We start from the raw sequence: 113651 nt of genomic DNA, 5'->3' as shown, positions 1-113651 counted from the left end.
CACGAACGTCGCCGGCCAAGCGCTCGTCCCGGTGATCGTCGCCGCCCGCGAGAAGATCCTCGACCACACCGCGTACGCGAACGCCTCCTCGTCCCCGCTCGACGAGCTCGTCTCGGTCGGCGAGACCGACCAGAAGGTCGCGGTCACCGCCGCCGCCTGACGCACTCGCCCTGCCTGAACGCCTTCGTGCCCCCTGCCCCCGTCCGGGCAGGGGGCACGTAGGCTTCTGCGGGGCAGCCGATCGATCTGGGAAACAGGGGTGGGCGCCATGGCCGACGGCGCGAAGGCGCGGCGGTTGCCGCGGGCCGTTCGGGAGCGGCAGATGATGGACGCGGCCGTGTGCTGCTTCGCCCGGCACGGGTACCAGACGGCGTCCATGGACGAGATCGCCGAGCTCGCGGGGGTCTCCAAGCCGCTGGTCTATCTGTATCTGGGCTCCAAGGAGGAGCTGTTCACGGCCTGCATCCGGCGGGAGGCGGGCGCGCTGCTGGCCGCCGTGGCCGCCGGTGTCGAGGACCGGAGCCGGCCCGCCGACGAGCAGCTCTGGGCGGGGCTGCTCGCCTTCTTCACGTACGTCGCGGACCACCCGGACGCCTGGGTGATGCTGAGCCGGCGGTCGTGGACGCAGGGGGAGCCGTTCGCGAGCGAGGCGGCGCGGATGCGCGAGGGGATCGCCGTCTTCGTGGCGGGGTTGCTCGGGGAGGCCCACGGGGGTGGTGCCGGGCGGGACGTGGAGGCCCTCGCGCAGGCGCTCGTCGGGGCCGCCGAGTCGCTGGCCGACTGGGCCGCCGAGACGCCCGGGACCACGGCCAGGGAAGCCGCCGCGACGCTGATGAACTTCGCGTGGGCGGGGCTCGGAAACCTCATGAAAAGCGAACGCTGGTCTCCCCCCTGAGGCTTACCCCGCAGTAAGGTTACCGGCTAGTCATCACCTGGCACGGCCACCGCCACCGGTCCCCAGGAGCGCAACGTACCGACGCACGACCTCAGTTCATCGCGAAGACCGAGGAGTCGCACGTGTCCGTCGTCACCGCCGCATCCGGGACCGAGCCGGTCGAGCCGCAGAAGACCCTGGTGGACGGGCGGGTACGGGAGGTCTCCGTCCCCGCGCTCGTTCCCCGCGTGGCCCGCGGCTCCCTCGCCGACCTGCCGTACGACAACGCCCGCCAGGACCCCGAAGCCCCGCTCTTCTCCCGCAAGAGCCCGCAGGGCGAGTGGCACGACGTCACCGCCGCCCGCTTCGCCGCCGACGTCCACGCCGTCGCCAAAGGGTTCATCGCCCACGGACTGCGCCCCGGCGACCGGCTCGCCCTCATGGCCCGCACCACCTACGAGTGGACCCTGATCGACTTCGCCGCCTGGGCCGCCGGACTCGTCACCGTCCCCGTCTACCCCACCTCGTCCGCCTTCCAGACCCGCTGGATCCTCCAGGACTCCGGCGCCGCCGCCTGCGTCGTCGAGGACCCCGAACAGGCCCGGCTCGTCTCCGCCGAACGGCGGCAGCTCCCCGGCCTCGCCCACCTCTGGGCCCTCGACACCGGCGCCGTCGACCTGCTCCGCAGGGCCGGCGACCGGGTCGCCGACGAGGCCGTCACCGCCCGGCGGGGACTCCTCACCCCCGAGACCCTCGCCACCCTCGTCTACACCTCCGGCACCACAGGCCGCCCCAAGGGCTGCGCCCTCACCCACGCCAACTTCTTCGCCGAGGTCGACAACGCCGTCCGGCTCCTGCACCCCGTCTTCCTCGCGGAGAGCAAGGAGCCCGCCGCCACCCTCCTCTTCCTGCCGCTCTCGCACGTCTTCGGGCGGATGGTCTCCGTCGGCTGCGTACGGGCCCGGGTCCGCGTCGGCCACGCCCCCTCCGTCGAGGGCGAGGAACTCCTCACCGACCTCGCCGCCTTCCGGCCCACCTTCCTCCTCGCCATCCCGTACGTCCTGGAGAAGGTCTTCAACACCGCCCGCGCCACCGCCGAACGCGGAGGCAAGGCCGCCGCCTTCGACCGGGCCGCGAAGATCGCCCGCCGGTACGGGGGGACTTCATCCCCCTCTCTGCCGCTGCGGGCCGCCCGGGCGCTGTACGACCCGCTCGTCTACCGCCGGATCCGGGCCGCGCTCGGCGGCCGGGTGAAGTACGTGATCTGCGGCGGCTCCCCGCTCGGCGCCCGGCTCGCCGAGTTCTTCAACGGCGCGGGCGTCGAGGTCTTCGAGGGGTACGGCCTGACGGAGACCACGGCCGCCTCGACGGTCACCCCGCCGCAGCGGCCGCGCACCGGCACCGTCGGCTGGCCCCTGCCGGGCACGGCCGTCCGGATCGCCGACGACGGGGAGGTCTGGCTCAAGGGCGCCCACGTCTTCGCCGGGTACTGGGACGCCCAGCGCGGGGCGGCCGTGCCGTACACCGACGACGGCTGGTTCCCCACCGGCGACCTGGGCTCGCTCGACGAGGACGGCTACCTGCGGATCACCGGCCGCAAGAAGGACATCCTCATCACCTCGGCCGGCAAGAACGTGGCTCCGGCCCCGCTGGAGGACTGGCTGCGCGCCCACCCGCTGGTCGCCCAGTGCATGGTCGTGGGCGACGACCGCCCGTACGTCACGGCCCTGATCACCCTCGATCACGAGGGCCTCACGCACTGGCGGCGGATGCGGCACAAGGACCATCTGGCGCTCTTCGAGCTGACCCGGGACGAGGAGCTGCTCGCGGCGGTCCAGCGGGCCGTCGACGACGCCAACCGGCTGGTGTCGCGGGCCGAGTCGATCCGCGCCTTCCGGCTCCTGACGACCGAGTTCTCCGAGCGGTCGGGCCACATGACCCCGTCACTGAAGCTCAAACGGCGGGCCGTGCTGCGGGACTTCGCGCGCGAGATCGACGAGATGTACGAGGCGGGGGGCACCCCGTGAGGGGTGCCCGTCGGGGATTGCTCACACCGTGAGCGGTACCTCGTGGATCTCGTCGGCCGGGTGGCCCGTGCGGGCGTGGACCCGTTGGACGGATTCCATCGAGGGGCCGTGCGACAGGCAGTAGACCGTCCCGGACTCCGGGTCGGCCCACGCCCTCTCGAAGTGGACGCCCTCGTCCTTCTCGACGGCGAGGTCGGCCTCGTGGGCTTCCTTGAGCTGCTCGGCCGTGATGCCCACCATGTCACGGTGCACGTCCATGTACGTCGCCATGGTCTTCACACCTCCACTTCCATGGTGCGCCGCTTTCAGGGCCAGAGCAGCTCGCGGACCCAGCGCTCGTCTGTGCGGCGGTAGCGGAGGCGGAGGTGGCGGCGCTGTGCGTCCCCCTGGAAGAACTCGACCTCGGCCGGTTCGACCACGTACAGGGTCCAGGTGGGGGCGTGGGCCTCCGGCTCGGCCTCGGCCCGGCGCCAGGCCGCCGCGCTCGCCTCGGCGAGGGCCTCGGGGGAGTCCAGGACCTCGCTCTGCCGGCCGACGAGCGCCGAGGCGAGGGCGCCGGTGGTGCGGGCGTGGAGGTCCTCGTACGCCTCCTCGGGGGTGCCGGTGGTGACGGTGCCCCGGATCCGGACCTGGCGGCCCTGGACCGGCCAGTAGAAGCCGAGGGCGGCCTCGGGGCGGGCGGCGAGCTGGCGGCCCTTGGCGCTGCCGGCGTGCGAGGCGAAGTGCCAGCCGCGCTCGTCGGCGTCGTGCAGCATCACCGTACGGACGTCGGGCCTGCCGTCCTCGTCCACGGTGGCCAGGGAGAGGGTGTGCGGCTCGGTCTGGCCGGCCGCGACCGCCTCCGTGAACCAGTCGTGGAAGAGGGCGAGGGGCTCGGGCGGGGCGCCCGCCGGGTCGAACGAGGGGAGCTCGGTGTCCCAGACCCGCAGGGAGCGGAGGGCGTGGTGGAAGTCGGTCATGCGGTCACGGTAGGGCGCAGGGTGCCGTCGCCCGTCGCCGGCGTCGCGGTCGGCGTGGCGGTCGGCGCGGCGTAGTCCTCGATCGGGACCGCGTTGGCCGCCGCCTGGATCCCGTCGCGGATCTTCTTCGCGATGAGGTTCTTCCAGGGCGTCCTCGGCAGGGTCCGCACCATGAGCATGCGCAGGGCGATCTTCCACTTCGAGCCGACGGTCATCTCCTTGACGAAGCCCTCGGCCATCTTCTGGTTCTGCTCCACGCCCGGCCGCATCCGCTCCTCGTAGCGGGCGAAGGCCACGGTGTGGTCGCCGCCCGCCCGGGCCAGCTCGCCCGCCAGGACGTACGCGCCCGTGAGGGCGAGGCCGGTGCCCTGGCCGGAGGCGGGGGAGGAGCAGTGGGCGGCGTCGCCGAGGAGGACGACGCGCCCCCGCGACCAGCGGTCCATCTCGACGAGAGCCATGGAGTCCAGGTAGAAGTCGTCGGCGCCGGCCGCGTGCTCCAGGAGCCGGGGGACCTCCCAGCCGTCTCCCGCGAACGTGTCGGCGAGCAGCCGCTTCTGGTCGGCGACGTCCCGGAGGTCGTAGGGGACGTCCTCGGGCGCGGAGAAGACGAAGAGGTTCTTCGCGTCCGTCTCGCCGGAGGAGCTGTAGACGCAGAGCAGCTTCTCCGGGATGGCGTGGTACGTCTCCCAGCGGTCCAGGCCCAGGTGGTTGGGGGCGGTGAAGATGGAGATGTACGCGCCGAGGTGGCGCGTGAACCGCTCTTCCGGGCCGAAGACGAGCTTCCGGGTGTTCGAGTGCAGCCCGTCGGCGCCGACGACGAGGTCGAAGCGGCGGACGGTGCCGCTCTCGAAGGTCACGGTGACCCCGTCCGTGTCTTCGGGGCCGTCTTCGAGTTCGGCGATCGAGTCGTCGAAGAGGTACTCGACGTCGTCGCGGGTCCGGTCGTAGAGGATGCGGGCGAGGTCGCCGCGCATGATCTCGTCGTCCTCCTCGACGCGTCCGCCGAAGATGTCGGCGGGCAGCTCGCCGATGGTGCGGCCGGTGTCGTCGACGTACGAACCGCCGCGCATGTCCGTGGACTTGGCGCGGATCTCGTCGAGGACGCCCATCCGCCGGCAGACCTCGATCGCGGTGCCGCGGATGTCGACCTTGTAGCCGCCGGTGCGGAGCTCGGGGGCGCGCTCGACGACGGTGGGGGCGAAGCCGTAGCGGTGCAGCCAGAGGGCGAGGGCGGGGCCGCCGATGGAGGCGCCGGAGATGAGGACGGTCTTGGCGGCGGTGTTCGTGGCCTGGTGCGTCATCGCAGGACTCCTTGTCGGGTGGTGCGGGCCTTCCCCTGCCCGCACCGATGACTATACGGATGTCCTACACGACTGTCTATGACGCTTGTATAGATTCTTGCCGGCCTGGATCGCCGGGTCAGTCGCGGCCGAGCACCACCGTCCCCGAGGAGCAGAACCAGCCCCCCGTGCCCGAGGCCACCGCCAGCCGCGGGAGCGAGCCGTCCGCCCGCCGCACCTGGAGTCCGGGCGCCTCGCCGCGCAGCTGCCGCACCGCCTCCACCAGCAGGAACAGCCCCCGCATCCCGGGGTGGCAGGCCGAGAGCCCGCCGCCGTCCGTGTTCACCGGCAGCCGGCCCTTCTCCCCGAAGAACGCGCCGCCCTCGCCCTTCGCGCAGAAGCCCAGGTCCTCCAGGGTCACCAGGGTCATGTAGGTGAAGGCGTCGTAGATCTCGGCGAGGTCGACGTCGGCCGGGGTCACCCCCGCCTGCTCGAAGGCGAGCCGGCCGCTGACCGCCGCCGGGGAGACCGTGAAGTCCTCCCACTCCGACATCGTGGTGTGCGAGACGTGCTCGCCCGTGCCGAGGATCCAGACGGGGGACGTCCGGCAGTCCTTGACGTACTCCTCGGCGACGAGCAGCACCGCGCAGCCGCCGTCGCTGCGCAGGCAGCAGTGCAGCTTGGTGAACGGGTCCGCGATCATCGGCCCGTCCAGGACCTCGTCGACGGTGATCGGGTCGCGGAACATCGCCTCGGGGTTGAGCGCCGCGTTCGCCCGCGCCTCCACGGCGACCTCGGCGAGCTGCTCCAGGGTCGTCCCGTACTCGTGCATGTGGCGGCGGGCGGCCATCGCGTACTTGGCGATCAGGGTGTGCCCGTACGGGACCTCGAACTGGAGCGGGCCGCGCGAGCCGAAGGAGAGGTTCGCGGTGCGGCGCCGGGCCTTGATGTCGGCGCGGGCGGTGGAGCCGTACACGAGCAGCACCGCGTTCGCGTGGCCGGCGGCTATCGCGTCGGCGGCGTGCGCGGCCATGACCTCCCAGGTGGCGCCGCCGACGGCGGTCGAGTCCACCCAGCGGGGACGCAGGCCCAGGTATTCGGCGACCTCGACCGGGGCGAGCGTGCCGAGCCCGGTCGAGGCGATGCCGTCGATCAGCGAACGGTCGAGGCCGCTGTCCGCGAGGGCGCGCCGGGCGGCCTGGGCGTGGAGTGCGTACGGGGTGGCCTCGTCGACGCGGCCGCTGTCGGAGAGGGAGACGCCGACGACGGCGACGCGGCGGGGGCTGCGTGGAGTGGCGGGCATGAATCTGACGGTACATCAGATTTGTCGAATCGGGACCGGCGTCTCTCTGGGCAACCGGCACCGTACCGCCCTAGCATGACGCACCGTCAGATACGGAGGGAGCTCCATGGACGCCGCCGACACAGCAGCGGACTCAGCCGCCCGCGCCACCGCGCCCGAGGTCGCGCTCGCAGTCGCGCTCACCGGGGAGCAGCAGAAGTTCCGCCACACCCTGCGCGACCTGCTCGCCGAACGGGCCGGACCAGGGGAGAACCGCGCCGCCACCCCCGAGGGATACGACACCGGGCTCTGGGCCCGACTGTCCGACACCCTCGGCCTTGCCGGGCTCGCTCTCCCCGCGGAGTACGGAGGCGCCGGCCGCGGGCCCGTCGAACTCGCCCTCGCCTGCGAGGAGACCGGCCGCGCCCTCGCGCCCTCCCCGCTCCTCGCCACCGCCGTGCTCGCCGCCCCGCTGATCGCCGCCCTCGGCACCCCCGACCAGCGCGCCGAACTCCTCCCGCGCATCGCCGCCGGGAGCCTGACCTGCGCACTCGCCGTGCCGGGCGGCTCCCTCGCGCTCGCCCTCGGTCTGACCGGCGACAACGCGGCGGAGCACTGGTCGGGCGGCGGCCGGGCCGGCGGGATCCAGGCGCGCGCCGTGGAGGGGGCCGGGGCCGGGCCAGGGGCCGGAGACGGAGACGGAGACGGGGGCGGGGCCGGCGAGGGGAGCGGGGCCGGGGCCGCGGGCTGGCGGCTGTACGGAGAGGCCGCCCAGGTCCTCGACGGACACAGCGCGGACCTGCTGCTCGTCGCCGCCCACACCGGCGGCTTCGCCCGGAGCCGCACGCTCCTCTTCCTGGTGAGGGAGCGGGAGGGCGGGAGCCCCGGGGTCGTACGGACCCGGCGGCCCGACCTCGACCTCACCCGCCCCCTGGCCACCGTCGAACTCCGGGACGCCGAGGCCGAACTCCTCGGCGAGGAACCGGCCGACGTCCTCGGCGCCCTCGCCGCCACCGGCCGCACCGCAGCCGTGATGCTGGCCGCCGAGGCGGTCGGCGCGGCCGGCGCCGCACTCGACCGGGCGATCGCCCACCTCGGCTCGCGCGCACGCTCCGGCCGGCCGACCGGCCCCTTCGACGCGCAGGCACACACGCAAGCACACACGCAGGCGCAGGCGGCCAAGGGCACCCTCGCCGACCTCTACGTCCGGGTCGAGGCCGCCCGCTCCCTGACGTACTGCGCGGCCCGGGAGCCCGGGCCCGGACCCGAGGGCGGGCCGCTCGCGCTCGCCCAGGCCCTGGAGGCGCTGCGCGCCACGGCGGGCGAGAGCGGCCGGCTCCACGGCGGCGACCCCGCCGGGGACGAGGAGGCACGGCTCTTCTTCCGGCGGGCCGCCTCCGACGAGCTGCTCTTCGGGCCCGCCCGGCGCCTCCGCGCCCGGGCGGCGGAACGGACCGGACTCTTCGGAGAGGTGGCGGCGTAGATGCCCGTCGGCGTGAGACTGATGCAGAAGGTGTCCTCGACGAGGACGTTCGCCCGGATCGCCCCGCACGTCATCCCCGCGATGGACAAGGCGGTGCACCGGCTGACCAGGGGAAAGGTGCTGCTCAGCGCCCGGATGCTGCCCGGGGTGATCCTCACCGCCCGGGGCGCGAAGAGCGGGCGGCCCCGGGTGACGCCGCTCGCCTGCATGCCGGAGCCGGACGGCGGCTGGCTGCTCATCGGCTCCAACTTCGGCCGCCCGGGCCATCCCGCGTGGACGGCGAACCTCCTCGCCCACCCGGATGCCGAGGTCAACTGGCGGGGCGAGGACATCGCCGTACGGGCGGAGCTCCTCGCGGGCGAGGCACGGGCCGCGGCCTGGACGTCGGCCCTCGCGTTCTGGCCGCCGTACGCCACGTACCAGCAGCGGGTGGAGCGGGAGATCCGGCTCTTCCGGCTGACCCGGCGCTGAGGTCCGTGCTGCCGTCCCGGAAACGGCGACGCCGACGGCGGTTCCGCTCCGTGGGGGCGGAGCGGTACCGCCGTCGGCGTCGACGACAGGACGGGTGAAGGAGGGAGGGGAGGGAGGTAGGGGCTATCTGGTCGGCTTCTTGCCGGTGATGCCCAGGTGGACCAAGAGGGCGAGGTTCGGCTTGAGTTCGGCCTGCTTGACGCCCCAGGTCTGGAAGCCCTTCTGGTGGCCGGCGACCGAGGCCAGCATCGCCACCAGGGAGCCCGCCATGGCGGCCGGGTTGACGTCCTTGTCGACCTTGCCCTTGGCCTGGAGCTCCTTCACCGCGTCCGTGAGGGAGTTGGTGACCGAGTTCAGGATCTTCATGCGGATCTTGTAGAACCGCTTGTCGCCCTCGGCGGCCCCGAGGTCGACGACCCGGAGGATCGCGTCGTGTTTGCGCCAGAAGTCCAGGAAGCCTTCGACGAGTTCCTCGGAGGTCTGCCAGCCGGCCTTGCCGACCCAGGAGCGGCCGGAGACCAGCTCGGTCAACCCGGCGCCCTCCTTGGCCATTTCCTCCGCGATCTCGAGAACCGCACCCTCGACGTCCGGGAAGTACTGATAGAACGTCGCGGGTGAAGTACCCGCCTTCCGGGCCACGTCGATGACCTTGACGTCCCGGTACGGCGAGGAGCTGAGCATCTCACCGAGGCAGTCGAGCAGCTTCTGCCGCGTCGCCTGGCCGCGTCGTCCGGCCACGCGGCCGTCGACGGTGCGTACTTGTCCTGTCATGCCGTCAGCTTACCGAGGGGGGATCGGCGCGCGATTCGGCCGACTGCAAATGGGGTGCGGCCCGGTTCCGGGAGCGTTCCGGGAGGTCGGGGACGGTCTGGGGCTCGGGGCGCGGGGGCGGGTTCAAGCCAAGGTCGTGGAGGCAGCGGTGGAGTCGCGGTGGAGTCGTCGGATCGGCCGGGGGAGCCCCGTACCCGAATAGGCTTATGAACAGCCTGTGGACAACTTCGGTGGACAACTCAAGCGCCCCAAGGGTTCCGACCCCATAAATCGCCTTTATGTTCGCATGTCGGGGCGTGCGGGAGACCCCCCGCGGTCCTAGCGTGGAATCATGGCCGTACGCACTGAGGGCACCCCCTGCTGGGTGGACGCGCAGCTCCCCGATCTCGAAGCGGGCAAGCGCTTCTATCGCGAGCTCTTCGGCTGGACCTTCGACCCCGACCGCGACGAAGCCCTCCTCGACGGACGCAGGGTCGCCGGGCTCCTCCCCAAGCGGGACGGCCGCATGCCCACCACCTGGACCGTCTACCTCGCCACCCAGAACGCCGGCACCCTCGCCGAGCGGATCAAGGCGGCCGGCGGGCAGATGGTCATGGAGCCGTACCCTGTCGGCCCGTTCGGCGTCCTCGCGCTCGCCGCCGACCCCGGCGGCGCCGTCTTCGGACTCCGCCAGGCGGGCGACGACGACGGCTTCGAGAAGACGAACGAACCGGGCGCCTTCTGCTGGATGGAGGTGTACACCCGCCGGCCGGACGCCGTCGACACCTTCTACGCCACCGTGTTCGGCTACCTCGGCCGCCAGGCCGACGCCGACGAGGAGGGCAGGGCGGCCGGCTTCGACTACCGCGTCTGGTCGCCTCCCGGCTCCCGGCCCGGCGACGACAGCGCCTTCGGCGGGCGGGCCGTCATCACCGACGACTTCCCCGCCGAGATGCCCGGCCACGTCCTCGTCTACTTCGTCGTCGAGGACTGCGACGAGGCCTGCGCGACCACCGTCCGGCTCGGCGGCCGGGTCGCCACCCCGCCCTTCGACACCCCGCACGGCCGCATCGCCGTCCTCCACGACAACCAGGGCGCCCGCTTCGCGGTCCTCGAGGAACCCGCCACTACGCCCTGATCCGCCCCGGTCCGGTGCCTCGACGCGAGCGAGCCCAGATGCGCGCCCACGAGCTCAAGCACCCGTTCGTCCCCGGGCGGGAGGCCTTCGAGTCGAGTGCGGATCGTCACACCTGACGACCCCGGGGCCACGTCAGACGGCTCGATCGCCCGTAGAGCGGAGTCGGACATGCGGCCCCGCCCCGACTGTCCAGTGGTCGGAGACCCCAACCGTCACCGTCCGTAGACGTGACGGCCACTGTTGCATCCGCACCGTGAGCTTCGCACCGCCCGCCGTGCCACCAAAACCCGTACAAAAGCGCCGCTACCGCACATGTACGCCACAACAAGCGACATCTCGAACACTCACTCGCGTTCATGGAAACCGAACAGGCGACACCCCGATCCGCCCCCGGGTTCGCAACCAGGCCCTCGGACAGGAAGAATCAGGGCCACGGGGCCGTACTTTCATGGCCCGTACGGGGAGGTGGCAGGCAAGTGGAACAGCTGACGCAGCACGACCCGAGACGTATCGGGCCCTTCGAGGTGCTGGGCCGGCTCGGCGCGGGCGGAATGGGCCTGGTCTATCTCGCGCGCTCGGCCTCGGGCCGGCGCGTGGCGATCAAGACCGTGCGCACGGAGCTCGCCGAGGACCAGCTGTTCCGGGTCCGCTTCACCCGGGAGGTGGAGGCCGCCCGGGCGGTCTCGGGCTTCTACACGGCCGCCGTGGTGGACGCCGACCCGCGGGCCGCCGTGCCGTGGCTGGCCACCGCCTACGTCCCCGCGCCCTCCCTCGAAGAGATAGTGAACGAGTGCGGGCCGCTCCCGGCCCAGGCCGTGCGCTGGCTCGCGGCCGGTGTCGCCGAGGCCCTCCAGTCCATCCACGGCGCGGGCCTGGTCCACCGCGACCTCAAGCCCTCCAATGTCCTCGTCGTCGAGGACGGCCCCCGGGTGATCGACTTCGGCATCGCGTCGGGCGTCTCCAACACGCGCCTGACCATGACCAATGTCGCCGTCGGCACCCCCGCCTACATGTCGCCCGAGCAGGCCCGCGACTCGCGCAGCGTCACCGGCGCGAGCGACGTCTTCTCGCTGGGCTCCATGCTGGTCTTCGCCGCCACCGGCCACGCGCCCTTCCACGGCGCCAACCCGGTCGAGACCGTCTTCATGCTGCTCCGCGAGGGCCCGGACCTGGAGGGCCTGCCCGACGAGCTGCGGCCCCTCATCGACTCCTGCATGCAGATGGACGTCACCCGGCGGCCCAGCCCGGCCGACCTCCAGGCCCAGCTCGCCCCGCACCTCTTCGGTCCCGGCAGCGACGACAGCGGCACGGCCTCGGCCTGGCTGCCGCACCGCGCCACCGCCATGATCGAGGAGCGGCGCAACGGCGGCCGTTCCGTCCCCGGGCCGACCGCCCCGCCGATGCCGCCGCGCCCGCCCCGGGAACCCGCCGACTGGTCCGGCGACCCGCGCTCCCCGGAGCCCGGCCCGGGGCCCTCCGGCGGTCGGCGGCCTTCGCACGTCGATGGCGGCCGGCAGCCCTCACACGCCGATGGCGGCCGGCAGCCCGAGCCCGCGCACCTCGGCGGCCGGCACGCGGGTCCCGCCGAGAGCGCCGGCGGCCCCGTCCGCCTGGGCGGCGCCACCGTCCCGATCGGACCGGGCCCCCGGGTCTCGGACACCCGGGCCGCGCTCGCCGTCGGCCGGAGCGCCGACGCGGGCCCGGCCACCGGCTGGATCAGGCCGCCCGCCGGCGGCCCGCACGGCGCCGAGCCCGGCCCGCTGCCCGGCTCCCGCCCCGTCTCCGTACCCCCGCAAGGGGAGGCCGCCGCACCGGCGCAGCCGCCGGAGCCCGGCCCCTGGCGGCCCTGGCGCTTCCGGATGTCGAACGACGTCTGGGGCACCCCGGTCGTCGACGGCGACCTGCTCTACGTGACCTCCTTCGAGGTGCACGCCCTGGACACCGGGAGCGGCCGGCGCCAGTTCAAGACCCGGGACGTGGCCTGGTCGATGGCCGTCGCCTCGGGCCGTATCCACGCCTCCGACGGCCCCACCCTGTACGCCCTCGACGCGACGGACGGCAGCGAGCGCTGGCGGCTGCACACGGACGCCTGGGTGTACTCCCTCCAGGTCGACCGGGGCACGGTCGTCACCGGGACGCGCGGCGGCGGGGTCCAGGGCTGGGAGGCCTCCAACGGCGCCAAGCTGTGGGAGGTCACCGGCGCCCAGACCGACTTCGAGACCCCGGAGGCGGGGCCCGCCGTGCACGGCGACACCGTGTACGTGTGGCGGGAGGCCCGGCTCCAGGCCCTCGACGCCCGGACGGGTGTGGAGCGCTGGTCGTACCCGATCGGCGACGCCGCCTCCTGCGCCGGCGTGCCCATCCGGGTCGCCCCGGCCGAGGACGGCTGCGTGTACGTCTCCGCCGGCACCCGGGTCCTCTCGATCGACATCGCCGCCGGGCACGTCCGCTGGCACTTCGAGGCGCCCGCCGTCTTCCTCTCCCCGCCCGCGTTCGCGCCGGGACCGGCCGTCACGGGCGGCGGCGTGTACCTCTCCGACCACCTCGGCACGGTGTACGCGCTCGACGCCACGACCGGCCAGGACCGGTGGCGGATCGCGACCGAGCCGCGCCAGTCGGCGGAGCCGGTGCTCGTCGCCGACGGCAATGTCCACGTCGGCAGCGGCAGCGCGCTCTACACGCTCGACGCGGTCACCGGCACCCCGAGGTGGCGGTTCGCGGCGGGCGGCGAGCTCGTCGGCTCCCCGGTCGTCGCCGACGGACGGGTGCACTTCGGCTCCGCCGACCACGTCCTCTACACCCTGGACGCGACCGGCGGCCAGCTGCGCTGGAAGCTCGCGACCGGCGGCGAGATCACCGGCTCGCCGGTGGCGAAGGGCGGGGTCGTGTACGCGTGCAGCAAGGACCGCTGCGTGTACGCGCTCGACGCGGTCAAGGGCACGGCCACGGGCAGGGGGTCCGCTCCGCGCTGACGTCTGCTTCCCGCTAGCGCTGCTGCGGGGGCGGTGACTGCGGGGGCGGGCCGTCCCGGTCCGGGTCCCGGACCGGGACGTCGAACGGCTGGGTCGGCGCGGCGTACGGGGTCGAGGCCTGCGGATGGTGGTCAGGTCCATCGCCGGGACCGTCCGGCGGCGGGCCGTCCAGTGTGGGGTGGGTGGGCCGCGGCTCGTGGTCCACCGGCTTCACCCGGTGCGCGTGGGTCCGGCCGGACATCACGAGCGCGCCGAGCAGCAGCAGGGCCCCGCCGCCGAAGGCGTTCGCGACACCGTCACCCAGGCCCCTGCCGTCGCCGGAGATCACGAGGCTGCCCTCGGCCTGGCCGACCCGCACCATCCAGAAGACGGTGAAGCCGAGGACGACGAGGCCGGCGAGGGCGACGAGCAGCCGGGAGCGGAGGGCGACCCCAACGACCGTGACGAGGGCGGCGAAGGCGAAGGGCAGCAGGATCGAGCCGATCACCTCGGCCTTTGCGTCCGTGATGCCCGTGAACAGCTCGTCGATCGCGTAATCGCGTCCGTGACGGCCGTCGTACCAGGCACGGAAGGGGCTCCAGACGGCGGCCGTCGCTCCGGCGAGGGCCAGGACCGAGCCGATGACGTTACGGAGCATCGATCGGCCTCCTTGAGGGATCCGGCTCTCGCTCCCGACGCTACGCCGGGTCCGGGGGCCCCGCCATGCGGCACAAGCCATCCCCTAGGGTGGCGCGGACACGACATGGAGACACGGGGAGGGCCGATGGTGCGCACGCGCCTGAAGATGGCGGCGACGCTCACGGTGGTGGTGCTCGCGCTGACCGGATTCCAGACAGGTCACGGCAGCAGCAGCAGCAGTGGCAGCGGCGGCGGCAGCGGGAAGAGCAAGAGCGGCAAGAGCCGCGGTCACTCGGACGACGACGACTCGGGCGGCGGTTGCTCCAGCGACGAGAAGAGCAACGACGACTACAGCGGCTCGGGCGGCTCCGGGTCCCAGACGACGGCGCCCACCCCCACCGCCTCCCGCGCGGTGGCCGAGGTCGTGGTCGTCGACTGCGTGAAGCCCGCGCAGCGGAAGCGGAAGGGCAAGCCCGCCCGCAAGGCGGACACCACGGCGACCCTGCGGATCACCTCGAAGAGCGCGTACACGGAGACGTTCGCGGTGACCCTGGAGTTCAAGGGCTCCTCGGGGGCCGCGGTGGACTCGGCCGAGGCCCTCGTCACCGTCGAGGGCGGTGCGACGAAGACCTTCGAGGTCGCGATGAAGACCCCGAAGGCCGTCGACCAGGTGAGGAACTGCTGGGTGTACGACGTGCGCGAGGAGCCCGGCGCGACCGCGACCCCCTCGGCCACCGACGCTGCCACCGCCTCCGTCACTTCCTCCGCTACCTCGTCCTGAACCCCGCCCCTACCTCGTCCTGAACCCCGCCCCCCGCCGGGTGAACAGCTCCGCCTGACGTTCCGGCGTCAGGTTCCCCAGGGCGACCAGGTGCGGCGCGTGGGCGAGGGCCGGGGTGCGGGACGGCTCCGTGACCGACCAGAGCGCCCGGACCGTGCCCTGGACGGCCTCGGTCGGATGCGCGGCGATGACGGCGGCGGCCCGCACGGCGGCCTCCAGGGCCCCGCCGGCCGGGGTCAGCTCGGAGACGAGCCCCGTCTCGTACGCGCGCCGGGCCGAGACCCGTTCCGCGCTGCCCATCAGGGCCATCCGGGCGATCTCCCCGTAGGGCATCCGCTGCGCCATGTGGATGGTCTCGAAGGCGCTGACCATCCCGTAGGTGGTGTGCGGGTCGAAGAAGGTGGCGTCCTCGCCCGCGACCAGGAACTCGGCCTCGCCGAGCAGGTAGAACGCCCCGCCGCAGGCCATGCCCTCGACGGCGGCGATCACCGGTTTCCACAGGTCGTTCGCCTTGGGGCCGATCGTGAGGAGGGGGTCGTCGATCGTGTACGGGGACGAGGGCTGCGGGATGTCCCCGACGGCGTCCCGGTCGATGCCGGTGCAGAAGGCCCGCCCCCCGGCCCCGGTGACGACGATCGCGCGGACCTCGTCCTCGTACCGGAACCCCCGCCAGACGGCGGCGAGCTCACGGGCCATGCCCAGGGTGATCGCGTTGTGCTTCTCCGCCCGGTCGAGGGTGACGACGGCGACCCCGGTCTCCTTGTCCCGCCCGACGCGGATGCCGGCGGTGCCCGGGGTGCTCACCCGCGCTCCAGGAGCCAGCGCGGGACGGTGACGCCGTCGACCTCCGTGAAGGCGACCTTCACCGGGGCGCCGATGCGCAGCCGACCCGGGTCGACCGAGTTCAGGGGTGCGTCGGGGGTGGTGACGACGTTGCCGACGAGGCGGATGCGGGGGGCCTCGGCCAGTTCGACGAGGACCGCGTTGTACCCGGGCTGGGCGGCGTAGTCGGGCAGGAGCGGCGGGTGGGGCAGGACGTACGACCAGATGCGGCCGCGTCCGGACATGAGCCGCCACTCGCTGTCGAAGGAGCGGCAGTGCGGGCAGCAGGGGCGGGGCGGGAAGCGCAGCTCGCCGCAGTCGGGGGCCGCGCAGGCCTGGACGCGGAGCTCGCCCCGGGCGGCGTACTCCCAGAAGGGAGCGCCGTCCTCGTCGGCGACGGGTGTCAGCATCGGCATCGGTGTCTCGGCTCCTCAGGCTCGAAGGAGGATCGCGGAGGTGGGGACGCCCTCACCGGCGGTGACCAGGCACGTGGCGGCGTCGGGTACTTGGGCGGTGGAGCTGCCGCGGAGCTGCTTCACGCCTTCGTTGATGAGGTTGAAGCCGTGGACGTACGCCTCGGAGAGGCCGCCGCCGCCGGTGTTGAGGGGCAGCCGGCCGCCGATCTCCAGGGCGCCGCCCTCGGTGAACGCGGCGCCCTCGCCGCGCCCGCAGAAGCCGTAGCCCTCCAGGGAGAGCGGGACGAGCGGGGTGAAGGCGTCGTAGATCTGGGCGACGTCGACGTCCTCGGGGCCGAAGTCGGCCTGTTTCCAGAGGTGCCGGGCGGCGGTCCAGGCGGGTCCGGAGAGCGGGTCGTCGTTCCAGTAGTTGACCATGCCGTGGTGCTGGGCGGGCAGGCCCTGGGCGGCGGAGTGCACGTACACCGGCTTCTGGCGGCAGTCGCGGGCCCGCTCGGCGGAGACGATGACGCAAGCCAGCGCCCCGTCGGTCTCCAGGCAGTTGTCGAAGAGGCAGAGGGGTTCGCTGATCCAGCGGGAGGTCATGTACATCTCGCGGGTCATCGGGCGCTCGTACATGATCGCGGCGGGGTTCTGGTTGGCGCGGTTGCGGCAGGCGAGCGCGACGTTGAAGAGGTGGTCGCGGGTGGCGCCGTACTCGTGCATGTAGCGGCGGGCGAGCATGCCGATCTCGTCGGCGGGGCGGAGCAGCCCGAAGGGGCGGGTCCACTGGCCGGGGGTGGCGAGCTGGGCGGCGGTGTTGGTCCATGGCCGGGGTCCGGAGCCGCGTTTGCGGGAGCGCCAGGCGACGCCGACGCTCGCCTGCCCGGCGGCAATGGCGGCGGCGAGGTGGCCGACGGTGGCGCAGGAGCCGCCGCCGCCGTAGCCGACCTTGGAGAAGAAGGTGACGTCGCCGGCGCCGATGGCCTTGGCGACCTCGACCTCGTCGGTCTCCTCCATCGTGTACGAGGCGAAGCCGTCGACCTCCGAGGGGTCGATCCCGGCGTCGTCGAGGGCGGCGAGGATCGCCCGGCAGGCGAGGGCCTTCTCGGACTCGGGGAGCTGTTTCGCGAAGGCGGTCTGTCCGATTCCGACGATGGCCGTGGCGTCCTTGAGCACCGAACCTCCTCCTGGGGCATGACTACTGACAGCGCGTCAGGTTACAACTAATCTGACGGATAGTCAGCTACAGGGAGGGTGGGTATGCGCGGCGACCTGGAGTGGGGCACGATCCCCGGGCTCGTACGGGCGGCGGCCGAGCGGTACGGGGAGCGGGAGGCGGTCGTCGACGGACGCGCCCGCGTCACGTACGCCGAGCTCGGCGAGCGCGTCGAACGGGCGGCCGCCGCCTGTCTGGCCACCGGGATACGGGCGGGGGACCGGGTGGCGGTCTGGGCCCCCAACACCCTCGACTGGATCGTCTCGGCGCTCGGCGCCGTCACCGCGGGCGCCGTCCTCGTCCCCCTGAACACCCGCTTCAAGGGCACCGAGGCGGCCTACGTCCTCCAGAGCTCCCGGGCCCGCCTGCTCTTCGTCACCGGCACCTTCCTCGGCACCTCGTACGTGGCCTCCCTGCGCCGCTCGGGCGTCGCCCTCCCGGACCTGGAGAAGGTCGTCGTCCTCGGCGACACCGCGCCCGACGAGGCGGGCTGGACGACCTGGAAGGCCTTCCTCGCGGAGGGCGACCGGATCCCGGCCGCGCGGGTCCGCGCCAGGGCCGACGCGATCGACCCCTCCAACCCCTCCGACATCATCTACACCTCGGGCACCACGGGCCGCCCCAAGGGAGCCGTCATCGGCCACGCCCAGACGCTGCGCTGCTACGAGGTCTGGTCCGGACTGGCCGGCCTCCGCGAAGGCGACCGCTACCTCGTGGTCAACCCCTTCTTCCACACCTTCGGCTACAAGGCCGGGATCCTCGCCTGCCTCATGCGCGGCGCGGTGATCGTCCCGCAGCCCGTCTTCACCGTGGACACGGTCCTCGCCAACGTCGCCGCCGAGCGCATCACGGTCCTCCCCGGCCCGCCCACCCTCCACCAGTCCCTCCTGGACCACCCCGCCCGCGCCGCGCACGACCTCTCCTCGCTCCGCCTCGTCGTCACGGGCGCGGCCGTGGTCCCGCTCCGGCTCGTCGAGCGGCTCCGCACGGAGCTGGGCGTCGGCACGGTCCTCACGGCGTACGGACTCTCCGAGGCGAGCGGCATCGTCACGATGTGCCGCCGCGACGACCCGGACGAGACCGTCGCCACCACCTCGGGCCGTCCGATCCCGGACACGGAGGTCCGCCTCTCGCCCACCGGCGAGGTGCTCGTCCGGGGCCACCACGTCATGCGCGGCTACTTCGAGGACGAGGCGGCGACGGCGGCGGCGATCGACGGGGACGGCTGGCTGCACACCGGGGACGTCGGCGTCCTGGACGAGGCGGGGAACCTGCGGATCACGGACCGGCTGAAGGACATGTTCATCGTGGGCGGCTTCAACGCCTATCCGGCCGAGATCGAGCAACTCCTCGGCCTCCACCCCGACATCGCGGACGTCGCGGTCGTCGGCGTCCCCGACCCGAGGCTCGGCGAGGTGGGCAAGGCCTTCGCGGTGCGCAGGGCGGGGGCGCGGGTGACGGCGGACGACCTGATCGCCTGGTCCCGGCGGGAGATGGCGAACTACAAGGTGCCGCGGCAGGTCGAGTTCGTGACGGAGCTGCCGAGGAACGCGAGCGGGAAGGTGGTGAAGGGGGAGCTGAGGGCGAGGGGCTGACGGCGCGGGCTGATGGCGCGGGCTGACGGCGCGGGCTCACGGCCCGGGCTCACGGCCCGGGGGAGTGCAACCAACTCCCCACGTGTACACGTCATACGAGCAGTCCTACGCTCCCCTTACCTCGCCCCCTCCTCCAGGAGCAGCCGGTGTCGACGCAAGAGATCCGCCTCACCCTCACGCCACAGCAGGCCGCCACCGGCGTCGTCATACCGGTCAACCTGCCGACGGGCCCCGTGCAACTCGCCGTCCCGCCCTGCCGCAACGGCGACCTGGTCCCCGCCCGGCTCGGCGACGGCGTGGTGTACGTGCGCATCACGGTCTCGGGCGGCAAGAAGTCCGGCGTCCTGGGCTGCCTGGTCCCGCTCGTCGTGATCGGCGCGCTCGTAGGCGGCGCGTTCCTCCTCAACGACGACGACAAGGACTCGGCCGGCTCCATGGGTCCGGGCCCGATCCCCACGTTCTCGGTCTCGCCCTTCCCGAGCCTCGACCTCGACCCCACCGCGACAGCCACTCCCACCGAGGAGGAGCCCGAACCGTTCGACAAGGGCACCTGCCTCAACGGCCGGCTGCCCGACTCGGAGACCGCGCAGAGCGTCGACGACGTCGAGGAGGTCTCCTGCTCGGCGTCGGACGCCCACTACAAGGTGATCCAGACGTTCCCGTTCACCTCCGACATGAACAAGTGCAACGCCAATCCCAAGACGGAGTACGCCTTCTCCCACCGGTACACGATGAACGGCACGGTCATCAGCCAGTACGTGTACTGCCTGATCGGCCTGGGCTCCTACGCCCGCTGACTGAACGCGAAACGGAGAGGGGCCTCGGATTCCATCCGAGGCCCCTCTCATCTGCCGCCGACTTGTGTGGGGAGGCTTACCCGACAGCAGAAGAACTTGCTAAACCGGGTTTCGTTCCAGCCCGTTGGCCGCTGATACCGCCCGCTTCTTGTAGCGAAAGACGAGCCAGCTGATTACGGCGACCTGAAGGGCGAGCCAGAGCACCATCTCCAGGGGGCCGAAGCCACTGCCTATGACTGCAAAGCTCACCGTGAACGCAACAAGCGTCAGGACGATTTGCAGGATGAGCGCCCTCATGGAATCTCCCAGTGCCTACGAGCCGGTGGTGAAGGTCACGCTGCCGTTACCGTAGACCTTGGTCTTCACCCAGGGGTACGTGTAGGAGCAGGCGATGTTGGTGATGACGCAGTGAGCCATCTTGCGCTTCATGTACGAGGTGGCGGAAAGTGTCTGGTTCGCCGATGTCACCTGGTTGATCTGGCGTTCCCTCGGCTCGACCCAGTCCACGGCGTTGGTGGTGTCGTCGGCACGGTATCGCCAGGCGCGGACCTTGCCGCCGCCGTAGTTGAATTCGGCCCAGTGGTGGTACTTGTAGATAACATCGCCGAGGTAGCTGTAGTGGGTACGGATGACGTGGGTCTTGCGCCACGTGCCGCCGGTGATACGCGGTGCGATGCCGGTGGGCTGGGCGCTGTCGGTTTCGGCCGGCAGGACTTCCCGGTCCAGCAGGGTGGAGTCGGCGGTGGACGACGGCTCGAAGTCGGCGGCTTCCGCCGGTGACAGCGGCTGCCCGTTGGCGGCGTCGACCGGCTGGCCGTCCTCGTTGAGGTCGGCCTGCTTGATCACGGTGGTCGGTGCCCGACGCGGATCCGGGAGCTTGGCGGCGAGCTCCGGATTCGACTGGATGAGGTCGATGTCAGCCTGGGACCAGGTGCCGTCGAATGTCCGCTGGATCGCCGCCTGAACGGCAGGGTCCGAGGGGTCGGCAATCGTCGCGGCCATTGAAGTGGCCGACATCAGACCGGTCAACAGCGACGCAGAGAGGGCGACCGTTCCGACAGTGAGCCGCCACTTCTTGTGGGTCTCGGTGGCGCCTGCATGGCGAAGATTCACTATAGTTGCCTTTTGGGTAAGAAGTTGCGGGCGCTGCAACTGACGCACTCATGGCCTAGGAACCGCGTGCGCAGAGGTAGTGCCCGCAGCCCCGATGTGTTCCCGGGGCGTCACGGACCGTAAGGCTTCGTTGATCAAGTTGTCTAGCCCATTAGTGTGCGCTGAGTAATTGCCCCAGCAGGGAAAAACCGGACCTCGGGTCTGATTCCGTCACGCCTTTTCTGGCGTATGCCCGAAACGTATGCAATGCCAGTGGCAGGAATCTCCACAATCGGAGAGTCTCATTCCGAAGGTCCGCGTCCCGTAAGCGCCGCCGGGCCTGGCGTCGGCGGCCCTGCGATGGCCCCGGTCGCCACCCGCGCCGCACCCTTCTCACCTGGCGACTCTTGGTGTGCTCGCAGCGACCGGTCTGGCCTGGCGGCTCGATTCACCGACGGCCAGGCCTCGATCTCCTGTGTGGCCGTCACGAGTCGGCGTGACAACGGCGGCCCGAGAGGGCACACCTGTTCATCACAGGCGAGGGCCGGAAACAGCGGACCCGGTCGCTTATCGCCACCGTGAATGTTACTCCTTGTGATCACTGGCGCGAGTGGCCGGAGGGCGCCCACATGACTCAGGAGCCGCATCTCGACCGATCGATCCGTCAGGTCACTCCGACGCCGTCCGCGCACGCAGGAGGGGCCGGGCAGTTGCCCGGCCCCTCCTCGCGGTGGTCCGATCGCGTTGCGCACGGGCCCTGCCCGGACGGATCCCCCCTGGGTCCGTCGGGTGTCCCCCGAGTCCGTGTGCTCCCCCGTCGACCGGACCTCCCTGATCGGCCTCGGCAGCTCCCCCGAAGTCGCCGCCGCGGCCTTTCCCCGTCGGGAATGGTCTACTTGGCCGGCTCCGACGTCGCGTGCAGGTCGTCGGTCGTGGCGACGGGCGGCTGCTTCGGGGTCAGGATCTTGTCCGCGATCGCGTTCGCGGGCTCGGACGTGGCGTGCAGGTCCTTCGTGACGATCTGCTCGCCCCCCGTGCCGGTGGCGTGCAGGTCCTGCGGCTTGACGATCGGGTCCGTGGCGTCGATGTCGCCCATGGTGGTCCCTTCCTGATGGATGGCTTCGCGTGCTGGTGTGTGGAGCCCGCCCGGCTGTTCCCCCGTGGACGGTCGGACGGGCCCCTAGGGGCCGTTCACCCTAGTGCTTCGGAGATACGGCTTCACCGGCGACCCGTGTGCCCCCCGACGCGACGGATCGTTGAGGACAACTCTGCCGGGGGGCGATAAACGAATGATGAACGTTCGTTGGAACGGCCTGGGATCAGGCGGCCATGCGCGCTGCCAGAAGCGCCCTGACCTCGGACGCTTCCGGGACCGACAACTCCTCGTAGATGTCGAGGGCTTCCTGCCAGCAGACCTGGGCACGCCCCGACTGCCCGATTCCGTGGAGCGCCCGGCCCAGGACCGTGAGGACGTTGCCGCGCCGCCATTCGCCGCCGATGCCGCGGAGTACGGTCAGTGCCTTCTCCGCGCTCGCGGCGGCCGCCCCGTACCTGCGCGCGGCGATGTCGACCTCGGCGATACGGAAGAGGGCCATGCCCTCCCACAGCCTCTGCCGGCTGTCCACGAAGACGTCGAGTGCCTCGCGGAGCCGCCGCCCGGCGGCGGGGAGTTGTCCGCTCTCGGTGAGCGCGAGGCCGAGGGCGTAGCGCCCGTTCGCGCCTCTGAGGGCATGGCCCATGTCGTCGTACATGTCCACCCCTTGCTGGGCCATCCGGACGGCGTCCTCCCGCCGGCCCGTCGCGAGGTGGATGCGGGAGAGGTTGCACAGTGCCGCGGCCTCGCCGGCGCGGTCCCCGGCGGCACGGAACTCGGCGATGGCCAGCGTGAGGTGCCTGTCCCCGTCCTCGTAGCGCGTCTGGTAGAGCGCGATGGCGCCCCTGGCGTTCGAGGCCCAGCACGTGGGGAGCGGATCCTCGACGGACCGGGCCATGCGGACGACCTCCTCCGCCTCCTGCTCGGCGCGGTCGAAGCGTCCCTGGTGGTGGTGCACGTACGCCAGGGTCAGGGCCGCCCGGCCCTCGGTCCGTACGTCGCCGGTACGCCGCGCCGCCTCCCGCAGCACCGTCGCCACCGCCTCGTACTCGCGGGAGTTCGCGCCCGACTCCGCCAGGTCCAGTGACGCCCACAGCAGGTCCACCGCTCGGCGGAGGGTCGTCGGGGACGGGGCCGACTGGCGGACCGTGGCCAGGAGGCAGTTGGCCTCCGCGTAGAGCCAGTCCTGGGCCGTGTGGCGGTCGGTGAAGGTGAGGCCCTCATGGGTCGTGGGTTCCAGGTGGTCGACCAGGCGGTCGCCCGGGCGCTCGATCGCGTACACCCTCGCCGCCGTCGAGAGGTAGAAGTCAAGGAGGCGGGAGAGCGCCGACTCCTTCTCCGACGGGGGCTGCTCGTCGCGGTCCGCGCAGGCACGCGCGTAGAGCCGGACCAGGTCGTGGTAGCGGTAGCGGCCCGGTGCCGCCGATTCCAGGAGGGACGTGTCGACCAGGGCCTCCAGGAGGTCCTCGGTGTCCCGGAGGGGGAGGTCCAGGACGGCCGCCGCGGCCGCGAGCGAGATGTCCGGGCCGTCGGCGAGGCCGAGGAGGCGGAAGGCGCGGGCCTGGGCCGGTTCGAGCTGGCCGTAGCCGAGTTCGAAGGTGGCCTTGACCGCGAGGTCGCCCGCCTGGAGTTCGTCGAGGCGGCGGCGCTCGTCGGCGAGCTTCGCGGCCAGGACCGAGACCGTCCACGTGCGGCGGGCCGCCAGGCGGGACGCCGCGATGCGGATCGCGAGGGGGAGGAAGCCGCAGGCGGCGACCACGTCGAGGGCCGATTCCCGTTCCGCCTGGACGCGTTCCTCGCCGACGATCCTCGTGAAGAGCTGGAGCGCCTCCTCCGGGGACATCACGTCCAGGTCCACCAGGTGCGCGCCCGCCAGGTCGACCATGCGGATCCGGCTGGTCACCAGGGCCGCGCAGCCGGCCGTTCCCGGGAGCAGCGGGCGGATCTGGGCCGCGTCCCGGGCATTGTCCAGGAGGACGAGGACCCGGCGGCCGTCGAGCGTCGAGCGGTAGAGCGCGGCCCGGTCGTCGAGGGAGTCCGGGATGGCCGAGTCGGGGGTGCCGAGGGCGCGGAGGAAGGAGCCGAGGACGGTTTCCGGGGCGGCGGCGCGGTTGCCCGCGCCCTGGAGGTCCACGTACAGCTGGCCGTCCGGGAAGTGCGGTCGGGCCTCGTGGGCGACGTGGACCGCGAGGGTTGTTTTCCCGACGCCGCCGATTCCCGCGAGCGCCGAGACGGCCATGACGTGTCCCTCGGCCGTCGCGAGGCGGCCGCCGAGTTCCCGTACGAAGGAGGCGCGGCCCGTGAAGTCCGGGACCGTGGCGGGGAGTTGGGCCGGGCGCGCCACGGGTGCGGCCGCCGGGGCCGCTTCCTCGACCGGGCGGGCCAGCTCCGCGTCGCCCTGGAGGATGCGCTGCTGGAGCCGGGAGAGTTCGGGTGTCGGGTCGACGCCGAGCTCGTCGGCGAGGAGCCGGCGCGTGTCCGCGTACACGGCGAGCGCCTCCGCCTGCCGTCCGCCCCGGTAGAGGGCGAGCATGAGCAGCTCGCGGAGCCGCTCGCGCAGCGGGTGCGCGGCGGTGAGGGCGGTCAGCTCGGAGACGGCCTCGGCGTGCGCGCCGACCTCCAGATCGATGTCGAGCCGGGTCTCCAGGAGCGTCAGCCGCCACTCCTCCAGTCGGGTCCGCTGCGTCTCGGCGTACGGGCCGGGTACGGAGGCGAGCACCTCGCCGTCCCACAGGGCGAGGGCCTCGGCGAGCCGGGCCCGGGCGCCCGCCCGGTCTCCGGAGGCCCGCAGCTTCTCGGCCGCGGTGGCCAGTTCCTGCGCGGTGAGGAGGTCCAGGGCCTTGGTGTGCAGGGCGTAGCCGCCGGATTCGCTGACCAGGACCTTGGGGTCCAGGGCCTTGCGGAGGCGGGAGGCGTACGTCCGTACCGCGGCGAGGGCCTGCGAGGGCGGTTCCTCGCCCCAGAGCGCGTCGATCAGCTCGGATGCGGTGGCGGTGCGCCCGCCGCGCAGGAGCAGGGCGGCGAGCAGGGCGCGTTGCTGCGGCGAGCCGGTGGGCAGGGCTTCGCCGTCCCGCCAGGCGCGTACGGGACCGAGCACGCCGAAGCGCAGCTCACCGCCGGTCGCGCTCGTGATACCCGTGCGCGCGCTCACCTCGGAATCCGTGCGCGCGCTCACCTCGGAATCCGTGCTCGCGCCCGCGTCGGCACCCGCGCCCGCCTTCCGAGCCCGCTGCACCGGAACTCGCGGCCCGTCTTCACGGCCCATAGCTCCCCCTGCCCGTACCGCTGGTTTCGCCCAGGACAGTCTGCCTTGTCCGGAGGGAGTCCGTCAGCATCGGGTCGGCCGAGAACGGGGCCGGGGGCGGGACTGGAGCGGGGCTGGAACCGGGCCGTTGCACGACCGTTGTGCGCCACGATAGCTGACGGGGCGTCAGATCAGCGCTACGGTGAAGGCCATGGAGAGCATGGAGAGTACGGAGAGCGGCAGGGAGAGTGGCATGAAGAGCGGCATGGAGAGCGGTACGGAGACCATCCCCGGGGACTTCCCGAGGATCATCTCGGTGGACGACCACACCGTGGAGCCCCCGCACGTGTGGCGGGACCGGCTCCCGTCCCGCTTCCACGACAGCGGCCCCCGGATCGTCCGCGCCCCCCTCAAGGAAATGACCTTCCTCGGCGGCAAGTTCGCGCCGGTCATGGGTGCCAAGGGCGACGACGGCCCCATCGGCGACTGGTGGGTCTACGAGGACCTGCACCGGCCCCTCACCCGGCTCGACACCGCCGTCGGCTACGACCGGGACGAGATACGGCTCGAAGTCATCACGTTCGAGCAGATGCGCCCCGGCTCCCACTCCGTCCCCGACCGCCTCGCCGACATGGACGTCAACCACGTCCAGTCCGCCCTCTGCTTCCCCACCTTCCCGCGTTTCTGCGGGCAGACCTTCACCGAGGCGAGCGACCGCGAGCTCGGCCTGCTCTGCGTCCGCGCCTACAACGACTGGATGGTCGAGGAGTGGTGCGGCCCCGAGGCGAACGGCCGGCTCATCCCGCTCACCCTCATCCCGCTCTGGGACCCCGAGCTCGCCGCCGCCGAGGTCCGCCGCAACGCGGCACGCGGGGTGCGGGCCGTCGCCTTCTCGGAGATCCCGCCCCACCTCGGGCTCCCCTCGGTCCACACGGACCACTGGGACCCCTTCTTCCGCGCCTGTGACGAGACCGGCACGGTCATCGCCATGCACATCGGCTCGTCCAGCCGGATGCCGTCCACCTCCGCCGACGCCCCGCCGGCGGTCGGCTCCACCATCACCTTCGCGAACTGCTGCTTCTCGATGGTCGACTGGCTGATGAGCGGCAAGTTCGAGCGCTTCCCGAACCTGAAGATCATGTACGCGGAGGGCCAGATCGGCTGGATCCCGTACATCCTGGAGCGCGCCGACGTCGTCTGGGAGGAGAACCGCGGCTGGGGCGGGGTCGCGGACAAGGTCCTGCGCCCGCCGTCCGAGCTCTTCGCCGGGCACGTCTTCGGCTGCTTCTTCGACGACGCCTTCGGCCTGAAGAACCTCGACTCGATCGGCGTGGGGAACGTCCTGTACGAGACGGACTACCCGCACTCCGACTCCACCTGGCCCAAGTCGCGCGAGGTCGGCGAGGCCCAGATGGGCCACCTGTCACCGGACGTCGTCGACCGCATCGTCCGCGGCAACGCGATCGACCTGCTGGGGCTGACGGCGGACGGCCTCTGGCGGCCGTAGAGGCCCCGCAGGAGGCGCAGGAGCCGTAAGGGTGCCGCAACCCCTTGTCTGATGGACCGTCAGGTACGAGCATGGGCTCGCTCGCATACATGACGGTTCGTCAGATCGAGGGGGTTTCCCATGGTGGTCTACGGGATGCAGCTGCCCGTCCAGTCGCAGTCCACCCTCTACGCCGAGGCCTGGGAGGCGGCCGCCGGCCCCGGTGACCTGCTCGCCGTCGCCCGCGCCGCCGAGGAGCACGGCTTCGACTACCTCGCGAGCTGCGACCACGTCGCCATCCCGCGCCGCCTCGCCGGGGCGATGAGCACCGTCTGGTACGACCCGGTCGCCACGCTCTCCTTCCTCGCCGCCGCCACCGAGCGCGTCCGGCTCCTCTCGCACGTCGCCGTCGTCGGGCTGCGTCATCCGCTCGTCACGGCCAAGGCGTACGCGACCCTCGACCACCTCTCCGGCGGCCGCCTGGTCCTCGGGGTCGGGGCCGGGCACGTCCAGGAGGAGTTCGAGGTGCTCGGGGTGGACTTCGCGCGCCGGGGCGCCGTGCTCGACGAGACCGTCGACGCGCTCCGGGCGGCCCTAGGCCCCGAGGAGTACCCCGAGCACCTGGGGGAGCGGTTCGCCTTCAAGGACCTCGGGCAGCTGCCCCGGCCCGCCCAGGAGCGGGTCCCCGTCTGGGTCGGCGGCTCCTCGCCTGCCGCCGTGCGCCGGGCCGCGCTCAAGGGCGACGGCTGGCTGCCGCAGGGCGACCCGCGCGACAGGCTCGCCGAGCAGATCCAGCGGCTCCTGCGGCTCCGCGCCGAGGCGGGGATCGCCGAGCCGATCACCGTCGGCGCGATCACCGAGGCGCTGTACGTCGGCGCCCCCGGCTGGGAGGTCGGCCGCCGCACCCTGAGCGGCTCCCCGGAGGAGCTCGCCGCCTCCCTGCGCGCGTACGGGGAGATGGGCGTGCACCAGATCCAGGTCCGGTTCCGCTCCCGGAGCCGTACCGAACTCATCGACCAGATGGCGGCCTTCGGCGCGGAGGTCGCCCCGCATCTGAACTGAGGAGCGTGGCAGGCATGGGCAAGCTCGACGGGCGGGTCGTCCTCGTCACCGGGGCGGCGCGCGGGCAGGGCGAGCAGGAGGCGCGGCTCTTCGCCGCCGAGGGTGCGCGGGTCGTCCTCGCGGACGTCCTCGACGACGCCGGCGAGGCGCTGGCCAAGGAGCTGGTGGAGTCGCCGGGGGAGGAGTCCGGGCAGGCGTCGGGGGAGGAACCCGGGCAGGCGTCGGGGGAGGCGCGGGCCGTCTACGTCCACCTCGACGTGACCAGCGAGGAGGACTGGGCGGCGGCCGTGGCCGTCGCCAAGGAGCGGTTCGGGAAGATCGACGGGCTCGTCAACAACGCCGGGATCCTCCGCTTCAACGAGCTGCTCTCCACTCCCCTGGAGGAGTTCCAGGCGATCGTCTCGGTCAACCAGACGGGCTGCTTCCTGGGCATCAGGACGGTCGCGCCCGAGATCGCGGCGGCCGGCGGCGGCACGATCGTCAACACCGCCTCGTACACGGGGCTCACCGGCATGGCCGGGGTCGGCGCCTACGCGGCGAGCAAGCACGCCGTCCTCGGGCTCACCAAGGTCGCGGCGCTCGAACTGGCCGCGCGGAACATCCGGGTGAACGCGGTCTGCCCCGGGGCGATCGACACCCCCATGAGCAACCCGGAGGGCGTGGACCCGGCGGCCACGGCCGAGCTGTACCGGAAGCTCGTGCCGCTCGGGCGGATCGGGCAGGCCGCGGAGGTGGCGGCCCTCGCGCTCTTCCTGACGGGGGAGGACTCGGCGTACATCACGGGTCAGCCGTTCGTGATCGACGGCGGCTGGCTGGCCGGCGTCAGCCTGTTCTGACGGGTCATCAGGTATTGACCGCGGTCGCTCCACGGTGCCACAGTCGGGCACATCAGAGATCTGACGGTTCGTCAGAAATAATGAGGACGGTGAACCCCTTGGAATTCGGGATCTTCGTACAGGGATACGTCGGCAAGCGGGCCGAGACCGATCCCGAAGCCGAGCACAAGGCCCTCATGGAGGAGACCGAGTACGTCATCCAGGCGGACAAGTCCGGGTTCAAGTACGCCTGGGCTTCCGAGCACCACTTCCTGGACGAGTACTCGCACATCTCGGCCAACGACGTCTACCTGGGCTACCTCGCCCACGCCACCGACCGGATCCATCTCGGCTCCGGCATCTTCAACCCCCTCGCCCCCGTCAACCACCCGGTGAAGGTGGCCGAGAAGGTCGCCATGCTCGACCACCTCTCCGGCGGGCGCTTCGAGTTCGGCTCCGGACGCGGCGCGGGCTCCCACGAGATCCTCGGGTTCATGCCGGGCATCACCGACATGAACCACACGAAGGAGATCTGGGAGGAGACGATCGCCGAGTTCCCCAAGATGTGGCTCCAGGACGAGTACGTCGGCTTCCAGGGCAAGCACTGGTCGCTGCCGCCCCGCAAGATCCTGCCCAAGCCGTACGGGAAGTCCCACCCCGCCATGTGGTACGCGGCCGGGTCCCCCTCCTCGTACGCCATGGCCGCCAAGAAGGGCCTCGGCGTCCTCGGCTTCAGCGTGCAGAAGGTCTCCGACATGGAGTGGGTCGTCGAGTCGTACAAGACGGCGATCAAGGAGGCCAGGGCGGTCGGCGACTTCGTCAACGACAACGTCATGGTCACCTCCACCGCGATCTGCGCGGAGACCCACGACAAGGCCGTCGAGATCGCCGTCTCCGGCGGCCTCAACTACCTCCAGTCGCTGCTCTTCCGCTACCACGACACCTTCCCCCGGCCCGAGGGCATCCCCGAGTGGCCCGAGCTGCTCCCCGAGTACTCGGCCGAGATCATCGAACTCCTCATCCAGGAGGAGCTGATGATCTGCGGAGACCCCTCCGAGGTCCTCGCCCAGTGCAAGCGCTGGGAGCAGGCCGGGGCCGACCAGCTCTCCTTCGGCATCCCGATCGGGATCCCGTACGAGGACACGATGAACTCGATCAAGCTCATCGGCGAGCACGTGATCCCCAAGATCGACACGGACCCGGTCCACCGCACCACCCGCTTCCGTCAGGCCGCGGGTTCCTGACGGGGGGCCCGCCCCCCGGCGCAGGCACCTGGGCCCGCCCCCCGGCGCAGGCGCCTGGGCCCGGCGAGGGCGGAGCCAGTCGTACGAACGCGGGGCGGCGTCTTCCCGGATCGCCGCCCCGTACAAGCCCCGGCCGGAGGCCGTTCCGCGGCGGCCCCGGTCCGGGGCGCACCCGCGTCCACGGACAGAAAGGGACCGTCATGCTCGACCACCTGATCACCGGCGCCACCGTCGTGGACGGCACCGGCGCCCCCGCCTTCACCGCCGACGTCGGGATACGCGCCGGACGCATCGCCGTCGTCGCCGAACCCGGGACCGTCCGCGAGGAGGCCCGGACCACCGAGGACGCCACCGGCCTCGTCCTCACCCCCGGCTTCGTCGACCCGCACACCCACTACGACGCCCAGCTCTTCTGGGACCCTTACGCCACCCCCTCCATGAACCACGGCGTCACCACCGTCGCCGGCGGCAACTGCGGCTTCACCCTCGCCCCGCTCCACCCGGACCGGCCCGAGGACGCCGACTACACGCGCCGCATGATGTCCAAGGTCGAGGGCATGGCCCTGGCGGCCCTCGAGGAGGGCGTCGACTGGAGCTGGTCGTCCTTCGCCGAGTACCTCGACGCCCTCGAAGGGCGGATCGCCGTCAACGCCGGCTTCATGGTCGGCCACTGCGCGCTGCGCCGGTACGTGATGGGCGCCGACGCCGTCGGCGGACAGCCCACCCCCGAGCAGCTGGAGCAGATGGTCTCCCTCCTCAAGGGGGCCATGGAGGCCGGGGCCTGGGGGCTCTCCACCACCCAGTCCTCCACCCACTCCGACGGCGACGGCGCCCCCGTCGCCTCCCGGCACGCCACGCCCGCCGAGCTGATCGCCCTCTCCCGGGCCGTCGGCGAGCACGAGGGCACCCAGCTGGAAGCGATCCTCGCGGGCTGCCTCGACCAGTTCTCCGACGCCGAGATCGACCTCTTCGTCGAGATGACGGCCGCGGCCGGACGCCCGCTCAACTGGAACGTCCTCACCATCGACGCCGCCGTCCCCGAGCGCGTCCCGCGCCAGCTCACCGCCTCCGAGCGGGCCCGCAAGTCCGGCGGCCGGATCGTCGCCCTCACCATGCCGATCCTCACCCCCATGAACATGTCGCTCGGCACGTTCTGCGCCCTCAACCTCATCCCGGGCTGGGGCGAGATCCTCGCCCTCCCCGTCCCCGAGCGGATCGCGAAGCTCCGCGACCCCGACGTGCGGGCGGAGATGCTGCGGCGCGCCGACTCCAAGGAGGCCGGGGTCTTCCGGCGGCTCGCCCACTTCGGCCGGTACGTCATCGGCGACACGTACAGCGCGGAGAACGAGGGCCTGAGCGGCCGGGTCGTGCAGGACATCGCCGCCGAGCGCGGCCAGGACGCCTTCCAGTGCCTCGTCGAGATCTGCGCCAACGACGACCTGAGGACCGTCCTGTGGCCGATGCCCAGCGACAACGACCCGGCGTCCTGGGCGCTGCGCCGCGAGACCTGGGACCACGAGGACGTGCTGCTCGGCGGCTCGGACGCCGGCGCGCACCTGGACCGGATGTGCGGGGCGCCGTACACGACCCGCTTCCTCGGCGACTGTCTGCGCGGCCGGAAGCTGGTGCCGCTGGAGCGGGCGGTGCGGATGCTCACCGACGAGCCGGCCCGGCTCTTCGGGCTGCGGGAGCGGGGCCGTATAGAGGAGGGCTTCCACGCCGACCTGGTCCTCTTCGACCCGGAGCGGATCGAGGCGGGCCCGGCGACGCTCGTGCACGACCTGCCGGGGGACAGCCCGCGGCTCGACTCGCGCGCGATCGGGATCGTCTCGGTCCGGGTCAACGGCGTGGAGACCGTACGGGACGACGAGGTGACCGGCGCGATTCCCGGCAAGGTGCTGCGCTCCGGCCGTGACACGAGGACGGTGGCGACGCGATGAGGACCGAGAGGCTGTTCATCGGCGGCGAGTGGGTCGAGCCCGACGGCGGCCACTACGAGGTGATCGACCCGGCCACGGAGGAGGTCGTCGGCCTGGCGCCGGAGGCGTCGCGCGCCCAGGTGTACGAGGCGGCCGCCGCCGCCCGCGAGGCCTTCGACTCCTGGTCCCGGACGAAGCCGGAGGAGCGGGCGGCGATCCTCGACCGGGCCGCGGACCTCATGGCCCGGGACGCCGAGGAGAACGTCCTGCTCGCGCGGGCCGAGACCGGCGCCACCACCGGCACCGCCCGCGGCATGCAGGTCGCGATCGGCTCCTCCCGCTTCCGGCGGTACGCCCGGGGCGCGATGGAGCCGGTCGAGCAGGCGCTGCCGCCGCAGATCAACGAGGCCGGGCCGATGGGCAAGGCCGGGGTGTTCGGCGCGGTGGCGGTGCGGCGCCCGGTCGGCGTGGTCACCTGCATCACCTCGTACAACAACCCCTGGGCCAACCCGGCGGGGAAGATCGCGCCGGCGCTCGCGATGGGCAACACGGTGCTCGTGAAGCCCGCCCCGCAGGACCCGCTCTCGGTGTACGCGATGACCCGGGCCCTGGCGGAGGCCGGTGTCCCGGCGGGGGTCGTGAACGTGGTCACCGGCTCCTCCGTGGAGTCCGGGCAGGCGGCCGTGGACTCCCCGGACGTCGACATGGTCTCCTTCACCGGCTCCACGGCCGTCGGGCAGGCGATCGGCGAGGTCTGCGGGCGCGCGCTGAAGCGGCAGCTGATGGAGCTGGGCGGGAAGGGGGCCGCGGTCGTCTTCGACGACGCGGACCTGGACTCCGCCGTCATGGGCATCGGGACGACCTTCGCCTTCTACAGCGGGCAGATCTGCACGGCCCCGACCCGGGTGCTCGCGCAGCGCGGGATCTACGAGCGGCTGATCGAGAAGCTGACCGGCTTCCTGACCTTCATGAAGGTGGGGGACCCGGCGGAGCGGGGCACGGTGGTCGGCCCGGTGATCTCGGCGGCCCACCGCGACCGGGTGGAGTCGTACGTCGAGCTGGGGCGGAAGGAGGGGGCGCGGGTCGTCGCGGGCGGCGAGCGTCCGGACTTCGCCAAGGGCTTCTACGTGGCCCCGACCCTGCTCGCCGACTGCACGAACGAGATGCGGGTGGTCCGCGAGGAGATCTTCGGCCCGGTCGTCGTGGTCGTCCCCTTCGACGAGGAGGAGGAAGGCATCGCGCTCGCCAACGACAGCGACTACGGGCTGATCGACTACGTGTGGTCGGGCGACGTGGCCCGTGCCTTCCGGGTCGCGGCCCGGCTGCGGGCCGGCGGGGTGGGCGTGAACACGATCGGGCGGAACATGGAGGCACCGTTCGGCGGATTCAAGAAGAGCGGGGTCGGACGGGACGTCGGCTCGTACGCGCTGCACGCGTACAGCGAGCTCCAGGCCGTCGTCTGGCCGGGCTGAGGAAGGGTGCGAAAATTCCTCGGGAAAATTTAGAAACGGACATTTAGGGCACTGCTGCGGTTCCCGCATATCGGACGCGGATCGACGGACCTGCCAGTTGGTCGGTCCGTTCCAGTCGTCGATCTTTCAATCATTGGCAGGTGCTCGCTTGCACCCGCTCAATGCAAGGCGATGAACGATCAAGTGAGCGGAGTTCGCTCTTCCGGATATGGAAACCGCAGCATTTAACGTCCTGTTCATGACTCAGGTGGAAGCGCGGCCCCAGGCCGGAGACACGGTAAGGCCAGTCGACGCCCCCGTCGGCGCCCAGGCCGTACGCACCAAGGGCCTCGGAGGCAACTCCGTCGGTCTGCTCGGCAGTGCCGTCATCGGCATCTCGACCGTCGCTCCCGTCTACTGTCTGACCTCGACGCTCGGCTCCACGGCCGGCGAGGTCGGCCTGCAGATGCCCGCGATCTTCCTCGCCGGCTTCCTCCCGATGCTCCTCGTCGCCTTCGCGTACCGGGAGCTCAACCGGGTCATGCCCGACTGCGGCACCTCCTTCACCTGGACCGTGAAGGCCTTCGGTCCCAAGATCGGCTGGATGTGCGGCTGGGGCCTCGTCATCGCGACGATCATCGTGCTCTCCAACCTCGCCGGCGTCGCGACCTCCTACTTCTGGCTCCTCGCGGGTGAGATCAGCGGCAGCGAATCCATCGCCGCCCTGGACGACAACAAAGCCGTCCACATCATCACCTGCCTCGCGCTCATCGCCGTCGCCACCGCCATCAGCTACCGCGGCATGACCGCCACCAAGGGCATCCAGTACGCCCTCGTCGGCCTCCAGCTCGTCGTCCTCGTCGTCTTCGTGGCGATGGCGCTGTCGAAGGCCGGCGACTTCGAGACCTCGGTCTCCTTCTCCTGGTCCTGGATGAACCCCTTCGCGGTCCAGTCCTTCGCCGCCTTCACCGCCGGCCTCTCGCTCTCGATCTTCATGTACTGGGGCTGGGACGCCTGCATGGCGACCAACGAGGAGACCACCGGCAGCGCGAAGACCCCCGGCCGCGCCGCGCTCATCGCGATGGTCGTGCTCGTCGCCTCGTACCTCGCCACCGGCATCGCCGCGCAGATGGTCGTCGGCTCCGGCGAGGAGGGCCTCGGCCTCGCCAACCCGGAGACCTCCGACAACGTCTTCGCCGCCCTCGCGGGCCCCGTCATGGGCCCGGCGCTCGGCATCCTGCTCTTCGTCGCGGTCCTCGCCTCGGCCGCCGCGAGCCTCCAGACCACCTTCATCCCGGTCGCCCGCACGGTGCTCGCCATGTCCACGTACGAGGCGCTGCCGAAGTCCTTCACCAAGGTCCACCCGGTGTTCAAGACCCCCGGCAAGGCCACGATCGTGGCCGGTGTCGCCACCGGCGTCTTCTACACCGTGATGACCCTCGTCAGCGAGAACGTCCTGGTCGACACGATCTACGCGCTCGGCCTGATGATCTGCTTCTACTACGCCCTGACGGCCTTCGCCTGCGTCTGGTACTTCCGCGGCGAGCTCTTCCGCTCCGGCCGGGACTTCGCCTACAAGGGCCTCATGCCGCTGCTCGGCGGGCTGATCCTCACGTCCGTCTTCGGCAAGACCCTCTACGACATGTGGGACCCGGCCTACGGCTCCGGCTCCGCCGTCCTCGGCGTCGGCTCGGTCTTCGTCATCGCGGTCGGGCTGCTGCTCCTCGGTGTCGTGATCATGCTGGTCATGCAGCGGAAGAGCCCGGCGTTCTTCCGGGGCGAGATCCTCACGAAGGAGACCCCGTCGCTGGTGGTCGCCGACTGACGGCAGCCGTACGTTCCTGAGTCGTACGTTCCTGAGTCATCCGAAACGCGAAGGTGGCGGCCCGTGGGGGGTCCGCCACCTTCGTCGTTCCGCTGGACGGGGTCAGTGCCCGGGGAGCAGGCGCTCCACCGCCGCGTTGGCCGGGGGCAGATCGGGCGTGCCGGCCGGCTTCGCCTTGGGGGCCAGAACGCCGCTGAGCGGGACGACGGAGGGCAGGTTCATGCCGCCGGTGTCGGCGGCGGCGGTCCCGGCGGTGGCGCCCGCGAGACCCGCGGCGGCGAAGGCGGTCAGGGCGGCTGCGGTGAGGATCCTCTTCATGCCCGCTCCAACGCGGACGGCCCGGATCCGGTTACGACCGGCGGCCGGGACGTCCTGATGGTCCGGTCGCCGTCGCCTACAGGCCGACCCCGGCCGGCTGCCGGACGGTGACGTTGAGCCGGTTGAAGAGGTTGGTGATCGCGACCGTCATGACGATCGAGGCGAGCTGCTTCTCGTCGAAGTGATCGGCGGCGGCGTCCCAGATCGCGTCCGGCACGGCGTCCGAGGCGTCGGCGAGCCGGGTCGCCGCCTCGGTGAGCGCGAGGGCCGCACGCTCCTCGTCGGAGAAGTACGGCGTCTCGCGCCAGGCGGCGACGGCGAACAGCTTCTCGTCGCTCACCCCGGCCTTCCTGGCGTTCTTCGAGCCGATGTCGACGCAGAAGCCACAGCTGTTGATCTGGCTGGCCCGCAGGTGCACGAGCTCCAGGGTGGACTCGGGGACACCGCCCTGGCGGGAGGCCTTCACCAGGTCCATGATCGCCGCTCCGGTGCCGGGCAGGACGTAGGCGGGGTTGGTCATGCGGGCCGTGGGCTGGTGCGTCGCCATGGTGATCGCTCCTCAGCGTCTCTCGTCGGTGGTTCGTTCGCTGCTTTCACCGCACTGACGAATCGCGCGCCGAGGATGTGACACGACGGGAGAAGTTTTCTTCCGGGAGCCCCCGGGAGCCCCCGGGAGCCCCCGGGAGCCCCCGGGAGCCCCCCGGGAGCCCCCCGGGAGTCCCTCGGGAGTCCGTCGGGCCCTACGCCTCCGCGATGAGGGCGGTCGCGACCGTGCGGAAGCCGAGCCGCCCGTAGAGCCTGGCCACGTCCGCGTCCGACGCCGTCAGGAACACGAGCTCCGCGCCCCGGGCGCGGGCGTCCTCGACGAGCGCGGCCGTCACCGCGAGCCCGAGGCCGCGGCGGCGGGCCGCCGGGACGGTGCCGACGCCGACGACCTCGGAGACCGGCCCGACGGGCTGGTGCTGCCCGGCCGCGAGGGCGTCGCCGGCGCTGTCGAGGGCCGCCGCGAGCCGGGTCAGCCCGGCCGTGATCCGCTCGCCGATCCGCTCGGCGGTGCCGGGCTTCGGCGCCATGCCGAAGGCCGCGTACGGGGCGGCGACGGCGGTCTCCAGGGCGGTGTCGTCGGCGTCGACCATCCGGACCGTGATCCCCTCGGGGCCCGGTACGGCGAGGCCGTCGCCCTCCAGGACCATCAGCGGGTGCTCGTGCACGGTGAGCCCGCTCGCCTCCACGGCCGCCCGCAGCCCCGGCGTCGTCTCGGCGACCCACTCGAAGGCCTCGGGCACCCCGAGCTCCCGCTGCCGGGCGCGCACCGCCTCCACGGCGTCGAGCGCCACCTCGCCGGAGTGCCCGAGCATGGGGCGGGCGTAGAAGGGCCAGCCCTCCCCCTCCCGTACGAACAGGGTCAGGGGCCCGTGCGCCTCGGCGCGGGCGGAGGAACGGGGGACGGCGTCGTAGTACGACTCGATTCGGTTCAGCACCCGGCCACGCTAGGGGGCGGGGCGGTCGGCCGCCTTCGAATATCGGACGGTACGAGGAACCGGTCGTGGCATGAGCCCGTCACCAAGGGCAGGAGTGGCAAGGGGACAGCCGAGGGGGAGCCATGAGCCGCACGCACGCCTGCCCGGGATGCGGGCAGGACGACCGGGTGCAGGCCGTGCCCGCCGTGTACCTCGCGGGCCGGGACGCCGTCACCAGCCGCGAGCGGAACCGGGACGGCGACCTGCGGACCGTGACACGGACGGTGACCACCGGGCTCTCCGACGCGCTCGCGCCGGTGCCTCAGGAATCCGCCCACGCCATCAGTCGGCTCGGCTTCCTCGCCGGGTTCGTGTGCGTCGCCTCGTTCATGGGCTGGGTCTTCGTCGGGGGCGGTCTGGACTCCGGGCCGGAGCTCGGGCCGGAGTCCGGGGCGGTGTCCGGGCCGGACTTCTCGATGTTCGGGACTCCGGAGGATCTCGGCCCGGACCTGGGCTACCTGGGCGGGGTCTCGGCCGGCGCCCTTGCCGTCACCGTCCTGGTCCTCTTCGAGCTCTGGCGGCGCCGGACGGCCTTCGCCCACTTGACGCGCGGACGCGGCCGCGCCGAGGAACTCTGGTCGAAGGGCTGGTACTGCCACCGCTGCGGCACGGTCCACTTCGCGGACGTCCCCGGCGAGGACCGCGCCCCGCTCACCCTCCAGCGCTTCCGCGAGAAGGTCTGGGAGCAGGGAGGGTACGGCGAGCTGGCGGCGGAGCGGCGGGCGGTGGACCCGGCCCGTTCCTGACGACCCGCCCGTGTCGTACCCCTCGGAAAACCGCGCCCCACCCCCTACCGTGCCGCTATGCGGATCTCGACCACGATCTTCCTGACCGACGAGACCATCACCCCCGTGCGGCTCGCGCGCGAGCTGGAGGAGCGCGGCTTCGCCGGGCTGTACCTCCCGGAGCACACCCACATCCCCGTCGACCGGACCACGCCCTACCCGCAGGGCGGCGAGCTGCCCCGGGAGTACGGCCGCATCCTCGACCCCTTCGTGGCGCTCGGCCAGGCCGCCGCCGTCACCGAACGGCTCGGACTCGGCACCGGCGTCACGCTGATCGCCGAACACGACGCGATCGCCCTCGCCAAGCAGATCGCGACCCTCGACCACCTCTCCGGGGGCCGCTTCACCCTCGGCGTCGGCTACGGCTGGAACCGGGAGGAGGCCGCCGACCACGGCGTCGACTGGTCGACCCGCCGGAAGCTCACCCACGACCGGCTGGCCCTGATGCGGGCCCTGTGGGCGCCGGAACCCACGGCGTACGAGGGAGAGTTCGGCCGCTCCGTCCGCGCGTCGCAGGCCTGGCCCAAGCCGGCCCGCGGCGACGCGCCCCGCATCCTGCTGGGCGGCGCGGCCGGCCCGAAGCTCTTCGCGCGGATCGCCGCGGACGCGGACGGCTGGATGCCGATCGGCGGCCGGGGCCTGACGGAGTCGCTCCCGGTCCTGCGCGAGGCCTGGGAGGCCGCGGGCCGCGACCCGAAGACCCTCCAGCTCGTCCCGTACGCCGTCCTCCCGAACCCCGGAAAGCTCGCCCACTACGCGGAACTGGGCTGCGACGAGGTCGTGCTCCAGCTGCCACCGGGGGACGAGGGGGAGGTCCTGGGCGTCCTGGACGCGTACGCCGCGTACCTCTGAGCGATCGACTTCGGAATACGTTCCGAAGTGCGACGTCGCCCCGCCACCGGTCGGCCAGGAGTGGCGTCTTCGCTTCGCGACGAACGAGGCTGGTGACGGCCGGAGGCCGGGTCGGGTACCTCGTCGACGAGCCGCGCAGGACGGTGCACCTGGTGTACGCCGCCCCCCGGCACCCCAAGGACACCGACTGACCCTCCTTCCTACGGGGACCCGAACCCGGCCCGGCGTGCCCGCTCGTATGCTCGGTTCATGACGGATCACCAGGCAGCACGTCCCACCGAGAACGCCATGCGTCGCGCGCTCAAGCGGGCCAGGGACGGGGTAGCGCTCGATGTCACCGAGGCCGCCGTGCTGTTGCGGGCACGTGGGGAGGACCTGGCGGACCTCGTCGCGTCCGCCGGGCGGGTGCGGGACGCCGGTCTCGAGGCCGCCGGACGGCCCGGGGTCATCACGTACTCGAAGAGCGTGTTCATACCCCTCACCCGGCTCTGCCGGGACAAGTGCCACTACTGCACCTTCGTCACCGTGCCCGGCAAACTGCGCCGGGACGGCCACGGGATGTTCATGTCGCCGGACGAGGTCCTCGACGTCGCCCGTCGCGGGGCCGAGATGGGCTGCAAGGAGGCCCTGATCACCCTCGGCGACAAGCCCGAGGACCGGTGGCCCGAGGCGCGCGAGTGGCTCGACGCGCACGGCTACGACGACACCCTCGCGTACGTACGCGCCATGGCGATCCGGATCCTGGAGGAGACGGGACTCCTCCCGCACCTCAACCCCGGCGTGCTCTCCTGGACCGACTTCCAGCGCCTCAAGCCCGTCGCACCGTCCATGGGCATGATGCTGGAGACGACCGCGACCCGGCTGTGGTCCGAGCCCGGCGGCCCCCACTACGGCTCCCCCGACAAGGACCCCGCCGTGCGGCTGCGCGTCCTGGAGGACGCGGGCCGGTCCTCCGTGCCGTTCACGAGCGGGCTGCTCCTCGGCATCGGCGAGACCGTCGAGGAGCGCGCCGAATCGCTGTTCGCGCTGCGGCGCGTGGCGCGCGCGTACCACTCGATCCAGGAACTGATCATCCAGAACTTCCGCGCCAAGCCGGACACGGCCATGCGCGGAATGCCCGACGCCGAGCTGGACGACCTGGTCGCCACCGTCGCCGTCGCCCGGCTCATCATGGGCCCCGCCGCCTGCCTCCAGGCCCCGCCCAACCTGGTCGACTCCGAGTACGAGCGGCTCATCGCCGCCGGCATCGACGACTGGGGCGGCGTCTCCCCGCTCACCATCGACCACGTCAACCCCGAGCGCCCCTGGCCGAGGATCGAGGAGCTGGCCGAGCGGTCCGCCGCCGCCGGCTTCGAGCTGCGCGAACGCCTCTGCGTCTACCCGGAGTTCATTCAGCGCGGCGAACCCTGGCTCGACCCCCGCCTCCTCCCGCACGTCCGCGCCCTCGCCGACCCCGAGACGGGTCTCGCCGACCCCGACGCGCCCGTCCGCGGCCTGCCCTGGCAGGAGCCCGACGAGGCCTTCACCGCCGCCGGCCGCACCGATCTGCACCGCACCATCGACACCACGGGCCGCACGCACGACCGGCGCGACGACTTCGACGAGGTCTACGGCGACTGGGACGCGCTCCGCGAGGCCGCCGCCCCCGGGATGGTCCCCGAGCGCATCGACACCGACGTCCGCGAGGCCCTCGCCGTCGCCGCCGACGACCCGACGAAGCTCACCGACGCCCAGGCGCTCGCCCTGCTGCACGCCGACGGGTCCGCGCTCGACGCCCTCACCCGGATCGCCGACGACGTCCGCCGCGCGGCCGTCGGCGACGACGTGACGTACATCGTCACGCGGAACATCAACTTCACCAACGTCTGCTACACCGGCTGCCGTTTCTGCGCCTTCGCCCAGCGGCGCACCGACGCCGACGCGTACACCCTCTCCCTCGACCAGGTCGCGGACCGCGCCCAGCAGGCCTGGGAGGTCGGCGCCGTCGAGGTCTGCATGCAGGGCGGCATCCACCCCGACCTGCCCGGCACCGCCTACTTCGACATCGCGCGCGCGGTGAAGGAGCGCGTCCCCGGCATGCACGTGCACGCCTTCTCGCCGATGGAGGTCGTCAACGGCGCGACTCGGACCGGCCTGTCGATCCGGGAGTGGCTGACGGCGGCGAAGGAGGCCGGGCTCGACTCGATCCCCGGCACCGCCGCCGAGATCCTCGACGACGAGGTCCGCTGGGTCCTCACCAAGGGCAAGCTGCCCACCGCCACCTGGATCGAGGTCGTCACCACCGCCCACGAGCTGGGCATCCGGTCGAGCTCCACGATGATGTACGGGCACGTGGACCAGCCCCGGCACTGGCTCGGCCACTTCCGGACGCTCTCCCGCATCCAGCAGGAGACGGGTGGCTTCACCGAGTTCGTGACGCTCCCCTTCATCCACACCAACGCGCCCGTCTACCTCGCGGGCATCGCCCGCCCCGGCCCGACCGCCCGCGACAACCGCGCGGTCATCGCCATGGCCCGGCTCCTCCTCCACCCGCACATCCCCAACATCCAGACCAGCTGGGTGAAGCTGGGCACCGAGGGCGCCGCCGAGATGCTCCGCTCGGGCGCGAACGACCTGGGCGGCACCCTGATGGAGGAGACCATCTCCCGTATGGCCGGGTCGAGTTACGGCTCGTACCGCTCGATCCGCGACCTGGAGGCCATCGCGGAGGCGGCCGGCCGCCCGGCGAAGCCCCGGACGACGATGTACGGGGAGGTGCCGGAGGAGCGGCAGCGCACGGCGCGCGCCTCGGACGGGCACCTGCCTGAGCTGCTGCCGGTCCTGCCGGCCGAGTGAGGCTCAGCCGACCAGCAGGTCCTGCCTCAGCTCCTTGAGCTCCCGCTGGTCGAGGCCGAGGCCCTTCCGCAGGTACGCGCGGAAGGAGCCGTACTCCTCCTCGACCTCCGCGAAGCTCGCGTTGAGGTACGCGGGGCGGACGTCGAGGAGCGGCTTGTACACGGCGGCCTGCTGGGCCGGGAGGTGGGAGAGGATCGCCTCGTTGGCGGCGGCCCGGTAGGTGTTGCTGGCCAGGTAGTCCGCCATGACCGTCTCCTCGGGGACGCCGAGGGCGGTGAGCAGGGCCGCGTTCGACCAGCCGGTGCGGTCCTTGCCCGCGGTGCAGTGGAAGAGGACGCCGCCCTCCGCGCCCCGGCGGTCGTCGTCGGCGATGCCGTCGTAGACGGCGGTGTAGGCGGTACGGGCGGTGTCGCCGCTCACCATGAACCGGTTGCCCTCGACCATCATCGCCTCCGCCTCTGCGGGGCTCTTCGGCATCGAGGTGAAGGTGCCGCTGCCCGCGAGGACGTCGGCGACGACGTGCGTCGCGCCGGCCGGGACGCGGTCCGGGGCGGCGGTCCGCTCGGACTCCATGCGCAGGTCGAAGACGGCCCGGACGCCGAGGCGCGTCAGCTTGGCGAGGTCGGCGTCGGTGAGCTTCTCCAGGGAGTCGGAGCGGTAGACCTCGCCCATCTTCACCCACTGGCCGTCGCGGGTCCGGTAGCCGCCCGCGTCACGGAAGTTGACGGTGCCCTGGAGGCGTATCAGCCGGTCGGCGAGGCGCAGCGACGTGCCCCGGTCGGGGACGAGGTCGAACCAGCGGCGGTCGGCGGCCGCCAGACCGGAGAGGGTGACCGAGCCGGTGGCGCCGCCGCGGGCGACGGTACGGCCGCCGGTGCGGATCGTGACGCCGTGGGTGCCGGGGGCGGACCACGTGACGGTGTAGGTGCCGCCGGCGTTCTCGGTGACGGTCGCGGCGGTGAAGGGGATCCGCTGCCGGGTGTGCGCCTGTCCGTGGTGGTGCGCGGAGGCGGCGGGCGCGGTGATGCCGACGAGCAGCGCGGCGGCGAGGGCCGCGGTCGAGAGGGCCTTGACTCGTGTCACGGGGTTCATGCCGTGGATCGTTCAAGTCGCGGCCGAACCTCGGGTGAACTGCGGTCAAAAGTGGACTGACGGACGTCCGATCACATAACGTTCCGCGCCCCGAACGCTCGTACCCGGTCGATTACAGTGCGGCGAGGAACCGTCAGCGAACCGCCGACCGGGGGAGGGCACGTCGTGGCCACGACAGCCGCAGCCGTGTGGGGCCGCGCCGAACAGCAGGACTTCCGGGCCCGCGTACGGGGCTGTCTCCTCGGCGGAGCCGTCGGCGACGCGCTGGGCGCCGGGGCCGACGGCCGCACCCTCGCGGAGACGCGGGAGGCCCACGGACCTGACGGACTGACCGAGCCCGTGCCCGCGTACGGCCGGCGGGGGGCCGTCACCGCCGCCACCCAGATGAGCCTGTTCACCGTCGACGGCCTCATCCGCGCACAGGTCCGCCGCGACACCGGCGCCTGGCACCCGCCCACCGACGTCCACCGGGCGCACCTGCGCTGGGCCGCCACACAGCGCGACTGGGGCCCCGACGAGCGCCGCAAGGACAACGGCTGGCTCGCCGGCGAGGAGTGGCTCTACGCCCGCCGCAACCCGCCCCGCGCCTGCCTCACCGGCCTCGGCGACGAGCTCCTCGGCACCCTCGACAAGCCCAAGAACCCGGAGGCCGCCGACTCCGGCGCGCTCGTCCGCTCGGCGCCCTTCGGGCTCCTCGTCGGCTGGGAGCCGCAGCTCGTCTGCCAGCTCGCGGTGGAGTGCGCGGCGCAGACGCACGGCGCTCCGGCGGCCACGCTCGCGGCGGGCGCCCTCGCGGTCACGGTGCACGGTCTCGCGCGCGGAGCCTCCGTCGAGGCGGCGGTGGCCTCGGCCGTGGAGCAGGTCGCGGAGCGCCCCGGCCACGAGTCGGTGACCGAGGCCCTCACGGAGGCCCTCGGAGCCGTACGGGAAGGGGCGCCGGACGCGGAGCGGGTGGCCGGTCTCGGGGCGGACGAGGACCGGGCCGAGGGGCAGCTGGCGGCGGCCGTCTACTGCGCTCTGGTCGGCGAGGACGTCCGGCACGGGCTGCGGCTGGCCGTGAACCACGACGGGCCCTCGTCGGTCACGGGGGCGCTCACCGGCGCGCTGCTCGGCGCCCTGCACGGCGAGACGGCCCTCCCGCCGGCCTGGCTGGCCGAACTGGAGGGCCGTGCGACGCTCCTTGAGCTGGCGGACGACTTCTCGATGGAGATGACCCAGGGCGCCGCCCTGCACTCCGCCACCGAGGCCTCGCCGGGCTGGCTGGCGCGCTACCCGAGGGGCTGACGGGCGGTGGGGCCCGCTGGCCGAGGGTGCTGACGGGCGGCGCGCCCGCTACCCGAGGGGCTGACGGGCGGCGGGGCCCGCTAGCCGAGGGGCTGATCGGCGGCCCGCCCGGGCCCGCCCTGCGCGGGTACGGGCGCCGCATGGTCCCCGTCCCCGTCCCCGTCCTCGTCCCCGTCCGGGTCCGTGCCGATCCGGTGCAGGAGCGCGTCCCGCTCCGGGGTGTCCTCCGGCCGGACGAAGCCGATGAGGACGTACAGGACGAGGGAGGTGGCGAGCGGCGAGACGATCTGGATCTGGAGCTCGATGCCGTCGAGGCCGTAGTTGGTGAGCCAGAAGACGAAGAGCCCGGCCGCCCAGGAGACGAGGGCTGCGGTCGGCCCGGACTTCCGGAAGGTCTTCAGCAGGCCCAGCATGAACGGGATGGCGATCGGGCCCATCAGACCGGCCACCCACTTGATGACGACGGTGATGATGTCCTTGAAGGTGGGGGAGTTGACCTGGGTGGCGACCGCCATCGACAGGGCGAGGAACGCGATCGTCGACCAGCGCGCGGCGAGCAGCCCGGCCTGCTGCGTCCAGCTCCGCGCGGCCTTGCTGAGGACGGGGGCGATGTCCCGGGTGAACACGGCCGCGATGGCGTTGGCGTCGGAGGAGCACATGGCCATCGTGTGCGAGAAGAAGCCGACGATGACCAGGCCGAGCAGTCCGTGCGGGAGCAGCTGCTCGGTCATCAGGGCGTAGCTGTCGGAGGCGTCGGGCTTCTTCGGGTCGACGAGCAGCGGCGCGACCCACATGGGGAAGAAGAGGACGAGCGGCCAGACGAACCACAGGACGGCGGAGAGCCGGCCGGAGCGGGTGGCCTCGCGGGCGTTGGGGGTCGCCATGTAGCGCTGGGCCTGGTTCCACATGCCGCCGCTGTACTCGAAGGTCTTGATGAAGAGGTACGCGAGGAGGAAGGTCAGCGTGTACGGGCCGGCGGTGGGCGCCGTGTGTCCCTGGAGCTCGGGCCGGTCCCAGACGTCCCACAGCGCGCTGATCCCGCCGAGCTTGGCGAGGACGGCGACGAGCATGGCGATGCCGGCGAAGAACTGGATGACGAACTGGCCGAGTTCGGTGAGCGCGTCGGCCCACAGGCCGCCGACCGTGCAGTAGATGCCGGTGATGACACCGGTGATGAGGATGCCCTCGTTGAGGGAGATCCCGGTGAAGACGGAGAGCAGGGTGGCGATGGCGGCCCACTTGGCGCCGACGTCGACGATCTTCAGGAGCACGCCGGACCAGGCGAGCGCCTGCTGGGTGGGGAGGTTGTACCGGTTCTTCAGGTACTCCAGCGGGGAGGCCACGTGGAGCCGGGAGCGGAGCCGGTTGAGGCGGGGCGCGAAGAGGTGGGCGCCGATGGCTATGCCGATGGCGATGGGGAAGGACCAGGTGACGTACGAGGTGACGCCGTAGGTGTACGCGATGCCCGCGTACCCGGTGAACATCACGGCGCTGTAGCCGGACATGTGGTGCGAGATGCCGGAGAGCCACCAGGGCATCTTCCCGCCGGCGGTGAAGTAGTCGGAGACGTTGTCCACGCGCTTGTGGGACCAGACGCCGATCGCGACCATCACGCCGAAGTAGCCGATGAGCACGGTCCAGTCGAGACTGTTCATTGAGCCCCCTCCAAGGGGTCCGGTCCGCCTTGTGAACGCCGTTCATCGTGTGGGGAGTCACGCGGCGGGGACAATGCAATGGAGGGTCAAGGGACAGTAAAATCGTTCTGTTTACTGACCCCTGTTCACATCTATGAATTTATGGCGGAGGTGCCGGAGAGGGCTCCGGCCGGTGTCAGCGCATCAACTCCCCGGCGTTGACCAGCAGTGACTGGCCGGTGATGGCCCGCGCCCGGTCCGAGGCGAGGAAGGTCGCGGCCTCCGCCACGTCCCCGTCCGTCGCCAGCTCCGGCAGCGCCATCCGCTCGGTGAGCCGGGCCAGGACCTCCGCCTCCGGCACCCCCTCGGAGTCCGCGGCGAACCGCACGTACGCCTGGACCGGGGGCCCCCACATCCAGCCCGGCAGCACGGTGTTGACCCGGATCCGGTGCGGCCCCAGCTCGTGCGCGAGGGAGTACATCGCCGAGGTCAGCGCCCCCTTCGAGGCCGCGTACGCCGCCTGCCGCACCTGTGTGGGGGCGGCGATCGCCGACTGCGTACCGATCAGCACCACCGAGCCCCCGCGCTCCTTGAGGGCCGGCAGGCAGGCCCGGGTCATCCGCAGCGTGCCCAGCAGGTTGACGTCCAGGACGGCCTGCCACGTCGCGAAGTCGGCGTCCTCCAGGCCCCCGAAGCAGGAGTCCCAGGCGGCGACGTGGACGACCGCGTCGACCCCGCCGAAGCGCTCGACGGCGAGGCCGACGAGGGCCGCGCACTGTTCCTCGTCGGTGATGTCCGTGACCCGGTACGCGGTACGGCGCCCCTCCGGGTCGATCTCGGCGGCGGACTTGGCGAGGTTCGCCGCGGTACGGGCACCGAGCACAGCGTTGCCACCGTCCCGCACCACCGTCTCGGCGACCCGATGGCCGAGCCCGGCCCCGACCCCCGACACGACGACCGTCTTCCCCTGAAGCAGCATCCGGCCCCTCCTCGACCCTGGCCAAGTATCTGACGGTCCGTCAGAGTAGGTCTCCGTCGCCGACTTGGGAAGGGATACGCGAGTGAGCGAGACGAGCGAGACGAGCGATTCGAGCGAGACGTATGCGGAGCTGGCCGCCGTCGGCCCGTACGGCGTGCGCCCGGGCCACGCCCTGATCACCATGGTCGAACCGCACCCGGGCCACGAGTACGCGTACAACCGCTGGTACGAGGACGATCACTACTACGCAGGCGCCATGGCGATGCCCTGGATGTACGCGGGCCGCCGCTGGGTCGCCACGCGGGAGCTCCAGGAGCTGCGCCGGCCGGAGAAGTCCGCCGTCGCGCAGCCCGTCACCGCGGGCTGCTACCTCTCCACGTACTGGATCACCGACGGCCGCTACGACGAGCACATGAAGTGGACCGTCGCCATCAACAAGCGGCTCAACCGCGACGCCCGCGTCCACCAGGACCGCACGCACGTCTTCACGGCCTTCCAGGACCACGAGGCGACCGTGTACCGCGACGGGGCCGGCGGTCCGCGCGACTTCCACGCCCTCGACCACCCCTACGCGGGCCTGATACTCCAGGTCGTCGACACCGAGGGCCCCGAGGCGCGGGCGGCACTCCTCGAACGGCTGCGCTCGCGGGAGCTGCCCCGGCGGCTGGCCGGCTCGCCGGCGGCGATGGTCACGGTCTTCCGTCCGACCCCGCTGCCCGGCGACCGGATGACGTACGTGAAGCAGGTGGAGGGTGTCGACACCCGGCTGACCCTGCTCTGGTTCCTGGAGCGGGACCCGCGCTCATGCTGGACGGAACACTTCGCGGACCTGGAGACCCTCGGGGGCGCCGGGGGAGACGGGTGTCGGGTGGAGCTCGTGGCGCCGTTCATCCCGACGGTGCCGGGGACCGACCGGTACGTGGACGAACTGCGCTGACGGAGCCGTCCCGTACCCCCGCCAAGGGAAAGGCTTTCCCTGACAGCCTCGAGAGCCGACCTCATGGTGGGCTGCTCTGGCCCGGCGGAACCTGCCGTTGTGCGAGCGGGTGCTGGGTCCGGCGGCCGGCGGCCGGCCGGCCGGGGGTCCGGGACCCCGGACAGCAACCAGCCCCCTCGGCCGGGACGGCGATCCAGTCGAGAGGGCATTCCGGGGGGTGTGGTGTGACGCGGGCGTCAGACGCCGGGGCGGTCGCGCTCGCTGACGTCGAGGACGAACTCCGACCAGGTCTCGGCGGAGAAGCCGAGGCTTGAGCGGGCGATGTCCTTCGAGTCCCGAACGCGGACCAGGAGGTGCCCGTGCGACGCCTTGACCTCTACGCAGTCGCCATTGACGGCCGAGTACGAGGACTTGGTCCATTCCGTCAGCGCGTCGTGCCGAAACAGCATCGTGACTCCGATGGTTGTGCCAGTGGGGTGGGTGATGTGCGATAGAGCCGCTGCGGCAGCGGCTCTGCCTTCGACGCTACGCTGCAACATCACCGGCGGTGAGACGCGTTCACCCATCCGGATGGCATATTCCATTGAAATCTTTCCGCCGGGGCGCCGGCGGTGTATCGTGCCCGGCTCCGCGGATCCCGCCGGACAGGCCCTAGTCCGACTCCAGCTCCTTGGCCACGCCGAGGATGAACTCCCGGGACTGCTCGGCGCTCAGCGCCTTCGCCCTGAGGTGCTCGTACATCACCGCGTAGCTCTGGACGTCGTTGGCCTTCTCCAGATAGAGGTCGCTGGTGACGCCCTCCAGGTAGACGACGCTGGCGTCCGTCGCCTCCTGGAACTCCAGGATGGCGAACTTCCCGTACATCCCGGGGTGGGCGCCGACGCCGTACGGCAGCACCTGGAGCGTGACATGCGGCTTCTCGCTCAACTGGGCGAGATGCCGCAGCTGATCCGCCATGGTCTGGGGGTTGCCGACGACACGGCGCAGCAGGGCCTCGTCGATGACGGCCCAGAACCGCAGCGGGCTGACCGGATCGGACAGGCGGTCCTGGCGCTTCAACCGGATCTGGATGCGCCTGTCGATCTCGCTGGGGGTGGCCTCCGGCCACATCCCCTCGATCACCGCCTGCGCGTACTCACGGGTCTGCAGGAGACCGGGAACGATGAGCGACTCGTACACGCGCAGCGACGCCGCGTCCGTCTCCAGGCCGATGTAGACGCTGTACGGGATGTCGCCGAAGGCGTGCCACCAGCCCTGCTGGCGCGAGTCCTTCGCCATTTGCATGAGCGAGTCGACCATGCGCTCGTCCTCGACCTCGTACACCCCACAGAGGTCGCGCACATCGCGCTGGCTGATGGAGCGACGGCCGTTCTCGAGGCGGCTGATCTTGGACTGGGAGACGAGGAGGCGCTCGGCGACCTGCTCGGCCGTCATGTTCTTCGCTTCCCGGAGCTTGCGCAGCTCCTGGCCCAATCGGCGCCGCCTGACAGTGGGGTTGACGTTGGACGCCACGGAAACTGCACCTCCGGCTGCTGCTTGCCTGCGTAGCTGTGAGTATCTACTGCTTGGCAGACTGCCACCAATGGCCGGGTACGCGCTGGGAAACCGGCACAACGTACGTGTGCGGGGCGGTCGTCACGACCGCCCCGCACACCTGTGCGGCTCCCGGATTGGTTCCTTCTCGGTTCCTCGCGCGTCGGCTCAGTGAGCCGCCGCGCGGGCCATGCTGCCGCGTGGCTGCGCCGGTACGCCCGCGGCGGGCGCACGGCGCGGCTGTGCCGCCGCACCGTTCTGGACGTCCATCACGGCGTGTGCCACGAGACCGCCCATCGGGTCGTGCCGGATCAGATCGCGCAGTCGGGACCGCGACGACCGTCCTTCGTTGCCGGGGTACAGGTGCTTCCCGAGACCGACCGCGTGGGCCAGTGCGGCAAGCGCCGCGGTCCGCGGGTCCGGCGGTACGCCGGTGCGGATCGCATTGTCCAGCCGGGAGCGGATCTCCCTGCTGATCGCCGTCTCCGTCGCCTGGTAGCGAGTCGTCGGCAACACCCCGCACATCTGGCCCTCCACGGCATGCACCATGCCGCATCGCTCCAGATGCGAGAGATACGTCTGACGGAGCCCCAGTCGGGGTCCGCCGATCCAATGGACGGCCCGAACCGGACTGCCACGCCTGCGCAGCAGTTCCAGTGCGGAGTCCAAGGTCGGATCTCCGGTCGGCCGTGGCATCACCACGGCGATACGATCCCCGTCTGGGGCTATCCGTCCTGCCAGAGCCAGCTCCACTAGCTGTGCTCCGGCCAGGCCGAGGTCGAGCGACTGCGGCTGCGCTGTGGTACCCGTGGTCGGGTCCAGAGCGAGCAGCAAAAGCTCCTCCGGAATACTTCTGCGGCTCCTGCCCATCCATGCCTCCCCGCGTGGATGAATGACAGGGTGACCCCTCTCACATTCATCTGTCGAGAGTGCCTGGGTGGTTCATCCGGGAACCAGTAGGTATGTCGTTCTCGTCTAGCACGGGAGCCAAGGGGTCCACACGGGACACTGGTAGACGGTTCGGACGTTTGCATGACGCATGGAGGAGGCACGGTGGCGGGCGAGTCCCCCGACAAGGCGGAGCAGCAGGGGTCGTCGGAACAGACGGCGGCCTCGGGCGGCGGCGGCCGGGATCCTCGGCTTTCCGCACTCCGTGAGTCAGAGTCGTCCGCGGCCTCGCCGTCGCAGTCGCCGTCGCAGTCGGCGGTTCAGGTGGATCAGCCGACGGCCGTGTTCAAGACGCTGGCTCCCCGGACGTCGGAGGACGACGCGCCGAAGCCGGCCGCGTCCCCGGGTGAGCCCGAGAGCGAGCGCCTGAAGGCGGCTGTGGCGGCGTGGGTCGCCTCGGCGGACGACGACGACTCCGAGCGCGAGTCCGAGCCCGAGAGCGCCGCTGAGCCCGAGGACGCCGTCGAGGCCGAGCCGGAGTCGGAGTTGGAGCGCGAGCCGGAGTCGGAGGGCGTCGAGTCCGACGCGCCGGCCGGCGAGGAGTCCACCGGCGAGGAGTCCACCGGCGAGGCGGACGAGGAGCCTGCGGACGTGTCCGCCGACGCGTCCGCCGAGGCAGCCGCCGACGCGTCCGTCGAGGACGGGACGCCCGACGAGTCCTGGTTCGCGGCGCGGAAGCCCAGCGAGGGCGAGAAGCCCGCGGCCGACGACGAGCCCGCCGATGTCGAGGCGACCTCCGGCGAGGCGATCTCCGTCGAGGCGATCTCCGTCGAGGCGACCTCCGGCGAGGCGACTTCCGGCGAGCCGTCGGTCGACGACGAGCCGGTCGATCAGCCGACCGCCATGTTCAAGATCGTCCGCCCGCCCGTGGCGCCCGCCGTGGACCAGCCGACGACCGCGCTGAAGCTCCCGCCCGGCCTGCGCGAGGACTTCGACAGCGAGCGCACGAGCACCTTCGTGCCGCTGCGCGCGGACATCCCCGCCGAGCGGAAGGCCGAGGCGGCCCAGGCGGCCCCGAACGCCCCCCAGGCGCAGGAGGCCCCCAAGGCGCCCGCGCCCGCCCCCAGGGCGGCGACCGGGGCTCCCAAGGCCCCCGTGGCCGCGGAGGCCGCCCCCGTACCGCCGGCGTCTCTCGTCGAGGCGGAGCGGACCCGGCAGCAGCCGCTTCCGCCGCTGCCTCCGCTGGACCTGCTCGCGGAGCTGACGAACACCCCGCCGCCGAAGCCGAACGCCCTGCGGACGACCGTGCGCCGGGTGCGGATCTGGACGCCGCTGGTCGTGCTCCTGCTGATCGTCTTTGCGATCGTGCAGATGGTCCGGCCGCTGCCCGCGCCCGCCCTGACGCTCTCCGCCTCGCCGACCTTCACCTTCGAGGGCGGCGCGCTGAAGATGCCGTGGCCGACCGAGGGCCAGGGCGCCGTCGAGGTCGAGGGTGTCGGCTCCATGGGCCTGTACGGCCCGCAGAAGCCGGCCCCGATCGCGAGCGTCACGAAGACGATGACGGCGTACGTGATCCTCCGCGACCACCCGCTCAAGGGGAGCCAGAAGGGCCCCGAGATCGAGATCGACAAGAAGGCCGCCGAGCAGGGCAAGGCCGAGCACGAGTCGACGGCGGCGGTCCAGGAGGGCCAGACCTACACGCAGAAGGAGCTCCTGGAGCTCCTCATGATCCCGTCCGCGAACAACGTGGCCCGGCTGCTCGCCCGCTGGGACGCCGGTTCGGAGGCCGCGTTCGTCGAGAAGATGAACGCCGCCGCGAAGGAGCTGGGCATGACCCAGTCCACGTACACCGACCCGTCCGGTCTGCTCGACAGCACCGTGTCGACCCCGCGGGACCAGCTGAAGCTGGCGAAGGCGGTCATGCAGTACGACGTGTTCCGCGAGATCGTGAACATGCCGAACGTGACGGTCGACGGCATCCCCGGCCGGATCGAGAACAACAACAACATCCTGCTCGAGCCGGGTGTGAGCGGCATCAAGACCGGCTCCTCCACCCCGGCCGGCGGCAATCTGCTCTGGTCGGCGAACACCGTCGTGGACGGCGAGACCCGTCGCATCCTGGGCATCGTGATGGGGGCGAAGGACGCGGACCAGCTCGGAGAGAAGCTCCAGCTCGCCATCGACAACAGCCTCAAGCTGATCCAGCAGGCCCAGAAGGACGTCACCTCCGCCGCCGTCGTCCGCAAGGGCCAGGTGCTCGGATACATCGACGACGGCCTCGGCGGCCGGACGCCGGTCGTGGCGACCAAGGAGCTCAAGGCGATCGGCTGGCCGGGCCTCCAGGTGAAGCTGGAGCTCACGAACGGCGGCAAGGCCGTGCCGCACGCCGGCAAGGCGGGCGACATCGTCGGCCAGGTGTCCATCGGTACGGGCGTGGGCAAGGTCAGCGCGCCGGTCGCCCTCCGGTCGGACCTGGTGGAGCCGGGCTTCGACAAGAAGCTCACGCGCCTGGGCTGAGCCGCCACCCGCTCGGCCGGGCGCCCCGGACCTCCGGGGCGCCCGGCTGTTAGCGTTTCCGGGGGACGAGAAGCGAGACGGTACGGGCAGCACGGGAAAGGGCGGCAGTGACCACCGCTGAGCCGACACGCGCGGACCGCGCCGACCACGCCGACGGCGAGGATCACACGGATGAAGCCGACCGAGGATCGACCCGAGAAGCCGACCGCACCGATTCCGCCCGCGAATCGCCGTCGTCTTCTCTTTCGCGAATAGTGCTCCCGTCCCAGCGGCCCGCCCCGGGTTCCCCGGCGGCACCCGCGCCCGCACCCCCGCCCGCGCCGCCCCGCCGGCGGAAGCGCCGCTACACGGTCATGGCGGCCACCGGGGTCGCTGCCGTCACCCACATCCTGTGGTTCTTCTTCTTCGCGAACAGCGGCGGGGACCTGGCCGCGCAGGACGCGTGGGCCGAGTTCGTCGGACGGCACCCGGACTCCGCGTACAACCTCGCCTGGTACGGCGGGATGCACCCGGTCTCGTACAGCGTCGTCTCGCCGTACCTGATGTCGCTGCTCGGCGTCCGCAGCACGATGATGGTCGCCGGGACGCTGTCGGCCGCGCTGACCGCGCTGATCCTGGTGCGGGTGCCCGCGGTCCGCAATCCGATGGCCTGCGCGCTCGCGGGCGTCTTCGCCTTCCTCTGCAACGCGATGTCGGGGCGGGTCACCTTCGGCCTCGGCATGATGTTCGCGCTCGGCGCGGTCGCCGCCGTGTTCTGCTGGCCGCACCGCTGGCGCCGCAAGCGCTGGGCCAAGGCCGTGGTCGCCGCCCCGCTCGCCGGTCTCGCGACCGCGTGCAGCCCGGTCGCCGGGCTGTTCCTCGGGGTCGCGGCGGCGGCGCGCTTCCTCAACAAGCGGCGCCCGGGCGCGTACGCCCTCGGTCTCGCCCCGGTCGTGGTGGTCGCGCTCTCCTCCTGGCTCTTCCCCTTCTCCGGTACGCAGCCGATGGCGTTCGGCTCGGCGGCACTCCCCCTCCTCTTCGGCGTCCTGGTCTTCGCCCTGGTCCCGGCGGACTGGCGCACGGTCCGCACGGCCGCGGCCGTCTACACGGTCGGCACGCTCCTGACCTGGCTGATCGACTCGCAGATCGGCTCGAACATCTCGCGGCTGCCGATGCTCTTCGCGGGCGTCGCGCTGCTCGCGGCCCTGCCGTACACGGCGCCGCGCTCGCGCCGCTGGTACGCGCTCGTGCTCGCCTTCGTCGGGCTGAACTTCTGGATCGGTTTCAAGGGCGTCGACGACGTCATCCGCACCGCCCCGGACGCCTCCTGGGCGCGTGAGCTCGCCCCGCTGGTCAACCAGCTCCAGGTACGGGACGCGGGCAAGGCGCGGGTCGAGGTCGTGCCGGCCTCCAGCCACCGCGAGTCCTCCGCGCTCAGCCCGTACATCAACCTGGCGAGGGGCTGGAACCGGCAGGCAGACATGGAGCGCAACCCGCTCTTCTACGACGACACCCTGAACGCCGTGAACTACGAGGACTGGCTGCACCGCTGGGCCGTCCACTACGTGGTCCTGCCCACCGGCGCCCCCGACTCGGGCGCGGAGCAGGAGGCGGAACTGGTCGGCGAGGGCCTGCCGTACCTGAAGCAGGTCTGGGCGGACGAGAACTGGCGGCTGTACGCGGTCGAGAACCCGACGCCGCTCGCGTCCCCGCCCGCGCACGTGCTGAGCGCGGAGGAGAACGAGGTCGTGATCCGGGTGGGCAGCCCGGGCCGGGTCCAGATCCGCGTCCCGTACTCGCCGTGGCTCGCGCTCATCGACGAGAACGGCGGCAAGATCGAGGCGCCGCAGGAGACCGAGGCCTCGCAGCTGGCCCGCGAGGAGTCGGAGACGGAGATCCCGAAGGTCTTCGCCAACGAGGAGGGCTGTCTGTTCAGGGCGGAGGCGGACGCGGAGGGCGACGAGTGGACCGAACTGGTCGCCCCGAAGGCGGGCGTCTACCGCCTGGGTGCCCCGTACGAACTGTCCCGTGGCACGCCCTGCCCGGAGGAACTCCGCTAGGGACCACTGAGCGAGGCGAGCATCCGACGCATCCCGAAGGCGTGCGCGCCGCTGCCGATGACGAGGAGCCGGTAGAGCCGCCCGGTCACCCCGGGAAAGGCGGCCCGGCTCTCGGCCCGCAGCCGCGACCGGCCGTCCGTGAGCTCCTCGATCCGGAAGACCAGCGAGTACGTGGAGAACCGGTGCCGCCCCTCAAGGGCCAGCTCCCGCCCCGGCACGACCCGCACGACCCGGAACCCGGGAAACGCGGCCCCCTCGACCACCGGCCGAGGCCCACCCGCCACCCGCGGCTCGGCCCGCACGATCCGCGCGTACGAGGCGAGGCCCCGCTGTGACAGGGACCGCTCCACCCCGCCCCGCACCCGCCGCCACGCCTCCGCGGCCCCGGCCTCGACGATGACGGCGTGCTCGTCGACGTACGGCAGCGTGCTCATGAGCTCTCGTCCCCCCGAGGCGCGAACAAAGCGACGAAGCAACGACCGGAGGCCCCGCCGTCCACCAGGACGACAGGGCCTCCAGCCTGCTACTTCACTGTGCCCCCGGCAGGATTCGAACCTGCGACACCCGCTTTAGGAGAGCGGTGCTCTATCCCCTGAGCTACGAAGGCGCACTGACCGCTGACAGCCTAGCGGATAGGGGTCACGGAGGTCGCCCCTGTTGTCGCTGGGCGCCGGGGTGAGCGGGAAGCGCGGGTCGGCGGGCGGGCAGCCTCCGGTGTTCGGGGTGGGGGCCTCTTCGGTCGTCAGCTTGCTGCAAGGGCTTCTGCAACAAGCTGACACCGGATCCCGTGGAGTGGCCCCTGCCCCGCTGGCATTGTCTTTCTCAGCGGAAACGCAGAGGGAACACGGAAACGGAACCCAGGGGGAAACAGTGCGGATTCGAATCACTTCAGCGGCTGCGTGTCTGGCGCTGACGATCGCCGGATTCACTGTGGCGGCGGGCAGCGCGGCTGCCGCCGAGCAGGGTGAGGGGCAGAGCGTCGGCCAGGGGGCCGGCCTGCACGGCGGGCCGCAGTGGCCCGGGTCGGTGCCGCCGGAGGTCAGCGACCTGATCTGCGAGATCCAGGCCAACCTGCCGCACCCGGTTCCGATCCCGCACTGCAAGCCGGTCAACGGCTGGCAGTAGTTCCCGCCCCTTTCCACGACTGCTGATCCAGAGGGCGAGAGCAGAGATGGTCATGACAAGTCAGCTCCCGAGTGTCACGGAATTCCAGGGAAGTTCGGAAAGCGTTCTCGAAGTCGTCGACCTACGGGTGAGATACGCCGACATCGAGGCGGTGGCGGGGATTTCCTTCTCCGTCGCTCCGGGTGAGATCTTCGGTCTCCTCGGCCGTAACGGAGCCGGCAAGACCAGCACCATCTCGGCCATCGCGGGCCTGCGCAGGCCCGATGCGGGCCAGGTCCGCATCCTCGGTGAGGACGCGCTCGCACGGACCGACCTCCTGCGCGCCTCCCTCGCCCTCCAGCCCCAGCAGGCCAGCCTCTTCCCGAGGCTGAAGGTGCGGGAGACCCTGGAGACCTGGGCGGCGCTGTACCCGGCGCCCCGGGACGTGGACGCCCTGCTCGACGAGATCGGCCTGGCCGAGAAGGCCGGGGCACGCTCCGCCCGGCTCTCCGGCGGTCAGCAGCAGAGGCTGCTGCTCGCCACGGCGCTGGTCGGCGACACCCCCGTCGTCGTCCTCGACGAACCCACCACCGGCCTCGACCCGCACGCCCGGCACGCCGTCTGGGACCTGATCCGCAGGGCCCAGGCCGGCGGCACCACCTTCCTGCTCACGACCCACGCCATGGCCGAGGCCGAGGAGATGTGCGACCGGCTCGCCGTCATGCACGAAGGACGGATGGTCGCGGCCGGCTCCCCGGCGGAGCTGATCGCCCGGCACGCGCCGGGCGGCGTCGTCTCCGTACGGACCGGACACGCCGATCTCGCCGACCGGGTGCGCGCACGTCACGGAGACGCCGTGACGGCCGTCGAGTCGGCCGGCCGCTCGGGCCGTACGCGGTTCGAGGTGACGGCGGACGATCCGCACGCCACCGCCGCGTGGATCACCGGGCTCGACCCCGCGGCCGACGTCCGGCCGCGCCCCGCGACCTTGGAGGACGTGTTCCTCCGCCTCACCGGAACCTCGCTGGAACCGGCATCGGAACCGGCATCGGAACAGGAGGAGAAGCGATGACCCACATCGGTCTCGGCGCACCACCCGTGTCGACGACGCGCCAGTGGAAGGCGCTCTCCCGGGCCATGACCCGACAGCTCCTGCGCGATCCCGCGGCGCTCTTCTTCACCGTGGTCTTCCCGCTGCTGATGGCGGTGTTCTTCGTCGTCCTCATGCAACTCACCTGGGTACGGGGCCCCTTCGACCTCGCCGTCGTCGGCCCCGCCACTCAGGCGACCGCCCTCCAGGAGGCGCTCGGCGGCGGCAGCACCGCCGTCGCCGTCGCCGAAGCCGGCCCACAGCCGGGCAAGGCGGCGGTGATCGTCCCCGACGCGGCCTCCCGCACCCTGCGGATGGCCGTCGACCCGGACCAGCCCTCGGTGGTCGCCGCCGTGCGCGCCGTGCTGGACGGCACCGGCTGGGAGGGATGGGAGGTCGCGGCCGTCGGCAGCGACGGATCCGCGCTCTTCGACCCCATGGCCTTCGTGATCCCCGGCGTACTCGCCTTCGCGCTGCTCTCGCTCGCCCTGACCGGTACCGCCTCCGCCCTCGTCTCGATGCGGGCCAGCGGCACCCTGCGGCTGCTGTCGACGACACCGGCCCGGCGGTCCGCCGTCCTGCTCTCGCTCCTCCCGGGCCGAGCCCTGCTGGCACTTGCCGTGCTGGCCCTGATGGGAACGGGCGCCGTCGTCGGCGGACTCCTGGAGCCGGCCTCGATGCTGCGGCTGCTGCTGACCACGGCCATCGGCCTGGTCATGCTGCTCGCCCTGGGCTACCTGCTCGGCGGACTGCTCTCCTCACCCGAGGTGACCAACGCGATCTCCGGGCTGCTCACCCCGGTGCTGCTGATGAGCACCGGACTGCTGTTCCCCCTCGAACTCCTCCCCGACTCGGTGGCCGGGCCGCTCTCCTGGACCCCGCTGGCGATGTTCGGAGACGCCCTGCGCCACGACGTGGTCGGCGGGATCACCCGCCACGCCCTGTGGCTCGACTGGACAGTGATGGCGGCGACGGCCGCGGGGCTCACGGCCCTCGCGGCACGGACGTTCCGCTGGGACACGGAGCGTGGATGATGACGCCTTACACGATGACCGAGACCAAGGCCGGGGCCGCGGCCGCCGCGAGCGGTGACAGCGCCGGGCCGGAGCACCCCGCCCTACCCGACTCGCTCCTCCGCATCGGTCAACTGGCCTCCTCCTACGGCCTGGTGAACCGGGTGACCCGGCTCCCCGTCGCCGAGGGCGAACCCGACTTCCCGATCTTCACGGCCTCGCTCGGCAACCCCGGCGAAGTGCTCAGCGAGCAGACCGGCTGGGAGCACAACCCCAGCTCCGGGAACTTCGACGGAGCAGGCGGTGACCTCGACCCGGAGCGTGCCGCGCACCTCGCGGTCGCCGAATCGCTGGAACGGTACTCCTCCTGCGCCCGGGACCCCGATCAGATCGTCTGGGCGACCGCCGCCGAACTCGGCGAGGACGCCATCCCCAGCGACCGCTGGCCCCGGTGCTCGCCGGCCGAACTGGCCGACCCCCGGAGCGGTCTCGTCCCCACCGACCCCGACGGTCCGATGCGCTGGGTCCGCGGCTGGTCCTTCACCCGCAACCGCCCGGTGTACGTGCCGGCCATGCAGGTCTGGCTGAAGAACCCGGTGGAGTCCCACGCGGAGCGCTACGTCCACCCGGTCTCGACCGGCTGCGCCGCGCACTCCGATCCGGCCGCCGCCGTCGTCAACGGCATCCTGGAGATCGTCGAACGCGACGCCATCGCCCTGACCTGGCTCCAGCGGCTGCGGCTTCCCCGGCTGGAGTTCGACCCGGCCGAACTGGCCCCGGAGTTCCGGGCCTTCGTGGAGCGGGGCAGCAGCGAACGGCTGCGGACCCAGCTCTACGACGCGACCACCGACCTCGGCATCCCGGTGATCTACGGGGTGCAGCTCGCCGACGACGACCGGGTCATCGCCCAGCTCGTCGCGGCGACCGCGGAACTGGACCCCGGCAAGGGGATCGCCAAGCTCTACCGCGAGGCGTCCTCCCTCCGGATCGCGCTCCGCCACATGGCGCGGGCCGCCGAGAAGGACGCCGCGACGCCCACGGCGGAGGAGGACATCGTCAGCGTCGTCGACGGCGCCCTGCTGTCCGGCCCGCTGTCCCAGCGGCACCGCTTCGACTTCCTGCTGGAAGGCGAACGCCCGGTGCACGGGCTGCGCGACCTTCCCCGGGCCCCGTCCGAGGAGCCGCTGCCGGCCCTGGCCTGGCTGCTGGACCGCCTGCACACCGCGGGCTGTGAGGTCGTCGCCGTCGACCTCACCACCGACGAGGCCGAGCAGGTCGGAGCCACCGTCGTACGGATGCTCGTTCCCCAGCTCATGCCGCTGTCCTTCGTGCACCGGGCCCGGTACCTGGCGCACCCCCGGCTCTACGCGGCACCCGCCGCCATGGGCCACCCGGTACGGGGCGAGACCGACATCAATCCGCACCCCCAGCCCTTCGCCTGATACCCGACCGTTCCACCCGCCGTGAACGTCCGACGAGGAGTCCGAAGATGACCGATCCGCGCCTGCTGATCCTCGCCGCGGGAGCGTTCGGCGCGGCCGTCGCCGAAGGGCTGGCCGCACGCCACGCCGGGTCGACCGTGCTCGACGTGAACCAGGGCACCCACCCCAGCCTGTGGCCCGACAGCGATCTGATCGTGCTGGCCACGGGACAGGGCCGGGAGGTGCTGGCCGACATGGTGGACGCCAGCGCCCACGCCTGGAACCGGCCCTGGTTCCCCGTCCAGGCGGGCCCCCTCGACCTGCGGTGCGGACCGGTGGTCGTACCCGGCCGCACCGCATGCCACCGCTGCTACACCCGCCGCCGCGCACAGCACACCGCCCCGACGGCGGACCAGAGCCGGGGCGACGGGACCACCGCGCCCCCGGTCTCCGGACACGCCCCGCACCACGTCGCCATCGCCGTGGGCCTCGCGGACCAGGCGGTGCACGAGGCCCTGGCCGAACCCGGTGAGCCGGGCGCGGCGGAGGGCATCGGCGCCACCGTACGGATCTTCGGGGTCGTGGAGGGCGCCACGTCCAGCTCGGCGGTCGTGGCAGTCGACCGGTGCACCCGCTGCCGGCCGGCCCGCACGCCCGAGAGCCGCCTGGAGCGGTTCGAGGCGATCGCGGCGGAGCTCGCGGCCCTCCCGGGCCGGTGACCCCGGCCCCGCGCACGAACCCGTACCGCACCCCGTACGGCCGACGCGTCCCGCTTGTCCTGCTCGTACGTCCCGAACCGGAAAGGAGGCCTCGATGCCGGACCACTCTGTGATCACCGCCGAAGCCATGGCCTCGGCCGCCCTGAACGACCCGCAGTTCCACGTCCCGGCGCGGCCCAGGCTCCGGCGCGGGCTCTCCCTGCACCACACGTCCGAGGCCCTCGTCGTCGAAGGCACCCCCAAGAAGCAGCTGCTGCGCGGCGCCGCCGCCCGGGAACTGCTGCCCCGGCTGCTCCCGCTGCTCGACGGCAGCCGCGGCCACGAAGACGTGGCAGAGGCCCTGGGAATCCCGGCGGGCACCGTCTTCAAGGCCCTCTCCCTGCTCTGGACCTGCGGCCTGATCGAGGAGGCCGCGTCCCCGGCGTCGGCCTCCCGGGCGGAGGCGGTGCCCGAGGCCCTCGCCGACTTCCTCTCCCGTATCGGCGACTCCACCGGGGCCAACCACGCCTGGGAGGAGGCCCTGGACCGGCTGGCCCGGGCCCGCGTCGAGGTCTTCGGCACCGGCCCCCTGGCCGTCGCCACCCGGCGCCACCTCGCCGACTCCCTCGTCGACACGGGTACCGACGCTGGTACCGGCATCGACGCCAGTACCGGCATCGACGCCAGTACCGGCATCGACGCCGGTACCGGTACGGACGCCAGTACCGGTCCGGCACCCGGTACCACCCTCGCGGTCGCCGCCGGACTGGACCCGGCCGCCTCCGCGGCCCTCGCCGCCTCCTGCGCCCAGGCCGGCGTACCGCTGATCCGTCTCGCGCTCACCGGTCGCACCGCCCACCTCGGCCCGTACGTCGACCTCGCCTTCACCCCCTGTCTGGCCTGCCGCACCGCGGAGGACCCGGCGGACGACCGGCCCCCGCTGCCCGGTGACGCCGAACTGGCCGCCGCGCTCTTCGTCCGGGACCTGTTCGCGCTGCTCTCGCGGAGCACGCCCAGCCCGCTGCCGTCCCAGTGGCGCACCGTCGACCTGGCGGACCTCTCCCAGCAGCGCCGCTCGGCCGCCACCCGGCCCGGCTGCCCCCACTGCTCGGCGGCGCCGGGCGACCCGGTCGCCCCGCCGCTCGCCGCGCGCTACGAGGCGGCGATCGCCTTCCCGCCCCGGGAGTACGCCGACGGCAAGGCTCACCAGGCCCACTACAAGCCCTCGAACATCGCCCTGCAGAACGACGAGAAGACCTGGCCCGTCGCGGCGGCCGTGCCCCTCCCGGCACCCCCGCTGGAGTCGCTGCGCTCCCCGTCGCCCGCCGTCCTCGACGACCGGACCGCCGCACTGCTCCTCGCCGTCACCGCGGGCCGCAGGGCTCTGCTGCCCGGCCGCGTGCAGCGGTGGACGGCGAGCGGCGGCAACATCGGCTCCGTCGTCGCCCACCTCGTCGTCCGCGACGTCCCCGGCCTTGAGCCCGGCGTCTACGGCTACGTGGCGTCCGAGCACCGGCTGGCCAGACTCGCGGCCGACCCCCGCGCCGTCCCCGGCGAGGCGCCGCTGACGGTCGTCCTCACCGGCGACTTCACCAAGGTCGCCAAGAAGTACGCGGCGTTCGCCCTGCGGATCGTCCTGCTCGACGCCGGCTGCGCCACCGCCACGCTCCGTGCCGCGGCGACCGCGCTGGACCTGCCGTTCGCGGTCCGCACCCGCTGGGACGACCTCGCGGTCGCCGCGGCCCTGGGGATCGACCCCGACCTGGAACCGATCACCACCCTCGTCGACCTGGGAGGAGCCCCGTGAGCGCCCCGCACGAACTGGCCATGGACATGCTGGCGTCCTTCCGCGAGCAGCGCGGCGCCTCCGGGGCCACGGCGCTCGCCGAACGCCGGCCGCACGCACCGGACCCCGCCGCGCTCGGACCGGCCGTCACGGTCGCCCCGTACACGCACCGGACCGTGCCCCACGACCTCCTGACCACCCTGGAGAACCGGCGCTCCCTGCGCGGCTTCTCCCCGGAGCCCCTGCCCGCCGGGCTGCTGGCCGGCATCATGACCCGGGCCCTGGAGACGGATGAGGCCGATGCGGACTGCCCGCTCGAACTCACCGTCGTCGCCAACCGGTTGGCCGGGGTCACCCCCGCCGTCCACCGCTTCGACGCCGCGGCGTCCACCTTCACCCCGGTGATGGAACTGCCCACCGGAGCGGCCCGCTACGGACTGACGCTGCAGCCGGAGTTCTCCGACGCCGCCGCGATCGTCTCGATCGGAGTGCCGCTGGACGCCGCGGTCCACCGCCACGGCGGGCACGGCTACCGGCTGCTGCTCACCCGTGCCGGCTCCGCCGCGTACGCGATGTGGCTGGACGGCGTCGCCCACGGACTGGTCGGCAGTGTCTTCGCCGGCTTCATCCCGGCGGCCGTCCGCGGCCCGCTGCTCAGCGACGGAACGAGCCGCCAGCAGATCTTCGCGCTGGCCCTGGGCCTGCCGCCGGCCCCCTGAGACTTCCCGCCCCGACCGGGTGCGGGATCCGTCACCCACCGCACGACACCTGAGGAGGTGCCTCGCATGGAGGACATCGAGCTGTACGCCGTCGACGCCGAGGAACTGGCGATCGAGGAGCTGCCCGAGGGCAACGCCCTCGCGAGCTGGGCGTCCGCCGGATCCGCTTCGACCGCGTCCTGCCCGGCGACGTCCGCGTCGTCCGTCAGCAGCGCGTCCACCTACGGGTGATCCGCAGCCCCCGGCCGGCCCGCCCGGCCTCCGCACCGCACACCGGAAGGAGGTGAACACCATGGAGAACAACCTCGAGCTCTACGTCATCGACGGTGACGAGCTGGCGATCGAGGAGCTTCCGGAGGGCAACGCCCTCGGCTGCTTCTTCTGCGCCGGATCCGCTTCGACCGCGTCCTGCCCCGGCACGTCCGCGGCCACCGCGTCGTCCGCCTCGACCATCGGCTGACCCCGGTCGCCTCCGGTCCCCGTCGGTCCCCTCCGACCGGCACACAGACGGCGTCACGCAAGAGCACTCGCACAGTAGCCCTCGCACAGTCGCCCTCACAGAGTCGCCATCACGCAGAAAGGATTCCTCGAATGCAGGACTTCGACGACCTCGAACTGGACCTGTCCGCCGACGAGCTGGCCTCGGACGCGCTCGGTCTCGAGCCCCTGAAGGAGGGCGTCGCCCTCGGTACCTGGGCGACCGCCGGCACCGCCTCGACGGCCTCGTGCCCGACGAGCACCGCCTCCTCCTCCGCGAGCGCCTCCAGCTTCGGCTGAGTCCGCCCGCGGCGCCACCAGCACCAACACACCCACCCGAAAGGAAGTGAACGCCATGAACGAGAACCTCGACAACGAGCTCGAGCTGTGGTCCGAGTCCCTTGACCTGGAGGTCCTCCAGGACGCCGTCAGCCCCGGTTTCACCACCGCGTTCTGCGGCGCCTGCGCCGGCTCGGCCAGCTGCCCCGTCGGCTGTGTCGGCTCGATGAGCAGCGTCTCCAGCCAGGGCGGCTGATCAGCCGCTCGGATCCCTGGGCTCCGGGGTGGTCCTAGTACCCCGGGGCCCAGGGCCCCCAGCCCGGTCCGCTTTTCCCGGACCGGACTGAACCACCAGATTAGAGCCAGGCGGCCCGGCACGGTAGCGGACCGGCCGCCGCTGCGGAGGGAGGAACCGCGCCGTGGACACGTGCACCGCACCCAAGCTCCGGGAGGATCTGGAGATCATCCGGGGGATGGACGACCACCCGCTGATGTTCGATCCGAAGGGCGGGACCTACCACCGGCTGACCAAGTCGGCCGCTGTGCTGCTCCGCCAGTTCGACGGAGCTCACTCGCTGGACGAGCTCTCGGCCCTCATGGCCGAGCGCCGGGGCGTACCCGCCGAAGGCGTGCGCGGAGAGCTCGCCGCCTTCGTCGACGAGCTGAGCCGCAGCGGCCTCCTCGTCGGAACCGAAGCCGAGCGGGCGCCCAAGAAGCGCGCCGGCGGCCGCTTCGGCACCACCATGCTCATGCCCCGCTTCGTCATCACCCGCTCGCTCCCGACGGTCCTGGAGCCGGTGGCCCGGCTGTTGCGCCCCGTCCCGGCCTGGCTGTCGGTCGGCGTCTTCGCCGGCGGTGGCATCCTCGGCATCCTGCTCGGCCTCTACGCGGTCCTGACCTCGGCCCCGCCGGCCAAGGACCTGCTGGGCACCGGAACCCTCGTCGCCATCGCGCTGATGTTCCTCCAGATCCTGGTGCACGAGAGCGCTCACGCCATGGTCTGCCAGGTACTCAAGGTGCCCGTGCGGGGCCTGGGAGTGGCGCTGCTCTTCTACTTCCTGCCGCTCGCCTACGTCGACCGCACCGACGCCTACCGCGTCCGCTCCCGAGGCGGCCGGGTCCTGCTCGCCCTCGCGGGACCGCTCAGCGACGGCTGGTTCACCGGCGCCGCCGCCCTGCTCGTGCTCACCACGGACGGACCGGTCGCGCAGGTGGCCGGGGCGCTGCTGATCTTCCAGATGCTCAACCTGGTCACCAACATCAACCCGATGCTCCCGAGCGACGGTTACGCGGCGCTGGAAGCCGGCTTCGGCCTCGTCGACGCGCGGGGCCGCGCCTTCACCCTGCTGAAGCACCGCCTGCTGGGCCGCCCGCTGCCGGGCTTCCTGGAGCGGATGCCGACCCGCAGCCGCCGGCTGCACGTCACGTACGGCATCGTGTGCTGCGTCTACACCGTGGCGCTCGGCTACTTCGTCGTCCAGTCGCTGATCTGGTCGTTCGAGCTGGTCGGACGGTCGATGCCGTGACCGACCCCGAGATCTCCGGACCGCTGCTGACCCGGGTGGGCGGTCTGCCCACCGAGGCCCTGGACCTCATCGGGTCCGCCACGCGACGGGCGATCGCAGAGGCCGCCGACGCCCACGCGGAACTGGAGCGAAGGCGGCCCGCCGTGGAGGACGCCTGCTTCCCGCTGGTGCCCCTCCTGGACGACGAAGTGCCGCTGCGCCGCCAGGTGCTGGCCGCCAAGCGGGCCGCGCACCGGCTGCGGGCCCTGCCGTGGGGCGACGAACTGCCGCCTCGTATCGCCGAGTTGGCAGGGCCCGAGGCGGCCGCCGGCTTCCGCGGCTGGCAGGCGGCCGTACGGCTGCGTGACGAGGCCGCCCGGCGGCTCGACGTCCTGCTGGCCGAGGACCGTGCGGCGGCCCCGGCCGCGCTCGCCGGCCACCTCGCCGATCCGGGTTTCGCCCGGGCCGCGGCGCTGGCCGCCCCTGACTGGCTGCGGCACGGCCGCCCGCGCCGCCGCCCCGCCGAGACCCGCAACCTGCGCACGCTCTACTCCTATGTGTCCCGGGCCGCGGTGAAGACCAGCCCGTTCTCCACGCTGACCACCGTCGGAGAGGGCGGCTCGACCGGCGCCGCCGAGGCCGCGGCCCCCGCCCCTCACGCCGACGCGTCCGCGGTCCACACCTCCGCCCCCCACGCCGACGCGTCCGCGGTCCGTACCGCCCACGCCGACACGCCCGCCGTCCACACCTCCGCCCCCGCCGCCCACAGCTACGCCGCCACCGCCCTCGCCCAGCTGGCCCTGCGCTGCCTGGCGCGCGAGGCCGGTACCGCCGGTCTGCTGCGCTACCGGCTCGCGCCGCTCCGGCCCGGTGGTCCCGACGCCCCGGGCGGTCTCGTCCTGCTGCCCGAACCCGTCGCCGACGGCGGTCTGGCCTGGCGGCTCGACCGGGTGGTGGAGGCCGACCACGCGGCGCCCTGGCTGTCCGGCTTCGCGCCCGACGCCGAACACTCCCTGGACGGGCTGCTGTCCGGGCTCGGCGGCCCCGACCCCTTCCGCCGCTTCCGGCGCCTGCTCGACACCGGGCTGATCGCACCCGTACCGCCCTGGCGGCGCGGCGGCGACCCGATGGGCGCCGTGGCGGAGCTGCTCGCGGGACACCCCGAGGACGGGATCGCGGGCGAGGTGCGGGAGTTGAGGGACTCGGCCGCCGCCCTCTGCGCCGCCGGCGAGGACGAACGGACCGAGACGCTCACCCGGGCCCGCCGCACCGCCGGTCGCTGGGCCCGACGGGCCGGTCTCGACCGGTTCGCGTCCGGGGAGGTGCTGTACGAGGACGTCGCGAGCGACCTCGCCCTGCCCCGGATCCTCGACGTGCCGGAGGTCCGCGCCGACCTGACCGAACTAGGCCGCCGCATGCGCCCGTTCGTCTTCCGCTCACACCTCTACGACGTGCTCGTGGACCGCTTCACGGCCGAGTACGGGCCGGGCGGGACCTGCACCGACGTGCTCGGGTTCCTCATGCGCGTCGCCGTCGACGGTGACGCGCAGCCCGACCTCGACCAGGCCTCCGTCGCCGACCGTGCCGAGCGGGAGACCGCGGGGGAGCGGGCATGGCTGCCGGTCGGGCCGAGCAGCGCGCCGCCCGCCGCGGCGGTGCTGTTCCAGCTCGCCGCGACCGGCCCGCAGGCCGTGCGCGGCGGCGACTACCAGCTGGTGGTCAACCAGTTCAATCCCGGTACGGGCGGGCTCGTGACCCGCTTCGGGCCGCTTCTCGGCGAAGGCTTCCGCGACCGGCTGCGCGAGCACGTCCGTGCCTGCTGGCCCGGCCGGACCTGCCGGGAACTCGTCCTGTGGACGGAGATCAACACGGCCCAGTCGCGGTCGGCCGGCCTGCTGCCGCCCCTGCTGCTGCCCGGCGAGATCCCGGCAGCCGACGGCCTCGACCTGGCCGACACCGTCCTCACGCACGACCCCGGCGACGGCACCCTCGCGCTGCGCGACCGCGCGGGCGACCCGGTAGGCCTCGCCTACCTCGGTCTCGTCCCGCCGCACCTCTTCCCGCCGTTCGCCCGGCTGCTCGCCGTGCTCGCCGACCCGTGGGTCAACGGCTCGCCGCACTCGGACTACGTCCTGCCGTTCGGACTCCAGGAGCAGCGCACCGACGAGATCGTGCCGATGCCGCGGACCGGCTTCGGCCGCGTCACCGTCTCCCGCGCCTCGTGGGTCGTCCCGGCGGCCGAACTGCCCGTGCCGAGGCCGGGCGAGAGCGACGCCGAGACCGCGCTGCGCGCCGAGGCGTTCCGGCGCGCGCACGGCTTGCCGGAGGAGGTCTTCTGTCACCGGCTGACCGGCTTCGGGCCGGGCGAGCAGGGCACGGACCGCAAGCCCCTGTGGGTCTCGCTGACCTCGCCGCTCTCGCTGTCCGTGCTCGCCCAGTGGGCCGGCCCGGCCACGGGCCACCTGCGCCTGGTCGAGGCGCTGCCGGCCAGGTCCGCGCATCCGCTGCGGGACGCGGCGGGCGGCACGCGGGCCGCCGAGCACATCGCGCTGCTGCGTTGGCGGCGACCGGAGGAGGAAGCATGAGCATGGCGGTTCCCCAGCGGGACTGGTGGTACGTACGGGTCTACCCCGGTGGTCCCCGGCTGATGGACGCCGCGGTGCGGACCCTCGTGCCGTGGCTGGCCGCGCAGGCCGGGAGGCTGGGCAGCGAGGACTGGTTCTTCATCCGGTACTGGGACGCCACCGGCCACCACCTGCGGCTGCGGCTGCGCGCCGGGGCCGACGCGGTGGACGCGCTGGACGCCACCGCCCGCGAGGAGCTCACCGGTCTGCTGAGCACGCTGGAGGAGCGGCCCGAGGACTCCGTCGGCCTGCTGCCCGGCGCGCTGCCGCCCGGCTCGCCGGCCCGCGGCGTCACCCCCGCGCTGTACGCACCGGAGTCGGCCAAGTACGGCGGCCCGGCGGGTGTCGCCGTCGCCGAGCGCATCTTCCACCTGGACAGCGCGTTCTGCGCCGGGCTCGACCTCGCCGCCCTGCCCCGGCGCTACGAACGGGCCGCGCACGCCGTCTACTTCGCCCGGGCGCTCACCGCGAGGGTGCTGACCGAGGAGGAGCGGGACGTCTTCTGGGTCCGCCATCGCACCCGGTGGGGCTGGCAACTGCGCCTGGCCGCCGGCGGGGAGCAGCTCAGGCCCCTGCTCGGTGCTGTCTCGGCCGGGGTCCGGGAGCAGGGCGTGCCCGCACCCGGTGCGCGCGAGCGCATCGACGCGCACGCCGACGCGCTGGCCGAACTCCTCCTGCGGGCCCCCGGTTCCCGGGACCATCAGGTGCTCCACCACCTGCACATGGTGATGAACCGGCTGGGCTTCCCGCCCGGCGAGGAAGCGGCGCTCGGCATGCTGGCAGGGCAGACTGCCAGGAAACCGGCGGTTGTTGCCGGTGCGGTGCCCGGATGAGAGGAACACCTGTGACACCTGTGACGACCCTGGCAGGCGACATGATCCTGCTCGCCTTCGACGCGGAGGGCGGCAGGCTTCCCGTCCGGCAGTCCTTGGCCCCGGCGGTGCGCGGTGCGCTGCTCGCCGAACTGCTCGACGGCGGCGCCCTGACGGACGAGGCGGGCACCGCCGGGGCCGTGGGCGAGGCTCCGCAGGACGCCGCGCTCAAGGAGGTGTGGCGGCGGATCGCGGCGGAGCCCGGCAGGAAGTGGCTGCACTGGGTCCGCAAGGACGGTCGTGCGTCGATCCACGAGGTGCTGCGGGGCCTGGAGAAGGACGGACTCCTGGAGAGGAGCACCGACCGGGTCTTCGGGGTCTTCCCGTTGAACCGGGCCGGCCTCACTCCGTCCGGTCTCACCGCCGCCGGAGAGGTGCGCGCCGCGGTGGCCGCCGCGGTCGAGGACCCGGCAGCCCCCGCCCCCGGTGGCCGGGCCGCGCTGCTTGCCGGGCTCGCCCACGCGGGCGGCCAGTTGGGCACGGTGCTGGCCGCCGATCGGCGCCGGGTGCTCAAGGACCGGCTTGCGGCCCTGTCCGAGGGCGCCGCCCCGGTGTCGGCCGCGGTACGCCGGGCCGTCCAGGACCTCCAGGGCGCGGCCGTCTCGTAGGCGCCGCGAACGACCGTCAGATCCAGCCGCGTTCGCGCGCCAGCAGGGCGGCGTGCGGGCGGCTGGACGCGCCCAGGACGCGCAGGAGGTCGGCCACGTGCCGCCGGTAGGTCCGTACCGACATGCCCAGGTCCCGGGCGCCGATCTCGTCCTTGCCGACGTGGCACATGGACTTCAGGACGTCCCGCTCGGTCTCGGCCAGACCGCCCTGGCACTTCTCGTCGTCCGCGGTGATCGTCGACAGGTCCGTGGCCTGACACCAGATCTTCTCGAAGAGGGCGATGATGCCGGCGACGAGGCCGGTCTCCTGGGCCACCAGGGCGCCCCGGGAGGTGTCCTCGGGATCGATCGGGACCAGGGCGGTGCGCCGGTCGTAGACGAGGACGCGCTCCGAGAGGTCTTCCGACACCCGGATCTCCGCTCCCTTGGCGGTGAGTTCCCGCAGGTAGCCGACGGTCAGCGGGTCGTCGAGGGCCTCCTGGAGGACGACGCTGCGGATCCGGACGCCCCGGCTCAGGCAGCGCAGGTCCAGCGGGCGCGAGTGCGCGATGTTCTCGGGCGTCAGCACCGTGTACGGCTCGACGGACAGGATCTCCTCGCGGGCGAAGAAGGCGAGGTCGTCGATCCGGCTGCGGATCTGCGCCACGTTCTCCATGCGCTCGACGGACTGCGGCGAGGCCAGCGCCGGACTCTGTTCGTCCCGCAGGTCGGCGACCAGGTGCCGGGATCGGGTGACCTCCTGGAGCTCCTGGTGCAGTTCGCGCAGCCGTAGCTCGGTGAGCCGGTCCACGACGATCGCCGGATCGGTCGGGCACACGGTCTGCCGGTCGGTCCCGTACAGCAGGCCGAGCTCGCGCAGCCGGTCCTGGGCGGTGGCCACGGCCTCGCGGTCGGCCCGTAGCAGGAGGTGGATGTCTCCGTCAGTGGTGTCGGGATTCCGCAGGAAGTGCCGGTAGATGGACTCCTCCAGTTCGGAGAGTCCCAATACGCGCATGCCTGTTACTGCCATGTTCGAGCCCCCCGAGCTCTGCTTGCACTCCGGCGTGGCGCTCCGCTGGTCAGGCGGGTGACCGCGCGTCCGGATGGTGGATGGGAGAGTAATGCCCGAGTAAAACGGACGCCTACCGCAGAGGTCGCGATGTGACGGGTGTCACGTTGCGCGGAGTGTCCCTGGAGTGGCCACCACGTGACCGTCGCACCCTTCCGGACCGCGGGTTGACCCCCGAACCGGAGGCGCATAGCGTCGCCGCGCTGGGGTGAGCGAGCGCTCAGGAGGTCTCGTGGTGGTGTCGGGTGGGGTGGAGCGGCTGACCGTCGACGGGGCGCCCTTCGCCGTTCAGGACGGTGTGTACGTCTCGGGGCCGCGGACTCTGCGGGAGTTCGTGGAGGTCGTCTGGGCCTATGGGGACCGGGTGTTCCTGGTGTCCGAGGCCGGGCGGACGACCTATCGGGAGTTCTTCGACGCCGCCTGCGGGCTCGCCCGGCGGTTCGTCGGGGAGTACGGGCTGCGGCCCGGGGACCGGGCCGTCGTCGCCATGCGGAACCTTCCCGAGTGGCAGGTCGCCTTCTGGGCCGCCCAGCTCGCCGGGCTCGTCGCCGTACCGCTCAACGCCTGGTGGACCGAGGACGAGTTCACGTACGCGCTTGATGACTGCGCGCCTGCGGTGTTGCTCGTCGACGGGGAGCGGGTCGAGCGTGTGCGGGGCTGGGCACGGGAGAACGGCGTACCCGGGATCGTCTTCCAGGGGGAGGCGGAGGAGGGGTTCGTCGCGTACGTCGCCGACCTCGACCCCTCCCTCGGGCCGCCGGCCGTCGACGTCCTGCCCGAGCACGACGCCACCGTCATCTACACCTCCGGCACCACCGGCCGGCCCAAGGGCGCCGTCGCCACGCACCTCGCGCAGGCCGGGGCCGCCATGAACCCCCGGTACTTCGCCGCGGCTGCCGCCCTCGCCCGGGGCGAGGTGCCCGGCACCGGGCCCGCGCCCGTCTCGCTGACGACCTTTCCCTTCTTCCACGTCGCCGCGTTCACCTCGTTCTATGCCGTCATGGCGGCCGGGGGGACGCTGGTGATGATGCGGAAGTGGGATGCCGGGCTTGCTCTCGCGCTGATCCGGGAGCACGGCGTCACTCACTACGCCGGGGTGCCCACCACCGCGCTCCAGCTCCTTGAGGCCGCCCGTGCCGAGAAGGACGGGCTGGAGAGTCTCGTGCTGCTGAGTACCGGCGGCGCCGCCGCCCCGCCCGGGATCGTCGCCGGGATCACCGCCGCGTACGGCGAGCGCGTCGAGCCCCGCAACGGCTACGGGCTGACCGAGACCTGCGGCGGCGTCCTGTCCAACGTCGGCGCCGAGTACCGCGCCCATCCCGGGAGCGTCGGGCGTCCCTCGCCCGCCACCGAGGTGCGGATCGACCGGCCCGACGGGGACGGCGTGGGGGAGCTGTGGCTGCGGGGGCAGTCGCTTGTTCGCGGGTACTGGGGGAACGAGGCCGCGACCCGGGCCGCGTTCACCGGGGACGGGTGGTTCAGGACCGGTGACCTGGCGCGCGTCGACGACGACGGGCGCGTCAGCGTCGTCGACCGGCTCACGGACATGGTGATCCGCGGCGGCGAGAACGTGTACTGCGTCGAGGTGGAGGGTGTGCTGCACGAGCATCCGGACGTCCTCGACGCCGCCGTTCTCGGCGTCCCGCATCCGCTGCTCGGCGAGGAGGTCGTGGCCGTCGTGCGGCTGCGGGACGGGGCGGCCGCCGACACCGCCGCCGAGCGGCTGCGGGCGCACGTCGGCGCGCGCCTCGCCGCCTTCAAGGTGCCCGCCAGGGTCCTCGTACGGGAGGAGGAGCTGCCGCGGAATCCGACCGGGAAGCTTCTCAAGCGGGAGCTGAAGGACGCTTTCGCCGGCGGGTGACGCGGACGCGGTTCGGCGGCGGTGGCGCGGGCGCGGTTCGGCGGCGGTGGCGCGGGCGCGGTTCGGCGGCGGTGGCGCGGACGCGGTTCGGCGGCGGTGGCGCGGACGCGGGTCAGCGGCGGGTGGCGCGGACGCGGCTCGTCGGCGGGTGACGCGGGCGCGGTTCAGTGGCGGGTGATGCGGATGCGGTACGCGCCGCCCGGGTCCTCGCCGAGGACGCTGATCCGGATGCCGCCGGCCCGGTCCGTGAAGGTCTCGCCCGGGCGGTACGGGGCGTCCGACAGCTCCGCGTGGACGTTCGGGCGCCGCGTGCAGCCGCCGCTGGAGCGGTCGCTGTCGGAGACGGTCACCGGGCCGTGGCCGGTGTCCACGTCGGACTCGACCCGGTAGACGAGGACGCCCTGCTCGCAGACCGCCTCGTCGTTGCCCCCCTTGCTGCGCACCTCGACCGCGTACCCCGAGGTGCCGGAGAGCGGGACGAACGCGAGTTTGGGGCCGCCGGGGACGGCCAGCGGGGTGAGCGTGTAGTCGGTGGAGCCGGGGCCGGACGCGCAGCTGACCTGGTCGTTGTCGAGCCAGCCCAGCTTCCACTTGTGCCAGCCGAGCAGGTCGTTGTTGGCCCCCCAGTCCTCCGACATGATGTCCCAGTGTCCGACGGTGCCGCCGCCGTCCGCGGTGTAGAGGTCGGGCAGGCCGAAGACGTGGCCGTTCTCGTGGGGGAGCACCCGGTAGCCGGTCTCCGCGAAGCTGCCGGAGCCGTCGTCCTGACGGCTGTAGACGAAGGACGTGTTGGCGAGCGGCACGCCGTCGGCGTACGGGGCGTCGTCGTTGCCGGAGAAGGTCACGGACAGGACGGTGTCGAGGGCGGAGGGCCCGGCGTTCGGCGTGACGAGGACGTTGACCAGGTCGTACGCGCTGAAGTCCACCTTCGCGTCGGCGGCCTTCACGATGTCCTCGACGAGGGAGCGGTAGCCCGGCTCGTAGGGTGAGCCGCGCTCGATCCCGTACGCGGAGAACGGCCGGGGCATCCGCAGCCAGTCGGCCATCGGGACCTCGGCCTGGTACTTCAGGCGCCCGTACGAGCTGGTGTGGAACCAGTCGGAGGTCTGCGGGAAGAACTCGCGGAAACGGCTCATCGCGGTGCCCTCCCCGACGGCGTCCGTGAAGTCGACCATCAGCGTGAGGGCCCTGACGCGGCCCGTGGAACGCACGTAACCGGGGGCGGTGGGCAGCCCCTCCGACATCTGCACGCCCATCGTGGTGGCGATCCGGCACGGCCCGAGCTGCGCGCCGCTCGGCGCGGCGGCCACGGGGCCGGCCGAGGCCGGGGCGGGGTCGGGGAGCGTCGTGCTCGCGGAGGCGAGCAGCGCGAGGGAGAGGGCCGTGGTCGCTGCCAGGGCGACGGGCCTGCGTATCCGTCGGCGGGGGTGCTGCATACGGGCGCCTCTCCGGTGGGGGCAGGTCTGCGGCACGGACCTCCCGCGCGGGGGGACGGAGATCCGTGTCGTGCGATCAGCCTGTGGTGAGCGGCTCGGAGGCGCGCGCCGGGTGGACCGATCGTGTGGGGATTCCGCGCGGCGTGTCGGCCGTGACCCACGTCACATGAGGGAGGGAAATAAGCGGGGACCGTGTCCCCGTTTAACCCTGTGTTCCGCGAAGTGGGGAGTCCGTCCCCGGATGGCGGCGAATCGACGATGACCGAGGAGGTCGTGGCGTGACCAGTACTCCCGTGGCCGGTACCCCCGTGGCGGGCGTCCCCCTGGCCGGCGCCCCCGTGGCCGGCGCCCCGGACTCCGCGCCCGTCCGCCGCGTGCCCCGCCCGCGCGCGGACGCCCTGCGCAACCGCGAGCGGATCGTGACGGCGGCCCGCGAGATGTTCGTCGAGTTCGGCCCCCAGGTGCCGTACGACGAGGTGGCGCGCCGCGCCGGCGTCGGGAACGCCACGCTCTACCGCAACTTCCCCGAGCGCGCCGACCTCGTCCGCGAGGTCGTGCTCTCCCTCATGGCCCGCGTCACCGAACTCGCCGAGCGTGCCGTCGAGGAGGAGGCCGACACCTTCGCCGCCCTCCGCCGCTTCACCCACGCCGCCGCCGACGAACGCATCGGCGCCCTGTGCCCGATGCTCGACGGGGCCTTCGACCAGGACCACCCCGATCTGACCGTCGAGCGCGACCGCCTGGAGGAGGCCGTCCAGGGCCTCGTCGAGCGGGCGCAGCGCGCCGGCCGGCTCCGCTCCGACGTCGGTGTCGGGGACCTGATGGTGGCGGTCTCGCAGCTGACCCGTCCGCTGCCGGGCACGGCCTGCGTGAACTTCGACCAGTTCGTCCACCGTCACCTGCAGTTGTTCCTCGACGGCCTGGAGGCGCCCGCGCGCTCCGAGCTGCCGGGGACGGCCGCGACCCTGGAGGACCTGAGGCGCGACTCCTGCCGGCGGTCGTGACGACTCCCTAGCGCCCCGGAAGCACCCCACCCGCACTTCCCGTACGTACGTCCCTTCGTACTCCCTTACGTCCTTTTTTCACCTGTACGCGCCAAGAGGTGGCTACCCCATGTCCAAAATCCCCGAGAGCCCCGCGAGCCAGGCCGAGGCCGACCCCGGCCGCTGGAAAGCGCTCGTCTTCATCGCCCTCGCCCAGCTGATGGTCGTGCTCGACGCGACGATCGTGAACATCGCGCTTCCCTCCGCCCAGCAGGACCTCGGGATCTCGGACGGTAACCGGCAGTGGGTCATCACGGCCTACGCCCTCGCCTTCGGCGGTCTGCTCCTCTTCGGCGGACGCATCGCCGACCTGTGGGGCCGCAAGCGGACCTTCGTCGTCGGACTGATCGGCTTCGCCGCCGCCTCCGCCCTCGGCGGGGCCGCGACCGGCGAGGCCATGATGCTCGGTGCCCGCGCGCTCCAGGGCGCCTTCGGCGCGCTGCTCGCGCCCGCCGCGCTGTCGCTGCTCGCCGTGACCTTCACCGACGCCAAGGAGCGCGCGAAGGCCTTCGGCATCTACGGCGCGATCGCCGGTGGCGGCGGCGCCGTGGGTCTGATCCTCGGCGGTTTCCTCACCGAGTACCTGAACTGGCGCTGGACGTTCTTCGTCAACATCCCGTTCGCGATCGTCGCCGCCGTCGGCGCGTACTTCGTGATCCGTGAGCCCGCGGGCGGCCGCAACCGCTCCTCGCTCGACATCCCCGGCGTGATCCTCTCCACCCTGGGTCTGGTCGCGCTCGTCTACGGCTTCACGCGCGCCGAGTCCGAGGGCTGGAGCGACGCCGGCACGATCGGCCTCTTCGTCGGCTCCGCCGTCCTGCTCGCGGTGTTCGTGTTCACCGAGTCGCGGGTCGCGTCGCCGCTCCTGCCGCTGCGGGTCCTCACCGACCGCAACCGAGGCGGCGTCTACCTGTCGCTGGGTCTCGCCGTCATCGCGATGTTCGGCCTCTTCCTCTTCCTGACGTACTACCTCCAGATCGTGAAGGGGTACTCGCCCGTCATGACGGGCTTCGCGTTCCTGCCCATGATCGTGGGCATGATCGTCGGTTCGACGCAGATCGGTACGCGGCTGATGACCCGGGTCCCGCCGCGGCTGCTCATGGCCCCGGGCTTCCTCACCGCAGCCGTCGGCATGCTGCTCCTCACGCAGCTGGAGGTCGGCACCTCGTACGCCGGTCTGATCCTGCCGGCGCAGCTGCTGCTCGGTCTGGGCATGGGTACGGCGTTCATGCCGGCGATGTCGCTCGCGACGTTCGGCGTGGACCCGCGGGACGCCGGTGTGGCCTCCGCGATGGTCAACACCTCGCAGCAGGTCGGCGGGGCCATCGGTACGGCCCTGCTGAACACGATCGCCGCCTCGGCGACCACCGCCTACCTGGCCGACCACGCGGCCGGCGCGACCACCCCGGCCGCGCAGAAGCTGGTCCAGCTCCAGGGCATGGTCGAGGGTTACGCCGCGGCCATCTGGTGGGCCGTCGGCATCCTGGCCGTCTCGGCCGCGATCGCCTTCGTGCTGATCAACACCGGGAAGCCGGAGATGGGGGTCGTCGCCGGGTCCGGTGAGGGCGCGGACGACGAGGTGAAGGTGCCCGTCATCGCCCACTGATCCCGTACTCCAGGCGCTCCCTGCCCTGGCCCCGCGAGCCGTGTGCTCAGCGGAGCCAGGGCAGGTCCGCGTCCGGGCCCGCCGGTTCGAGGCCCTCGGCCATCACCCGCATGATCGCGCCGAGCTGTTCGACCTGCTCCGGTGCGAGCCGGTCGAACAGGGCCTGGCGTACGGCCGCCACATGGCCGGGCGCGGTGCGGCGCAGGACGTCCATCCCCTCGTCCGTGAGCCGCGCGAACTGGCCGCGCTTGTCGGAGGGGCAGTTCTCGCGCGTCACCCAGCCGTTCTTCTCCAGCCGGGCGATCGCGTGGGAGAGGCGGGAGCGGGTGATCTTGGCGCTCTTGGCGAGCTCGGTCATCCGCAGCCGCCGGCGGGGTGCCTGGGAGAGCTGGACGAGCAGCCCGTAGTAGATGTGCGGCATCCCGGCGTCACGCTGCAACTGGCGGTCGAGGTGATCCTCCAGGAGCGTGGTGGCGTGCAGGTAGGCGCGCCAGGTGCGCTGTTCCTCGTCGTCGAGCCAGCGCGGTTCGGTCATGTCTCCCATGGGTCCTATCGTACGACTCGTTCTTGAAAGTTGAACTACATACGTTTACTCTGCAGACATCTAGCTTGAAGTTTCAAGTACCACGAGGATGCCGGAGGTCGTCGCCATGGACGCCACGCTGGAACGGATGCCCGCCCTCTACCTGTCCCACGGCGCCCCGCCGCTCGCCGACGATCCCGTCTGGCCCGGCGAGCTCGCCGCCTGGTCCGCGGACCTGCCCCGCCCCAAGGCGATCCTCATGGTCTCCGCCCACTGGGAGGAGGCCCCGCTCGCGCTCGGCGCCACCGAGACCGTGCCCCTCGTCTACGACTTCTGGGGCTTCCCCGAGCACTACTACCGGGTCCGGTACGGGGCTCCCGGCGCCCCGCAGCTCGCCGAGGCCGTCCGCAAGCTGCTCCGCGGGCCCGGCACGCCCGTGCAGGACATCCCCGACCGGGGGCTCGACCACGGCGCCTACGTGCCGCTCGTCGAGATGTTCCCGGGCGCCGACATCCCCGTACTCCAGATCTCCATGCCCACGCTCGACCCGCGCCGGCTCATGGACATCGGGCGCAAGCTCGCCCCGCTGCGCGACGAGGGCGTCCTGATCGTCGGCAGCGGCTTCTTCACCCACAACCTCGCCGCCCTCCGCCACACCGGCGGCGGCGTGCCGGGCTGGTCCGCCGAGTTCGACGACTGGGGACACCGCGCCCTGGAGGCCCAGGACGTCGACGCGCTCCTCGACTTCGCGCACAAGTCCCCGGCCGGGCGCCTCGCCCACCCGCGTACGGAACACTTCGCTCCCCTCTTCGTGACCATGGGCGCGGCGGACGCGGCCGGCGACCTCGACGCCGGGCGGTCCGTGATCGACGGCTTCTGGATGGGGCTCGCCAAGCGGTCCGTCCAGTTCGGGTAAGGGGCTAGAAGACCGGCGGGTTCAGCTCGATCGAGCGGACGGCGGCGGCGAGCGCGAGCGGGTCGCCGACGTCGAGCGCCGTGTCGGTGAACTTGATCGTGTGGTCGTCGCCGTGCGCCGCCGCCCGCGCGAAGACCTCCTCGGAGGTGAGATCGATCTTCTTGTACGGGAGCGGGTCTCTCGGGGTGTAGGCCGCCGTCACCGCGGCCGCGGCCGCCCAGGCCGCGCCCAGGCTCGGTACCCACAGGTCACGGGGGAGCGCGGGCAGCGCGCGGAGGACCGCGTTCGGTGCCGTCGCCGCGTGCACGAGCATGATCGGCTCGCCGTGGCCGTGCGTCGCGTACCGATGGGTGGCCGCCGTCACCAGCTCGGTGAGCCGGTCCTCGGCTGTGTCGGGGTCCGGAGCGGCGCCCCAGACGGGGAACGCCGTCAGCCGGTCGAGCCGGGCCCGCATCCCGCCGACCTGCTCCGGAATCGGCGGTACGGCGTCCAGGGCCGCCGCCGCGCTCGGCGCCACGGCCAGCCGGGCGAGCGGGTGCAGCGGCTGGTGGCGGGCCGCCCAGTAGCCGAGGGCGTGTGCCAGCTCGGCGCGGCGCGGCGCCGTCTCCGGGGAGGTCCGCAGCGTCCGTACGGCATGACCGGTGCGGATCACCGGGTGCGTCGACCCGCCCGCGATGCCCGGGAGCAGCCGGGGCCACCACTCGGCGAGCACCGAGCGCCAGGGCCGGTCCGCCAGCTCGCGCGCGAAGAAGCGCGTCCAGTCGGTGCTCCGGGACGGGTCGCCGAGCGCCTCGCGCCAGTCGTCCGCCGTGACGGGGCGGTTCGCGGGCGGGAGCTCCTCCAGCTTGTGCGCGTAGCGGTCGAGCCAGCGGTGCACGGTCTCGGACCGGCCGTTGCGGACGAGCGCCTCGACGGCCATCGGGGCGTGGTTGGTGAGGCGACCGTCGCGCTCGGGGCCGGTGGTGTGGAGGCGTTCGAGGGCCTCGTCGAGGATGCCGGTCGTGTCGTGGCTCCTGCTGCTCTCGTGACTCTTGCCGCTCTCGTCGCTCATGGGGACGACGCTAGGGCGGGGCGGGCCGGGGCGTAACGGGCTGGGGTCCTAGGCCTCGGGGCCGAGGACGGCGCAAGCAACCTCCACGCCCCCGGCGACGTCTGAAGGGATGGCGCCGCATGTGATCGCGATCTCACCGACAGTGTGGTCGGAGCCCCCGCGAGCGGCGCCGCCTCACCCTCCGTGCCCGGTCTGACCTGCGCCTCCGTGGGTTTCCGCGGCATGCCTGAAGGGGCGGCGGCCGCGCAGGATACTGCATGATCGCGAAAATCCATGTGCCGGGTGGGAATTCTGTCCTGATTCCAGTCGTTGTTTCCGTCGGATGCAGGGCACTCGAAAGGGTGTCGCGACCTACTCAGCAAGGGAGCACGCATGGCAACCCGTGCCGTCGCCCGTCGTCAGACCTCCGCCAAGAGCGGGGCGAGCCGGGCCAGCAGCGTTCGCGCCGTGGGCGGGGACATCGCCGACCGCGACCTGGTCGGCATGTACCTCGACGAGATCGCGCGCACACCCCTGCTCGACGCCGCCAAGGAGGTCGAGCTCTCCCAGACGATCGAGGCGGGCGTGTACGCCCAGCAGATCCTGGACGGGGAGATAGAGAGCGAGGCGGGAGGCGCGGCTCGTGAGGAGCTCGAAGCGCTGGTCGCCGATGGCGAGCGTGCCAAGGACCTCTTCATCAAGTCCAACCTGCGGCTCGTGGTCGCCGTCGCACGGCGCTATCCCCGCAGCGGGCTGCCGCTGCTCGACCTGATCCAGGAGGGGAACGCGGGCCTGGTGCGCGCGGTCGAGAAGTTCGACTACGCGAAGGGCTTCAAGTTCTCCACGTACGCGACGTGGTGGATCCGTCAGGCCATCACCCGGTCGATCGCCGACCAGTCCCGGACGATCCGGCTCCCCGTCCACCTGGTGGAGGAGCTGGGCCGCATCCGGCGCGTGCAGCGCGAGTTCAACCGGGAGCACGGCCGGGAGCCGGAGCCGGTCGAGATCGCGGCGGAGCTGGACACCAAGCCGGAGCGGGTCGTCGACGTCCTGGACTGGGCGCGCGACCCGGTCTCGCTGAACATGTCGGTGGACGACGCGGGCGAGACCCAGTTCGGCGACCTCCTGGAGGACACCTCGGCGATCTCGCCCGAGCAGTCGGTGCTCACGCTGCTGCGCAGCGAGGAGCTCGACGACCTCATCGCCAAGCTCGACCACCGCACGGCCTCGATCATCCGTATGCGGTACGGGATCGAGGACGGGCGCGAGCGGACGCTGACGGAGGTCGGCAAGCAGCACGGCCTGACGCGCGAGCGGATCCGCCAGATCGAGAAGCACGCCCTGCTGGAACTGAAGAAGATGGCCGCCGACACCGGCTTCGACGCGGTGGCCTAGAGCGGTCGGCGACCGGGGTCCCACTCCCTGGCGCCGTGGCGCGGCGCTTGTCGGGGCCTCCGCCCGTGGCGCGCCGGCGACCGCGACCGCGACGCAAGGGGCCTGGGGGCCACCGTCCCCGGGCCCCTGCGCGTGCCGGTGCCCCGGCCCTACCCCCGTGTCGCCGCCGCCAGGCGGGTCGCCAGCTCGTCCACGTAGCCGTGGAGGGCGGGCGGGCCGTGGATCGTGAAGGGGGCGTCCACCAGGGCCAGGCGGAGCGCCAGCCACTCGACGGAGTCGGCGGAACGGGTGCGGAGGCGGCAGGTCGTCGGGCCCGTCGCCGCCGGCACCAGGTGGGACGGGAGCCTGGCCGTCACGAAGTCGGCCGGGGCCTCGAAGCTGACGTCGAGCTCCAGCTCGGGCTGGGCCCGGGACATGGAGCGGACCAGGAGCTGGGCCGCGTCGCCGGCCGGGAGCTCACGCGGGGTGAAGCGGGCGCCCGTCGCGAGCGGGTCGCTCACCCGGTCCACCCGGAAGGTCCGCCAGTCATCGCGGTCCAGGTCGTACGCGACGAGGTACCAGCGGCGCCCGGTCGAGACCAGCCGGTACGGCTCGACCAGCCGCTTCGACTCGACGCCGTCGCCCGCCCGGTAGCCGAAGCGCAGTTTCTCCCGCCCCGTGACCGTGCCCGCGAGGGTCGTCAGGGTGGCGGGCGCGACCGTGGCGCCGTCGCCCCTGGTCAGCGGGAGCGTCGCGTTCTGGAGGGTGGAGACCCGGTGGCGGAGCCGCGCGGGCAGGACCTGCTCCAGCTTCGCCAGGGCCCGTACGGACGCCTCCTCGATGCCCTCGATGGCGTGCCCGGCACCGGCCCGCAGGCCGACGGCGATCGCGACGGCCTCCTCGTCGTCGAGCAGGAGCGGCGGCATGGCCGTACCGGCGACGAGGCGGTAGCCGCCGACCGCGCCGAGGCTCGCCTCGACCGGATAGCCGAGATCGCGGAGCCGGTCGACGTCCCGGCGGATGGTGCGCGGGGAGACCGAGAGCCGTTCGGCGAGCTCGCTTCCAGGCCACTCGCGCGGGGTCTGGAGGAGCGACAGCAGATTCAGGAGTCGAACCGGGGTATCTGTCATGTCTCCCAGGATGAGCCCCATCTAGGACATCATTTGACCTAGATGACTTCTATCTTCTTCGTATGAGTTCACACGAAGCCGTCACGGATGCGGCCCCCACGGACACGAGCGACAAGAGGCGGTGGATCGCCCTCGCCATCGTGATGACGGCCGCCTTCATGGATCTGGTCGACGCCACGATCGTCAACATCGCGATCCCCAGCATCGAGCACGACCTCGGCGCTTCCTCCGGGGCCATCCAGTGGATCACCGCCGGCTACGCCCTCGCCTTCGCGACCGGGCTGATCACCGGCGGCCGGCTCGGTGACATCTACGGCCGCAAGCGGCTCTTCCTCATCGGCACCGCCGCCTTCACGATCGCTTCCGCGCTCTGCGGCTTCGCCGCCAACTCGGAGATGCTGGTCGCCTCCCGCCTCCTCCAGGGTGCGGCGGCGGCGATGATGGTGCCGCAGGTCCTCTCGATCATCCACGTCACCTTCCCCGCGCACGAGCGCGGCAAGGTCTTCGGCATGTTCGGCGCGATCATCGGCCTCGGCGCCGTCTCGGGTCCGCTGCTCGGCGCGCTGCTCACGGAGTGGAACATCGCCGGTCTGGAGTGGCGTCCGATCTTCCTGATCAATCTGCCGGTCGGCGTCGCCGGTCTGATCCTGGGACGGAAGTTCATCACCGAGTCGAAGGCGCCGAAGGCGCTCCGCCTCGACATCGTCGGCATGCTCCTGGTGGCGGCGGCGCTGCTGATGCTGATCTACCCGCTGACGCGCGGCCGTGAGCTGGACTGGCCGCTGTGGGGCCATCTGATGATGATCGGCAGCCTGTTCGTGTTCGCCGCGCTCATCGCGTACGAGAAGTACAAGGCGAAGAAGGACGGTTCGCCGCTCGTCGAGCTGTCGCTGTTCAAGGTGAAGAGCTTCGCCGCCGGTATCGCCGTGCAGCTGACCTTCGGTGTCGTGCTCGGCATCTTCTTCCTGGTCTGGACGCTGTACATGCAGATCGGCCTCGGCTGGGGCGCCCTGAAGGCGGGTCTCACCGGCGTGCCGTTCTCGATCGCGGTCTCCGTGGCTGCCGGTCTCTCGGTGCAGAAGCTGGTGCCGCGCTTCGGCCGCAAGGTGCTCCAGGCGGGTGCGCTCACGATGATCGCGGGCGTTCTCCTCTACTTCTTCGTGGCGGGCCGGTACGGGACCGGGATCGAGTCCTGGCAGATGATCCCGCCGCTGGTGGTCATGGGTCTGGGCATGGGCCTGATCGTGGCCCCGCTGACGGACGCGGTCCTCTCCGAGGTGCCGCGTGAGCACGCGGGCTCGGCGTCGGGCCTGATCAACACGACGGGCCAGATGGGCAACGCGCTCGGGCTCGGCCTGGTGTCCGTGGTCTTCTTCGGCGTGATCGACGACTGGAACCTCGCGCAGGCTCCGGCCGAGGTGGGCGCGGCGTTCACGGACGCCTTCCAGAACTCGCTCGGCTGGGCGGCGGGCGTACTCGCCGTGATCTTCCTGGTGATGTTCGCTCTGCCGGCGAAGCCGAAGCAGCACCTGGAGGGCGGCGACGACGAGGGTGACGGCGACGGCGACGGCGACGCCGTGATCGAGAAGGAGCCGGTGCTGGTGCACTGACTCCCTCACGGCGAAGGGCCCTGGTCCCGGGAATCGTCCCGGTACCAGGGCCTTCGCCGTATCCGTCAGCTGCGGTTGACCAGGCCGCCGGTCTTCAGGTCACCCTTGAACGGGATGGCTCGCAGGGAGCCCGGTGTCGGGGTCGTCTGCTGGACCCAGGGCTGGTTCCAGAGGAAGACGCCGCCCATGACGTTGCCCGCGGTCTGGAAGACCGTGCCGTCGGTGGTGACCACCTTGACGAACGCGTCGTTCCCCTGGGCCTCGATGGCGATGCCACAGGCGTTGGACGGGTAGTTGACGGGGACGTTCTCGTTGGGCGGGAGGAGTGCGTCGGTGAGGTCGTGCCAGACGATCGTTCCGCCCGGGACGCTCGCCTTGCCGGCGTAGGCGACCCCGTTCGTGAGGACGGCCTGGAAGTCCTCGGTGTTGGACGGGCTGTAGGTGTCGATGTCGGAGCAGGGGCCGGTGGCTCCGGTGGCTCCGGTTGCGCCCGTGGCTCCAGTGGCGCCGGTTGCTCCGGTTGCTCCGGTTGCTCCGGTTGCTCCGGTGGCTCCCGTTGCTCCCGTCGCACCGGTCGCACCGGTCGCACCGGTCGCACCGGTTCCGGTCGCGCCGGTGGCCCCGGTCGCGCCCGTCGCACCCGTCGCGCCCGTCGCACCCGTCGCGCCCGTCGCACCCGTGGCGCCCGTCGCGCCCGTCGCACCCGTGGCCCCGGTCGCACCCGTCGCTCCGGTGTCGCCCGTGTTCCCCTTCGGGCCGGGCGGGCCGGTCGGGCCGGTCGGGCCTGTTGGGCCCACCTTGCAGTCGTCGCCGCCGACCGGGACCGCACGCAGGGTGCGGGCTTCCTGGCCTTCGAGCAGGGGCTGGATCTCGTGGTCCAGGAACGCCTGGAGGCTGTCGACCTCCGGTGAGCCGCTCTGGCCGATGCTGCGGGGTCCGCCGTGCTGCTCCCAGGGCGGCGGGCCGTCCTGGTGGTGCGGCGGGGGGCCGTCCTCGTGGTGCGGCGGCGGCCCGTCCTGGTGGTGCGGGGGGCGCTCCTCGCAGTGGTCGCCCGTCGACGGGCCCGCCGTCGCCCTGCCCGGGGCGTCCCAGGCGGCGGCCGCCGGTGAGGCGAAGCCCGTGAGGACGAGTGCGACGGAGGCGATGGCCCCGCCGACGACCCAGGGGCGTCGTCGGGGCAGGGGACCCAGCGGGGACCTGGTCCTGGCATCAGGACGCATGCATGCTCCTTCTTCCACCGACCGCCCTGCGGCGGCCGGTCCGAGTGGTGTCCGGGAAGCCCGTTCGTGCTTCCCAGTCGGATCATCGGATCGCGGACGCGAAGGCTTGACGGTCTCGCGGCACTCCCAACGCCATGGCGTAGCGCCGCTAGCCGGATGGATGCGTACACGAAGGCGAATTTCGGACCGCCCGTCGGCGTGCCGACACCGCGCCCTCGGCGGGCGCCCGTAGGGTCGCCCACCCCCCGACAGCTCTCCCGCCCCCACCGGAAGTGGTGTTGCCGTGCAGCCGTCCATCTGCCTGTGCATGATCGTCAAGAACGAGGCCAAGGTCATCGAGCGGTGCCTCGCCTCCGTCCGCGGTCTCGTGGACACCTGGGTCATCTCGGACACCGGTTCCACCGACGGGACCCAGGAGCTGATCCGCACCGCCCTCGCGGGCATCCCGGGCGAGCTGCGGGAGGAGCCGTGGGTGAACTTCGGCCACAACCGCAGCCTGAACATCGCGCACGCCCGCGGCCGGGCCGACTACCTGCTGCTCCTTGACGCCGACCACGTCCTGCGGCAGGACGGCCCGCTGCCGGAGCTGACGGCGGACGCGTACATGATCCGCCACGAGGGATCCCTGGAGTACCGCATCAAGCGCCTGGTCAGGGGCGGTCTGCCGTGGCGGTACGAGGGGGTCACCCACGAGTACCTGACCGCCGACCGGGACCACGCGCAGCGGAACCTGGACGCCCTGGTCATCCAGGACTACGCCGACGGCGGGTCACGCCACGACAAGTTCGAGCGGGACGCCCGTCTCCTGGGCGCCGAGCTCGACCGGGACCCGGCCAACCCCCGTACGGTCTTCTACCTGGCCCAGACCCTGCGGGACATGGGCCGCGCCGACGAGGCCGTCACCCTCTACGAGCGGCGGGCCGCCATGGGCGGCTGGGGCGAGGAGGTCTACTACTCCCTCCTCCAGTCCGGCGTCCTCAGGGCCGAGTCCGGTGACTGGCCGTCCGCGATGGACGCCCTCTCGCGGGCCTGGGAGTCGCGGCCGGAGCGGCTGGAGGCCTGTTACGAGCTGGCGGCGCGGCTGCGGAAGATGCGCCGGTACCAGGCCGCCCACGCCGTCGTCTCCGCCGTCCGGGACGGGAGGCAGCCGGACGACCTGCTGTTCATGCAGCCGTGGGTGTACCGGTGGGGGCTGCTCTTCGAGTACTCGATCACCGCGTACTGGACGGGCGACCACGCCGCCTCGCTCGCCGCCTGCGACCGGCTGCTCGCACTGCCGGACCTGCCCGCGGCGTACCGCGAACAGACCCGCGCCAACCGGGCGTTCGCCGTGGGGAAGCTGGCGGAAGCCGGTGTCGACGTCCCCGACTCCGACGCCGACAACGTCCCCGCGCTCGTCTGAGGGAGAGCGCGGGGACGGGGTGGGTGTCAGCGGACGCGCGCGCGGGTCTCCATCGCCGCGCGGGCCGAGCGCTCGTCCTCGTACACCTCGCACATGTGCCGGCCGTCGGGGGTCGCCGTGTGCTCGATCTCCCAGAGGCTGACCTCGCTGCCGTCGAGCAGCAGGAACTGGTGCTCGTAGAGGGTGAAACCGGCGTCCCGGCCCCCCTCCACCGCGCACTGCCGCCCGAAGGCCTGCGTGATGTGGTGGGCGAAGGCCAGGCGGAGCCGCCGGGCCGTCCGCTCGCCCGGCCGGTCCGCGTTCTCCGCGCGCCGCAGGACGCGGCGCGCGTGGTCGGCGGAGTTGTCCGGTACGTACATCCGGGGCTGGGCCGGTATGGGGCGGGCGAGCAGGGCGCTCAGGAGCGCCATGTCATCGTCGTCGTCACTGTCGAGGGCGCTGCCGTCGGCGCGCTCCGCCGTCCAGCCCGGCAGCGGTCCGGCGGGCAGGCGCGAGGCCGCGAGGCGGGCCTCCGACTCCTCCGCGTACAGCTCGTGCTGGTCGGTGCCGTCCCGTCCGGTGTTGTGGGTGAGCTCCCACAGGCTGAGCGCGCTGCCGTCGGCGAGCAGATAGGTGTGGCGGTAGGTGGTCCGGTGCAGCGACGCGCTGTGGTGCGAGGAGTGCAGCGCGCTGGAGTGGGCGAGCGCCGTGCCGAGGCGCTCGACGGTGGAGTCGGGCAGGTCGAAGGAGTTGAGCGCCCTGCCGAGGAGCCGTTCAAGGTGCGTCTCGGTCGTCTCGTACGGATCGTGAGGATCCTGCGGATCGTTCAAGAGGGTCTCCAGGCCGTCGCCGCATGTCACTTGGTGCTTGCTAAACGTAGTCCCTGGGTCTGACATCGTGTCCTGGGTTCAGGAAAACGAAGGGCGTCCACGGGAAGTTCCCGCATGGTTCTTCGTCAACTCCCTTGTGGTTACCGGGAGTACGGAGTCGGCTCGGCATGCGGCTCGCCGTACAGCTCGCCGTACGAGGGGAAGTCGCCGCCCGGGCCGCGCAGCCCGCCCGGGGCCGCGCGCAGCGCCCGGACGATCGCCCGGGTCACCAGGTCCGCGCCGGCCGCCAGGATCTCGTTCAGGGCGAGCGGGCCGGGCTCCTCCGGCAGCTCCCGCCGCCCGGTGGCGAGCGCGAAGACCGTGTCCCCGTCGTTCATCAGGTGCACCGGACGCACGGCGCGCGCGATGCCGTCGTGCGCCGTGCCCGCGACCTTCTGCGCCTGCGCGCGCGTGAGCACCGCGTCCGTGGCGACGACGGCGAGCGTCGTGTTCAGCGGGGGAGGGGCGCTCACCGCCCGGGCCTCCGCGAGCCTCCGCAGCGCCGCCTCGTGCACCGCCTCCGCGGGGAAGCGGGGCCTGCCGCCCTCGAACCAGCTCCCGTACGGGACGCCCGTCGCCGGGTCGACGGCCGAACCGACCGCGTTCACCACGACCAGGGCGCCGACCGTGATGCCCGACTCCAGGACCGTGCTCGCCGTCCCCACCCCGCCCCGCAGCCCGCCGACGACGGCCCCGGTGCCCGCGCCGACCGCCCCGGTCTCCACGCGCGCGTGGTCCCCGCTCGCCTCGGCAGCCTCCGCCGCGGCCCGCCCCGTCGCCGCGTCCGGCCTGGCCGAGAAGTCGCCGCCGCGCCCCAGGTCGAAGACGCACGCGGCGGGCACGACCGGCACCACGTGGGACGGGTCGGGACCCACCCGCACGCCCCGGTGCCGCTCCTCCAGCCAGGCCATGACCCCGCCGGCCGCGTCCAGGCCGTACGCGCTGCCGCCGGTCAGGACCACCGCGTCGATCCGCTGGACGACGTTCCGCGGGTCGAGCGCGTCCGTCTCCCGCGTGCCCGGCCCGCCACCCCGCACGTCCACGGCCGCGACGGCCCCGCCCGCCGGGGCCAGGACGACCGTGGTGCCGCTCAGTGCCCCGGGCCCGGCCACGCGCGCGTGCCCCACGCGCACCCCGCTCACGTCGGTGATCCCGTCCACCTCGCGGCCGGGCCTGTCCGTCTCCTCGCGCTGTGTCATGTCCCCTGCCTACCACGCGCCTTGGCCCCTGGCAGAGCAGGTGTTCAGGTTCCGAGGAGCGTGCCGACCTCTTCGACGAGGGCGGTGAGCCCGGCGCCGTCGACGGGCCGGCTCGTGTCGACGACCACGAGCCGCCCGCCGAGACCCAGCGGGCCCGGACGGGCGGCCCAGACGGCGATCCGCTCGTCGAGCTGTTCGGGGGTGAGCTCCCGGTCGAGGTGGCCCGGGTGGCGCTCGCGCGCCCGGAACCGTGCGGCGACGAGCGCGGTGTCGCAGGCGCAGAACACCTCGACGAGCGGGGCGCCGAGAGCGCGGAGCCGGTCGGGGGCGATGTCCCGGTGCCACCAGTTCACGAGCACGGCGCGGCCCGCGTCCGCGGCCAGCGCGTACAGGACCTCGTCGGCGGCCCGGCTCAGCCGTCGGCGCCACGCCTGGTCGCCGACGCCGAGGGAGTCGTACAGCGACTCCAGGATCACGTCCTTGTCGAGGACGGGGAGGCCGAGCCGCGCGGCGAGGGCGCGGGCCAGGGTGGTCTTGCCGCCGGCGGGGAGTCCGGAGACGACCACGAAGCCGCTGTCGGTCATCGCGTCACCAAGGCCGGGGGTCATGGGACGGATTGTCGTGCAGGGGGCGGTCGGGGTCTCCGGGGTCTCCGGGGATTCCGGGGATTCCGGGGTCTCAGGCGGTCGTCGTGCGGGTCGCCGGGTTCCGGGCGGTCAGGGTCACCCCGGTCGCGACCGTCGCCGCCGCGACGAGCCCCGCGGCGAGGACCGCCCAGCGGCCCGCGAACGTACACATCAGGATGGCGAGCGAGGCCACGGGCAGCACCAGTTGCTGGGCGATGCCGATCTTGAAGTAGCGGGCGTGCAGCAGCCAGACGGAGAGCAGGAAGACGGCCGACGGGATCGTCACGGCGGCGGACGCGGCGAGCGTCGAGATGTGGGCCTCGCCCACGGCCTGTTCGACGGCGATCTCCAGGCCCGCGCCGACGGCGGCGGCCGAGGCGAAGATGACGTAGTGGCCGTAGCCCCACAGGAAGCCCTGGCGGCTGGAGGTCAGCCGGTCGTGGGCGGGCACGACGAAGTAGATCCACCAGGCGGCGAAGACGAGCAGCAGGCCGCCGACGGCGATCGGCAGGAGCTCGCCGAGGGCGTCGTTCTCGACGACGCCGGACTTCACGGCGACGGTCGCGGCGGCGACGGTCTCGCCGAGCACGATGATGGTGAACAGGCCGTACCGTTCGGCGATGTGGTGCGGGTGCCAGGTGCTGGGGGCGTCCTTCTCCGCGTACACGGGCACGGCCATTTCCGCCAGCGCCATGACGAGGAAGATCCAGCCGCGGGCCGGCTCCGGGGCGAGGACGAGCGCGAGCCAGCCGATCTGGACGGCGACGACCCCGCCCGCGTACCGCCGGCACATCGTCCGCTCGGCGGGGTCGGTGGCGTGGTGGGCGGCGCGCAGCCACTGGAACGCGAGCGCGAGCCGCATGACGAGGTAGCCGAGGTAGACGACGAGGAAGTCGTGCTCCTGGAAGGCGCGCGAGACGCCGGCGGCGAGGACGAGGACGCCGGCGATCTGGACGAGCGTGACGACGCGGTAGAGGACGTCGTCGTTGTCGTAGGCCGAGGCGAACCAGGTGAAGTTCATCCACGCCCACCAGATGGCGAAGAAGACCATCGCGTAGTTGAGGATCCCCTCGCCGGCGTGGTTCTCGGCGACCGCGTGCACGAGTTCGGCGCCGGCCTGGGCGACGGCGACGACGAAGCACAGGTCGAAGAAGAGTTCCAGGGGGGTGGCGGCCCGGTGTGACTCCTCGCGGGAGCGGGCGGTGAGGGGAAGGAAAGGTTGCTTCATGCGTCCCAGCACAGCAGAGCGCCCGGCGCTTCCTGAAATATGGCACGCGGTACGGGGTGGGCGCCGTCGTACGGGGCGGGTGGTGGCCTCCCCGCCGCACCAGCAGGAGTTCGACCTGCGGACCGGGGCGTACCTCGACGACCCGGAGGTGTCCCTCCCGGTGCTGCCGGTTCCTCCGACCCCTCGCTGACGGGACCTCCGCCCGGCGGACCGGCGACCATCGGCACTCACGGCCTCCTTACCCCGAAGCGCAGCCTGGAAGAGCAAGAAAGTCTGCGAAGGCCGAGAAGGCGAAAAGGCAGGGAAGCGCCATGAGTTCCGTCGTCCAGTCCCAGGACCAGGGCAGCAGAAGGACGGGTGGACCGGCCCCGTCGTACGACACGGAGCAGTACCGCCCCGGGAAGCCGATCACCGACTGGGAGCCCGAGAACGAGCTCTTCTGGAAGTCCATCGGCAAGAAGGTCGCCACCCGTAACCTCTGGATCGCGGTTCCGGCGCTGCTCGTGGCCTTCGTCGTCTGGCAGGTCTGGTCGGTCACCGCGACCAATCTCAAGGACGTCGGCTTCGGCTTCTCCACCTCGCAGCTGTTCTGGCTGACGGCCATCCCCGGTCTGACCGGCGGCACCGCCCGGATCCTCTACACCTTCCTCGGCCCGATGGTCGGCCAGCGCCGCTTCACCGCGCTGTCGACGGTCGTCCTGATCGTGCCGCTGATCTGGCTCGGCATCGCCATCCAGGACCCGACGACCCCGTACGGCGTGATGGTCGCCATCGCCGCGCTCTGCGGCATCGGCGGCGCGAACTTCGCCTCGTCCCTCGCCAACATCGGCTTCTTCTTCCCCAAGGCGAAGAAGGGCAGCGCGACCGGCGTCAACGGCGGTCTCGGCAACCTCGGCGTCTCCGTCGTCCAGCTCCTCACCCCGATCGTCATCACCTGGTCGACCATCGCGATCGGCTCCGCGCAGCACAAGGCCGACGGCACCCCCGTCCACCTGCAGAACGCCGCGTTCCTCTGGGTGCCGATCCTGCTGATCCTCGCGGCCGTCGCCTGGTTCGGGCAGAACGACCTCAAGGTGGCCTCGACCCCCTTCAGCCAGCAGAAGATCATCTTCAAGCGCAAGCACAACTGGCTGATGACCTGGCTGTACGTCGGCACCTTCGGCTCCTTCATCGGCTTCGCCGCCGCCCTGCCGATGCTCATCAAGACCACGTTCCCGGACTACTCCGTCGCCACCTACGCCTGGATGGGTCCGGCCGTCGGCGCCCTCGCCCGCTGGGGCGGCGGCTGGATCGCCGACAAGTGGGGCGGCGCCCGCGTCACGATCCTGTCCTTCGTGGGCATGGCCGTCTCCATCATCGGCGTGATCACCTTCCTGCCCTCGGGCAGTGACGGCGGCTCCTTCTACGGCTTCTTCTTCTGCTTCCTCGCCGCGTTCTTCTTCTCCGGAATCGGCAACGGCTCGACGTTCCGGCAGATCCCGGTCATCTTCCGCGGCACGCACCTGAAGGGCCTTGAGGAAGGCACCCCGGAATACGCCAGGGCGCTGAAGCAGGCGGAAATGGAGTCGGGTGCCGTCACCGGATTCACCTCGGCCATCGCCGCCTACGGCTTCTTCTTCATCCCGGCCCTCTTCGGCTCGGTGGCCGTGACCAGCGCGATGTGGGGATTCGTCGCCTTCTACGTCAGCTGCATGGTCGTGACCTGGTGGTTCTACGCCCGCAAGAGCGCCGAGGCGCCCAGCTGAGCCCCTGTTCTCCCTGGAGGAGAAGGCCCCGCCACGGCGGGGCCTTCCGGCGTCCCCGGAACAGGACCAAAGCCCGCCGACCGGTGACCAATGCCGACCGGAATGATCGATCGATAGGAGTGAAATGGAGGGAGGAAGAACCGCGATCGAATGAAGCGAAGAAGGCGGTGCGGGCAGTGACTGCGACACCTGCTGAGGCAGCGACGACGGCGACGGCAACGGTGAACGAGCAGGCCTGGAAGGGCTTCAAGGGCGGGCTCTGGCGCGACGCCGTCGACGTCCGCGACTTCATCCAGCAGAACTACACGCCGTACGAGGGCGACGACTCCTTCCTCGCCGGTCCCACCGAGCGGACCACCGCCGTGTGGAAGTCCATCGCGGACAAGTTCCCGGAGGAGCGCGCCAAGGGCGTCCACGACATCTCGTACGACATCCCCTCCACCATCACCGCCCACGCCCCCGGCTGGATCGACCGCGACTAGGACCTGATCGTCGGCCTCCAGACCGACGCCCCGCTGAAGCGCGCGATCATGCCGTACGGCGGCTGGCGCATGGTCGCCGGCGCCCTGGAGACCTACGGCTACCCGGTCTCCCCGGACCTGGAGAAGGTCTTCACCGAGTACCGCAAGACGCACAACGCCGGTGTCTTCGACGCGTACACCCCCGAGATCCGCGCCGCCCGCAAGGCCGGCATCGTCACCGGCCTCCCCGACGCCTACGGCCGCGGCCGCATCATCGGCGACTACCGCCGTGTCGCGCTCTACGGCGTCGACCGCCTGATCGCGGTGAAGAAGGAGGAGAAGGAGGAGCTCAACGCCTTTCCCGCCGGGAACCGTTCCCTCGAGGAGACCATCCGTCTCCGCGAGGAGCTCTCCGAGCAGATCCGCGCCCTCGGCGAACTCAAGGCGATGGCCGCCTCCTACGGCCACGACATCTCCGCCCCCGCCACCACGGGCCGCGAGGCGATCCAGTGGCTGTACTTCGCCTATCTCGCCGCCGTGAAGGAGCAGAACGGCGCCGCGATGTCCCTCGGCCGGACGTCCACCTTCCTCGACGTCTACCTCCAGCGCGACATCGAGGCCGGTCTCCTCACCGAGGAGCAGGCCCAGGAGCTCGTCGACGACTTCATCATCAAGCTCCGCATCGTCCGCTTCCTGCGCACCCCCGAGTACGACGAGCTGTTCTCCGGCGACCCCACCTGGGTCACCGAGTCCATCGCCGGCATGGGCGAGGACGGCCGCCCGCTCGTCACGAAGACCTCCTTCCGCTACCTCCAGACGCTCTACAACCTCGGCCCGGCCCCCGAGCCGAACATGACGGTCTTCTGGTCGCCGCAGCTCCCGCAGGGCTTCAAGGAGTTCTGCGCCAGGGTCTCCATCGACACCTCCTCCGTCCAGTACGAGTCGGACGAGCTGATGCGGCCGCGCTTCGGCGACGACACCGCCATCGCCTGCTGCGTCTCCGCGATGCCCGTCGGCAAGCAGATGCAGTTCTTCGGCGCCCGCGTGAACCTCGCCAAGACCCTCCTCTACGCGATCAACGGCGGCCGCGACGAGAGGTCCGGCGCCCAGGTCGGCCCGGCCGGCGGCGCCATCACGGCCGAGGTCCTCGACTACGACGAGGTCATGGCCAGGTTCGACGAGCAGATGGAGTGGCTCGCGAGCGTCTACGTCCACGCCCTGAACGTCATCCACTACATGCACGACCGGTACGCCTACGAGCGCATCGAGATGGCGCTCCACGACCGCGACGTGCGCCGCACCATGGCCTGCGGCATCGCCGGTCTCTCCGTCGCCGCCGACTCCCTCGCCGCCGTCAAGTACGCCAAGGTCACCCCGGTCCGGGACGAGACCGGTCTCGCGACGGACTACGTCATCGACGGCGCGTACCCGGCGTACGGCAACAACGACGAGCGCGTCGACGAGATCGCCGTCTGGCTGGTCGAGGAGTTCATGCGGAAGGTGCGCAAGCACCCGACGTACCGCGATGCCGAGCACACCCAGTCCGTCCTGACCATCACCTCCAACGTCGTCTACGGCAAGAAGACCGGCAACACCCCCGATGGGCGCCGCGCGGGCGAGCCCTTCTCCCCGGGCGCCAACCCGATGAACGGCCGCGACACCCACGGCTACGTGGCCTCGGCCCTCTCGGTCGCCAAGCTCCCGTACGAGGACGCCGAGGACGGCATCTCGCTCACCAACACCGTCACCCCAGACGGCCTGGGCCGCACCCCCGAGGAGCGGATCAGGAACCTCGCGGGCGTCCTCGACGGCTACATGGCGAGCGACGGCTTCCACATGAACGTCAACGTCCTCAACCGCGACGTGCTGTTGGACGCCATGGAGCACCCGGAGAACTACCCGCAGTTGACCATCCGGGTCTCCGGATACGCGGTCAACTTCGTCCGGCTCACCCGCGAGCAGCAGCTCGACGTCCTGAACCGCACCTTCCACGGCTCGCTGTAGCTCCTCCGATCACCCGGGGCCGGCGGCCCTCGCCCCAGGCCCGGGCCCCGGGTCGCGCCCGACACCCTCCCAAGGAGGTCCTGCCATGACCAGCCTCACCATCGGACCCGCGACCCCGGCCGCCGCGGCGACCCACCGGCCCTCCGAGGGCTCGGTCCACTCCTGGGACCTGTCCACCGGTGTCGACGGACCCGGCACCCGCTTCGTCACCTTCCTCTCCGGCTGCCCCCTCACCTGTCTCTACTGCCACAACCCCGACACCTGGAGGATGCGCAACGGCAGGCGCACCTCCGCCGACGACGTGATCGCCGAGGCGGGCAAGTACGTCCGCTTCATCGCCGCGTCCGGCGGCGGGGCCACCATCTCCGGCGGGGAGCCCCTCCTCCAGCCCGTCTTCACCGGCGAGCTGCTGCACCGGATGAAGCACGAGCTCGGCCTCCACACGGCCCTCGACACCTCGGGCTTCCTCGGCGCCCGCGCCACCGACGCCCTGCTGCGCGACACCGACCTGGTCCTGCTCGACATCAAGTCCTGGGGCCCGGACACGTACAAGAAGGTCACCGGTCGGCCGCTGCGGCCGACGCTGGACTTCGCCCGGCGCCTCGCGGAACTCGGCCAGGAGGTCCACGTCCGCTTCGTGCTCGTGCCGGGGCTCACCGACGGCCCCGCCGACGTCGAGGGAGTCGCCGCCTTCGCCGCCGGCCTCGGCAACGTCTCCCGCGTGGACATCCTCCCCTTCCACAAGCTCGGCGAAGCGAAGTGGCAAGCACTCGCCAAGCCGTTCACCCTGCACGACACCCCGTCCCCGACGCCCGAGCAGGTCGCCGAGGCCCGCGGGGTCTTCCTCTCCCACGGCCTGCACGCCGTCTGAGCGACGCGCTCACCCCACCACCTCATAAAACAGGACGAAGTGGTACGTACACCCTTACCGTGGCCGCGTGACCGAGCCACCGAAGACAGCCGAGCCGAGCCCCGCCCCCGGAGACCCGGCCGCGGCCCCAGGAGACCCCGCCCCCGGCGCCGCCGTGCCCGGGGACCCCGCAGCCGCCGGACCCGCGCCGCAGACCCCCGCCGCCGTGCGCCGCCGCGCGGTCCTCGCGGGCACCGCCGTCTCCGTGCTCCTGATCCTCGCGATCGTCTTCGGAAGCCGCCTGCTGCGCGACTTCGACTCGGCCCTCCTGCCGTACGCCGTCGCCACGGTCTTCCTCGCCTTCGGCGTCGCCTACCGGTACACCGTCTGGATCTCCGCCCCCGGCGCCCGCCGCCTCTTCAAGCAGGGCTGGCGGTCCTTCTTCTCCGCCGCGAACTTCCGCAGGGCCCCCACCGCCCTGCCCCGGATGATCGCCACCTATCTCGGCTTCCAGAAGTTCCTCGGTGCCCGCTCCCACGCCCGCTGGGCCGCCCACCAGCTCGTCTTCTGGGGCTGTCTGCTGGCCGCCGCGATCACCTTCCCCCTCACCTGGGGCTGGTTCACCTTCACCTCGTCCACCGGCTCGGGGCCCGGCTACGAGATGCGGATCTGGGGCCTCAAGGTCATCGGCTTCGACGCGCTCAGCATCCTCGGCTGGCTCATGTTCCACGGCCTCGACATCGCCGCCGTCCTCGTCATCGCCGGCGCCTCCTACTTCCTCTGGCGCCGCATGAAGGACCGCGCGGCCATCACCGGCCAGCGCTTCGCCTACGACCTGGTGCCCCTCCTCGCCCTCATCGTCATCTCCGTGACGGGGCTCCTGCTCACCTTCTCGTCGATCTTCCTGCACGGCGGCGGCTACGAGTTCCTCGCCATCCTCCACATGGTGTCCGTGGTCTTCACCCTCATCTACATCCCCTTCGGGAAGTTCTTCCACATCGTCCAGCGGCCCGCGGCCGTCGGCATGCAGCTCTTCAAATACACCTCCCGCGGCAAGGGCGGCTCCGCCGACACCGTCCTCGCCTGCCGCCGCTGCCACGAGCCCATCGACACCGCCCCCTACGTCGAGAACCTCCAGGGCACCATGCGCGACCTCGACCTGGGCTTCGACGAATGGGCCGAGTACTGCCCCCGCTGCAAGCGCGTCCTCCGCGGCACCGCCTACCTCGACCACGTGAAGAAGGGCTTCAAGTGACCGCGACCGACCCCGCGACCACCTCCGGGCAGCCGCTGCCGCTCGACCCCTCCCTCGCCCCGCCCGGCACCCGCGCCTTCCGGGACGCCGGGGGCATCCCCGCCGACCGCTGGCACGCCGACCAGAACGGCGAGACCCTCGTCCCCACCCACTGCTGCTTCTGCGGAGTCCAGTGCGGCATGTACCTCCGCGTCGACCGCGGCGGCAAGGTCTTCGGCGTCGAGCCCCGCAACCACGACATCAACCGCATGCGGCTCTGCCCCAAGGGCATCAACGCCTACCAGCAGGTCAACCACCCCGACCGGCTCACCGCACCCCTCATGCGCGCCAACCGCGACGAGGAGTTCCGCGAGGTCAGCTGGGAAGAGGCCCTCGACCACACCGTCGCCGAGATCCGCCGCATCCAGGGCGAGTACGGCAACGACGCCTTCGGGCTCCTCGGCGGCGCCAGCCTCTTCTCCGAGAAGACCTACCTCGTCGGCAAGTTCGCCCGCGTCGCCCTCAAGTCCCGGCACGTCGACTACAACGGCCGTCTCTGCATGGTCTCCGCCGCCGGCGCCAACAAGCTCGCCTTCGGCATCGACCGCGCCGGCAACCCGTTCTCCGACATCCTCCTCACCGACTGCCTCCTCATCGCCGGCTCCAACGTCGGCGAGTGCTTCCCGGTCATGACCCAGTACCTGTGGGGAGCCCGCGACCGGGGCGCCACCCTCATCGTCGTCGACCCCCGCGAGACGGCCATCGCCCGCACCGCCGACGTCCACGTCGCGATCAAACCCGGCACGGACTCCGCCTTCTTCAACGCCGTCCTCCACGTCGTCGTCGCCGAGGGCCTCACCGACGAGGCCTACCTCGCCGCCCACACCACCGGCTGGGAGGAGGTCAAGAAGACCGTCGCCGACTATCCGCCCTCCCGCTCCGCCACGATCTGCGGCGTACCCGAGGAGCAGATCGTCCAGGTAGCCCGCATGTTCGCCGGCGCGGGCAAGGCCATGGCCTGGCACGCCCGCGGCGTCGAGCACCACTCCCAGGGCGTCGAGAACTGCCTCTCGATCATCAATCTCTGCGTCGCCACCGGGAACATCGGCAAGCCCGGCGCCGGCTACGGCACGATCACCGGCCAGGGCAACGGTCAGGGCGGCCGCGAACACGGCCAGAAATCCGACCTCCTGCCCGGCGGCCGCTCCATCACCAACCCCGAGCACCGCCGCCAGATCTGCGAGATCTGGGGCGTCGACGAGGCCGAACTCCCGCTCGCCGGCACCTCCATGATGGAGATGGTCTGGCAGATGCAGCGCAAGGAGATCCGCGGCCTCGTCGGCATCTGCAACAACCCCTTCGTCTCGCTCCCGAACTACGCCACCGTCAAGGACGGCTACGACACCCTCGAATTCCACGCCCAGTTCGACTTCTTCCTCTCCGAGACCGCCGCCAATGCCCACGTCGTCTTCCCGGTCACCGTCTGGGCCGAGGACGAGGGCGTCATGGCCAACGCCGAGGCCCGGGTCGTCAAGCACAACAAGGCCCAGGAACCCCCCGCCGGCGTCCGCACCGACACCTGGGTCATGTGCGAACTCGCCAAACGGCTCGGCGCGGGCGACAAGTTCGACTTCCCGGACTCCCGCTCCGTCTTCGAGGAGCTCCGCGTCGCCTCCGCCGGCACGGTCAACGACTACTACGGCATCACCTACGAACGCCTGGAGGAGACCGGCGGCATCGCCTGGCCGTGCCCCAGCACCGACCACCCCGGCACCCCCCGCCTCTTCGAGGACGGCCGCACCTACCACCCCGACGGCACGATCCACCTCCAGGTCGTCGAATGGCACCCGCCGATGGACCCGTACAGCGAGGAGTACCCCCTCTCGCTCACCACCGGTCGCACCGTCGCCCACTTCCTCTCCGGCAACCAGACCCGCCGGCTCGGCGCCCTCGTCGAACAGACCCCCCGCCCCTGGGTCGAGGTCCATCCCTCCCACGGCTTCCGCAACGGCGATCCCGTCCGCGTCGTCACCCGCCGCGGCAGCGAGGTCTTCCCCGCCCTCGTCACCGAGGCCATCCGCCCCGACACCGTCTTCGTCCCCTACCACTGGCCCGTCCCCACCTCGGCCAACGCCCTCACCATCGACGCCCTCGACCCGCGCTCCAAGATCCCGGAGTACAAGGTCTGCGCCGCCCGCATCGAGGCCGCCGAACACGTCGACGAGGTCCCCGCGCCGCCCACCGCCCCCGGACAGCAGGCCTACCCCGAGACCCAGGTCTCGCGCCTCGACCCGCTGCCCCCCACCTCCCCCCAGGGCCGCGGCACCGCCGAGAGGAGCTGACCCGCACATGATGGGCCGAACGATCTTCATCGACCCGGGCCGCTGCATCGGCTGCCAGGCCTGCGTCTCCGCCTGCCGCGAATGCGACTCCCACCGCGGCAAGTCGATGATCCACCTCGACTACCCCGACGAAGGCCACTCCGTCGCCTCCCTCCCCACCGTCTGCATGCACTGCGAGGACCCGGTCGCCCCCTGCGCCGAGGTCTGCCCCGCCGACGCGATCCTCGTCACCGCCGACGGCGTCGTGCAGCAGGCCGACACCACCCGCTGCATCGGCTGCGCCAACTGCGTCAACGCCTGCCCCTTCGGCGTCCCCAAGATCGACCTCCAGGCGAAGCTCCAGATGAAGTGCAACCTCTGCTACGACCGCACCGCCTACGGCCTCGCCCCCATGTGCGCCACCGTCTGCCCCACCGGCGCCCTCTTCTACGGAACCCTCGAAGAGCTCCAGGCGGAACGCCCCGGCGTCCAGGTCGCCGACTCCTTCACCTTCGGCACGACCACCGTCACCACCGGTGTCGCGATGGTCGTCCCCGCCGACAAGGTCCAGTGGCCGGTGCCGGGGGGTCTGCCCGTCGTCGAGATCAACGGAAGGGACGTCCGATGAGCGTCACCGACCCCCAGCCGCCCGCGCCGGACCCCCGCGCCGACGCGGCCCAGGAGGCGCTCCGCGACCGGATCGCCGCCGACTCCCTCACCACCCGCCGCGACTACCTGCGGATCGTCGCCACCGTCTCCGGCGGCCTGGCCGTCGGCGGCGTCGCCGTCGCCTCCGGCATCCTGCACCGCCACGGCGACAGCGAAGGGGCCCCCGAGATCAAGAAGGTCGCCGACCGGATCGAGCCGGGGGAGTCGCTCGCCTTCCGCTATCCGGGCGAAGAGGACCGGGCCATCGCCGTCCGCATGGACGACGGCACCCTCGCCGGCTACTCCGCCGTCTGCACCCACCTCGCCTGCGCCGTGCTGTGGCGCAAGGAGCGGGGGAGCGAGGGAGAGCTGTACTGCCCCTGCCACGAGGGGATCTTCGACGCCCGTACGGGAGAGGTCACCGCCGGCCCGCCGCCGAGGGGCCTGCCGAAGGTGATCCTCGTCGAGCAGGTCGACGGCAGTGTCTGGGCGATCGGCACGGCCCGCTCGGGCGAGAGCGCCGTCGAGGGCTTCTGCCGCCAGAACGGCGAGGACCGTCCGGGCTGCCCCGGCTTCGGCGCGGGCGGCCCGGCCGGCCCGGTCACCCCAAGCCGGAAGACGGCCGAGAGGAGTGAGCGGACATGAGCGAGACCCCCTTCCCGAGGGACCCCGGAGCCCCGGAGGCACCGGGAGCACTGGGAGCACCCGGAGTACCAGGCGCGCCCGGAGTACCGGGAGCACCAAGCGCGCCCGGAGCACCCGGAGCACCCGGAGCGCCCGGGGCTCCGCAGTCCCCGCGGCCGCCCGCGTACACCCCCGGCAGCGCCCAGCCGCGTCTTAACCGGCCGGTGCACGAGCGCTATCCGCAGATCCGGCCCACCAGCGGCTACGGCGACCCCCGGATCCGGCACACCGGTCCGGGCCCTGGAGCCGGCACGGAGCAGGAGCCGGAGCGCTCCTCGAAGCTGTCCGCGCGCCTCGCGCTGGCGCTCACGGTCGTCATCGGCCAGCTCTGGGGGCTGACGATCGTGGTGGACGAGTGGATGGCGGGTGACACCGGCACCGCGTGGTGGGGGGCCGGCTTCCTCGTCCTGTCGTTCCTGGTCGTGCTCGGCATCTGGCTCATCGACCCGAAGGACCGCTGATCAGCGCGGCATGAGGCGGGACATGAGGCGGGGTATGAGACGGGTACGGGGCGGGGGGAGCGGCGTACCCTGAAGGTATGAGTACCGCCCCCGCCCACGTACCGCGAGACGCGAAGCGAACCGGCTCCCGACCCACCCCCGAGAACACACCGAAGCCGGTACTCGACTTCGACGATCCGCTGGACCGGCAGTCCGCGGACGACACGGACCGCGGGTGGGGCGAGCGGCCTCCGGCCGGCAGCGACAGCGCCGCCGACCTCGCGCGCTTCCTCGACGAGAAGCCGCCGCACCACCTCTGAGCCCGGCACGCAGTGCCGGTCAGGAGGTGGAGTGCGTCCCCGAGGTCGCACCGGAGCCCGAGCCGTTGGAGCTCGGCGTGACGCCCGTGCCCGCACCCACGAACGGGCCGCGCTGGGCGACGAGGTGGTCGCGGATCTCCTTGAGCACCTCCAGCTCGCTGATCTCCATGGTCTCTGCGATGCCTTCCTTCGCCTTGTCGTGCGCGGCACGCTTGGCGAGGACCTTGGCCATCGGCAGGACCATCAGGAAGTAGACGACGCCCGCGGTGATCAGGAAACTCAGGACCGAGCTGAGGACCAGGCCCCACTGGAGCTGGACGCCCTGCACCTCGCCGTTGACCACCGCGCAGGTGCCCTTGATGCAGGACGCGTAGCTCTCCAGGTTCTTCGTGCCGAAGGCACCGACCACCGGGTTGATGAGGCCCTTGACCACCGAGTTCACGATGTTGGTGAACGCGGCGCCGATCACGACCGCGACCGCCAGGTCGATCACGTTGCCACGCATCAGGAAGGCCTTGAAGCCTCCGAGCAAGTTTTCCTTCTTCTCGGCCACCAAGGTGCCTTTCGTTCTCGTCGTGTGTGTTGTGTGCGGAGCCATTACGCCGTGAACGGCGCAGAGGCGTCCAATCCGTACACACGGACCGGCGACTTGACAGTGAGCCAGTGCGAATCAGCACAGCGTCACCGCCAGTTGGGACGTGACACCGGCACCTGCCAGCGCCGCAGCGGTCGACCGTGGCACGGACAGGACGACGAGCGCCCCTCCGTCCGAACGAGTCTCGCCCGAGCGCGGAACTTCGGCCACTCGGGCGCCTGTCGCCACCACGCGGGCCTCACCGCCGCCGCCCATCGGGGAGTTGGGCGCGGCGATCACGTCGACCCGGTCGCCGGCGCGCAGCAGCCGTACGGTCTCGGCGTCGGCGATCCGTACCGGCGCGGACACCAGTCGGACGGCGACCGGGGCGGGCGGCCGCGCCCGGGGCGTCACGGCAGCCCCGGTCGGCGAGGCCCCCGAGCCCGAGCCCGACCCCGTGCCCGCCGCCGCCAGGGCGGCGAGCGTCAAAGCGAGCAGCACCACAGGAGCACGCCACCCCCGCCGCAGGGCCCTGAACGGCCCGCGCCGCGCGCCCCGACCCCGTACCGGCTCGAAGGCGGGCACGACGCACGGCGCCGGAACGGAGGAAGCGGAAAGAGGAGTGGAGGTGCGCATCATGGCGAGTACCGCCTGTCCTGGTCGGGAGTAGGGCCACGCCCCACTCTCCCGGCCCCGCCACATCCTCGCTCCGGCCTGGGGATCACCCGCCGCTTGTGGACAACTCCCTCACCCCCGAGGGTGGTTCGGCCGACACCGCCGCGCTCTACGGCAGCTCGATCCCCAGGTCCCAGCCGTCGTGCGCCTCCGTGCACAGGCAGTCCCGGTCGACCGTCGCCGGGAGCGCGCCGACCGCGTCGAACAGCACGTCCCGCAGCCGTCCCACGTTCTCGCCGAACACCCGCAGCACCTCGGTGTGGGAGACGCCCTCGCCGGTCTCGGCGCCCGCGTCCAGGTCCGTGACCAGCGCGAGCGAGGTGTAGCAGAGGCCCAGCTCGCGGGCGAGGACCGCCTCGGGGTGACCGGTCATGCCGACGACCGACCAGCCGGCGGCGGCGTGCCACCGCGACTCGGCCCGGGTGGAGAAGCGGGGCCCCTCGACCACGACCATGGTGCCGCCGTCCACCGGTTCCCAGCCCCGCCCCCGGGCTGCCTTGACCGCGACCCGCCGCCCGTCGGGGCAGTACGGGTCGGCGAAGGTCACGTGGACGACGTTGGGGACGGCTCCGTCGGCCCGCCGCTCCCCGTCGAAGTACGTCTGCGCCCGGGTCTTCGTCCGGTCCACGAGCTGGTCCGGTACGACGAGGGTGCCCGGTCCGTACTCCTCGCGGAGCCCGCCGACGGCGCAGGGCCCGAGGACCTGTCGTACGCCCACGGAGCGCAGGGCCCAGAGGTTGGCGCGGTAGTTGATCCCGTGCGGCGGGACGGAGTGGCTCCGGCCGTGACGGGGGAGGAACGCGACCCGTCGGCCGGCGATCTCGCCGAGGAAGAGGGAGTCGCTGGGGCTGCCGTACGGGGTGTCCACGGACACCTCCGTGACGTCCTCCAGGAAGGAGTAGAAGCCCGAGCCGCCGATCACGCCGATGTCCGCGTACGCATCATGGGTCGCCATGGCGATCACCCTATGCGCGGGGCCGGGAAACACCGAGGGCCCCGTCGCGGCAAGCGACGGGGCCCTCGGTGACGAGCGGGATCAGGCGGCCGAGGTCGAGCTTCCGGCGCTCGACGACGACGCGGAAGCGGTCGAGGACGACGACGCGGCCGGCTTCGAGTCCGACGTCGAGGACGTCGAGGACGAAGACGACGGGGTCGCGGACTTCGACGGGGCCGGCGAGCTGCTGGACGACGAGCCGCGGCTGTCGTTCCGGTAGAAGCCGGAACCCTTGAAGACGATGCCGACGGCCGAGAACACCTTCTTCAGGCGTCCTGCGCAGCTGGGGCACTCGGTCAGCGCGTCATCGGTGAACTTCTGGACCGCCTCAAGGCCCTCGCCACACTCGGTGCACTGGTACTGGTAGGTCGGCACGTGACTTCCTCCTGGCACTCACACTCATCGAGTGCTAACGACGATCCATCTTGACGTATTCCGTGGGATCAGTCCACCGCCACCGGCACGCGGTGACCGATACCACGTGCCGCGACCCGGCTGGTCTCGCGCGGCTTCAGCCGCGACCGGAGGGCGAGGAGCGTGGCCAGGGCGAGGACGGTGCCCACGGCCGGCACCAGGAACCCGGCGCTCGATCCCTGCGAGTCGGCGAGGCGGCCGGCGATCGTGACGGCCGCGGCCTGGCCGAGCGCGACGGCGCCGGTGAGCCAGGTGAAGGCCTCGGTACGGGCCGACGCCGGGATCAGGGTCTCGACGATCGTGTAGCCGGTGATCAGGGCGGGGGCGATGCACAGACCCACGACCAGGCCCAGGGCGCCGAGGAGGAGCACCGAGTGCGCGGTCCACAGCAGGGAGGCCGCGACCGTGAGGCCGACGTAGCCGAGGATCAGACGGCGGCGGGGGCCGATCTTCCAGGCGATGGCGCCCATCGCGATGCCCGCGAGCATGTTGCCGGCGGCGAAGATCCCGTACAGCAGGCCGTTGGCGCCGGGGTTGCCGATCTCCTCGGTGAAGGCGGTCAGGGAGACCTGCATGCCGCCGAAGACGGCGCCGATGCCGAGGAAGGCGACGATCAGGACGCGGACGCCGGGGATGGAGAGCGCCGAGCGGTGCGGACCGGCGGTGGCGGCCGCGGCGATCCCGAACGCGGGCTGGGTGGCGCGCTGCGCGGCGAAGAACAGGCCGCCGACGAGGGTGAGGGCGGCCTCGGCGATCAGGCCCGCGGCCGGGTGGATGCCGGTGCACAGGGCGGTCGCGAGGACGGGACCGACGACGAAGGTGAACTCGTCGGTCACGGACTCGAAGGCCGCGGCCGTCGGCATCAGCGGCGTGCCGTCGAGCTTCGCGGCCCACCGGGCCCGGACCATCGGTCCGACCTGGGGCACGGAGGCGCCGGCGGGTACGGCGGCCAGGAACAGCGCCCAGAGCGGTGCGCCGCTCAGCGCGAGCGCCACCAGCAGGGAGACGGACGCGGTGTGGACGAGGACGCCGGGGATCAGGACGGCGCGCTGGCCGAAGCGGTCGGCGAGCTTGCCGCTCTGCGGGGCGAAGATCGCCATGGCGACGCCGGTGACGGCGGCGACCGCGCCCGCGCTGCCGAAGGAGCCGGTGGTGTGCTGGACGAGCAGGACGATGCCGATGGTCAGCATCGCGAAGGGCTGCCGGGCGGCGAAGCCGGGGAGCAGGAAGGACAGCGCACCGGGGGTGCGCAGGAGCTGCCCGTAGCCGGGTCGCTTGTCCGAGATGACCGTGGACGCCACGGTCCTGGCCTTTCTGCCGCCTGGTAGCGCGCCCCGGCACTGTGGTGCGGGTGTCGCCGAGAGCTGTCCTCATGCGCGTTACTGCGGTAGATACCGGGCCGGCCCCACTACGGAGGGGCGCCTCGGCCGCCATACGGTCGCGCCAGCTCTGCGTCAGGCAGAGTTGGTTCGATCAGGTGTGCCTTCAGGGTACAGGGAAGAGCGTCTTCCCGCCTGGGAAAACGCTCTCGCACCTGAATTGATGCCTGGGATCAACCGGATGTTTTCTTCTCGGGGCCGCGGGAGGAGCCACGCGAACGGTGCTCATGGTGGCTCCCGCCGTGCCCGCCGGGCAGGTGGAAGCGCGCCGCCGTTCCCGTGTGCGCCTTGACCTCCACGCCCCCCGTACCGAGCCACCCGGCGAGCTTGCCGCCCTGTCCGACCGCCCGCAGACGACGCTCCGTGGCGTCCCGCACCGGGTCGGTCGCGACGACGAGGAGCTCGTCGCCGCGGCGCAGCACGGTCGCGGGACCGGGGACGAAGCTCTTCTCCTCGCGTACGACGAGGGTGACCGCCGAGCCGGCCGGGAGCCGCAGCTCCCCGACCTCGACGCCGTGCATGCGCGAGGCCTCGGGGATGGCGACGGAGAGCAGGTGCCCGCGCAGCCGCTCCAGGGGTGCGGACTCGACGCCGAGGTCGGCGGCCTCGGCCGAGTCGCCCAGCTTCAGCGCCTTGGCCAGCCAGGGCAGGGTCGGCCCCTGGACCAGGGTGTAGACGACGACGAGGACGAAGACGATGTTGAAGATCCGCTCGCTGCCCTCGATCTGCGCCACCATCGGAATGGTGGCGAGGATGATGGGGACGGCTCCGCGCAGTCCGGCCCAGGACATGAGGGCCTGCTCCTGCCAGGGGATCCGGAAGGGCGCCAGGCTGACCAGGACCTCCATCGGCCGAGCGACCACCGTCAGGACGAGGCCGATGACGACGGCGGGCCAGAAGTCGTGGACGAGCTCGTGCGGGGTGACGAGCAGGCCGAGCAGGACGAACATGCCGATCTGGGCGATCCAGCCGAGCCCCTCGGCGAAGCCGCGGTTGGCGGGCGCGTGCGGCAGCTTGGCGTTGCCGAGGACCATCGCGGCCAGGTAGACGGCGAGGAAGCCGGAGCCGTGGGCCAGGGCGCCGGCCGCGTACGCCACCACCGCGATGGCCATGACGGCGATCGGGTAGAGGCCGGAGGCGGGCAGCGCGACGTGCCGGAGGCCGTACGCGCCGAGGAAGCCGACGGCGAGACCGACGGCGACGCCGATCGCGAGCTCTAGGGCGATCGTGCCGACGAGGACGTACCAGGCGTCGACGGGGCCCGCGGTGGAGAAGGCGACGACCAGGATGACGACGGGGGCGTCGTTGAAGCCGGACTCGGCCTCCAGGACACCGGTGACCCGGGAGGGCAGCGGCACCTTGCGCAGGACGGAGAAGACCGCGGCGGCGTCGGTGGAGGAGACGACGGCGCCGATGATCAGCGCCTGCCGCCAGTCGAGGCCGACGAGGTAGTGGGCGGCCGTGGCCGTGATGCCGACGCTGACGGCGACCCCGACGGTGGAGAGGACGACGGCGGCGGGCAGTGCCGGCTTGATCTCCTTCCACTTCGTGCCGAGGCCACCCTCGGCGAGGATCACGACGAGGGCGGCGTAGCCGATGACCTGGGTCAGTTCGGCGTTGTCGAAGGCGACGTTGCCGATGCCGTCCTGCCCTATCGCGATGCCGATCCCGAGGTAGAGCAGCAGGCTGGGGAGCCCGCTCCGGGACGAGATCCGCACGGCCGCGACGGCGATCAGCAACACGAGGGAGCAGATGAGCAGGAGTTCATTGAGCTGGTGGACAGTCAGTGGCCGATCCTTCCCCTCGCATGCAGCTGGATCGTTCCTCCAGCGGCCGACACTTCGTTACCTTACCTAATCTTTAACGTTTTCTTGACGCCTCCTTTGCATCGGGCCGCTCATCAGTACGGTTCTCTTCCTGACACCGAGTCCGGGCCCTCCGGACGCTGCGCCTAAGGTTGCTCCCGTACTCCAGGACCACCCTGCCCCTCGAAGGACAGCGATGCCCTCCAACACGACCGCGCCCCCCGCCAAGAAGAAAGGGCGGCGCGCCCGCCTGCTCCTCCTCGTCCTGGTCCTTGCGCTGGTCGCGGGCATCGGATTCGGCGGGTACTGGGGTGTCACCACCGTCCGGGGCTCGTTCCCGCAGACCACCGGCGAGATCCGGCTCGACAGCCTCTCCGCCGACGTCACGGTGAAGCGGGACGCGAACGGCGTCCCGCAGATCTACGCGGACAACGAGACGGACCTCTTCCGCGCCCAGGGCTACGTCCAGGCACAGGACCGCTTCTACGAGATGGACGTCCGCCGGCACGTGACGGCGGGCCGGCTCTCCGAGATGTTCGGCGAGAGCCAGATCGAGACCGACTCCTTCCTGCGCACGCTCGGCTGGCGCCGGGTCGCGCAGCAGGAGTACGACACGGTCCTGTCGGCCGAGACGAAGAAGTACCTCCAGGCGTACGCGGAGGGCGTCAACGCCTACCTCAAGGACCGGGACCCGGCGGACATCTCCGTCGAGTACGCGGCCCTGGGCTTCACCAACGACTACGCGATCGAGCCGTGGACCCCGGTCGACTCGGTGGCCTGGCTCAAGGCGATGGCCTGGGACCTGCGCGGCAACATGCAGGACGAGATCGACCGCTCGCTGATGACGAGCCGGCTGAGCGCGAGCCAGATCAAGCAGCTCTACCCGGAGTACCCGTACGCGCTCCACCAGCCGATCGTCGACAAGGGCGCGGTCGACGAGACGACCGGCTCCTTCGACCCGTCGGCCGAGGCCGGCGAGGGCGACGGGAGCGGCGAGGGCGACGGGTCGACGACCGGCGACACCCCGGGCACCAACCCCACCGGCCCCGGCAGCTCCACCGGTTCCTCCCAGGGCGGCGTGGACGCCCAGCTCGGCGCGCTCTCCGAGGTCCTGGACGGCATCCCGGCCCTCCTCGGCCCCAACGGCAACGGCATCGGCTCGAACTCGTGGGTCGTGTCCGGCGCGAAGACGACCTCGGGCAAGCCGCTCCTCGCCAACGACCCGCACCTCGCGCCGCAGCTGCCGTCGCTCTGGTACCAGATGGGTCTGCACTGCCGCTCGGTCTCGGCCACCTGCCGCTACGACGTCGCCGGCTACACCTTCTCCGGCACGCCCGGCGTGATCATCGGCCACAACGACAAGATCGCCTGGGGTCTCACCAACCTCGGCGCCGACGTCACCGACCTCTACCTGGAGAAGATCGGCCCGGACGGTTACCTCGTCGACGGCAAGGTCAAGCCGTTCACGATCCGCGACGAGGTCATCAAGGTGGCCGGCGGGGACGACCGGAAGATCACGGTCCGCTCCACCGAGCGGGGCCCGCTCGTCTCCGACCGCTCCTCCGAGCTGGAGAAGGTCGGCCAGAAGGCCCCCGTCGGCAACGCCGCCCCCGACCGCGGCACCGGCTACGGCGTCTCCCTCCAGTGGACGGCGCTCCAGCCCGGCAAGTCGATGGACGCGATCTTCGCGCTCGACCGCGCCAAGGACTTCACCACCTTCCGGGCGGCGGCCAAGAACTTCGAGGTCCCGTCCCAGAACCTCATCTACGCCGACACCGCGGGCAACATCGGCTACCAGTCCCCGGGCAAGATCCCGCAGCGCACCAAGGGCGACGGCGCCCTCCCGGCGCCGGGCTGGGACTCCTCGTACCGGTGGAAGGGCTACATCCCCTTCGCGCAGCTGCCGTACGAGTTCAACCCGGACCGCGGCTACATCGTCACCGCCAACCAGGCCGTGATCGACGAGAAGAGCTACCCGGACCTGCTCACCAAGGACTGGGGCTACGGCTCGCGCAGCCAGCGGATCAACGACCTCATCGAGTCGAAGACCAAGGACGGCGGAAAGATCTCGCCGGACGACATGCGGACCATGCAGACGGACAACCGCAGCGAGATCGCGACGCTGCTCAACCCGCTCCTGCTGAAGGTCGACATCTCGGACCCGTACGTCCGCGAGGCGCAGAAGCTCCTGGAGGGCTGGGACTACACCCAGGAGCCCGACTCGGCCGCCGCGGCCTACTTCAACGCGGTCTGGCGCAACGTCCTCAAGCTCGCCTTCGGCGACAAGCTGCCCAAGGAACTGCGGGCCGAGGGCGACTGCATCACCGTCCGCCCGGCCGACGCCACCGGCCCGGTCGACGAGCAGAACAAGCTCGTCCGGGAGTGCGGCCAGCGCGACCCCGACTCGGCGCAGCCGGACGGCGGCGACCGCTGGTACGAGGTGGTCCGCCCGCTCCTCAAGCAGGAGCAGAGCGAGTGGTGGACGACCCCGGGCAACCGCACGGACGCGGCCACCGAGACCCGTGACCAGCTGCTCGCCCGGGCCATGAAGGACGCCCGCTGGGAGCTGACCGCCAAGCTCGGCAAGGACATCTCCACCTGGAGCTGGGGCCGGCTGCACCAGCTGACCCTGAAGAACCAGACCCTCGGCACCGCCGGACCGGGCTTCGTGCAGCAGCTCCTCAACCGCGGCCCGTGGAACCTGGGCGGCGGCGAGGCGGCGGTCGACGCGACCGGCTGGAACGCGGCCGGCGGTTACGAGGTCATCTGGGTGCCGTCGATGCGGATGGTGGTCAACGTCGGCGACTGGGACAAGTCCCGGTGGGTCAACCTGACCGGGTCCTCGGGCCACGCCTTCCACGACCACTACACCGACCAGACGGACACGTGGGCGAAGGGCGAGCTCTACGACTGGGCCTACGGCAAGGCGGCGGTCGACGCGTCGACGAAGGACACCCTGGTCCTCAAGCCGTAGGGGCCCTACGGAATCGGGTGACCCCCTCCGGGGTCACCACCACGTGTACGGGGTGGTCGTGCGGTTCCTCCGGGACCCGGGCGACCACCTCGTCCGCGTACAGGAGCACCACCAGGGCCGGGTCGGCGCCCGCCCGCGCGAGCCGGGCGAGGACCCGGTCGTACGAGCCGCCGCCCCGCCCGAGCCGCATCCCGCGCGCGTCGACCGCGAGGCCCGGCAGCAGGACGGCGTCGGCGGCGCGGACGGCCTCGGGCCCGAGACGGGGACCGACCGGTTCGAGGAGTCCGCGGCCGGCCTTCGCGAGCCGCTCCGGACCTTCGTACGAGGCCCAGTCCAGGTCGTTGTCGGGGAGCAGTACGGGGAGCAGGACCCGCACCCCGCGCGCGTGCAGCGCGTCGAGCAGCGCGCGCGTGCCCGGCTCGCGGCCCACGGACACGTAGGCGGCGACGGTGGACGCCTCGGCGAGTTCGGCCAGTTCCACTCCCCGGCGGGCGAGGGATTCGGCCGTGTCCGCGAGGGATTCGGCGCTCAGCGCGGCTCGGGCGGCCAGAAGTCGCTTGCGCAGCAGGGTCTTTTCGGACAACTCGGGTGTCTCGGGTGTCATGACGGCCTCATCTGAATTCACGAAACTCTCGTAACTGTCTTTATGTGGATGAAGTTAATCGAAGCCACATCTTTCTCTCATTCCGAACGACTAAGGTGCAGTTCATGAATCAGTCGCTCCCCAGGCTCGGCCGGATCAGCAAGGCTGTCATCCCGGCCGCGGGCCTCGGCACCCGCTTCCTCCCGGCGACCAAGGCGACGCCGAAGGAGATGCTGCCGGTCGTCGACAAACCGGCCATCCAGTACGTCGTCGAGGAGGCCGTCGCGGCCGGCCTTTCGGACGTTCTGATGATCACCGGTCGCAACAAGCGTCCCCTTGAGGACCACTTCGACCGGAACTACGAGCTGGAGGAAGCTCTGATCCGGAAGGGCGACGACGAGCGCCTCTCCAAGGTCCAGGAGTCCAGCGACCTCGCCACCATGCACTACGTGCGCCAGGGCGCCCCGCGCGGCCTCGGTCACGCGGTGCTGTGCGCGGCCCCGCACGTCGGCGACCAGCCCTTCGCGGTGCTCCTCGGGGACGACCTGATCGACCCGCGCGACCCGCTCCTCGCGCGGATGGTGGAGATCCAGGAGCGCGAGGGCGGCAGCGTGATCGCGCTGATGGAGGTCGAGCCCTCGCAGATCCATCTGTACGGCTGCGCGGCCGTCGAGGCGACCGCCGACCCGGACGTCGTGAAGGTGACGGACCTGGTCGAGAAGCCGGAGCCGGCAGAGGCGCCCAGCAACTACGCGATCATCGGCCGCTATGTGCTGGATCCGGCCGTCTTCGGGATGCTGCGGGAGACCGAGCCGGGCCGTGGCGGGGAGATCCAGCTGACCGACGCCCTGCAGAAACTCGCCACCGACGAGAAGATCGGCGGCCCGGTGCACGGTGTGGTGTTCAAGGGCCGCCGCTATGACACCGGTGACCGCGGGGACTATCTGCGTGCCATTGTCAGACTCGCGTGCGAACGTGAAGATCTGGGACCGGACTTCCGGGCCTGGCTCCGGAAATACGTCAGCGAGGAGATGTAGGACCTTGAGCAGCATCGCGGCACCGTCGCCGTCCGACGAGCACGGCCACGGTCATGAGCACGGCCACGGTGACGATCACGGCCCGGCGGACCCCTGCGCGGGCGCGGCCCGCGGTCTGTGGTCGGTGGACGAGCACCTGGCCGACATCCTCGCGACGGTCGGCCCGCTCGAACCCATCGAGCTCCAACTCCTCGACGCGCAGGGCTGTGTCCTCGTCGAGGACGTGACGGTGCCGGTCGCGCTGCCGCCGTTCGACAACAGCTCCATGGACGGGTACGCGGTGCGGGTCGCCGATGTCGCCGGTGCCACCGAGGAGTTCCCCGCGGTCCTCACGGTCATCGGCGACGTCGCGGCCGGTGACGGCGGGCTGCCGACCGTCGGCCCCGGGCAGGCGGCCCGGATCATGACGGGCGCCCCGCTGCCGCCCGGCGCCGAGGCCGTCGTCCCCGTCGAGTGGACCGACGGCGGTACGGGCGGAGGCGCGGCCACCGGCATGCGCGCCGCCAGCGACGCCCCGGAGGGCGCGGGCGGCGAGGTGCGGGTGCACCGGTCCGCCGAGGCCCGGGCGCACGTCCGCGCGCGCGGCAGCGACGTACGGGCCGGGGAGCTGGCCCTCGCGGCGGGCACCGTCCTCGGTCCGCCGCAGATCGGGCTCCTCGCGGCGATCGGCCGGGGCACGGTCCGCGTGCGGCCCCGCCCGAGGGTCGTGGTCATCTCCACCGGCAGCGAGCTCGTCCAGCCCGGCGAGCCGCTGGGCGAGGGCCAGATCCACGACTCGAACAGCTTCGCGCTGGCCGCGGCCGCGCGGGACGCCGGCGCCCTCGCCTACCGGGTGGGCGCCGTCACCGACGAGGCGGAGACGCTGCGGGCCACGATCGAGGACCAGCTCATCCGGGCGGACCTGATCGTGACGACGGGCGGGGTGAGCGTCGGCGCGTACGACGTCGTGAAGGAGGCGCTGAGCGCCGACGGGCAGGTCGACTTCCGGAAGCTGGCGATGCAGCCGGGCAAACCGCAGGGCTTCGGCGCGATCGGCGCCGAGCAGATCCCGCTGCTCGCGCTGCCGGGCAACCCGGTGTCCTCGTACGTCTCCTTCGAGCTGTTCGTCCGGCCCGCGATCCGGGCCCTGATGGGCGTCGAGGACCTGCACAGACCCACGGTCCGGGCGGTGCTCGCCGCCGACAAGGCGCTCTCGTCCCCGGCCGGCCGCCGTCAGTTCCTGCGGGGCGCGTACGACCCGGAGGCGGGCACCGTCACTCCGGTGGGCGGTGCCGGCTCGCACCTCATCGCGGCCCTCGCGCACGCGGACTGCCTGCTCGTGGTCCCGGAGGAGACGGACAGCGTCGAGCCGGGCAGCGAGCTGGAAGTGGTCCTCCTCGGCTGAGGGGGCGAGGGTGGGGGTACGGTGTCGTCCCCATACAGCGACCGGGAGTGTCACGGCCATGAGCACGCAGCAAGGTCTCACCCACATCGACGAGGCGGGTGCGGCCCGCATGGTCGACGTCTCCGCGAAGGACGTCACGGCCCGCACCGCGCGGGCCAGCGGACGGGTCCTCGTCTCGCCGCGCGTGATCGAGCTGCTGCGCGGCGAGGGCGTCCCGAAGGGCGACGCGCTGGCGACGGCCCGCATCGCCGGGATCATGGGGGCGAAGAAGACCCCCGACCTGATCCCGCTCTGCCACCCGCTCGCGGTCTCGGGCGTCACCCTGGACCTGGCGGTCACGGACGAGGCGGTCGAGATCCTGGCGACGGTGAAGACCACGGACCGCACGGGCGTCGAGATGGAGGCCCTGACGGCGGTCTCGGTGGCGGCCCTGACGGTCGTCGACATGGTGAAGGCGGTCGACAAGGGCGCGGTCATCTCCGACGTACGGGTGGAGGAGAAGACGGGCGGCAAGTCGGGCCACTGGACGCGGAGCGGGTCGTGACGCGCGGGGGCCGGGTGAGCGGGGCGCACCCCCACGAGGAGGCCCCGGAGCCGCTCGGTGACGGGCTCGGCGGCACTCTTCTCGGGCCGTACGCGGCCCTGGTCGTCACCGCCTCGAACCGCGCGTCGGCCGGGGTGTACGAGGACAAGGGCGGTCCGCTGATCGCCGAGGGCCTGACCCGGATGGGCTTCGCCGTGGACGGCCCGCAGATCGTCCCGGACGGGGCGCCGGTCGAGGCCGCGCTGCGGGCCGGGGTCGAGGCGGGGTACGACGCGATCGTCACCACCGGCGGTACGGGCATCTCGCCCACCGACGAGACCCCGGAGGCCACCCGCCGGGTCCTGGAGCGCGAGATCCCGGGCATCCCGGAGGCCATTCGCGCGTACGGCCGGGAGAAGGTGCCGACGGCGGCGCTCTCGCGCGGGCTCGCGGGCGTCGCGGGCGGCACCTTGATCGTCAACCTGCCGGGGTCTCCCGGCGGGGTACGGGACGGGCTCGCGGTCCTGGAGCCGATCCTCCGGCACGCCGTCGACCAGATCCGTGGTGGCGACCACCCGAGACCGTCATGATCCCGCCCTGGCCCGTGGTCCTGGTGGACGGGGACGTCGTCCTCCGCCCGATAAAGATGGGCGACCAGCGGGCCTGGCGCGAGGTGAACCGGCGCAATCGCGAGTGGCTGCGGCCCTGGGAGGCGACGGTGCCGCCGCCGGCGCCGGGCGGCCCGGTCGCGCAGCGGCCGACGTACCGTCAGATGGTCCGCCATCTGCGGGCGGAGGCGAAGGCGGGCCGGATGCTGCCGTTCGTCATCGAGTACCAGGGGCGTCTCGTCGGGCAGTTGACCGTGGCGGGGATCACCTGGGGCTCGATGTGCTCGGGGCACGTGGGCTATTGGGTGGACAGCGAGGTGGCCGGGCGAGGGGTGATGCCGACGGCGGTCGCGCTCGCCGTCGACCACTGTTTTCGCACGGTCGGACTGCACCGGATGGAGGTGTGCATCCGCCCGGAGAACGGCCCTTCGCGGCGGGTCGTGGAGAAACTCGGCTTCCGCGAGGAGGGGATGCGGCCCCGCTATCTCCACATCGACGGCGCGTGGCGTGACCACCTGGTCTTCACGCTGACGGTGGAGGAGGTGCCGGAGGGATTGCTGCGGCGCTGGCGCCAGAGAAGAATGGCATAAACGTTCGAATTTAATCGGTAGTTGGCACGCAAACGATCTGAACAATCACAAAAAAGTTCAGTGATATCAGCCAGATCGTGCGACACACCGGGCCAATTGGCCGATGGCCTCCCGCGAACCCCTCTACCGTGTGAGGCGTGAGCAGCAGCGGCCTCATCTACGCAGTCATCGTCGGGGCCTGGGCCGCCTACTTGGTGCCGATGTGGCTCCGCAGGCAGGACGAGCTGAACGAAGCCCGTCCGACGGAACGCTTCAGCACCGCCATCCGGCTGCTGTCCGGACGGGCGGGAATGGAGCGCCGGTACGCCAAGGAGCTCAAGGAGCGGGACCGTACGGCGGAGGGTCCGACGCCCGACGTGGACCCGGACGCGGCGACCGAGCATCTGAGCTCGGTCGACGTCCGGGCCTTTTCCGCGCCCGCGGCCAGGACCGAGGCGCGCCTCGAACTCCCGGAACCCGAGCCGGAACCGACGCCGGAACCCGCCCCCGCACCCGCGCGCCCCTCCACGGGCGGCGCCGCGGCCGAGCGGGCCCGCCGGGGCAAGCTCCTCGCCCGGCGCCGGCGCACCACGACGCTCCTCTTCGCCGGGTTCACCCTCGGCGCGGTCGTCGCGGCCGTCGGCGGCGTCGCCTTCCTGTGGGCGCCCGCCGTCCCGGCTCTGCTCCTCAGCGTGTACATCGTGCACCTGCGGGTCCGGGAGCGACGCCGCTTCGTGTACGTGATGGACCGGCGCCGCGCGGAAGCGGCGGCGGCCCGGCTGCGGGAGAGCCGGCGGCCCACCCCGACACCCGAACCGGAGGCCGATCAGGACCCGGTCTCGACGTCGCCCGTGTCCCCGCAGGAGGCGGGGCGCCGCGCCCTGGTCGAGCAGACGGACCACGCGGAGTGGGTGGACCAGCAGCGCGAGCGCGGCCCGGCCCGCGGCGACAGCTGGGAGCCGGTCCCGGTTCCGCTCCCCACGTACGTCACGGCGCCGGTCGCCCCGCGCGCGTCGAGCGGCGTCGACATCACGGACCCCGAGACGTGGAGCGCGGCCCGCTCCTCCACGGCGGCGGACCCGGCACCGGCCCCGTCCCCGGCCCCCCGCCGCCGCACGGCCCCCCCCCCCCCCGGGCCCCCCCCCCCCCCCCCCCCCCCCCAACCCCCCCCCCCCCCCCCCCACCCCCCCCCCCCCCCCCCCCAAAAAAACCCCCCCCCCGC

The 113651-nt window shown here is 72.1% G+C and carries 102 protein-coding genes, 1 tRNA gene and 1 pseudogene (1 of these 104 running past the window's edge); 63 read left to right on the top strand and 41 right to left on the bottom strand.

Annotated elements, in window-relative coordinates; translation table 11 throughout:
- From ACFWWU_RS25220 to ACFWWU_RS25210, 3 genes are all read left to right on the top strand, one after another.
- Positions 1-160, top strand: partial view of a dicarboxylate/amino acid:cation symporter gene (locus ACFWWU_RS25220; protein ID WP_384148062.1) — the end only. It extends 1187 nt beyond the left edge of the window; only the last 160 of its 1347 coding nucleotides appear in the window; its start codon lies off the left edge, out of view; its stop codon occupies positions 158-160.
- Between the two features lie 108 nt (positions 161-268).
- Positions 269-895: a TetR/AcrR family transcriptional regulator gene (locus ACFWWU_RS25215; protein ID WP_384148061.1), complete on the top strand. Its 627-nt coding sequence runs from the start codon at positions 269-271 to the stop codon at positions 893-895.
- 122 nt (positions 896-1017) lie between these two features.
- Complete coding sequence (locus ACFWWU_RS25210) at positions 1018-2901, top strand: AMP-dependent synthetase/ligase (RefSeq protein WP_384148060.1); 1884 nt, start codon at positions 1018-1020, stop codon at positions 2899-2901.
- Positions 2902-2922: 21 nt separating this feature from the next.
- Here ACFWWU_RS25210 and ACFWWU_RS25205 read toward each other — a convergent pair whose 3' ends face one another.
- The 4 genes from ACFWWU_RS25205 to ACFWWU_RS25190 form a co-directional block, all read right to left on the bottom strand.
- Positions 2923-3171, bottom strand: coding sequence for an SCO4226 family nickel-binding protein (locus tag ACFWWU_RS25205; RefSeq protein ID WP_384148059.1), 249 nt, complete (start codon positions 3169-3171; stop codon positions 2923-2925).
- Between the two features lie 35 nt (positions 3172-3206).
- Positions 3207-3860: a pyridoxal 5'-phosphate synthase gene (locus tag ACFWWU_RS25200; RefSeq protein ID WP_384148058.1), complete on the bottom strand. Its 654-nt coding sequence runs from the start codon at positions 3858-3860 to the stop codon at positions 3207-3209.
- Positions 3857-5161, bottom strand: a complete 1305-nt coding sequence (locus tag ACFWWU_RS25195; RefSeq protein ID WP_384148057.1) for an FAD-dependent monooxygenase — start codon at positions 5159-5161, stop codon at positions 3857-3859. Before ACFWWU_RS25195 ends, ACFWWU_RS25200 begins: the two co-directional genes overlap by 4 nt.
- A 118-nt stretch (positions 5162-5279) precedes the next feature.
- Entirely contained in the window at positions 5280-6443 is a 1164-nt protein-coding gene (locus tag ACFWWU_RS25190; RefSeq protein WP_384148056.1) for an acetyl-CoA acetyltransferase, read from the bottom strand.
- 106 nt (positions 6444-6549) lie between these two features.
- Here ACFWWU_RS25190 and ACFWWU_RS25185 point away from each other — a divergent pair, with 106 nt between their 5' ends.
- Both ACFWWU_RS25185 and ACFWWU_RS25180 read left to right on the top strand, forming a co-directional pair.
- A complete protein-coding gene (locus tag ACFWWU_RS25185; RefSeq protein ID WP_384148055.1) occupies positions 6550-7905 on the top strand; it encodes an acyl-CoA dehydrogenase family protein in 1356 nt (451 codons plus the stop codon).
- Positions 7906-8376: a nitroreductase family deazaflavin-dependent oxidoreductase gene (locus tag ACFWWU_RS25180; RefSeq protein WP_384148054.1), complete on the top strand. Its 471-nt coding sequence runs from the start codon at positions 7906-7908 to the stop codon at positions 8374-8376.
- A 123-nt stretch (positions 8377-8499) separates the two neighbouring features.
- Here the strand turns inward: ACFWWU_RS25180 and ACFWWU_RS25175 are convergent, their stop codons facing one another.
- On the bottom strand, positions 8500-9147 hold the full coding sequence (locus tag ACFWWU_RS25175; RefSeq protein WP_017241026.1) for a TetR family transcriptional regulator: 648 nt from the start codon (positions 9145-9147) through the stop codon (positions 8500-8502).
- Between the two features lie 331 nt (positions 9148-9478).
- Between ACFWWU_RS25175 and ACFWWU_RS25170 the strand changes: the two genes are divergently transcribed.
- Positions 9479-10264, top strand: a complete 786-nt coding sequence (locus ACFWWU_RS25170; RefSeq protein ID WP_384148053.1) for a VOC family protein — start codon at positions 9479-9481, stop codon at positions 10262-10264.
- A gap of 476 nt (positions 10265-10740) precedes the next feature.
- On the top strand, positions 10741-13236 hold the full coding sequence (locus ACFWWU_RS25165) for a PQQ-binding-like beta-propeller repeat protein (protein ID WP_384148052.1): 2496 nt from the start codon (positions 10741-10743) through the stop codon (positions 13234-13236).
- A gap of 13 nt (positions 13237-13249) precedes the next feature.
- Here the strand turns inward: ACFWWU_RS25165 and ACFWWU_RS25160 are convergent, their stop codons facing one another.
- Positions 13250-13873, bottom strand: coding sequence for a hypothetical protein (locus ACFWWU_RS25160; protein WP_384148051.1), 624 nt, complete (start codon positions 13871-13873; stop codon positions 13250-13252).
- Between the two features lie 126 nt (positions 13874-13999).
- On the opposite strand from ACFWWU_RS25160, the gene ACFWWU_RS25155 reads away from it, so the two are divergent.
- Positions 14000-14635 (top strand): hypothetical protein, encoded by a 636-nt coding sequence (locus ACFWWU_RS25155; protein ID WP_384148050.1) that lies wholly within the window; start codon positions 14000-14002, stop codon positions 14633-14635.
- A gap of 9 nt (positions 14636-14644) precedes the next feature.
- Here ACFWWU_RS25155 and ACFWWU_RS25150 read toward each other — a convergent pair whose 3' ends face one another.
- From ACFWWU_RS25150 to ACFWWU_RS25140, 3 genes are read right to left on the bottom strand one after another with little or no spacing between them, the layout of a single operon-like run.
- On the bottom strand, positions 14645-15439 hold the full coding sequence (locus ACFWWU_RS25150) for an enoyl-CoA hydratase/isomerase family protein (protein ID WP_384148049.1): 795 nt from the start codon (positions 15437-15439) through the stop codon (positions 14645-14647).
- The gene (locus ACFWWU_RS25145) at positions 15436-15867 is read right to left on the bottom strand and encodes a Zn-ribbon domain-containing OB-fold protein (protein ID WP_384148143.1); all 432 of its coding nucleotides are present in this window, start codon (positions 15865-15867) and stop codon (positions 15436-15438) included. The genes ACFWWU_RS25150 and ACFWWU_RS25145 overlap by 4 nt, the downstream gene beginning before the upstream one ends.
- 21 nt (positions 15868-15888) lie before the next feature.
- Positions 15889-17031, bottom strand: coding sequence for a lipid-transfer protein (locus tag ACFWWU_RS25140; protein WP_384148048.1), 1143 nt, complete (start codon positions 17029-17031; stop codon positions 15889-15891).
- Between the two features lie 84 nt (positions 17032-17115).
- Between ACFWWU_RS25140 and ACFWWU_RS25135 the strand changes: the two genes are divergently transcribed.
- Positions 17116-18666, top strand: a complete 1551-nt coding sequence (locus tag ACFWWU_RS25135; RefSeq protein WP_384148047.1) for a FadD3 family acyl-CoA ligase — start codon at positions 17116-17118, stop codon at positions 18664-18666.
- Between the two features lie 146 nt (positions 18667-18812).
- Positions 18813-19463: a hypothetical protein gene (locus ACFWWU_RS25130; RefSeq protein ID WP_384148046.1), complete on the top strand. Its 651-nt coding sequence runs from the start codon at positions 18813-18815 to the stop codon at positions 19461-19463.
- Between the two features lie 99 nt (positions 19464-19562).
- On the opposite strand, the gene ACFWWU_RS25125 is transcribed toward ACFWWU_RS25130, so the two are convergent.
- The 4 genes from ACFWWU_RS25125 to ACFWWU_RS25110 all read right to left on the bottom strand — a co-directional run bounded on the left by ACFWWU_RS25125 (position 19563) and on the right by ACFWWU_RS25110 (position 24913).
- Complete coding sequence (locus ACFWWU_RS25125; RefSeq protein ID WP_384148045.1) at positions 19563-19760, bottom strand: hypothetical protein; 198 nt, start codon at positions 19758-19760, stop codon at positions 19563-19565.
- A 15-nt stretch (positions 19761-19775) separates the two neighbouring features.
- Positions 19776-20576, bottom strand: coding sequence for a hypothetical protein (locus ACFWWU_RS25120; RefSeq protein WP_384148044.1), 801 nt, complete (start codon positions 20574-20576; stop codon positions 19776-19778).
- 871 nt (positions 20577-21447) lie between these two features.
- Entirely contained in the window at positions 21448-21651 is a 204-nt protein-coding gene (locus ACFWWU_RS25115; protein WP_384148043.1) for a hypothetical protein, read from the bottom strand.
- Between the two features lie 223 nt (positions 21652-21874).
- A complete protein-coding gene (locus ACFWWU_RS25110) occupies positions 21875-24913 on the bottom strand; it encodes a BTAD domain-containing putative transcriptional regulator (RefSeq protein WP_384148042.1) in 3039 nt (1012 codons plus the stop codon).
- A 244-nt stretch (positions 24914-25157) separates the two neighbouring features.
- On the opposite strand from ACFWWU_RS25110, the gene ACFWWU_RS25105 reads away from it, so the two are divergent.
- The 7 genes from ACFWWU_RS25105 to ACFWWU_RS25075 all read left to right on the top strand — a co-directional run bounded on the left by ACFWWU_RS25105 (position 25158) and on the right by ACFWWU_RS25075 (position 34694).
- Positions 25158-26399, top strand: coding sequence for an amidohydrolase family protein (locus tag ACFWWU_RS25105; RefSeq protein WP_384148142.1), 1242 nt, complete (start codon positions 25158-25160; stop codon positions 26397-26399).
- Positions 26400-26519: 120 nt separating this feature from the next.
- Positions 26520-27440, top strand: coding sequence for an LLM class F420-dependent oxidoreductase (locus tag ACFWWU_RS25100; RefSeq protein WP_384148041.1), 921 nt, complete (start codon positions 26520-26522; stop codon positions 27438-27440).
- 14 nt (positions 27441-27454) lie between these two features.
- Complete coding sequence (locus tag ACFWWU_RS25095; RefSeq protein ID WP_384148040.1) at positions 27455-28276, top strand: SDR family NAD(P)-dependent oxidoreductase; 822 nt, start codon at positions 27455-27457, stop codon at positions 28274-28276.
- A gap of 98 nt (positions 28277-28374) precedes the next feature.
- Positions 28375-29499: an LLM class flavin-dependent oxidoreductase gene (locus ACFWWU_RS25090; protein ID WP_384148141.1), complete on the top strand. Its 1125-nt coding sequence runs from the start codon at positions 28375-28377 to the stop codon at positions 29497-29499.
- 200 nt (positions 29500-29699) lie between these two features.
- Positions 29700-31439 (top strand): amidohydrolase family protein, encoded by a 1740-nt coding sequence (locus ACFWWU_RS25085; protein WP_384148039.1) that lies wholly within the window; start codon positions 29700-29702, stop codon positions 31437-31439.
- Complete coding sequence (locus tag ACFWWU_RS25080; RefSeq protein ID WP_384148038.1) at positions 31436-32890, top strand: aldehyde dehydrogenase family protein; 1455 nt, start codon at positions 31436-31438, stop codon at positions 32888-32890. Before ACFWWU_RS25085 ends, ACFWWU_RS25080 begins: the two co-directional genes overlap by 4 nt.
- Positions 32891-33128: 238 nt before the next feature.
- Positions 33129-34694: an APC family permease gene (locus ACFWWU_RS25075; protein WP_384148037.1), complete on the top strand. Its 1566-nt coding sequence runs from the start codon at positions 33129-33131 to the stop codon at positions 34692-34694.
- Between the two features lie 102 nt (positions 34695-34796).
- Here ACFWWU_RS25075 and ACFWWU_RS25070 read toward each other — a convergent pair whose 3' ends face one another.
- The 3 genes from ACFWWU_RS25070 to ACFWWU_RS25060 all read right to left on the bottom strand — a co-directional run bounded on the left by ACFWWU_RS25070 (position 34797) and on the right by ACFWWU_RS25060 (position 36493).
- Positions 34797-35012 (bottom strand): hypothetical protein, encoded by a 216-nt coding sequence (locus ACFWWU_RS25070; RefSeq protein ID WP_358472769.1) that lies wholly within the window; start codon positions 35010-35012, stop codon positions 34797-34799.
- 76 nt (positions 35013-35088) lie between these two features.
- Positions 35089-35559 (bottom strand): carboxymuconolactone decarboxylase family protein, encoded by a 471-nt coding sequence (locus tag ACFWWU_RS25065; RefSeq protein ID WP_384148036.1) that lies wholly within the window; start codon positions 35557-35559, stop codon positions 35089-35091.
- A gap of 193 nt (positions 35560-35752) precedes the next feature.
- A complete protein-coding gene (locus tag ACFWWU_RS25060) occupies positions 35753-36493 on the bottom strand; it encodes a GNAT family N-acetyltransferase (protein WP_384148035.1) in 741 nt (246 codons plus the stop codon).
- Between the two features lie 122 nt (positions 36494-36615).
- Here ACFWWU_RS25060 and ACFWWU_RS25055 point away from each other — a divergent pair, with 122 nt between their 5' ends.
- From ACFWWU_RS25055 to ACFWWU_RS25045, 3 genes are all read left to right on the top strand, one after another.
- Entirely contained in the window at positions 36616-37278 is a 663-nt protein-coding gene (locus ACFWWU_RS25055; protein ID WP_384148034.1) for a hypothetical protein, read from the top strand.
- 57 nt (positions 37279-37335) lie between these two features.
- Positions 37336-38169 (top strand): LLM class F420-dependent oxidoreductase, encoded by an 834-nt coding sequence (locus tag ACFWWU_RS25050; protein ID WP_384148033.1) that lies wholly within the window; start codon positions 37336-37338, stop codon positions 38167-38169.
- A 249-nt stretch (positions 38170-38418) separates the two neighbouring features.
- Positions 38419-41004, top strand: coding sequence for a bifunctional FO biosynthesis protein CofGH (locus ACFWWU_RS25045; RefSeq protein WP_384148032.1), 2586 nt, complete (start codon positions 38419-38421; stop codon positions 41002-41004).
- Between the two features lie 3 nt (positions 41005-41007).
- Here the strand turns inward: ACFWWU_RS25045 and ACFWWU_RS25040 are convergent, their stop codons facing one another.
- Positions 41008-42096: a tyrosine-protein phosphatase gene (locus ACFWWU_RS25040; RefSeq protein WP_384148031.1), complete on the bottom strand. Its 1089-nt coding sequence runs from the start codon at positions 42094-42096 to the stop codon at positions 41008-41010.
- 165 nt (positions 42097-42261) lie between these two features.
- Here ACFWWU_RS25040 and ACFWWU_RS25035 point away from each other — a divergent pair, with 165 nt between their 5' ends.
- A complete protein-coding gene (locus tag ACFWWU_RS25035) occupies positions 42262-43380 on the top strand; it encodes an ADP-ribosylglycohydrolase family protein (RefSeq protein ID WP_384148030.1) in 1119 nt (372 codons plus the stop codon).
- A gap of 80 nt (positions 43381-43460) precedes the next feature.
- Here the strand turns inward: ACFWWU_RS25035 and ACFWWU_RS25030 are convergent, their stop codons facing one another.
- Together ACFWWU_RS25030 and ACFWWU_RS25025 are read right to left on the bottom strand one after the other, a co-directional pair.
- The gene (locus ACFWWU_RS25030) at positions 43461-45035 is read right to left on the bottom strand and encodes a sodium:solute symporter family protein (protein WP_384148029.1); all 1575 of its coding nucleotides are present in this window, start codon (positions 45033-45035) and stop codon (positions 43461-43463) included.
- Positions 45036-45210: 175 nt separating this feature from the next.
- Complete coding sequence (locus tag ACFWWU_RS25025; protein WP_384148028.1) at positions 45211-45993, bottom strand: SDR family oxidoreductase; 783 nt, start codon at positions 45991-45993, stop codon at positions 45211-45213.
- Between the two features lie 82 nt (positions 45994-46075).
- Between ACFWWU_RS25025 and ACFWWU_RS25020 the strand changes: the two genes are divergently transcribed.
- Positions 46076-46930 (top strand): hypothetical protein, encoded by an 855-nt coding sequence (locus tag ACFWWU_RS25020; RefSeq protein ID WP_384148027.1) that lies wholly within the window; start codon positions 46076-46078, stop codon positions 46928-46930.
- Between the two features lie 236 nt (positions 46931-47166).
- On the opposite strand, the gene ACFWWU_RS25015 is transcribed toward ACFWWU_RS25020, so the two are convergent.
- The 3 genes from ACFWWU_RS25015 to ACFWWU_RS25005 all read right to left on the bottom strand — a co-directional run bounded on the left by ACFWWU_RS25015 (position 47167) and on the right by ACFWWU_RS25005 (position 49333).
- Positions 47167-47379 (bottom strand): DUF397 domain-containing protein, encoded by a 213-nt coding sequence (locus ACFWWU_RS25015; RefSeq protein WP_384148026.1) that lies wholly within the window; start codon positions 47377-47379, stop codon positions 47167-47169.
- Positions 47380-47581: 202 nt separating this feature from the next.
- Positions 47582-48442 carry a helix-turn-helix domain-containing protein gene (locus ACFWWU_RS25010; RefSeq protein ID WP_384148025.1) on the bottom strand — a complete coding sequence of 287 codons (861 nt, stop codon included), beginning with the start codon at positions 48440-48442 and terminating at the stop codon, positions 47582-47584.
- Between the two features lie 189 nt (positions 48443-48631).
- Positions 48632-49333 (bottom strand): GPP34 family phosphoprotein, encoded by a 702-nt coding sequence (locus tag ACFWWU_RS25005; protein WP_384148024.1) that lies wholly within the window; start codon positions 49331-49333, stop codon positions 48632-48634.
- Positions 49334-49675: 342 nt separating this feature from the next.
- On the opposite strand from ACFWWU_RS25005, the gene ACFWWU_RS25000 reads away from it, so the two are divergent.
- Together ACFWWU_RS25000 and ACFWWU_RS24995 are read left to right on the top strand one after the other, a co-directional pair.
- Positions 49676-51868 carry a serine hydrolase gene (locus tag ACFWWU_RS25000; RefSeq protein ID WP_384148023.1) on the top strand — a complete coding sequence of 731 codons (2193 nt, stop codon included), beginning with the start codon at positions 49676-49678 and terminating at the stop codon, positions 51866-51868.
- Between the two features lie 353 nt (positions 51869-52221).
- Positions 52222-53907 carry an MFS transporter gene (locus tag ACFWWU_RS24995; protein ID WP_384148022.1) on the top strand — a complete coding sequence of 562 codons (1686 nt, stop codon included), beginning with the start codon at positions 52222-52224 and terminating at the stop codon, positions 53905-53907.
- On the opposite strand, the gene ACFWWU_RS24990 is transcribed toward ACFWWU_RS24995, so the two are convergent.
- Together ACFWWU_RS24990 and ACFWWU_RS24985 are read right to left on the bottom strand one after the other, a co-directional pair.
- Positions 53904-54341 (bottom strand): hypothetical protein, encoded by a 438-nt coding sequence (locus tag ACFWWU_RS24990; RefSeq protein ID WP_384148021.1) that lies wholly within the window; start codon positions 54339-54341, stop codon positions 53904-53906. The genes ACFWWU_RS24995 and ACFWWU_RS24990 overlap by 4 nt on opposite strands.
- 100 nt (positions 54342-54441) lie before the next feature.
- Positions 54442-54514 (bottom strand) — tRNA-Arg (locus ACFWWU_RS24985).
- Between the two features lie 263 nt (positions 54515-54777).
- On the opposite strand from ACFWWU_RS24985, the gene ACFWWU_RS24980 reads away from it, so the two are divergent.
- The 15 genes from ACFWWU_RS24980 (at position 54778) to ACFWWU_RS24910 (ending at position 68103) form a co-directional block, all read left to right on the top strand.
- The gene (locus ACFWWU_RS24980) at positions 54778-55032 is read left to right on the top strand and encodes a hypothetical protein (RefSeq protein ID WP_384148020.1); all 255 of its coding nucleotides are present in this window, start codon (positions 54778-54780) and stop codon (positions 55030-55032) included.
- A gap of 52 nt (positions 55033-55084) precedes the next feature.
- On the top strand, positions 55085-56083 hold the full coding sequence (locus ACFWWU_RS24975) for an ABC transporter ATP-binding protein (protein ID WP_384148019.1): 999 nt from the start codon (positions 55085-55087) through the stop codon (positions 56081-56083).
- Positions 56080-57135 carry an ABC transporter permease gene (locus ACFWWU_RS24970; RefSeq protein WP_384148018.1) on the top strand — a complete coding sequence of 352 codons (1056 nt, stop codon included), beginning with the start codon at positions 56080-56082 and terminating at the stop codon, positions 57133-57135. Before ACFWWU_RS24975 ends, ACFWWU_RS24970 begins: the two co-directional genes overlap by 4 nt.
- A 14-nt stretch (positions 57136-57149) precedes the next feature.
- Entirely contained in the window at positions 57150-58556 is a 1407-nt protein-coding gene (locus ACFWWU_RS24965) for a YcaO-like family protein (protein ID WP_384148017.1), read from the top strand.
- 47 nt (positions 58557-58603) lie between these two features.
- Complete coding sequence (locus ACFWWU_RS24960) at positions 58604-59254, top strand: TOMM precursor leader peptide-binding protein (protein WP_384148016.1); 651 nt, start codon at positions 58604-58606, stop codon at positions 59252-59254.
- A gap of 94 nt (positions 59255-59348) precedes the next feature.
- On the top strand, positions 59349-61040 hold the full coding sequence (locus tag ACFWWU_RS24955) for a hypothetical protein (protein ID WP_384148015.1): 1692 nt from the start codon (positions 59349-59351) through the stop codon (positions 61038-61040).
- On the top strand, positions 61037-61738 hold the full coding sequence (locus ACFWWU_RS24950) for a hypothetical protein (protein WP_384148014.1): 702 nt from the start codon (positions 61037-61039) through the stop codon (positions 61736-61738). Before ACFWWU_RS24955 ends, ACFWWU_RS24950 begins: the two co-directional genes overlap by 4 nt.
- Positions 61739-61804: 66 nt before the next feature.
- On the top strand, positions 61805-61969 hold the full coding sequence (locus tag ACFWWU_RS24945) for a thiocillin family RiPP (protein WP_107105427.1): 165 nt from the start codon (positions 61805-61807) through the stop codon (positions 61967-61969).
- 61 nt (positions 61970-62030) lie between these two features.
- The gene (locus ACFWWU_RS24940) at positions 62031-62198 is read left to right on the top strand and encodes a thiocillin family RiPP (protein WP_141302866.1); all 168 of its coding nucleotides are present in this window, start codon (positions 62031-62033) and stop codon (positions 62196-62198) included.
- Between the two features lie 131 nt (positions 62199-62329).
- A complete protein-coding gene (locus ACFWWU_RS24935; RefSeq protein WP_260615470.1) occupies positions 62330-62515 on the top strand; it encodes a thiocillin family RiPP in 186 nt (61 codons plus the stop codon).
- A gap of 55 nt (positions 62516-62570) precedes the next feature.
- The gene (locus ACFWWU_RS24930; protein WP_055642953.1) at positions 62571-62750 is read left to right on the top strand and encodes a thiocillin family RiPP; all 180 of its coding nucleotides are present in this window, start codon (positions 62571-62573) and stop codon (positions 62748-62750) included.
- A gap of 163 nt (positions 62751-62913) precedes the next feature.
- The gene (locus tag ACFWWU_RS24925; protein ID WP_384148013.1) at positions 62914-64020 is read left to right on the top strand and encodes a PqqD family peptide modification chaperone; all 1107 of its coding nucleotides are present in this window, start codon (positions 62914-62916) and stop codon (positions 64018-64020) included.
- Positions 64017-66584 (top strand): lantibiotic dehydratase, encoded by a 2568-nt coding sequence (locus ACFWWU_RS24920; protein WP_384148012.1) that lies wholly within the window; start codon positions 64017-64019, stop codon positions 66582-66584. The genes ACFWWU_RS24925 and ACFWWU_RS24920 overlap by 4 nt, the downstream gene beginning before the upstream one ends.
- Positions 66581-67456: a lantibiotic dehydratase C-terminal domain-containing protein gene (locus tag ACFWWU_RS24915; protein ID WP_384148011.1), complete on the top strand. Its 876-nt coding sequence runs from the start codon at positions 66581-66583 to the stop codon at positions 67454-67456. Before ACFWWU_RS24920 ends, ACFWWU_RS24915 begins: the two co-directional genes overlap by 4 nt.
- Before the next feature lie 11 nt (positions 67457-67467).
- Entirely contained in the window at positions 67468-68103 is a 636-nt protein-coding gene (locus tag ACFWWU_RS24910; RefSeq protein WP_384148010.1) for a GPP34 family phosphoprotein, read from the top strand.
- Between the two features lie 16 nt (positions 68104-68119).
- Here the strand turns inward: ACFWWU_RS24910 and ACFWWU_RS24905 are convergent, their stop codons facing one another.
- Positions 68120-69112, bottom strand: a complete 993-nt coding sequence (locus ACFWWU_RS24905; protein ID WP_384148009.1) for a helix-turn-helix transcriptional regulator — start codon at positions 69110-69112, stop codon at positions 68120-68122.
- Between the two features lie 271 nt (positions 69113-69383).
- Between ACFWWU_RS24905 and ACFWWU_RS24900 the strand changes: the two genes are divergently transcribed.
- A complete protein-coding gene (locus tag ACFWWU_RS24900; RefSeq protein ID WP_384148008.1) occupies positions 69384-71012 on the top strand; it encodes a class I adenylate-forming enzyme family protein in 1629 nt (542 codons plus the stop codon).
- 164 nt (positions 71013-71176) lie between these two features.
- Here the strand turns inward: ACFWWU_RS24900 and ACFWWU_RS24895 are convergent, their stop codons facing one another.
- A complete protein-coding gene (locus ACFWWU_RS24895) occupies positions 71177-72448 on the bottom strand; it encodes a M6 family metalloprotease domain-containing protein (protein ID WP_384148007.1) in 1272 nt (423 codons plus the stop codon).
- Between the two features lie 338 nt (positions 72449-72786).
- Between ACFWWU_RS24895 and ACFWWU_RS24890 the strand changes: the two genes are divergently transcribed.
- Both ACFWWU_RS24890 and ACFWWU_RS24885 read left to right on the top strand, forming a co-directional pair.
- Entirely contained in the window at positions 72787-73452 is a 666-nt protein-coding gene (locus tag ACFWWU_RS24890) for a TetR/AcrR family transcriptional regulator (RefSeq protein WP_384148140.1), read from the top strand.
- 109 nt (positions 73453-73561) lie between these two features.
- Positions 73562-75097, top strand: coding sequence for an MFS transporter (locus tag ACFWWU_RS24885; RefSeq protein ID WP_384148006.1), 1536 nt, complete (start codon positions 73562-73564; stop codon positions 75095-75097).
- Between the two features lie 46 nt (positions 75098-75143).
- Here ACFWWU_RS24885 and ACFWWU_RS24880 read toward each other — a convergent pair whose 3' ends face one another.
- Positions 75144-75632, bottom strand: coding sequence for a MarR family winged helix-turn-helix transcriptional regulator (locus ACFWWU_RS24880; protein ID WP_384148139.1), 489 nt, complete (start codon positions 75630-75632; stop codon positions 75144-75146).
- A gap of 115 nt (positions 75633-75747) precedes the next feature.
- Between ACFWWU_RS24880 and ACFWWU_RS24875 the strand changes: the two genes are divergently transcribed.
- On the top strand, positions 75748-76536 hold the full coding sequence (locus ACFWWU_RS24875) for a dioxygenase (RefSeq protein WP_384148005.1): 789 nt from the start codon (positions 75748-75750) through the stop codon (positions 76534-76536).
- A 4-nt stretch (positions 76537-76540) separates the two neighbouring features.
- Here ACFWWU_RS24875 and ACFWWU_RS24870 read toward each other — a convergent pair whose 3' ends face one another.
- Positions 76541-77587 (bottom strand): questin oxidase family protein, encoded by a 1047-nt coding sequence (locus tag ACFWWU_RS24870; RefSeq protein ID WP_384148004.1) that lies wholly within the window; start codon positions 77585-77587, stop codon positions 76541-76543.
- Positions 77588-77959: 372 nt separating this feature from the next.
- Here ACFWWU_RS24870 and ACFWWU_RS24865 point away from each other — a divergent pair, with 372 nt between their 5' ends.
- The gene (locus ACFWWU_RS24865) at positions 77960-78961 is read left to right on the top strand and encodes an RNA polymerase sigma factor RpoD/SigA (RefSeq protein ID WP_384148003.1); all 1002 of its coding nucleotides are present in this window, start codon (positions 77960-77962) and stop codon (positions 78959-78961) included.
- A gap of 149 nt (positions 78962-79110) precedes the next feature.
- Here the strand turns inward: ACFWWU_RS24865 and ACFWWU_RS24860 are convergent, their stop codons facing one another.
- The gene (locus ACFWWU_RS24860; RefSeq protein ID WP_384148002.1) at positions 79111-80070 is read right to left on the bottom strand and encodes a helix-turn-helix transcriptional regulator; all 960 of its coding nucleotides are present in this window, start codon (positions 80068-80070) and stop codon (positions 79111-79113) included.
- 62 nt (positions 80071-80132) lie between these two features.
- On the opposite strand from ACFWWU_RS24860, the gene ACFWWU_RS24855 reads away from it, so the two are divergent.
- The gene (locus tag ACFWWU_RS24855) at positions 80133-81680 is read left to right on the top strand and encodes an MFS transporter (RefSeq protein WP_384148001.1); all 1548 of its coding nucleotides are present in this window, start codon (positions 80133-80135) and stop codon (positions 81678-81680) included.
- A 65-nt stretch (positions 81681-81745) separates the two neighbouring features.
- On the opposite strand, the gene ACFWWU_RS24850 is transcribed toward ACFWWU_RS24855, so the two are convergent.
- On the bottom strand, positions 81746-82900 hold the full coding sequence (locus ACFWWU_RS24850) for a hypothetical protein (protein WP_384148000.1): 1155 nt from the start codon (positions 82898-82900) through the stop codon (positions 81746-81748).
- Between the two features lie 283 nt (positions 82901-83183).
- Between ACFWWU_RS24850 and ACFWWU_RS24845 the strand changes: the two genes are divergently transcribed.
- Positions 83184-84302 (top strand): glycosyltransferase, encoded by a 1119-nt coding sequence (locus ACFWWU_RS24845; RefSeq protein WP_384147999.1) that lies wholly within the window; start codon positions 83184-83186, stop codon positions 84300-84302.
- Between the two features lie 26 nt (positions 84303-84328).
- On the opposite strand, the gene ACFWWU_RS24840 is transcribed toward ACFWWU_RS24845, so the two are convergent.
- The 4 genes from ACFWWU_RS24840 to ACFWWU_RS24825 form a co-directional block, all read right to left on the bottom strand.
- Complete coding sequence (locus ACFWWU_RS24840) at positions 84329-85177, bottom strand: DUF6227 family protein (RefSeq protein WP_384147998.1); 849 nt, start codon at positions 85175-85177, stop codon at positions 84329-84331.
- 74 nt (positions 85178-85251) lie between these two features.
- Complete coding sequence (locus ACFWWU_RS24835) at positions 85252-86349, bottom strand: P1 family peptidase (RefSeq protein WP_384147997.1); 1098 nt, start codon at positions 86347-86349, stop codon at positions 85252-85254.
- Between the two features lie 44 nt (positions 86350-86393).
- Positions 86394-86957 carry an AAA family ATPase gene (locus ACFWWU_RS24830; RefSeq protein ID WP_384147996.1) on the bottom strand — a complete coding sequence of 188 codons (564 nt, stop codon included), beginning with the start codon at positions 86955-86957 and terminating at the stop codon, positions 86394-86396.
- A gap of 70 nt (positions 86958-87027) precedes the next feature.
- Entirely contained in the window at positions 87028-88203 is a 1176-nt protein-coding gene (locus ACFWWU_RS24825) for a low temperature requirement protein A (protein WP_384147995.1), read from the bottom strand.
- On the opposite strand from ACFWWU_RS24825, the gene ACFWWU_RS24820 reads away from it, so the two are divergent.
- The 10 genes and pseudogenes from ACFWWU_RS24820 (at position 88202) to ACFWWU_RS24775 (ending at position 98910) form a co-directional block, all read left to right on the top strand.
- Positions 88202-88393, top strand: coding sequence for a nitrite reductase (NAD(P)H) small subunit (locus tag ACFWWU_RS24820; protein WP_384147994.1), 192 nt, complete (start codon positions 88202-88204; stop codon positions 88391-88393). The two genes, ACFWWU_RS24825 and ACFWWU_RS24820, sit on opposite strands and share 2 nt — an antisense overlap.
- Positions 88394-88514: 121 nt before the next feature.
- Positions 88515-89948, top strand: a complete 1434-nt coding sequence (locus ACFWWU_RS24815; protein WP_384147993.1) for an MFS transporter — start codon at positions 88515-88517, stop codon at positions 89946-89948.
- A 176-nt stretch (positions 89949-90124) separates the two neighbouring features.
- Positions 90125-92413, top strand: a pseudogene (gene pflB / locus ACFWWU_RS24810) (formate C-acetyltransferase).
- 85 nt (positions 92414-92498) lie between these two features.
- The gene (pflA, locus tag ACFWWU_RS24805) at positions 92499-93284 is read left to right on the top strand and encodes a pyruvate formate-lyase-activating protein (RefSeq protein ID WP_384147992.1); all 786 of its coding nucleotides are present in this window, start codon (positions 92499-92501) and stop codon (positions 93282-93284) included.
- 205 nt (positions 93285-93489) lie between these two features.
- On the top strand, positions 93490-94518 hold the full coding sequence (locus ACFWWU_RS24800) for an MFS transporter (RefSeq protein ID WP_384148138.1): 1029 nt from the start codon (positions 93490-93492) through the stop codon (positions 94516-94518).
- Positions 94515-96839 (top strand): molybdopterin oxidoreductase family protein, encoded by a 2325-nt coding sequence (locus tag ACFWWU_RS24795; protein ID WP_384147991.1) that lies wholly within the window; start codon positions 94515-94517, stop codon positions 96837-96839. Before ACFWWU_RS24800 ends, ACFWWU_RS24795 begins: the two co-directional genes overlap by 4 nt.
- Positions 96840-96846: 7 nt before the next feature.
- Entirely contained in the window at positions 96847-97446 is a 600-nt protein-coding gene (locus ACFWWU_RS24790; RefSeq protein ID WP_055642974.1) for a 4Fe-4S dicluster domain-containing protein, read from the top strand.
- Positions 97443-98111, top strand: coding sequence for a ubiquinol-cytochrome c reductase iron-sulfur subunit (locus ACFWWU_RS24785; RefSeq protein WP_384147990.1), 669 nt, complete (start codon positions 97443-97445; stop codon positions 98109-98111). Before ACFWWU_RS24790 ends, ACFWWU_RS24785 begins: the two co-directional genes overlap by 4 nt.
- A complete protein-coding gene (locus ACFWWU_RS24780; RefSeq protein ID WP_384147989.1) occupies positions 98108-98611 on the top strand; it encodes a hypothetical protein in 504 nt (167 codons plus the stop codon). The genes ACFWWU_RS24785 and ACFWWU_RS24780 overlap by 4 nt, the downstream gene beginning before the upstream one ends.
- A gap of 77 nt (positions 98612-98688) precedes the next feature.
- The gene (locus ACFWWU_RS24775) at positions 98689-98910 is read left to right on the top strand and encodes a hypothetical protein (protein ID WP_384147988.1); all 222 of its coding nucleotides are present in this window, start codon (positions 98689-98691) and stop codon (positions 98908-98910) included.
- A 19-nt stretch (positions 98911-98929) separates the two neighbouring features.
- On the opposite strand, the gene mscL is transcribed toward ACFWWU_RS24775, so the two are convergent.
- The 6 genes from mscL to ACFWWU_RS24745 form a co-directional block, all read right to left on the bottom strand.
- Positions 98930-99508, bottom strand: a complete 579-nt coding sequence (mscL, locus tag ACFWWU_RS24770; protein WP_384147987.1) for a large conductance mechanosensitive channel protein MscL — start codon at positions 99506-99508, stop codon at positions 98930-98932.
- A 72-nt stretch (positions 99509-99580) separates the two neighbouring features.
- Positions 99581-99985, bottom strand: a complete 405-nt coding sequence (locus ACFWWU_RS24765) for a hypothetical protein (RefSeq protein WP_384147986.1) — start codon at positions 99983-99985, stop codon at positions 99581-99583.
- Between the two features lie 283 nt (positions 99986-100268).
- The gene (locus ACFWWU_RS24760; protein WP_384147985.1) at positions 100269-101114 is read right to left on the bottom strand and encodes an S-methyl-5'-thioadenosine phosphorylase; all 846 of its coding nucleotides are present in this window, start codon (positions 101112-101114) and stop codon (positions 100269-100271) included.
- An 81-nt stretch (positions 101115-101195) separates the two neighbouring features.
- Positions 101196-101528: an FmdB family zinc ribbon protein gene (locus ACFWWU_RS24755; RefSeq protein WP_384147984.1), complete on the bottom strand. Its 333-nt coding sequence runs from the start codon at positions 101526-101528 to the stop codon at positions 101196-101198.
- A gap of 68 nt (positions 101529-101596) precedes the next feature.
- On the bottom strand, positions 101597-102868 hold the full coding sequence (locus ACFWWU_RS24750) for an MFS transporter (protein WP_384147983.1): 1272 nt from the start codon (positions 102866-102868) through the stop codon (positions 101597-101599).
- A gap of 251 nt (positions 102869-103119) precedes the next feature.
- Positions 103120-104688: a potassium/proton antiporter gene (locus ACFWWU_RS24745; protein WP_384147982.1), complete on the bottom strand. Its 1569-nt coding sequence runs from the start codon at positions 104686-104688 to the stop codon at positions 103120-103122.
- Between the two features lie 259 nt (positions 104689-104947).
- Here ACFWWU_RS24745 and ACFWWU_RS24740 point away from each other — a divergent pair, with 259 nt between their 5' ends.
- A complete protein-coding gene (locus ACFWWU_RS24740) occupies positions 104948-107725 on the top strand; it encodes a penicillin acylase family protein (RefSeq protein ID WP_384147981.1) in 2778 nt (925 codons plus the stop codon).
- Here ACFWWU_RS24740 and ACFWWU_RS24735 read toward each other — a convergent pair.
- Complete coding sequence (locus ACFWWU_RS24735; RefSeq protein WP_384147980.1) at positions 107715-108329, bottom strand: 5-formyltetrahydrofolate cyclo-ligase; 615 nt, start codon at positions 108327-108329, stop codon at positions 107715-107717. The two genes, ACFWWU_RS24740 and ACFWWU_RS24735, sit on opposite strands and share 11 nt — an antisense overlap.
- 104 nt (positions 108330-108433) lie before the next feature.
- Here ACFWWU_RS24735 and galU point away from each other — a divergent pair, with 104 nt between their 5' ends.
- From galU to glpR, 6 genes are all read left to right on the top strand, one after another.
- Positions 108434-109345 carry a UTP--glucose-1-phosphate uridylyltransferase GalU gene (galU, locus tag ACFWWU_RS24730; protein ID WP_384147979.1) on the top strand — a complete coding sequence of 304 codons (912 nt, stop codon included), beginning with the start codon at positions 108434-108436 and terminating at the stop codon, positions 109343-109345.
- A gap of 115 nt (positions 109346-109460) precedes the next feature.
- Positions 109461-110729 carry a gephyrin-like molybdotransferase Glp gene (glp, locus tag ACFWWU_RS24725; protein ID WP_384148137.1) on the top strand — a complete coding sequence of 423 codons (1269 nt, stop codon included), beginning with the start codon at positions 109461-109463 and terminating at the stop codon, positions 110727-110729.
- A gap of 58 nt (positions 110730-110787) precedes the next feature.
- Positions 110788-111273 carry a cyclic pyranopterin monophosphate synthase MoaC gene (moaC, locus tag ACFWWU_RS24720; protein WP_024754798.1) on the top strand — a complete coding sequence of 162 codons (486 nt, stop codon included), beginning with the start codon at positions 110788-110790 and terminating at the stop codon, positions 111271-111273.
- Between the two features lie 14 nt (positions 111274-111287).
- On the top strand, positions 111288-111842 hold the full coding sequence (locus ACFWWU_RS24715; protein ID WP_384148136.1) for a molybdenum cofactor biosynthesis protein B: 555 nt from the start codon (positions 111288-111290) through the stop codon (positions 111840-111842).
- Entirely contained in the window at positions 111839-112450 is a 612-nt protein-coding gene (locus ACFWWU_RS24710) for a GNAT family N-acetyltransferase (RefSeq protein WP_384147978.1), read from the top strand. Before ACFWWU_RS24715 ends, ACFWWU_RS24710 begins: the two co-directional genes overlap by 4 nt.
- Before the next feature lie 137 nt (positions 112451-112587).
- On the top strand, positions 112588-113651 hold a 1064-nt coding region (glpR, locus tag ACFWWU_RS24705), incomplete at its 3' end, for a gephyrin-like molybdotransferase receptor GlpR (RefSeq protein ID WP_384147977.1).

The sequence above is a fragment of the Streptomyces sp. NPDC058650 genome (assembly GCF_042717315.1).
Classification (GTDB): Bacteria; Actinomycetota; Actinomycetes; order Streptomycetales; family Streptomycetaceae; genus Streptomyces.
Note: the sequence above shows the minus strand (reverse complement) of the source record. Positions and strands in the feature narration are given on the sequence as shown.

Excerpts from the sequence above, each read along its gene's own strand:
- ACFWWU_RS24945 (WP_107105427.1), top strand. The coding sequence starts at position 61,805 with ATGGAGGACATCGAGCTGTACGCCGTCGACGCCGAGGAACTGGCGATC.
- ACFWWU_RS25030 (WP_384148029.1), bottom strand. The coding sequence starts at position 45,035 with ATGAACAGTCTCGACTGGACCGTGCTCATCGGCTACTTCGGCGTGATG.
- ACFWWU_RS24815 (WP_384147993.1), top strand. The coding sequence starts at position 88,515 with ATGAGTTCCGTCGTCCAGTCCCAGGACCAGGGCAGCAGAAGGACGGGT.
- ACFWWU_RS25110 (WP_384148042.1), bottom strand. The coding sequence starts at position 24,913 with ATGGGCCGTGAAGACGGGCCGCGAGTTCCGGTGCAGCGGGCTCGGAAG.
- ACFWWU_RS24865 (WP_384148003.1), top strand. The coding sequence starts at position 77,960 with ATGGCAACCCGTGCCGTCGCCCGTCGTCAGACCTCCGCCAAGAGCGGG.
- ACFWWU_RS25070 (WP_358472769.1), bottom strand. The coding sequence starts at position 35,012 with ATGAAGAGGATCCTCACCGCAGCCGCCCTGACCGCCTTCGCCGCCGCG.
- mscL (WP_384147987.1), bottom strand. The coding sequence starts at position 99,508 with ATGGCTCCGCACACAACACACACGACGAGAACGAAAGGCACCTTGGTG.
- ACFWWU_RS24990 (WP_384148021.1), bottom strand. The coding sequence starts at position 54,341 with ATGAGCACGCTGCCGTACGTCGACGAGCACGCCGTCATCGTCGAGGCC.
- galU (WP_384147979.1), top strand. The coding sequence starts at position 108,434 with ATGAATCAGTCGCTCCCCAGGCTCGGCCGGATCAGCAAGGCTGTCATC.
- ACFWWU_RS25145 (WP_384148143.1), bottom strand. The coding sequence starts at position 15,867 with ATGCTGACACCCGTCGCCGACGAGGACGGCGCTCCCTTCTGGGAGTAC.
- ACFWWU_RS24935 (WP_260615470.1), top strand. The coding sequence starts at position 62,330 with ATGCAGGACTTCGACGACCTCGAACTGGACCTGTCCGCCGACGAGCTG.
- ACFWWU_RS25055 (WP_384148034.1), top strand. The coding sequence starts at position 36,616 with ATGAGCCGCACGCACGCCTGCCCGGGATGCGGGCAGGACGACCGGGTG.
- ACFWWU_RS25125 (WP_384148045.1), bottom strand. The coding sequence starts at position 19,760 with ATGAGGGCGCTCATCCTGCAAATCGTCCTGACGCTTGTTGCGTTCACG.
- ACFWWU_RS24905 (WP_384148009.1), bottom strand. The coding sequence starts at position 69,112 with ATGGCAGTAACAGGCATGCGCGTATTGGGACTCTCCGAACTGGAGGAG.
- ACFWWU_RS24885 (WP_384148006.1), top strand. The coding sequence starts at position 73,562 with ATGTCCAAAATCCCCGAGAGCCCCGCGAGCCAGGCCGAGGCCGACCCC.
- ACFWWU_RS24930 (WP_055642953.1), top strand. The coding sequence starts at position 62,571 with ATGAACGAGAACCTCGACAACGAGCTCGAGCTGTGGTCCGAGTCCCTT.
- ACFWWU_RS24825 (WP_384147995.1), bottom strand. The coding sequence starts at position 88,203 with ATGAAGCAACCTTTCCTTCCCCTCACCGCCCGCTCCCGCGAGGAGTCA.
- ACFWWU_RS24740 (WP_384147981.1), top strand. The coding sequence starts at position 104,948 with ATGCCCTCCAACACGACCGCGCCCCCCGCCAAGAAGAAAGGGCGGCGC.
- ACFWWU_RS24735 (WP_384147980.1), bottom strand. The coding sequence starts at position 108,329 with ATGACACCCGAGACACCCGAGTTGTCCGAAAAGACCCTGCTGCGCAAG.
- ACFWWU_RS24775 (WP_384147988.1), top strand. The coding sequence starts at position 98,689 with ATGAGTACCGCCCCCGCCCACGTACCGCGAGACGCGAAGCGAACCGGC.
- ACFWWU_RS24975 (WP_384148019.1), top strand. The coding sequence starts at position 55,085 with ATGACAAGTCAGCTCCCGAGTGTCACGGAATTCCAGGGAAGTTCGGAA.
- ACFWWU_RS24965 (WP_384148017.1), top strand. The coding sequence starts at position 57,150 with ATGACCGAGACCAAGGCCGGGGCCGCGGCCGCCGCGAGCGGTGACAGC.
- ACFWWU_RS24785 (WP_384147990.1), top strand. The coding sequence starts at position 97,443 with ATGAGCGTCACCGACCCCCAGCCGCCCGCGCCGGACCCCCGCGCCGAC.
- ACFWWU_RS25005 (WP_384148024.1), bottom strand. The coding sequence starts at position 49,333 with ATGGGCAGGAGCCGCAGAAGTATTCCGGAGGAGCTTTTGCTGCTCGCT.
- ACFWWU_RS24830 (WP_384147996.1), bottom strand. The coding sequence starts at position 86,957 with ATGACCCCCGGCCTTGGTGACGCGATGACCGACAGCGGCTTCGTGGTC.
- ACFWWU_RS24915 (WP_384148011.1), top strand. The coding sequence starts at position 66,581 with ATGAGCATGGCGGTTCCCCAGCGGGACTGGTGGTACGTACGGGTCTAC.
- ACFWWU_RS25185 (WP_384148055.1), top strand. The coding sequence starts at position 6,550 with ATGGACGCCGCCGACACAGCAGCGGACTCAGCCGCCCGCGCCACCGCG.
- ACFWWU_RS24880 (WP_384148139.1), bottom strand. The coding sequence starts at position 75,632 with ATGACCGAACCGCGCTGGCTCGACGACGAGGAACAGCGCACCTGGCGC.
- ACFWWU_RS25135 (WP_384148047.1), top strand. The coding sequence starts at position 17,116 with ATGCGCGGCGACCTGGAGTGGGGCACGATCCCCGGGCTCGTACGGGCG.
- ACFWWU_RS25045 (WP_384148032.1), top strand. The coding sequence starts at position 38,419 with ATGACGGATCACCAGGCAGCACGTCCCACCGAGAACGCCATGCGTCGC.
- ACFWWU_RS24870 (WP_384148004.1), bottom strand. The coding sequence starts at position 77,587 with ATGAGCGACGAGAGCGGCAAGAGTCACGAGAGCAGCAGGAGCCACGAC.
- ACFWWU_RS24710 (WP_384147978.1), top strand. The coding sequence starts at position 111,839 with ATGATCCCGCCCTGGCCCGTGGTCCTGGTGGACGGGGACGTCGTCCTC.
- ACFWWU_RS25075 (WP_384148037.1), top strand. The coding sequence starts at position 33,129 with ATGACTCAGGTGGAAGCGCGGCCCCAGGCCGGAGACACGGTAAGGCCA.
- ACFWWU_RS24860 (WP_384148002.1), bottom strand. The coding sequence starts at position 80,070 with ATGACAGATACCCCGGTTCGACTCCTGAATCTGCTGTCGCTCCTCCAG.
- ACFWWU_RS24940 (WP_141302866.1), top strand. The coding sequence starts at position 62,031 with ATGGAGAACAACCTCGAGCTCTACGTCATCGACGGTGACGAGCTGGCG.
- moaC (WP_024754798.1), top strand. The coding sequence starts at position 110,788 with ATGAGCACGCAGCAAGGTCTCACCCACATCGACGAGGCGGGTGCGGCC.
- ACFWWU_RS24760 (WP_384147985.1), bottom strand. The coding sequence starts at position 101,114 with ATGGCGACCCATGATGCGTACGCGGACATCGGCGTGATCGGCGGCTCG.
- ACFWWU_RS25215 (WP_384148061.1), top strand. The coding sequence starts at position 269 with ATGGCCGACGGCGCGAAGGCGCGGCGGTTGCCGCGGGCCGTTCGGGAG.
- ACFWWU_RS25200 (WP_384148058.1), bottom strand. The coding sequence starts at position 3,860 with ATGACCGACTTCCACCACGCCCTCCGCTCCCTGCGGGTCTGGGACACC.
- ACFWWU_RS25205 (WP_384148059.1), bottom strand. The coding sequence starts at position 3,171 with ATGGCGACGTACATGGACGTGCACCGTGACATGGTGGGCATCACGGCC.
- ACFWWU_RS24855 (WP_384148001.1), top strand. The coding sequence starts at position 80,133 with ATGAGTTCACACGAAGCCGTCACGGATGCGGCCCCCACGGACACGAGC.
- ACFWWU_RS24835 (WP_384147997.1), bottom strand. The coding sequence starts at position 86,349 with ATGACACAGCGCGAGGAGACGGACAGGCCCGGCCGCGAGGTGGACGGG.
- ACFWWU_RS25160 (WP_384148051.1), bottom strand. The coding sequence starts at position 13,873 with ATGCTCCGTAACGTCATCGGCTCGGTCCTGGCCCTCGCCGGAGCGACG.
- ACFWWU_RS24850 (WP_384148000.1), bottom strand. The coding sequence starts at position 82,900 with ATGCGTCCTGATGCCAGGACCAGGTCCCCGCTGGGTCCCCTGCCCCGA.
- ACFWWU_RS25105 (WP_384148142.1), top strand. The coding sequence starts at position 25,158 with ATGGAGAGCGGTACGGAGACCATCCCCGGGGACTTCCCGAGGATCATC.
- ACFWWU_RS25115 (WP_384148043.1), bottom strand. The coding sequence starts at position 21,651 with ATGGGCGACATCGACGCCACGGACCCGATCGTCAAGCCGCAGGACCTG.
- ACFWWU_RS25175 (WP_017241026.1), bottom strand. The coding sequence starts at position 9,147 with ATGACAGGACAAGTACGCACCGTCGACGGCCGCGTGGCCGGACGACGC.
- ACFWWU_RS25025 (WP_384148028.1), bottom strand. The coding sequence starts at position 45,993 with ATGCTGCTTCAGGGGAAGACGGTCGTCGTGTCGGGGGTCGGGGCCGGG.
- ACFWWU_RS24875 (WP_384148005.1), top strand. The coding sequence starts at position 75,748 with ATGGACGCCACGCTGGAACGGATGCCCGCCCTCTACCTGTCCCACGGC.
- ACFWWU_RS25100 (WP_384148041.1), top strand. The coding sequence starts at position 26,520 with ATGGTGGTCTACGGGATGCAGCTGCCCGTCCAGTCGCAGTCCACCCTC.
- ACFWWU_RS25015 (WP_384148026.1), bottom strand. The coding sequence starts at position 47,379 with ATGCTGTTTCGGCACGACGCGCTGACGGAATGGACCAAGTCCTCGTAC.
- ACFWWU_RS24995 (WP_384148022.1), top strand. The coding sequence starts at position 52,222 with ATGGCGGCCACCGGGGTCGCTGCCGTCACCCACATCCTGTGGTTCTTC.
- ACFWWU_RS24840 (WP_384147998.1), bottom strand. The coding sequence starts at position 85,177 with ATGTCAGACCCAGGGACTACGTTTAGCAAGCACCAAGTGACATGCGGC.
- ACFWWU_RS25190 (WP_384148056.1), bottom strand. The coding sequence starts at position 6,443 with ATGCCCGCCACTCCACGCAGCCCCCGCCGCGTCGCCGTCGTCGGCGTC.
- ACFWWU_RS24960 (WP_384148016.1), top strand. The coding sequence starts at position 58,604 with ATGACCGATCCGCGCCTGCTGATCCTCGCCGCGGGAGCGTTCGGCGCG.
- pflA (WP_384147992.1), top strand. The coding sequence starts at position 92,499 with ATGACCAGCCTCACCATCGGACCCGCGACCCCGGCCGCCGCGGCGACC.
- ACFWWU_RS25170 (WP_384148053.1), top strand. The coding sequence starts at position 9,479 with ATGGCCGTACGCACTGAGGGCACCCCCTGCTGGGTGGACGCGCAGCTC.
- ACFWWU_RS24895 (WP_384148007.1), bottom strand. The coding sequence starts at position 72,448 with ATGCAGCACCCCCGCCGACGGATACGCAGGCCCGTCGCCCTGGCAGCG.
- ACFWWU_RS25040 (WP_384148031.1), bottom strand. The coding sequence starts at position 42,096 with ATGAACCCCGTGACACGAGTCAAGGCCCTCTCGACCGCGGCCCTCGCC.
- ACFWWU_RS25195 (WP_384148057.1), bottom strand. The coding sequence starts at position 5,161 with ATGACGCACCAGGCCACGAACACCGCCGCCAAGACCGTCCTCATCTCC.
- ACFWWU_RS24970 (WP_384148018.1), top strand. The coding sequence starts at position 56,080 with ATGACCCACATCGGTCTCGGCGCACCACCCGTGTCGACGACGCGCCAG.
- ACFWWU_RS25080 (WP_384148038.1), top strand. The coding sequence starts at position 31,436 with ATGAGGACCGAGAGGCTGTTCATCGGCGGCGAGTGGGTCGAGCCCGAC.
- ACFWWU_RS24790 (WP_055642974.1), top strand. The coding sequence starts at position 96,847 with ATGATGGGCCGAACGATCTTCATCGACCCGGGCCGCTGCATCGGCTGC.
- ACFWWU_RS25180 (WP_384148054.1), top strand. The coding sequence starts at position 7,906 with ATGCCCGTCGGCGTGAGACTGATGCAGAAGGTGTCCTCGACGAGGACG.
- ACFWWU_RS25085 (WP_384148039.1), top strand. The coding sequence starts at position 29,700 with ATGCTCGACCACCTGATCACCGGCGCCACCGTCGTGGACGGCACCGGC.
- ACFWWU_RS25155 (WP_384148050.1), top strand. The coding sequence starts at position 14,000 with ATGGTGCGCACGCGCCTGAAGATGGCGGCGACGCTCACGGTGGTGGTG.
- ACFWWU_RS24955 (WP_384148015.1), top strand. The coding sequence starts at position 59,349 with ATGCCGGACCACTCTGTGATCACCGCCGAAGCCATGGCCTCGGCCGCC.
- ACFWWU_RS25050 (WP_384148033.1), top strand. The coding sequence starts at position 37,336 with ATGCGGATCTCGACCACGATCTTCCTGACCGACGAGACCATCACCCCC.
- ACFWWU_RS25095 (WP_384148040.1), top strand. The coding sequence starts at position 27,455 with ATGGGCAAGCTCGACGGGCGGGTCGTCCTCGTCACCGGGGCGGCGCGC.
- ACFWWU_RS24820 (WP_384147994.1), top strand. The coding sequence starts at position 88,202 with ATGCGTCCCAGCACAGCAGAGCGCCCGGCGCTTCCTGAAATATGGCAC.
- ACFWWU_RS24780 (WP_384147989.1), top strand. The coding sequence starts at position 98,108 with ATGAGCGAGACCCCCTTCCCGAGGGACCCCGGAGCCCCGGAGGCACCG.
- ACFWWU_RS25065 (WP_384148036.1), bottom strand. The coding sequence starts at position 35,559 with ATGGCGACGCACCAGCCCACGGCCCGCATGACCAACCCCGCCTACGTC.